The sequence below is a fragment of the Bacteroidota bacterium genome (assembly GCA_016713765.1).
GTDB lineage: Bacteria > Bacteroidota > Bacteroidia > AKYH767-A > 2013-40CM-41-45 > Pollutiaquabacter > Pollutiaquabacter aromativorans.
The window spans coordinates 1903154-2018496 of record JADJON010000001.1 but is presented as its reverse complement, the minus strand read 5'-3'; the positions used below and the strand labels follow the sequence as shown (position 1 = coordinate 2018496).

Sequence of the window (115343 nt, the reverse complement as noted above, 5' to 3'; positions counted from 1 at the left end):
GGTGACCGGGGGCGCAGGATCGATCGGCAGCGAAGTCGTTCGACAATTGTTACCGTTCAATCCGAAAAAGGTAATCGTACTCGACCAGGCAGAGTCCGCCTTATACGATCTGGAACTGGAATTGCAGGAACGCTACAAGTTCCGGCAGTTTGAAACCGTGATCGCCGATGTCCGACAAATCGACCGGATGCGTCGCGTCTTCGAAGCCTTTCATCCGCAGGTGGTGTTCCATGCGGCAGCGTACAAGCACGTACCGGTCATGGAGCACAACCCTTCGGAAGCCATCCTGACCAACGTACACGGCACACGCGTCACGGCTGACCTTGCTCACGAGTTCGGTGTAGAAAAATTCGTCCTGATCTCAACCGATAAAGCGGTCAACCCGACGAACATCATGGGTGCGACCAAACGCATCGCGGAGATCTATTGTCAGTCGTTGGGTACGGTCTCTGCGACCCGATTCATCACGACCCGCTTCGGAAACGTACTCGATTCGAACGGCTCTGTAATTCCACGCTTCCGTAAACAGATCGAATCCGGCGGACCGGTAACGGTTACCCATCCGGACATCACGCGCTACTTCATGACGATTCCGGAAGCCTGCCAGCTGGTTCTGGAAGCGGCGTCCATGGGGAAAGGCGGAGAGATCTACCTGTTCGACATGGGAACGAGTGTCCGCATCTATGACCTTGCTAAAAAAATGATCCGACTGGCAGGATTGACGCTGGACAAGGACATCCGGATCGAGATCACGGGACTTCGTCCGGGAGAAAAATTGCAGGAAGAACTACTCGCCGACAAAGAAACTTCGCTTCCGACTCACCACGAGAAGATCCTGGTTGCAAAAGTGAGACCTTACGATTTCAAGGTCATTCAATCCGATATTGAAGAACTCGTATCGCTCTTCTCCACCCAACGCAACGATGCCATTGTCCGAAAGATGAAACAAATGGTGCCGGAATATGTCTCCGCCAATTCGGAGTTTGAAAAACTGGATGTGGTTACGGGAAAGTTTGATGGGTAGGGAGATTGGAGATTCGTGATTGGTGATTGGTGATTGGTGATTGGTGATTGGTGATTGGTGATTTACAACGATTAACCGGAAACTCGAAACTCGAAACCTGGCCACCTGCCCGCAGGAGCTTAATCGAAGGAAGTAAACCCGTCCCCCTATGTCAATTTTCAAACACAAAACCCCCATCGAGATCCGGTTCGCGGATGTGGATGCTTTCGGACATGTGAACAATGCTCGATTCCTGACCTATATTGAGATGGCTCGTGTCAAGTACTTCGACGAGGTGGTAGAATGGGGTTACGACTGGTCCAAGGAAGGCATCATCCTGGCGCGGGCTGAAGTGGATTACATCCAGCCGATCCTGTTCAAGGAAGAGCTCTTCGTGTACACACGCTGTTCAAGGCTGGGCAAGAAAAGTTTCGATCTCGAGTATCAATTAGTCGTATTCAAAGACGGGAAAGAAATCCTGAAAGCGGATGCCTGTACGGTCATGGTAGCGTTCGACTACCGGGCACATCGATCCATTGAAGTATCGGCTTCGTGGCGGGAGGCCATTATCAAGTACGAAGGAGCGAACGTACTGCAGCAGTGATTCGACACGCTGATCAGCCGTGCATGGTTTCCTTCTTCCCGTATTTGGCGATCAATTGCGCTTCGTAGTCCAGAAAATCCTGCCAGCGCTTATCCACATCTTCCCCTTGCCCATACTGCCGGGCGAATCCGATGAACAAGGTATAGTGGTTGGCTTCGGAGATCATGAGATCCCGATAAAACGCTCGCAGATCCGGGTCAGAAATATGCTCCGACAGGATCCGGAATCGCTCACAGCTTCTGGCTTCGACCATTGCGGCGAAGAGTAGACGGTCGACCAAAACGATGTGACGCTCCCGTCCTTTCCGTATAAACTGGTTGAGCTCCCACACATAATCGTCTTTCCGCTCCCGCCCAAGCGAAAAACCACGCGCCTGGATCCTGTCGTGGACCTGCCGGAAATGCTGCAGCTCTTCTTGGGCAAGCGCCAGCATGGCATCCACCAGGTCGGGATATTCCGGAAACTGGATGACCATATTGATGGCATTGGTAGCCGCTTTCTGCTCACAATACGCGTGGTCAGTAAGAATTTCACTGATATTGGTTTCCACGATATTGACCCAGCGCGGATCCGTCGGAAGTTTCAGTCCAAGCATGCGAATTCGGGTGAAAAATCAGGGGGTAAAAGTAAGCAACTGCTGTAAGAAAATACTCGCAGAAGGAGGTCTTCCGAAAAGGATGATAGTAACCAATTGTGCCGTATTTTTGTAATAAGAGCATCATGCAACCCTTCGTCCTGTACGGCAACCGTTTGAATATTCCCGTAACCCGGGAATTCAAGCAGCTCGTGAACATCACGATCGCCGCAGGCAAGTTCATTCTCCTGCATCCGAATTACGACCTCATCCGCGAAGCGATGCGACTGGAGATGTTCGAGGATACACGGCTGGAGGACTTCGAGGTACATACCTGGCAATATGAGATCGGCGAAGTCATCTCGTATGACTTGGAAGAAGTGCTTTTCTTTTACACCCTGCTGGACCTGAGTTGCCGGATCTTCCTGTGCGAGATCGGTGATGACTTGCGACAGATGGCCATCGACAGCGGAGAAACCAATACTGACGAGTTCAACCGTGTCCGTAGTTTTTTCCTGAAACAGGCACAGGAATACCTCATTCAACTGCGCAATTGCTATTCGGACAACGAGACGTTCCGGGTACTGCAAGGAAAGATCGAGCAGTTGAACTCCCTAGCCTAAGCATACCGGCTGATTGCTTAACTTCGTTTCCGGGCCCGGTTGCCTGAGCACGAACTATTCCTATGGCCGAATCTTCCATTCAGACCGAGATCGATGCCGCGTTCCTGTACGGACGTCTGGCTGATCACGAGAAAGACCCCGTCATTTCACGCATCTTCCGCCAGATGAGTGAGATCGAACAGGGACACGCCGCCGCTTTCGCGCAGAAAGCGGGTATGCCCGCGACCGCACTGCCCCGCCCTTCGTGGCGAGCCAAAGTACTGGACCGCATCGGTCGGATCTTCGGTTACGACACGGTACTGGGCGCCTTGATGGACACGGAAAAAAGCATCTCGAACGCGATCGTTCGTACCAAGCAACAATTGAATGAACCGGTCACCGGCAACGAAGCCAATCACGTACGCATCCTGCGCTCCATCCTTGAAAAAGAGGAACGGGTCAGCGGCACGCAACTTACACGGTTTGAGAAGCGTCACCGGACGGTCGGAGGAAACGCGATACGGGCAGCCGTACTCGGTGGCAACGATGGTCTTGTTTCCAACTTCAGCCTGGTCATGGGCATAGCCGGTGCCAGCGCGAACGAGCATACAGTCCTGGTTACCGGACTTGCCGGACTATTGGCAGGCGCGTTGTCGATGTCATTGGGCGAATGGATCTCCGTGAAGAGCTCGCAGGAACTCTACGAACAACAGATGGCGTTGGAAATGGAAGAGATCCAGGCTAACCCGGAAGGCGAAAAGAAAGAACTGGCATTGATCTACATGGCCAAAGGAATCCCGGACGAACAGGCCCGCGCCATGGCGGAAAAAACGATGCAGGATACGGCGCACGCGCACGAGGTGCTGGTCAAGGAAGAATTGGGGATCAACGCGGAGGAACTGAAAGGTTCGGCGATGGAAGCTGCTCTCAGTTCCTTCCTGCTCTTTGCCATCGGCGCCATCATTCCGGTGTTACCCTTTTTCTTTTTCACCGGTACGCGTTCGGTCCTGCTGAGCGTCGCCTTCAGTGCGGCCGGACTTTTCCTCATCGGTGCAGCCATCACACTTTTCACCGGCCGTTCCGTATGGTTTTCCGGAATGCGGCAGGTGATCTTCGGACTGGCTGCAGCCGCAGTGACCTACGGCATCGGACATCTGATCGGTGTTTCCGTCAATTGAATTTTCAGGAACCGCTATTGATTCGAAATCGTTCGCTCCCAACTGCAGATCCGTTAACCGAACACAGAATAGTTCAGTCATCGAGATAAACACTGCGGCCGAGCGGTCGGGAATCCTGATCTTTTGGATACATTGAGCCCAAGTACTGGACGTATGAGCGAAAAAAAATTCTGGGATAAGATCGGCGGCAGTTACGCCGATGAGATATTCAGTGTCTTTGCAAGCGACAAATTTGGCCGGTTGAAAAAACTGGTCGAAAAGCATGCCGGCAAAAGAAAGGACGCCATCGACTTCGGCTGCGGCATTGGCAGGGCGCTTCCCTTGCTGGCTCCTAACTTCCGCCACGTACTGGCAGTGGATATTTCCACCGAGTTGCTGGCCATCGCTTGTCTTTACCCGGCTTTGAATGTCACGTATCAACAAGCCGACCTTGCCGTAAAAAACACCGGCCTCCCTCCTGCTGATTTCGCGTTCTGTGCCAACGTCGCCATCGGTGATCAACCCGAACGCAACTACCGGATTCTCGAAAACGTAACGAAAGGCCTCAAGAAAAACGGAACCGCGGTGATCGTGGTACCATCGGTCGAGTCCGCAGGGCTATCCAAATGGACCCTGATGAAGTTGTACGAGGCGGAAGGTAAACCTGCATACCGGATCCCGAAGGAAGACCGGAAGCTCCTGAACGGACTCGATCTGAAAGCCGTTCAACACGGCATTATTTCCATTGATGGTAACCCGACCAAACACTATCAACTCACCGAGCTTTTCGCGCTCTTCGACCGGGGCGCTACCCGCATTGAATCCCTCGACAAGTTGGAATACCCCTGGTCAACGGAATTCGCGGAACCTCCCGCTTCCCTGCGCGCCCCCTATCCGTGGGACTGGGTGGTGGAGGTGAAAAGGGTGAAGTGAGAAAGTTGAGACAGGTGACTGGTAATTAGTAATTAGTAACTAGTAACTAGTAATTAGTAATTAGTAATTAGTAATTGGTTAGTACTCGATCTCTGGTTTTTAATTTCCAGTTACCAGTTTCTAGTTTCTAGTTACTAGTTACTAGTTACTAGTTACTAGTTTCTAGTTACCAGTTTTCAGTTTCCGTTTCCCGTCTTCCATTATTCATTTCCGACTTCACCATTTTCAAACGGCAGCTCCTCTTGCTCTTCGATCTGGAGTGTGTCGATGGGGACGACCGCATCGCGGGCGGGTCCGGTGAGGATTACATTGGGGACGAGGGCATCGAATTCCTGTTGGGTGATCAGGTTTTTCCTGAGCATGTAATTCGAAACGATGCGGTAATAGCCTGCCAGGTAGGGTTTCAAAACCCCGGTGGAGTCAAAAGAATAACGGAAAGCCTTCGGGCGCGGCAGAAGTCCTGCGAGAAAGATGCTTTCATTAAGGGACAGGTCTGCTGGGCGTTTTGAAAAATAAAAAGGAGCCGCCTCCCCGATTCCATATACATTCGGACCAAGTTCAATGATATTGAGGTAGACCTCGAACATACGGTCTTTCGAAGTAATCCGATTTCGCTCGATCAGCCAGACGATGAGCGCTTCCTCCGCCTTACGCGCGACGGTCTTCTTACGTGTGAGGAAGACGTTCTTGATCAATTGCATGGAAATGGTGCTGCCGCCGCGGGCGAAACGACCTTGCTTCAGGTTCGTGGCTATCGATTTACGAAAAGCATCTTCGTTGAATCCAGAATGATAGAAGAAACTCCCGTCTTCCGAGGTCAGTACAGCGTTCCGGAAGTAGGGCGATATCTGATCCAGCGGAGTGAAGGCAGGATTGGACGGGCCAACCGGAAAGGAACGGACGAAGCGGTCGTATTCATATACCGCGTGTATGAATTCCCCATTCATACGACCCAAGCCACTGGAACCATAGGAGCGGATACGGAACCTGTCGCGGTCCAACCCGCAATCGAACCTGACCGAATCCGGAACGGCACGGTCCACGCCGATATCCAGATGAAACGAGAGTGTCCCGTCCGCCTTGATATCCCGCACGGTCTCGAAGATGCCTTCCGGAAGGGAACGGAAGAAGTCACTGCCTTCGAGCGGAAGCGTTTTCAAACGCAGGCTCGCTTTCCAGTTCTGCGATTTTTCAAAAGCGGCAGTTAGGCGAACGACGATCCGATTCAATTCAGCCGAGGAAGAAGAATCCAATTCGAATGTAGAGCCCTTCACCGATGCCAGTCCGTCGAAGCGGGCGTGTTCAACCCGGATCGTATCGTCAGAGATCCTGGCGTGATGGAGGAAAAAGCCTTCCGTCGAAACATGCCCCTTTAACTTCAGGGTCCGTTTACTGAAATCGGATTCATACAAGGCCAGGTGGAGCGTATCAAATCCTGCGGTCAGGTTCCAGCCGAGGATCGACAGAGGCAGCCGCTTTTGCTGCTGTGCCGGAGCGATCGTCAGGTCAAACACTTCTTTTCTCTGCGAGAAACTTCCCCGAAGAGTCCATCGGTCGTTGGTCCTGACATCCACGAGCATGCCCGCCAGGTTATCCCGGTCCGACCGGAACTCCGGCACCAGCAGGGATGCAAAAGCCGTGTCGCGTTTCCAAATGAAACGAATCGTGTCGAGCCGGGCTTGTTGCGGTGCTAAAGCAAAAGCCTGATCGATCAGGCGGTGCAACAAAGTGGCATAGTCGGATGTTCCTCGTGCTGAAGGTTGCGTGGTGACCGTACTGTCTTTCCCTGACTTCAAAAGAGCGGAATAGTTCGAACGCCCGTCTTGTTCCACCAACTGCAGGGTACATTTTAAGACGTGGATAGCGGAAATACCCGGTGTGCCGGTCAAGGCTCCCCAAATGGATGGCACGACCGACACCGAATCGATCGTCAATAAAGTATCTCCGGCCGGAGGCGCCAGGGACACACCCGTGATCCACACGGTTCTCCAGCCCGTAAAACCATCTGAACGCCAGTCGAGTTTCAGCCCGGTTCGTTCATCCAGTTTCCTTTGCACCTTTTGGAGGGCCTTCTCCAGCAACCAGGAGCGCGCGGAGAAGAAGACCAGGAGGCAGATGACTGGGATTGCCAGGGCAATCAGGAATAGTCGTCTGTACCGCTGTCGGGAAGGTCTTTTCATGGCATCTACCGGCAACAGGGGGAGGTTACCGGTAACGCTACGAAGATATTTGAACGAGACAAATTAGCTCTAGCCATACACACAAATACGTTAATAATTTTTCCAAACCTTTTCCAGAGACTTTTAGCAGCTCGGTAACTTGCTTCTCATACATGCCGGTTCATACTTCATTCAGATTTTTACTCCTGGCCAGTTGCTGGCTTTGGGCCTCCGCCATTCAGGCTGAAGGACCGGCCGCCGTGCTTCGTCCGGAGAATCGTTCTACCCTGGATGAGCTTCGTCAGCGTGCCGAAAAGCATGTGGCGTCGAATCTCAACCGCTTCGGCCTGGAATCGCTTCGGAAGTATGACACCTGGCTGGACACGCTGAGTGCGCAGGAACTCGGTGATTCCATCTCCATCCTGGAACGACAGTTTGAGCGCAACTCGACAAGCAGACACCAGGAACTTGGCAGCTTTCAACAGCAGGTCGATTCACTTCGGCTCGTCAAAGAGCAGGTAACCACCTCCTATCACGGCTTGCTGCGGAAATCAGGTATCGCCTTCGCGATCTGGTTGCTGGTCGTTGTGATCGCCATCCAGATTCGCCGTCGTTTAATGGGCAAGGCGAGTTTGCGGCTGGCTGCTTGCAAAGCCCAGGAAGAAGCTACCCGAAAAGCTGCTCAGGAAGGCGCCCTCCTCTTGCAGGATGTCAGTAGCAATGTCCGGCGATTTGAGCAATCCTCCCTGGCTTGCCGAACGCTTGTACAGGAAACTACCAAAGCCGATCAGGATCCCGCCAACCCCTGGAGCAAAGTGAGCAGCTTCCCCGACTTGCTTAAATCCTCAACCGGACTCGCCCAACTCATCCAACGTGATTACCAGGTGAAGGAAGCACTGAACCTGCTCGGACAGGCCGATGGTGATGAAAAGGAAAAGTGCGACATCAACCGTATTTGTGAAACGGCCCTGGATATCTGTACACTTGGCCATTCGACGGAGTTCGAAGCTCCCGGTCTGCAGGTCAGTCGCGACCTTGAAAAGAACCTGCCTCAGGTTTCCGTCAACCGGAGATTGGTTACCGGCTTGTTGATCGACATACTGGATAACGCGTTTCAGGCGGCACTGGACAAGCAGCGCCAGGCCATCAAGGGGTATCAACCGAAGGTCAGCATCAGCACCCGCGTGCTTCCTCGCTTCGTGCAGGTTCGGGTGAAAGATAACGGCATCGGGATCAGTGAGGAATTTCAGAAGACCCTTTTCGAGGAATTCAATACCACCCGTCCACTGGGTGAAGGTACCGGTTTAGGCCTCTCGGAGAGCAAACGGATCCTTACTGAACTCCACAAAGGCGAAATCAAGATCGAAAGTGATCCGGGCAATGGAACGGATGTTTACATCAAATTCTTCCACGCATGAGACGCCTGATCCTTCGGTTGTTTTTTTCGGTAAGTCTTCTCTCTGGAGCCCTCGCTGCATGGGGGCAGGGATCCACAAATCTGACCTCCATCTTACAGGCAGCGCGAAATCCTTACATCAAGCCGGAGGCCCTTGATCAACTCATGATCCGCCTGCGTTCACTTGAGCCGGGCAAGGATGGCGTGCAGCCCGATAGCCTATTCCTCGCTTATCGTCTCGTAGCCGACGGCTATGCCATCAACAATCACTTCCGCCAGGCATATGATTGCTACAATCGTTACCTCGGTATCAAAGAAACGATGCTGGGACAAGCCCGACGGGATTCGATCCGCGCAAGGCAGGAAGCAATTCGCGGGCGTGTTAAACAGGAAGAAGGACAGGTCATTGAAAGCAATAACCTGGTACAGAATCTCCAAATTGAAATCGATCAGCAAACCAGCCGGCACGCCTTCATGCGACAGTTCTTTTCGATCGCATTGGTGGCACTCACCGCTCTTATAGCACTCATGCTGGTCCGGTCTGGCATTCGGCTGAATGGCTACAAGCAGGACCTCAAAGCAAGTCAGCAGCATCTTCGCGAACTACACCGGAACGCCTTGCTTGGGAAGCTCTCGCGCGGGATTTTCAGTACCCGACTGGAGCGCCGCAGTGAGATCATGTCCAAAACGGATGAGTTGCTGAAACTACTGCAATCACTTCCTGCCGATCAGGCCACGGAAGCAGATCGCAAGCGTTGGCTGGAGCAAGCCCGACAGATCCGCGAGGCCTTTTCTAAGTAATTTGAAAATGGCAGGACAACCTGCCGTCAGAATTGCCGGAGGGTTTTCCGGATGATCTCCAGACACTCTTCCAACTGTGATTCGTTGATGATCAACGGCGGCGCGAACCGGATGATATCGCCGTGTGTCGGTTTCGCCAGCAAGCCATTCTCCTTCAATGCCAGGCAAACGTCCCAGGCATCCTTCCCTCCTGTCGGCTCGATCACCATGGCACAGAAGAGCCCTTTGCCTCGGACAAGGCGGATCATCGGATGATCGATCGCCTTCAATCCGCTCAGTAATAGGGCGCCGAGTCTTTCGGAATTCTCCGCAAGTCGTTCTTCTTTCAACACCGATAATGCTTCCATCGCCACACGCGCCGCGATGGGATTGCCTCCATACGTACTGCCATGCTGCCCCGGTTGGATACAGAGCATGATCGGATCGTCGGCCAGGACCGCGCTGACCGGATATACGCCTCCGGACAGTGCCTTTCCGAGAATTAAAATATCCGGACGAACATCTTCGTGATCACAGGCCAGCATCTTACCCGTACGGGCCAGGCCGGATTGAATTTCATCGGCGATAAACAAGACCTGCTTTTCCCGGCAGGCAGCGGAGCAGGCAGCGAGATAACCTTCATCGGGCACCACGACACCAGCTTCTCCCTGGATCGGCTCTACCAGGAAGGCTGCAACCAGCGGATCTTCCAGGGCTTTACGCAGGGCTGCCGCATCGTTGTAAGGGATCTTTACGAAGCCGGGCGTGAACGGCCCAAATCGTCCGTAAGAATCCGGATCCGTAGAAGCTGAAATGATCGAGATGGTGCGACCGTGGAAGTTACCTTCACAGACGATGATCTTGGCCTGGTTTTCCGGAATGCCTTTCTTCTCGTAAGCCCAACGTCTGGCCAGCTTCATGGCCGTTTCAACACCTTCTGCACCGGAATTCATCGGCAACACCTTATCGAAGCCGAAAAAACGGGTGATGAACTCCTCGTATTCTCCCAGCAGGTTGTTGTGAAATGCCCGGGAAGTCAGGGCAAGCTTCTGAGCCTGTTCGACCAGGGCTTTGACGATGCGTGGATGACCGTGTCCCTGGTTGAGGGCGGAATAAGCCGACAGAAAATCAAAGTATCGTTTCCCTTCGACGTCCCATACATAAACGCCTTCACCGCGTTCTAAAACCACCGGAAGCGGGTGATAATTGTGAGCGCCGTACCGGTCCTCTTTTTCAATCGCCAGTTCGGTACGGGTCTTATCCAGCACGGTGGTTTTCATGGAATTCGGCATAAAATACAAAGGTAATGAATCGGCTGCCGGGATGCCACCCAAGTTCCGCGAAGTCGCTCGCTTTTTGGGCGAGTGAACCGTTTTTCCGTGCTATTTTCGCAATCTATGACACTTCCGAAACCCGGCGATCTGCTGGAAAACCTCCCGCTGACTGATACCAGTTCCGATGGCAGAGCCCTGGCGCGACTGGAGAATTTCGTTGTCTTCGTGGAAGGCGGAGTACCCGGCGATCGGGCGGATGTACACATTTACCGAAAGAAGAAAAACTTCGCGGAAGGTCGTGTGGAAAGAATCGTGACCCCTTCACCCGACCGCATCGATCCTGTCTGTAGCCATTTCGGTTCATGTGGCGGCTGTAAATGGCAGCACTTTTCATATGCGAAGCAACTTGAATCGAAACAGGCGTACGTGCGCGACGCATTTGAACGCATCGGAAAATTGGATATTCCCGCTCAGGAGCCTATCCTGGGTTCCGCGGACATCTTCGCGTACCGGAATCGTCTCGACTTCAGTTGCGCGAACAAACGCTGGCTGACCCGGGAGGAGTTGAACAACGGAGCAAGCGCTGTCTGCAATGTCATCGGATTTCATGCACCGCAGCGCTTTGATAAGGTACTCGACATCGATCGTTGTCATCTGCAGGACGATCGTTCCAATGTCATCCGGAAATCCGTACTCCACTATGCGACCGTGAACGGATTCGAGTTTTTCGACCCGCTTTTGCAGACCGGTTTTCTCCGTAACCTGACCATTCGCAACACATCGACTGACGAGTGGATGGTGCTGGTGGTTTTCGCTTACGAAGACGAGTCGAAACGGATCGGGTTATTGCAGCATCTGTCGGACCAATTCCCATACATCACTTCGCTGCAATTCACAATCAACGGCAAACGCAACGACACCTTTACCGGACTCGATTTCGTCTGTTTCAAAGGAAAAGAATTCATTGAAGAAGAAATGGAAGGATTACGGTTCAGGATCTCCCCCAAATCCTTTTACCAAACGAATTCGCAACAAGCCTATCGGCTCTATCAGGTGGCACGCGACTATGCGGGATTGACCGGAAAAGAGAATGTCTACGATCTCTATACCGGCACCGGCACCATCGCCCTGTTTGTTGCACGGCAGGCTGCCCGGGTCGCAGGTATCGATTACGTCGAAGAAGCGATCGGAGACGCGCGCATCAACGCACGCAATAACGGTATCGACAATGTTTCCTTTGCGGCCGGAGACCTCAAAGCGACCCTGAACGAGGCGTTCATTGAACAGAACGGATGGCCGGATGTGGTGATCACGGACCCGCCGCGCTCGGGTATGCACGAAGACGTGGTGGCGACCCTGCTGCGCCTGAATCCCGAAAGGATCGTCTACGTAAGTTGCAACCCGTCCACCCAGGCACGCGACATCCAACTGATGGATGAAGCCTATTCTGTGGTGAAAATGCAAGCCGTCGACATGTTCCCCCATACCACCCATGTGGAAAATGTTGCCTTGTTGGTGCGCAGGGGCTAACTTAGCAGGCATGTACCGCGTACCCCTTTTCTGCGCTTTTCTGCTTTCCATGTCCTTATCGGCTGCAACGCCCCGGCTGTTGCCCGGACAGGATACCGATCCCGAACAGCAGCAACTGGAATGGTGTTTCATCTATTCCAACAGTCTGGGTTACAACATCGATTACATCAACAATCCCCGCTTGTATGAAAAAGTGAAGCAGTGGCTGGGAACGCCGTATCGTTATTCCGGGGAAACGATGAACGGCATCGACTGCTCCGGATTCGTTTGCCAGGTATATAAGGACGTTTACGATAAAATTCTCGCAGGCAGTTCCCGCGATATTCATAAAAACACGGTAAAGATCCGGGAAGATGAATTGCGGGAAGGCGACCTGGTCTTTTTCAAGATCCGGAAAAGCCGCGTTTCTCATGTCGGGATCTACCTCGGCCAAAACAAGTTCGCGCATGCCAGCGTGCAACGCGGCGTGATCATTTCCGATCTGTCGGAGGACTATTACCGAAAGTACTTCTATTCAGCCGGTCGGCTCAAAACCAACTGACCCCATGCAGGCCACGACCATCCTGAACGCAACCCAGTCGGAGCAACGCATTCAACGACTTGCCTGGCAGTTGTACGAAGACAATTACACGGAAAAAGAGATCCTGCTGATCGGCATCTTACAGAATGGATACCCGCTGGCAGAACGCATTGCAGCGGCCCTGCGGAAGATCGCCCCTTTCCAGGTGCACCTCTTCAGTCTGAAGATCGATAAACACAGCCAGGATGTAGGCGAACCGGTGATCGCCCCCTCCCTTCCCGCGCTGCAAGACAAAGTGGTTGTGCTGGTGGACGACGTACTGAACTCCGGGAAGACCCTGATCTACGCGCTCAAACCGTTTCTCCGTGCCGACATACGCAAACTACGAACGGTTGTGCTGATCGATCGTAATCATCGACGGTACCCGATCGCCGCGGACTTTGTGGGGCTTTCCCTTGCAACCACCTTGCAGGAACATGTCCAGGTGACGTTCCAGGGCGAGAGCGCTGTCGCCGAACTCTCTTAACCACCGTCAAGCCGGTGCATGATCATCGCCACTAATTCACCGGCGCTGACTTGCTCCGGGTCGATCACCAATCGGGCTTGTTGATAATACGGCGACCGCTCGATCAGGTGGCGGTGAATGGTTTCCATTAGGTCGATCTCTCCAATGCCGGCCAGGAGTGGTCGATGCTCCCGTTCGCGCACGAGTCGATGAAACAAGGTTCCGGGCGAAAGCTGCAGGTAAACGGTCATGCCGTTATTGTTCATCCATGCCAGGTTATCGGCGAAAGTCGGCAATCCGCCACCGGTGGCTACCACCAGGTCGGGTTGTTGCCCGGTAGCATGCAATGCTTTCTGCTCCGCGATACGAAAGGCGCCCTCCCCATGCTCTTCGAATAGCTGCCGAATTGATTTTCCTGTTGTCGCTTCAACCATGGCGTCCGTGTCAACAAAGGAATAACCCAAGCGCTCCGCGAGTATCTTTCCTAAATGGCTCTTACCGGCTCCCATATAGCCGAGGAGGTAGATTCTCATGTCAATTCTTTCCGGATAAGGTTGCTTTGATCAGCGGTCCGCTACTCAAACTGGTAAGCAAGGCCATAACGACCAGGGCGACGAAAATTTCGGGCGTTATCAAGCCGGCCTGAAACGCAAGCGTACCCAGGATGATCTCCATAGCGCCCCGGGCGTTCATGCCAAAGCCTACAGCCAGTGCACTCCGGAAATCCATTCCGCCCAGCCAGGCACCGCCTGTGGATCCGACCAACTTCCCCGCCGTAGCGAGTACCAGCACCAGTAGTACCGTTACCGGTTCAAAGTGCGCGAGAAAATTCACTTTCAATCCGATGCTGACAAAAAACAAGGGTGCAAAGACGTTCGTAATAAACTGATGAATGATTTCCCGGGCCCGTTCGTGTAAGTGCACGCAATCACCCAGCGCGATACCGAAGATGAAGGCCCCAAGGATCGCATGCACGCCGACACTGGCTGTAAACGCGGCGCAAATCAGACAAAACCCCATGGCAAAAGCCAGAATCCCGCCGGGCCAGGAAAGTTTGTGCTGCGCAAACGGTACGAAGCGGTTGAGCAGTTTACGTCCGACCGTCAGCATGAGTATGCCGAACAGGAAGATGTATAAGATCGTTAAACCCAAATCGGTCCCGACTCCACGGTTCTCCAGCAGGGCCAGTACCACGGAAAAGATGAGCCAGCCAGCCAGGTCACTGAACATGGCAGCCGCCATGATCAGCATACCGATCCGCGTCTTGTAAAGGTTCAGATCCATCAGGATCCTGGCAATGACCGGGAGAGCTGAAATGGCCAAAGCGGTACCCATGAACAAGGCGTAGACGAGTCGTGACGGTCCCGCGTGATAGCCCATCCATTCGGGGAAATGCCAGGTGATCCAAAATCCGAGCGCGAAGGGTATCACCAGGGAAAAAAAGCTGGTGAATAATGCCAGCCGGCCTTGTCGCAGTACGATCGGCAGTTGAACCTCGAGTCCTGCCACAAAGAGCAGAAAGACCACCGACAATTGTACGATCCCGTCAAGCGCGACGGCACCGCTTCCACTGGTCGGGAAAAGTTGTTGTTGCAGGTCAGGAGCCAGCGATCCGAATACCGTTGGCCCCAACAGTATACCGACGATCAACTCACCCATCACCACCGGCAATCCGAAACGGCGACCGGTCTCGGCCAGTATCCGAGAGATCAGCAGGATGATTCCAATGGAAAGAAACAACACGACGATGTCGTGATGAGTCAGGTTCATAGGGGCTGTTCCGGCATTCGGGAATGAACGATCAGCAGACTGCAAGGCATGTCGGAAAGCAGGTATTCAAGATCGTGCGTGAAGATCCGGTCGAAGATGCTTAGATGATGGTCCGGGCTGTTCACAATCAACAGATCGGCTTTCCTGGCCAGTGCGAACGAACGAATGGTATGCCCACTCTTACCAGGTATGGCCTGAAACCGGAGTTGAACGGCGCCCGGATCCAATTGATCTTTCATTCGATCCCAGCGGAGTTCTTCTTCCCGGATGACATTGTGATGGACTTGCTCCAACTCCTCTTCGGTCGAACCGTTGGCAAGGCTCATGCTAAGGGCCGGAATGTCGACCTCGGTAGCGACCATCAACTCCGCTGCACCTTCCTTCTTGACGAAGTACAAAGCAGTTTCGAGGGTCGAAAGCGTCTTGGCGTGTTCATGACCGTTGACGATGACATGTTGAAACGAAACCGGATGCAGTCGGGGTTCGGTGATCATGAGGACGGAGCACTTCGCTTTCCGGCTGACTTCCCTGGAAACCGAGCCCATGTAGTACTGCAACATGTTTTCCTTCTGCAGGGCACCGATGATGAGCAAGTCAACGACGTTTTCCCTGCAAACCTTGATGATCGCATCCACCGGCTGTCCCTGTTCCCAGATCACAGCGGAGTTCGAATCATTGAAACCATAGTGATTCAGGAAACCAGCCAATTGCCGTTGCTTTTCGGGAGTTTTCTTCCCGACGTGGATGAATAGCGCCTTCGCCTGATGCAACTGGGCCAATCGGGCAGTTTCAGCGATCAGGGCTTCCAAGCGCGGAGAAAAGGCCAATGCAAGGGCAATGGTCTCGAAGGGAAACGGGGCGCGTCCTTTGATCATGGTCGTCGGATTGACGGGTTCAGACAAATCTAACAGAAATTACCTGAAAATGAAGCACATTAACGCACTTCACACGACCAAATTGTCATTAAAAAGGAATGAAAAGCCTGAAATCTCCCGTTTACGGAAAAATCAAGGCTCAATGAGAAGATCCACGATGTAACTGCCGCAGGCGAATGTTGAGCATCTCCACAATGAGCGAGAATCCCATGGCCACATACACATAGCTCTTCTCGATATGGAGATGAAACGCCTCAACGATCAAGAGTCCACCGATACAAACCAGGAACGCGAGGGCCAGCATCTTGATCGTAGGATACTTGTTGATGAAGTTGCTTACATAGGGCGCGAACAACAACATCACGATCATCGAAATCACTACCGCGGTAATCATGACCTGCAAGTCACTGCTCAGTCCAACGGCTGTGAGGATAGAATCAAAAGAGAAAACGATATCGATCAACGCGATCTGCAGAATGGCTTGCGTGACCGTCAGCTTCTTTTCCTTGATCACCTTTCCATTTTCATCCAACTCCGGTGCGGAAAGTTTATGAATGATCTCTTTAAGTGTCTTGAACACCAGAAATACACCGCCTGCAAACAAGATCAGATCTCGTCCGCTCGGCGAAAGCGGTCCTACCTGGAATAAAGGTTCCGTCAGGTGCACCAGCCAGGAGATCCCCAACAACAAGACGATTCGAAATACCATGGCCATGGTAAGACCAAGGGCGCGGGCACGCTGCTGGTCCTTCTTCGGCAGGTAGCCGGTGAGGATGGCGATGAAAATGATGTTATCGATACCCAGCACGATCTCCAACAGGACCAGGGTAACCAGTCCGATCATGCCTTCGGCAGTGAAGAGGGATAGCAGCATCAGCAGTAAACAAATGGAATAGGCCAGAACAAACTGGCCTATTCCTGAATCTGGTCGGGGTGGCGGGATTCGAACCCACGGCCTCCAGCACCCCATGCTGGCGCGCTACCAGGCTACGCTACACCCCGAAAAACCGGCCGAAAACCAGGGTTCCCGGACCTTTTGAACGTCGAGCATCTGACGTTCTATTCACTGCATTTTCCTGCCTGCAATGGGGTTGCGGCTGAAAAATCAGGTCGCAAATGTATCAAAAAGTTTGACCCCTTAGGACCGGGACTGGTTTCGCAAAAGAATAAATGCGGAAAACAGGCCCGTATTCGGAGGTTTCAGGCATTAACGAACGATTTCTTGCAACCACTCTTCCTTCAGCCAATCAACCGATTCCAGTTTTCAATTCAAAATGACACCATTCAGTCTGGTTAAACATACGTTTCCGGTAAAACCTTACAACTGACTAGTATTCAACTCATTCAAAATACTTAGGGAAAGCGCCGCAATAGTTTTAAGGTGTGAAAGCAGGAAGCACCGTGACAGGCTTCCTAAACTGAAAAACAGGCGGCATGAGCAAAGGATTACTCCGCTGGATGCAAACCACGATACTGCTTACGATCCTCGCCTTCCCGGTGCAGGAAGCGTACGCCAGTCATTCCATGGGTGCAGACCTGACGTATCAATGCCTTGGTGGAAACACCTATCGGGTTACGGTTTCCTTTTATCGGGATTGTATCGGAATCAACGCTCCTTCGGCTCCGTTGGTCACCATCAATTCTCCATCCTGTGGACAAAGCCTGAGCGTGACCTGCTATCCTCGTCCTGGCACCGGACAGGAAGTGACACCAGCCTGTTCCTCTTCTGTTACCACCTGTCAGGGCGGTACGTTTACCGGAATCCAGGAATGGGTGTACGACGGTATCGTGACCCTTCCGATGCAATGCTCGGACTGGGTCTTCGGCTATTCGCTTTGCTGCCGGAACGCGGCCATCACCAACATCACCACACCGGGGTCCAGCACCTTCTACATATACGCGACGCTCAACAACCTGGTCACGCCGTGTAACAACTCCCCTACCTTCTCCAACAAACCGGTACCATTCGTGTGTCTGGGTCAGCAATTCTGCTTTAACCACGGCGCTTACGATTCGGACGGAGATTCGCTGGTTTACTCGCTGATCACGCCCAAGCAAACCGTCTCTACGAATGTCAACTACATCGCTCCGTACAATGCCTACCAGCCATTGAACTCGGTCCCGACCACTTCCTTCGACGCGCAAACGGGCGATATCTGTATGACGCCACAAGCGCTGGAAGTTACGGTGATGGCCGTGCTCGTGCAGGAATACCGTAACGGTCAACTGATCGGCTCCGTGGAACGTGACATTCAGATCACGGTCATGAACTGCGCGAACAACCTGCCTTCATTATCCGGCATCAACGGGACGAATAATTTCGATATCACCGTTTGTGCCAATGCACAGACCTGCTTCGACATCTTCTCGTCTGATCCCGACGCCGGTCAGAATCTGACTGTCACCTGGGACGATGCCATTCCCGGTGCGACTTTTACCACCTCCTCCGGCCCAAGGCCTACCGCCACTTTCTGCTGGACACCTACCAGTGCAGAAATCGGCAACAGCTATACGTTCACTGCTACCGTACGCGATGACGCTTGTCCGTACTACGGTTCACAGACCTATGCCTATACCATCCATGTGATCGGTATCTCCGTGAATGCCGGTCCGGACCAGTCGATCGCCTGTTCCGACCTCGCCACGCTGACCGCCAATGCAAGCGGCGGCGGTCCTTACACCTACTTGTGGAACAACGGTTCGACGATGCAGTCCATTACCGTGGGTGCCGGAACCTGGTGGGTAACCGCATCGAATGGTACCTGTACCGCAACCGACACCGTGGTGGTTACCATGCCCTTCATCCCGGTAGCCGACTTTACACATTCCGCCACGAGCTGTCTGAATACCCCCATTCAATTTACCGATCAATCCACCACTCCCGGTGGCATTATCTTCAGTTGGATCTGGGATTTCGGTGACGGCAGCGGAAGTACGCAGCAAAATCCAACCCACCAATATTCAACTCCGGGTACCTATGATGTCTCCCTGGTCATTGAAAACTCGTTGGGATGCACCGACACGGTGACGCAAACGATCGTCATAGCCCCGCCGCCGGTAGCTGCCTTTACCGCGACCAGCGCCTGCGTCAACAGCAACGTAAGCTTCACGGACCAGACGAGTCCTGCCGGCACTTCCTGGAACTGGACATTCGGTGATGGCGGAAGTTCCACCCTTCAAAACCCCACCCATACCTACGCTTCTCCCGGCACGTACAATGTTACGCTGGTATCCACCAGCGCCGGCGGCTGTATCGACACGGTCGTTAACCCGGTAACGGTGTTCCCGCTTCCGGCAATCAATGCCGGTGCCGACCAGACCATTTGTGCCGGCGCAAGTACGACACTGAGCGCCTCCGGTGGCACGACCTATACCTGGAATCCGGGAGGAAACACGGGTGGCACCATTACGGTGAGCCCGACGACCGGAACAACCTACGTGGTCATCGGCACGGATGTCAATGGCTGCTCGATCAGTGACACGATCCGTGTTTCGGTAACGGCGCTACCCCGCATCGCCGCCGGCGCCGACGTGGTAATCTGCGCAGGTAACGCCGCCACGCTGAACGCCAGCGGCGGTAATAGTTATGTATGGTATCCGGGCGGATTCACCGGTCCGACCATTTCTGTTGACCCATCGGTCAGCACCAGCTATACCGTTGTGGGAACCGATGCATTCGGTTGTACCAACAGCGATACGGTGGATGTAGCGGTAAACAGCCTGCCGGTAGCGACGATCAGCCCGGATGTAGATATCTGCCAGGGCGGATCTGCTACGCTGACCGCGGGTGGCGGCTCTACTTACACTTGGACACCGACCGGTTCAACGACCGGCACCATAACCGTTAACCCGGGTAGTTCGACCACATATAATGTTCAAGTCTCCGACGGCAATGGCTGTTCGACGACAGCCAGCGTAAATGTGAATGTTCATTCACTCCCGCCGGTAAACCTGCAATCCTCCTTCCTTTGCGCAGGCTCGGTCACCACGCTGGATGCGGGTCCGGGTAGCGTATCCTATTACTGGACACCTACCGGAGATACGACACGCACGCTATCGGTCAGTACAGGTGGCACCTACGCCGTCACGTTGACCGATGCCTGGGGCTGCACGACTACCGCCTCAGCGACGATCAACGTTGGCAGCTCCATCACGATCAACCTGGGTAATGTGAGTTTCTGTCAGGGCGACAGCGCGACACTGGACGCAGGCTATTCTGGTATGAACTACCAATGGTCCACAGGCGCTACGACACAGGCCATCTCGGTCAATACTCCGGGTAGCTATAGTGTAATTGTAACGGACAATTCCGGTTGTTCCGGATCGATCGCCGTCACCGCGAACGTAAACCCACTTCCGGTAGTATCCTTCTCCGCAACGTCCGCCTGTCTTGGCAGTGCAACCATTTTTACCAATACCTCCAGCATCGGATCAGGATCGATCTCGAGCTACAGTTGGAATTTCGGTAACGGTGACACCACGCTTGCCAGCAATCCCAGCGAAACGTATGCAGCGGCCGGCACCTATTCGGTAAGCCTTACCGCAACCAGTGTCAATGGATGTATCAGCAGCATCACGCAGCCCGTTCAGGTGAATCCGCTACCGGTCGCCGCTTTCACGGCGCCCGGCGCCTGTGCCGGTTCCCCGACTACGTTTACCGACAATTCCAGTGTCAGCAGCGGCAACATCGTCACCTATGCCTGGAATTTCGGCGATGGAAACAATTCCAACGCGCACAATCCGGTTCACAGCTATTCCAGCCCTGGAAACTATACGGTAGATCTCACCGTGACGACAGCAGGCGGCTGTACCAGCAGCAGCACGCAGACCGTCGCGATTCACGAGATACCGGTCGCAGGCTTCGTAGCGAATCCCGTCTGTATCGGAAGTCCGATGACCTTTGCCAACTCCTCCACCATCGGAGCCGGTTCAATCACTTCCTGGTCCTGGGATTTCAACGACGCTTCCACATCTACCCAGTCTACTCCTTCCCACACATACGGCACACCGGGTACCTATCAGGTTTCCCTGATCGCGGTTTCGAACCAGGGCTGTGCTGATACCATCTCCCAGGCGGTAACCGTAAATGCACTACCGGTCGTATCCGCCGGCGCTGACCGTCAGCTCTGTCCGGGCGGTTCCGTGAACCTCAGCGCCAGCGGTGGTACCAGCTACCTCTGGGCCCCGGGTGCACAAACAACCGCTTCCATAACCGTTACGCCTTCTGCGAATACCACCTACACCGTTCAGGTGACCGATGCAAATGGTTGCAGCGCTTCGGATCAGGTGAATGTCTCCATCTATCCGCAACCGATTGCCAATGCGGGTGTAGACCCTTCGATTTGCATTGGCGCCACCACGATGCTGACTGCGAGTGGCGGCACAACCTATCAATGGTCACCCGGCGGTCAGACGAGCGCGTCGATCACGGTGCAACCGAACACTACGACACAATATATCCTGACGGCAACGGACGGAAACGGTTGTCAGGCAACCGATACGGTACGGGTCACCGTAAACAATCTACCTGCTGTCAATGCGGGTCCGGATTATTCGATCTGTAACGGGTCTTCGATCGCGCTGACTGCCAGTGGTGCCCAAAATTATCAGTGGCAACCGACAGGCACCAGTGGATCGACACTTATCGTCACCCCGGGCACGAACTCCACCTATGTCGTGACGGGTACTGACAACAACGGTTGTCAGGCACGTGACACCGTACGGGTTACGGTAAATCCGATTCCTACGGTTGTCCTCTACCCGACCTTTGTCTGCGCCGGATTCAGCACGGACCTTGATGCGGGTAATCCGGGAGCTACCTACATGTGGTCGACCGGTGAGACCACGCAAACCATTTCGGTTTCCGACAGCGGATCCTTCTCGGTGGTAGTAACCAGTCCGTTCGGTTGCTCCGCACTTGCCGCAACACAGGTGACCGTTGGCGGTTCGATCTCCGGAACGCCGACCAACACCGCGATCTGTTCCGGTCAGAATACCATCCTCAATGCCGGTAATCCCGGCGCTACCTATCTCTGGTCGACGGGATCTACGGCTCAATCGATCAGTACGGGTACCGCAGGGCTCTACTATGTAACCATCACGGATCCGAACGGTTGTTCTGCGACCATCGTACACAACGTGGCTGTCAACCCGCTTCCGGTTGCTCAGTTCGCGGCTCCGGCGGTTTGTGCGGGCGCCAGCCTTAATTTCACCAACCAGTCGACCATCAGCTCAGGCAGCATTGCCAGCTACGCCTGGACGTTTGGAAACGGTACCGGATCAACCCAGCAGCAGCCGACCAATACGTACATGAACCCCGGTAGTTATACGGTATCCCTGACGGTTACCAGTGCAACCGGTTGCAGTGCATCTGTATCAGGTCCCGTTACCATTCATCCGAATCCGCAAGCTGCCTTCAGCACGACGCCGGTATGCCGTGGCAACCAGACTCAATTCGCCGATCAATCGACCGTGAGCAGTGGAACGATCACCGGTTGGACCTGGTCGTTCGGCGACAACCAGACTTCGACGGTTGCTGCCCCCGGCCACAGTTACAGCAATGCCGGAACCTACGTCGCTACGCTCGTGGTTACCTCGAATTTCGGTTGCCGCGATACGGTAACCTCCACGGCACTGGTACACGAACTCCCACAGGCCGCCTTCTCGACGCAAAACGCCTGCGCACAATCGACCGTTCCCTTCGTCAACAATTCGACCAGCAGCGACGGTTCGATCACGGGCTATGCCTGGAACCTCGGCGACGGCAACACAAGCACGCTTGCATCTCCGATCCACGCCTATGCCGGCGACGGCAACTTCACTGCGCAGTTGGTCGTCACAACCCAATACGGATGTACGGACACCCTGAACCGCACGCTCACGATGTACCCGATACCGGAAGCACAATTCTCATTACCGCCAGCCTGTGCTCAATCGGGCACTCCGATCACGAACACAACGACCGTTAGCAGCGGCTCCATCGCGTCCTGGTACTGGATGTTTGGCGACAATGCCGTATCCAGCAGTCAGCAACCGAACCACGCTTATAATGCCGACGGCACTTATACCGTAACGCTGGTGGCTACTTCAGACCGCGGATGCCGCGACACCGCGCATCAGAGTGTAACCATCTTCCCGTTACCGATCGCGCAATTCTCAGCCGCCGACGTTTGTCAGGGCGCGGAGACCGACTTCCTTGACCAGTCCTCGGTCAGCAGCGGCAGCATCCTGAACTGGAACTGGACCTTTGGCGACAACTCCTCTTCCACCCTCGGAACACCGGTCCACATCTACGGTGGCGCCGGTACGTATCCGGTACAGTTGACGGTCACCACCAACAACGGTTGCACGGATGTTTTCGCGTCGAACGTAAACATCTTCCCGAACCCTGTCGCGGCCTTCACATCCACGAATGTCTGCTTCGGCGGTGCTAACCAATTGACCAATCTTTCCTATCTCCCGGGTGGTGGGTCCGTCAATTCGAGCTGGACGTTCAGCGATGGCACCACGAGCAACCTGGCGAATCCTTCCCATACCTTCCCGGCTCCGGGTGGTTACCAGGTAGCACTCACCGTCACATCGCAGCATGGTTGCAGTTCGACCATTTCCGACCTGATGGCGGTTTATGTAGGTCCGGAAGCACGTTTCTCCACGCAGGATAATTGCTTCGGAGTAACAACCCAATTCACGGATCAGACGACTGCGCAAGACGGCACCATAGCTTCCTGGAACTGGAACTTCGGCGACGGCACCACCTCCAGTCAGCGCAATCCGAGCCACACCTATACCAACCCCGGGCAGTATACCGTAACGCTGACCACCGTATCGACATTCGGTTGCGACGGCGACTACCTCGATAGCCTGGAGATTTACCGCAAACCGCAGCCCGACATCATGGCCTCCAACGTCTGTGTAGGCAACCCGATCCAATTCGCGGATGCAGGTAACAGTCAGACCGGTGGCAATGTCAGCTACAGTTGGAACCTCGGCAATGGCGTTATCCTGAACGCGGATAGCGTAAACTTCACCTACCTGACTCCGGGTAACTATGACGTCACACTCACCGTCACTTCCGATCACGGATGTGTCGGAACCGACCTCCTGCGAGTGAACGTATATCCGAATCCGAGTGTATCGTTCACGGGCAATGATGTCTGTGAATCATCCACCACGCTCTTTGCCAATACGACGACCATAACGGCCGGATCGGTCAGCCAGTACGTTTGGAGTTTCGGTGACGGACAAACTGCCGTTACCCCTCAGGCCAGTCATACGTATCAGGCGGCAGGTACTTATCCGGTGGTATTGACTGCGGTTTCCAACAACGGCTGTATGGCAAGTTCGACCGGTACGGTGCGGGTTCACCCGAATCCGACCGTTCAACTCAACTCCGGCTACCAGGGTTGTGCGCCGCTCAACGCTATGTTGTTCGATCAGTCTGCCATCACTACCGGTTCCATCACCGGCTGGCTCTGGAATTTCGGCGATGGCGCAGTCTCTACCGACCGGAATCCGACCCACTTGTATACGGGAAGCGGTTCGTATGACATCACTTTGACCGTTGTCACCGACCATGGCTGTCAGGCCAGCCGTATGGTCCCGGGACTTATCCGCGTGTATCCGCAACCGCTGGCAGATTTCAGTATGAATGCTTCAGTACTGGAAGATATCGCTCCGACGGTTCAGTTCGTGAACCAATCGCAGGGATACTCCGCCTTCCAATGGCAGTTTGGGGACGGCACGGTGAACACCACCGACATCAACCCGGTGCATACTTACCGGGATACGGGTAGCTATACCGCCTTGTTGATCACCGTGAACACCTACGGTTGCCGGGATACGATCCTGAAATCAATTGAAGTACGTCCGGTATCCACCTTGTTTGCTCCGAATTGCTTTACACCGAACGGTGACGGCATCAACGAAGTATTCAAGCCGGTCTTCACCAACATGGAAAACATCCAGGTCTGGGTATTCGACCGCTGGGGCAAATTGCTGACCAGTTGGGACGGTATCGACGGCTTCTGGGACGGCTACTACGAAGGACGTAAATGCCAGACCGATACATATGTATATAAAATCAAAGGCTGGGGCATTGACGGAAAATACTCTGAATGGGTTGGACACGTCAGTATCATCTACTAATCTGCTGCCGGTATAGGACTTCCAAGTGCGTTTTTTTCATGGTGTGTTTGGGAAGACCCCTGGTTCCTTCGGGAATTGGGGGTTCTTCCTTTTTTCCCGGGCAACGTTGTCTGATTCAGGGCTTCCAGCCCGGAGGATAGACCGTTCGCACATGCTTACGCGTCCGAGCCAGCGAGCGGAGATAGGCGAACCGGTGAGGAGTTCCAAACAACATGCGCAGGCGCTTGAAGTCCTCGAAGAGCGACAACTGCTGTTCGGTCTTTGGAACGAAGTTGTTCGAATAGAAGTCGTGTGATCCCATCAGTTGATTGTCCTTACTGATGGCAAAATATACCTGGTTGGAAGCTGATTCAATTTTAGTTGGCATGGGGCGAATGATTCCGGGTGAACGGCGCATCATTACGGGTGAAACGGCGAAAAGATGCGATTTGCAGCCGGAATGACGGGTAACCGTGCGGCAACCGGCGCTATTCTTCTTCACAATCAGCCGGATCGTCCATTTCCGTTAAAGAGTGTTAGGGTTTCCCGAGCGGCGGAAAGAACCGTAAATTCGCAAGACCTAAACCACCTATGAAGCATCCCGTTATCCGCATTGCGGCCGTCTACTTCTTGTTGACCATTCTCCCGCAAACCCTGAACGCCCAGCCCTTTCACTACCCTGCGGCCAGGAAAGTCGACCAAAAAGACACCTACTTCGGAACCACCATCGATGATCCGTATCGCTGGCTGGAAGATGACCGTTCGGAAGAAACTGCAGCCTGGGTAACGGAAGAAAACAAGGTGACGGAAGCCTATCTGTCGTCCATTCCGTTTCGCGAAGAAGTCCGAAAACGAATGACCAGCCTGTGGAATTTCGCGAAGTCGTCCGTTCCTTTCAAGGGTGGCAAACAGTACTTCGTTTATACCAATGACGGATTGCAGAATCAGTTTGTCCTCAAACGTCTGCCGGCATTCGACAAACCGGGTATCCCGTTCCTGGATCCGAACACCATGTCTTCAGATGGCACGATCAATGTCAATGCCGCCGTGCCATCCAAAGATGGCAGTCTCCTGGCCTATTCCATTGCCCGTGCAGGAAGCGACTGGAACGAAATCTACGTCAAGAGCGTCTTCACCGGAACACAAATGAAGGATACCATCCGCTGGGTCAAATTCTCCTCCATCTCCTGGCGCGACAAAGGGTTTTATTATTCCCGTTATCCCGAACCCTCCGAAAGTGACAAACTGAAAGGTAAAAATGCAGGACATCAGATCTATTATCACTTCGTGGGAACGCCCCAGTCGAAGGACAAACTCATTTACCAGGATACACAGCACCCGATGCGTAACTTCAGTGCTTCCATTACTGATGACAGCCGCTTTTTACTAGTCTTTGGTTCAGAAGGCACCAGCGGGAACAATTTGTTGGCCCGTGACCTGAGGTTTCCAAAAACAGGATTCAAGACGCTGGTCCGTGACTTCGATCACGATGTCGAAGTCATTGATAATGATAGTATCTGGCTCTTGGCACGAACAAACAAAGACGCTGCACGATACAAATTAGTTTGGATCAATGCAGTGGATCCCACCGTCCCCTGGAAGGATGCCATTTCTGAACAGGAAGACGTATTGCAGGAAGCCACGGTCGGCAACAACCAGATCATCGTTCGTTATATGCACGATGCTTACAGCGTCCTGAAGGTATATTCCAAAGCTGGTAAATTCCTCTACGACATTCCGCTGCCTACCATTGGAACGGTGGATCAGCTTTCCGCCAGCAGGAAAGACGCCAATTTATTTTACTCCCTCTCCTCCTTCACCATGCCTTCCACGATCTATCGTTATGATCTGAAGGAGCGGAAACAATCGGTCTTCTTTCAACCTCAACTCGCCTTTAACGCCGGCGATTACGAAACCAAACAGGTATTTTATACCAGTAAGGACGGCACAAAAATCCCGATGTTCATCGTCCACAAGAAAGGCCTCGTACTCGATGGAAACAACCCTGTCCTGCTCTTCGGCTACGGCGGTTTCAATGTTTCGAAGTCCCCGGAGTTCAAGATCGAGCGACTGGTTTTCCTGGAAAAAGGCGGCATCTTCGCTCAACCCTGCATTCGCGGTGGTGGCGAGTACGGAGAAGCCTGGCATGAAGCCGGCACCAAATTGAAGAAGCAAAACGTCTTCGATGACTTCATCGCGGCCGGCGAATACCTGGTGAAGGAAAAATACACGGCCCCCAGGAAGATCGGCATTGGCGGGCGATCCAATGGAGGACTGCTGGTCGGTGCCTGCATGCTGCAACGCCCCGATCTATTTGGCGTCGCTTTGCCGACGGTCGGTGTGCTCGACATGTTGCGCTATCACAAGTTTACGATCGGCTGGGCCTGGAAAGGCGACTATGGTTCCAGCGAAGACTCCACGCAGTTCCATTACCTGTTGAATTATTCCCCCCTGCATAACATCCGGGAAGGCGTCGATTACCCGGCCACCCTGGTCACCACCGGTGACCATGATGACCGTGTGGTGCCGGCTCACTCCTTCAAGTTCACTGCCACATTGCAGGAAAAATACAAGGGAGACCAGCCCGTGATGATCCGCGTCGACGTCAACTCCGGACATGCCTCCACCACAGCCCTGGGGTCATCCAAACCCGTTGCCAAGCAAATCGAAGAACAGAGCGATATCTTCACCTTCCTGATGAAGAATCTCGGCATGAGCTGGTGACACTTTTGAACAAAAACAAGGGGAAAACGCCTCCCGGGAGCAATCCGACGGGGGGCGTTTTCGTTAACTTTGCAAATGGACGATTCCCTGCCGGAACGTCATTCCAACCATGAAGATCCGCATCGGTATATTTTTCGGTGGCAACAGCCGCGAACGCGAAGTATCGTTCGCCGGCGGGAGAACCGTATACGACAATCTGAACAAATCACTATTCGAAGCAGTTCCCATTTTTGTCGACAGCTTCAACAATTTCGTGCTGCTCGATTGGCACTTCATCTACAAAGGAAGCATTCGGGATTTTTATCCGCCGGTCGATCAATTACCCGATAGCCCGAACGAATTCCAGGTCTATGCCGAAAGCCTGGGCAAACCGGACCGGGAACTACAGGACCGCCTTATCAGGGAAATCGGCAAGAAAGTCCTTCCCGACCAACTGAATGAGCTGATTGATTTCGCCTTCCTCTGCCTGCACGGTCCGTTCGGAGAAGACGGTCGGATCCAGGGTCTCCTGGAATTCTACGGCATTCCTTATTCAGGCTCGGGCATCCTCTCTTCCGCCATCGGCATCAACAAGGCGATCCAGAAAAGCCTGATGCACGAAGCCGGCTTCCCCGGACCCGCCAATTTTTCCATTCGTCGTTCGGAGTGGGCGGACCCCATGACCGCCGGTGGTATTATCACGAAGATCCGCGACGAGATCGGATATCCCTGCGTCGTAAAGCCGGCTAATCAGGGTTCATCCATCGGTGTCACGATCCTTTCCGCCGAAGATCCGGCCCGACTCGCGGAAGCGATCGAACTCGCTTTCTTCCGACAACGGATCAGTCAGGAAGAATGGAAAGGGCTGGACCACGACCACAAGCTTGCTGAACTCCGTTCACTCTGTGACATCCGCGAAGGGATCGGTATGCCCGTCCGTTGTACCGCGGGTACTGAATGCACCATACTCTATCACCCGGAAGATCTACTGCGATTCCTGGATAACCGCTTCGCGAGTGGAACCGAGTCGGTACTCCTCGAAGGCCTGGATGCCGACACCGAAGTGCTGGTAGAGCAATTCATCGATGGAAAGGAGTTCTCCTGCATCGTCATCCGGAATGCAAACGGTACACCGGTAGCCTTGCCACCCACCGAAATTCGCAAAGGCCGCGAGTTATTCGACTATCGCTCCAAGTACCTGCCGGGTTTATCGAGAAAGATCACACCCATCGAACTTCCCGATGATCAGATACGCCAGATTCGGAAAGAATGTGAACGCCTCTTTCTCCAACTGCATTTCGGCGTCTACGCCCGCATCGACGGGTTCATGACGCAGGACGGCCGCGTCTTCCTGAACGACCCGAATACCACCTCGGGTATGATGCCCTCATCATTCTTCTTTCACCAAGCAGCCGAGATCGGACTAAACCCCTCACAGTTCCTGACATACATCATCCGTACTTCCCTCTGGGAACGCAATCATGACCTGAAGGAAATCGTCCGGACACCGGCCCTGTTAAAACGCATGGACGCCGGACTGGCGGGTTTACGCCAATTGGAGAATGCTAAAACCCGGGTAGCCGTGATCATGGGCGGCTATTCTTCTGAACGACATATCTCCGTTGAAAGTGGCAGGAACGTGTACGAGAAACTGTCCAGTTCTGACCATTACGAACCCTTCCCGGTTTTCCTCACCGGCGACGAACAGGAACATGAACTTTGGCAGATTCCGGTGAACTTGATGCTCAAGGATAACGCCGACGATATCCGGCACCTCGTCCAGCACCACAAAGTACACCCGGTCATCCATGAGATCATGGAGGAATGCGAAGGCATTACCAGCGAGTATACCGACCAACGGAACGTCCTTCATCCGAGAAAAATCTCCTACCACGACCTGGCCGAGATCGCCGATGTAGTCTTCATCGCGCTCCACGGCCGCCCGGGCGAAGACGGCGAGATCCAGAAACGGCTGGAAGCGGTTGGCTTGCCCTACAATGGATCGGGGACCGATTCTTCGCGCATCACCATCAATAAATACGAAACGAACGAACTGCTGATGCGCAATGGATTTTCGGTTGCACGTCACGCGCTGGCCGACCGGGAGGAATGGAAACGTGATCCGGAAGGGTTTTATCGCTCCATCATCCAACGCTTCCCCTTTCCGTTTATCGCAAAACCCGTTGATGACGGTTGCAGCAGCGCGGTGAAGAAGATCCGGAACGAAGATGATTTGCGTGCATTCTCGGAAATGATCTTCCGGGTCGAAGAAGACCTGCTGGCCGGGCCGGCATCGGTCTTGCAGTTGAAAGCAAAGGAGGAGTTTCCAAGAAAGCGACAATTCCTGCTCGAAGAGTTGGTAACCAGGAAAGACGCCGCGCATTTTCTGGAAATCACCGGTGGCCTCATGACCAGCCTCGATGATCGCGGGAAAAGGGTGTACGAAGTCTTCGAAGCATCCGAAGCCTTGTCGGAAGGCGACGTGCTTTCCCTGGAAGAGAAGTTCCTGGCAGGTGAAGGTCAGAATATCACCCCGGCGCGCTATGCAAGGGATCCGAAGGAACGGAACAGGATTTCAGAGATCGTGAAGCGGGAATTGCAAAAAGCCGCGGAACTCCTCAATGTGGAAGGATATGCGCGGATCGATGCGTTCGTTCGCGTTTTCCCGAATGGGAAAGTAGAGGTGATTTTCATCGAGGTCAACAGCCTGCCGGGCATGACGCCGGCAACCTGCATCTTCCACCAAACCGCTTTAGCCGGATACAAACCGTATGAATTCATTGACCGGATCCTTACGTACGGCATCCGGAGGAAACACGCATCGGTCGGAATCTGACAACTCATTCGCTGTGGCAAAAAAATCTACCGGCAAACTTCTGCTTTACAACCTGATCGCCGCTGTACTTGTTTCCGCGCTGGTCCTTGGCGGCACGTACAGTTGGCTCAGCTCCTATACGCATCACGGAGAGAGTATTTCGGTTCCGGATGTGAAAGGAATGTCGATCAAAAAAACAGAAAAGTTCCTCAACGAGAAGAACCTCGAATATAAAGTCGTCGATTCCATGTTCGTCCTGGGGAAGAAACCGGGAGAAGTATTGGAACAGGATCCTGCGGCAGATTCGAAGGTCAAGGAAGGTCGCACGATCTACCTGACCGTCAATGCCAGTCGCCCCCCCAAAGTGAAAATGCCCAACCTGGTCGACGTTTCATTCCGTCAGGCGGAAGCGATCCTCCAGTCGTTTGGGCTGAAGGTCGGCAAGACTTCCTATCAACCCGATCTCGCAAAAAACGCCGTCCTCGAACAGCATTACAAAGGTCGCACGATCAAACCCGGCACCGAGATCGACAAAGGATCGGTCATTGACCTCGTACTGGGCGATGGCGTCGGAAATGCCGAAGTGCTGGTACCCGACCTGGTTGGACTGACACGCGGCGAAGCCTTGTTTGCGCTCAAAGGTTCTTCCCTGAATGTCGGGACACTGCACATCGACCCGGGTACCCGCGACACCAATAACGCGAAAGTCTATCGCCAGATCCCGGAAGCCGACGGCAGCACGACCTTGCGATTGGGTGAAGCAGTAGACTTATACTTGCGCTAAACCCGTCATTCAGCCATAAATCCTACCTTTATCCCATGATGCACCGGCGACTGCGGTTACCTCTGGCCCTGCTTTGTTTGTTTCTGACATTTTCCAGTTCCTTCGCTCAGGAAGTCGTGTTTCCACTTTTCGGGAATTCTGAATTGCAGCAGGCCGCTTCCTCAAAACGTGTAAATCAATCGGAACGACGGAGCGCCAGTTCCCTGGTTCAACTTCCGTTTTCTGATGATTTTTCCCGTCAGGGCTATTACCCGTATGAAGGCCTTTGGCAGGATAGTAACGTATATGTGAATCCTTACTATGGCGAGAACCCGCCTACGATCGGGGTCGCTACCTTCGACGGCCTGAACCGCTGGGGCAACCCTTACAACATCAATGCAGCTGCGAGTCAGAAATCCGATTACCTCACCTCCCAACCTGTCGAACTTGGAACACTTGGTCCCGACACATCGGCGGTCTGGCTGAGTTTCTATTATCAGCCGCAGGGATTGGGCGACCGTCCCGAATCCGGAGATTCACTCGTGTTGCAGTTTCTCAACAATGCCGGCGCCTGGAACAACCAATGGGCCGTGGCCGGCAGAAGCGATACCGTATTTCAACGTGTCAGTGTACAGGTACGCGGTGCACAATACCTGTATTCCGGATTCCAGTTTCGCTTTTTCAATTATGCAACCGTCAACGGAAACCGGGACCACTGGCACCTGGATTATGTGATCCTGAACAAGAATACACAACCGAACGATTCCATCCGGGACAATGCCTTCATTCGTCCGCAGACTTCTCTGCTCTCCGAATTCAGCGCGTTGCCCTACTCACATTACAAGGAAATTTCTCCTGGCACCGCAGCCATGCGCGCCTCCATCAGCGATACCGTTCACAACCTGAACTACGGCCCCGTCTCCTTCACCTACCAAAGCAGCATCAGCGACGCGCTCGGTAACACGCTTTTTCTCTCCCCGCAAAGTTCACTCAGCTCCACGTCGAATACCTACACGGACTTCACCACTTCCCTGAACGGTTTCAGTTTCCCGGCTCAACCGGGCGATTCCGCCGACTTCCTGCTCAAAACCTGGTTCGGTCAGCCTCAATTGTCGAATCCGTATAACGACACCAACTATTACCAGCAACGCTTTCGCAACTACTATGCATACGACGATGGCTCCGCCGAATTGGGATACGGGGTCACCGGAAACGCGGATGTGTGGTTGGCCTATCAGTTCGATTTAAAGAAAGCGGACACCCTTCGCGGCATCCAGATCCACTTCAATCCTACCGGGGTGAACATCGCTACGCAATTGATCCAGATCGCGTATTGGGACCAGCTCAGTGTGGCGGGCAATACCCATCGCCTTGTTTACAAGATGATCAATCAACGGCCCGACACCAACGACTATACCAACGGATTTGTGACCTACCTCTTCGACACCCTGTTGGTGGTACAACCCGGACCGGCATGGATCGGGTTTATCCAGAATAATCCGCAAACACTCTTCGGCATCGGCCTTGACCGAAACACCGATCCCGGTGACAAAAAATTCTATCATGCCGACGGCGCCTGGTTTCAATCCGCCATCGAAGGCGCCTGGTTGATGCGACCGTTATTCGGCGACACCATCACACGCGGGCAAGTGATCGGTATTGAGGAGCTCGATCGCGGACCGATCCTACGTGTTTTTCCGAATCCGTCCACTGGCTCCGTGCGTATGGAGCGACCAGCCGCCGCCATCGGCAATTGGCGCTACGAACTCATGGAGAGTACTGGACGAGTACTTCGCACCGAGCAATCCGCACAGACGGGACTTTTCTGGCAAGATCTTCCGGCCGGCTATTTTCTTTTGCGGGTAACGGACGATAAAGGCGTGTCAAGCTGTTTCAAAATCGTCGTTAGCCAGTAAGTCCCCTTGGGGCATCATATGGAACCGATCGACCTCGAAGCCGCCGATCACGACGAACTCTACGAGCACCATCGATTCGTCGTCGATAAAGGTCAGGCGCCCTTGCGTGTTGACAAATACCTGATGAACCGGCTTACCGGTGCATCGCGGAATAAGATCCAGCAAGCCTGCGATGCCGGGTGCATCCTGGTTAATGGAAAGGAAACCAAGCCGAGTTATAAGGTAAAACCGCTGGACCAGGTCCAGGTAGTCTTACCGGAGCCGGTCAGGGAATTTGAACTGGTTCCCGAAAATATTCCGCTCAACATCGTGTTCGAAGACGAAGACGTGATCATCCTCGATAAGGCAGCGGGTATGGTGGTCCATCCGGGAGTCGGCAACTGGACCGGAACGTTGATGAACGCGCTGGTCTATCATTTCGAGCATCTCCCCCATTTCCCCGATCAATTGCATCGGCCCGGACTGGTACATCGCATCGACAAGAATACATCGGGTCTGATGGTCATCGCACGTTCCGAACGGGCGCTCGTCACCCTGGCGAAAGAATTCTTTGAACGAACGATCGATCGTAAATACCTGGCATTGGTCTGGGGTGAACCCAAGGAACCCACCGGTACCATCACCGGCAACATCGGACGAAGCCTCAAAGACCGAAAGGTCATGGATGTTTTCCCCGATGGCAGCCATGGCAAGCATGCCGTCACACACTATTCCGTGGTGGAACGATTCGGATACGTCACGCTGGTCGAATGCAAGCTGGAAACCGGGCGCACGCATCAAATCCGGGCGCACATGAAGTACATCGGACATCCGCTTTTCAATGACGAGAGTTACGGGGGCGATAAAATTCTGAAAGGCACCAGCTTTTCCAAGTACAAGCAATTCGTCATGAACTGCTTCGACCTGCTGCCGCGACACGCCTTGCACGCGGCTACGCTGGGCTTTCTTCACCCGAGAACAGGTCAACGGGTATTTTTCGAAAGTCCCCTTCCTGAAGACTTTGTTCGATTGCTGGACAAGTGGAGAAAGTACTCCGCTGAAAAAGAATCGTAAGCGCCCCGGGCACCGAACCTTAGACGATAACGGGCGCTTCTCCGAACGACTTCACCACCTTATAGAGCGTGTCACGCTCTACCGGTGTTCTTCCACTCTGTCGGATCAATTGGACCAGTTGTTCGGTTGTCAACGCGGGCGATTGTTCTTCCGCGCCGGCCATGGAATAGATCTTCGTGGTATCGTCGATCGTTCCGTCCAGATCATCTACGCCGAAGGATTGCGACAACTGCGCCGTCTGGCGACCGATCATCGGCCAGTAAGCCTTCACATGATTGAAATTATCCAGGAAGATGCGGGCGATGGCATAGTTGCGGAGATCTTCCGTTACGTTCACCTCAGGGACATGCGCCATGTCGTTGTCCTTGTTCCGGAACTTCAGCGGAATGAAGGTGTTGAACCCGCCGGTTTCATCCTGCAGGCGGCGCAACCGGTCCATGTGGTCGATCCGGTTGGCAAACGATTCGATATGGCCGTATAACATGGTCGCATTGCTATGCATACCCAGCCGATGAGCGGTACGATGGATCAGTAACCATTCGTCGGAGGAACATTTGTCGCCACAAATCTCTGCCCGTACGGATTCATCGAAGATCTCGGCGCCGCCTCCCGGGAGTGACTGCAAACCGGCTGCCTGCATTTTCCTCAATCCCTCCTCCACACTAATCTTTGCCTTTCGGAACATATAGTCCAGTTCAACGGCTGTAAATCCTTTGATGTGAAGGTCGGGACGATGTGCGCGTATGCGGGAGAGCAACTCACAAAAGAAATCGAGATCCATGCGCGGATGAACCCCGCCGACGATGTGCACCTCCGTTACCGGTTGTCCGTCGTATCCCCGCACGATATCCATCATCTGTTCGATGCTGAGCTCCCAACCTTCTTCCTTGTGCTTGAGCAGGCGTGAATAAGAACAAAAGTTACAGGAGAATACGCAGATATTGGTCGGCTCGATGTGAAAGTTGCGGTTGAAAAAAGTGGTGTTACCATTCTTTTGCTCCCGAACATGATTGGCCAGGGCGCCGAGAAAACCCAGCTCCCCGGAATCGTACAGGCACAACCCTTCTTCGTTGGAAATCCTTTCGCCACGCAATACTTTTTCCGCGATTGATTTCAGCGGGCTGGCTACGGGGTGTTGTTCGAGGTAAGCGGCAATGGAACTTTACATAGTGGTGCAAAGGTAAGCTTCCGGCTCCGCATCACCGACTGACCGCCGTCAGTCAGGATGCGGGAAAATGAATCTTCCCTGACACTAACCACGGTAAAAGCCTTTAGTTTCGGATATGTTAAACGCCCAACCCCTCAGCACCCATTCACGGTCGTTTTCTACCTTTACACGACCCATGCAACCGATCCGAATCCTGCTAGTCGAAGACGAGGAGCACCTCCTGGAGGCCATTAAACTCAACCTGGAGTTGGAGGGCTATAAGGTCGTTGCGGCCACGAATGGTACGGAAGCCGTAAGGGTCTTCCGGCAAGAACGATTCAACCTGGTCGTTCTCGACGTCATGCTCCCGGAACTCGACGGATTTGCCGTTTGTGAATCGATTCGGCTCACGAATTCGACCGTTCCCATACTCTTTCTCTCAGCGAAAAACGCTGCGGAAGATAAAATCACCGGGTTGAAACGGGGAGCAGACGACTACATGACCAAGCCCTTCAACCTCGAAGAATTCCTGCTGCGGGTACAGGTATTGGTCAAACGGAGCCTGACGCAGGAAGAGAAAAAGGAAATGACCGAGGTCTTCCGTTTTGGTGGGAACGAGGTGAACTTCAAAACCTACGATATCATTACCAAAGACGGCACGAAAACCAGGCTGACAAAAAAGGAGATCGCTCTCCTGAAACTGCTCATCGAACGCAGAAACGAAGTCGTTTCCCGTGAACAGATTCTGGAGACGGTCTGGGGTTATGATATCTACCCGTCTACCCGTACGGTAGACAATTTCATCCTGGCATTCCGGAAATACTTCGAAAAGGACCCCAAAGACCCGAAATTCTTCTTCTCTGTACGCGGGGTCGGATATAAGTTCGCCAGTGAATAATCACCGCCCTTTTCGGGTAAATCACCGAAAATCCCCGCATTTGTGATAAACAGGCGGGGATTTTCATTTTTCCCACCCTTTTATTCGTTAAAATTGACCTGCTTAACAACCAAATCAGCTTAAAGAGCATGAAGAAAACACTACTCGCCCTGTTCATGGGTGCATGGATGTCTTTTGGCGCGTTTGCCCAAAACACACCCCATCGTATCTGCGGCACGATAGATCTCCTGAATCAGCAACTGGCGTCTGACCCCGGGATGGCCGCGCGAATGCAGGCGGTCGAGAATCAGACTGCCGAATACGTGCGCACCCACGCTCACAACAACCAAGCGGAATCGGTCATCACGATCCCGGTTGTATTCCACATTGTGTACAATACCACCGCGCAAAATATTACGGACGCGAAGTGCATCGCCCAGCTCAACCAGCTTAACCTGGACTATGCCCGCCTGAATGCGGACGCATCCAGCACGCCGGCGGCTTTTCAGGGTGTTGCAGCCAATACGGGCATTCAGTTCTGCCTGGCACAGCGCGACCCGAACGGCAATGCTACCACCGGTATTGAGCGCCGCCAGACAACGGTGACCTCCTTCTCGACCAACGACAACGTGAAGCGGTACGCAAATGGTGGTTTGGATGCATGGAGTTCCTCCAGCTACCTGAACATCTGGGTGTGTAACCTGAGCGGCGGAGTTCTTGGCTATGCTCAATTCCCGGGAAGTGCCGCAGCAACCGACGGTGTGGTGCTCCTCTACTCATCCGTAGGTAGCGTAGCCAGCCCTGGCACTGCTTCGCCTTACAACCTGGGTCGTACAGCTACCCATGAAGTTGGTCACTGGCTCAACCTGCGCCACATCTGGGGTGATGACGGTTCTGGCTGTTCAGGTTCTGATCAGGTCAGCGATACGCCAAACCAGGCCAGCGAGAAATACGGCTGTCCCTCCTATCCTTCTACCGATGCTTGCACCAGTACCTCTCCCGGTATCATGTTCATGAATTACATGGACTACACGGACGACGCCTGTATGAACATGTTCACCGCCGGCCAATCGTCCCGCATGAATGCCTTGTTTGCTACCGGCGGAGCTCGTGTGAGCCTGCTTACCTCACTCGGTTGTACCCCTCCTTCGGGTGGCGGTAGCTGCGGCACGCCTTCCGGACTTGCTTCCTCTTCCATTACGACTACCAGTGCAACGGTAAGTTGGGCAGCGGTAAGCGGCGCTTCGAGCTATAACGTTCAATACCGTGTAAACGGTACCACCACCTGGACCACCGTAACCAGCACGACCAACTCGCGCTCACTCACCGGCCTTTCCGCTAATACCACTTATCAGTACCAGATTCAAGCGGTTTGCTCCGGTACATCGGGCACCTATTCGAGCATCAGCACCTTCACAACGGCAACGGCTACCACCTGCGGCACGCCAGCCAGCCTGACTTCTTCGTCGGTCACCACCACTTCAGCTACCGTTAGCTGGGGTGCCGTAAGCGGAGCTTCCAGCTACAATGTCCAATACCGTGTGAACGGTACCACCACCTGGACTACCGTGACGAGCACCACGAACTCGCGATCACTCACCGGACTCACCGCCAATACGACCTACCAGTATCAGGTTCAAGCGGTCTGCAGTGGCGTAAGTGGTTCTTATTCTTCGATCGCTACGTTCACCACGCAGGCAACCAGCGGCTGCACCGACATCTGGGAATCCAACAATACCATCAGCACGGCTAAAACGATCTCGACCAATACCGATATCACCGGACAGATCAGCTCGACAACGGACAAAGATTATTTCAAGTTCACCACGACGAGCCCGAACACTTACATCCGCATTAATCTTACCAACCTGCCGGCCGATTTCGATATCCGTCTTTACAACAGTTCGGGTACGCAATTGGCGATCTCGCAGAACGGCAGCACCACCAGCGAACAGATCATTCGCAACACGACCACTGCCGCTACTTATTACATCCAGGTTTACGGATACAATGGCGCTAATAGCACCACCGTTTGCTATAACCTGCGTGTGAATGTCGGCAGTACGGCCTTCCGTCTGGGCGACAGCGCCGAGGACCAGTTGGAGCCTGTGGCCAATTTCAATGATTTCGTACTCTTCCCGAACCCGGCAAAAGACCAGGTCAACCTGACCTTCAATTCCGGTGTCAACGAAGTGGTGAGCGTACGCGTCATGGATATGGTCGGCAAAGTAGCCCGTCAGCTCAACCTCGCTGTCGAACAGGGCGACAACAAATTCTCGATCGATGTTGCCGACTTCTCGAAAGGAATTTATTTCGTAGAACTCACCAACGGCAACGAGCGTATCGTGAAAAAAATGATCATCGAACGATAAGCCGCTAACGTTAGCAGTAATAAAAAAGGTCTCGTTTGCCTGGGCAAACGAGACCTTTTTTATTGGAACAAATTTCAGTCCTTGCTTTCAGGCTTTGGGATAATGAAATCGATGGGAAGAATGTACTGCACATCGGTCGGCTTACCGGCCACGGTACCGGGCTTCCAGTCCGGCATACTGCGCACGACACGCAAGGCTTCTTCATCAAGCAGTGGATGAACCCCGCTCAACAGGCGGACGTTCTGCAGTTTCCCATTTCGATCGATTAGGAACGCGATGTAAACTCTGCCCTGGATCCGCTCCGTCTTCGCCTGGGCCGGGTACGCGAGGTTATTGGTCAGAAAGGATGTGAGGCTATCCGGACCGCCGGGGTATTCCGGTTTCACCTGGGTAACTTTAGTACCGAAGCCCGCCTTTACGCGCTGGGATGGCTCCTGGGCAAAAACGGCCGAAATCAGCAGCAGGCTGCTGCACAAGAGTATCACTTTCTTCATGCAGAGAGAGTAATCTTTGAGGTTTGAATCGGAAAGTTAATGAATACCTGCAAGTTACCCAACCCTGGTTTTTATCTTTGAATTGCAGAAACCCTTACCGATGCGTATCCCACTCTACCGAATCGCTTCCCTTGGCTTGCTTGCCCTCGCGACCTGGCTGTTTTTGAGTCCGTCCGATCGATTGCATACAAGACAAGAAGACGAAAAGGAATCGTTCAGCATGGCCTGGCATGCGCTCCAATTTCTGGGAAACAGCGCCGCCTATCCTAACGCTGATATCCCACCGGACGCCTTTGCCAAGGCTTATCAATTCTACCGCGAAAACTATTCCGGGAGAAATTTTCGCATCACTCAGGTGGCGGATTGGGTTTCCGAAGGACCAACCAACATCGGTGGCAGGACCAGCGGCTTTGCCATCGACCCGGTCGATACAAGCGTGATCTGGTTGGGTGCCGCCTCGGGTGGACTTTGGAAATCGACAAGCGGTGGGCGGGGTCAGAATGCCTGGACCTACATCCCAACCGGCTTTCCGGTCCGCGGCGTATCAACGATCGCCATCAATCCACAGAACCGGTTGGAGATGTACATCGGCACCGGAGAGACCTATTCCTACGGCTCGACCACCCACGGCTTCGTTTATCGCCCGGCGCGCGGTAGCAACGGCATCGGTATCCTGAAAAGCGTTGACGGCGGATCAACCTGGACGCATTCCCTCAACTGGCTTTACCAACAAACACGCGGTGTTTGGGAAATTCGAATAAATCCGTTGCAACCCGCAACGGTATATGCTGCCACGACCGAAGGAGTTTTCCGATCCAGAGATGCCGGTGCATCCTGGCAACCAGTCCTGAACGAATTGATGGTGATGGACCTCGCGTTGGACCCGGTCGATACCAACACCGTCTACGCAGCGGTCGGTAACGCCGGCAGTCCGTCACACGGCATCTATCGCAGCACCGACGGTGGAGATACCTGGCTTCGGCTGAGCAACGGACTACCGCCCGATACCACTTCGGGCAGGATCCAGCTTCGGATCAACCCGCTGAATCATCGCTCCCTCATCGCGGTGGTGGGAAGCTTGTATGAAACTGTCGGAATTTTCCGTTCCTATGATAAAGGCAATACGTGGAACAGCATTGCCGGCTTGACAGAGATCCTTTCTTACCAGGGTTGGTATTCGACCGGCTTGTGTTTTAACGCAGCCGATACGAACGCGATCCTCTTCGGCGGCGTCTGGCTGTATCGTTCCGACCTCGCCGGCGACTTCCCGCAGTTAGTCAACAATACATATGACATCCACCCGGACCTTCATGGCATCCATTCCAATCCGCTTGAGCCGCAGAAAGTCTATATCCTGACCGACGGCGGCTTGTACCGCAGCGGCGACTTCGGCGAAACCTTCGAGGATTGTAACAGTGGTTATGTGACCACACAAGCCTACATCGGATCAGTATCCCTGCAAGACCCTACCGCGGTGCAATGCGGCTTGCAGGACAACAATACGATCCGGTCGCTTGGCGGTGGATATTGGCAACCGGTGGTGGGTGGTGACGGCAGTTTCAACGCGGTCGATCCCGATAACGACTTCATCCAATATGCTTCGCTTCAGTTCCTGAATGTATTCAAATCATACGACCAGGGCTTTTCGTATAACGAGCAGATCATATCCAAACCTGCAAGCGCCTACGGTGGTAACACGGCTGCCTTCGTCGCTCCATTTGTCATCGCCCCTTCGAATACAAATGTCCTGTATGCCGGGGCTGATACGCTTTTCCGGTCCGACGATGCCGGTTTCTCATTCTATGCTCCGGGTAACCGGCCGATCAACGCCGATGCCGTTTCACTCGCGATCGCTGTTTCATCCACCGACCCGGATGTGGTGTACGTCACCACCGCCCCCACGGATGTACTGCCGAGTGGCGTTTGGCGAAGCGATGATGGAGGGGTGAATATGCTGAATGTTTCAGCCGGGCTCCCTAATCGATATCCCCGCGATATCGATGTGGACCCCCGCGACAGCCGCATCGTCTATGTTGCTTTCTCCGGATTCGGTTCGGGCCACCTCTTCCGCTCTTCGGATGGAGGAGCGAACTGGACCGACATCAGTACGACCTTACCCGATGTGCCCTTCCATTGCATACAGCCCGACATCGACCATCCGGATACGCTCTATGCGGGCTCGGACCTCGGAGTTTTCGTATCAACTGACGCGGGAAGCACTTGGGATGCGTTCAATCAGGGATTACCCGACGGTGCCATGGTATTCGACCTGAAAAAATCAACGGCCGACAACAGCCTGCTCGCCTTCACGCACGGGAACGGTGTTTACCGGGTCAGTCTTGGAGCCTTACCTGTTGGCATTGATCCAACTTTGCAGCAACCGGGCTTCCAGCTTGCACTGATGGGCAACCCGGTACGCGATGAACTTTTACTCCGACTCGGCCTGGGTACCACAGGAACAGTTCAATTCAGGATATTCGATCTGCAAGGTCGCCTGATCGATCAGTCTTCCATGCAGGGACTTCCCCGGGGAATGCAACTGGTCAGGCTGCCAGCCCCGAAAACCAGCGGCGCCTACCTGTTGGAAGTGTCCCAACATGGCAAGCGCCGCGTCGTGAAATTCGTATCGGGTTGGTGATCAGTAAGGATAACCGACCGGCACCGCTTGCTTTACTTTAACGTCGGCAGCGGAGAGATTCTTCTTTCCCTGCTCGATGATGAGCTGATGCATTCGCTCTACCACATGTAGTGTTGCCGGACAGTATTCGATATTCTGAATGTGCGTGGAGGCGATATAGGCCTTGAATTCCCGGTTCTGGGTATGCGGAAATTCACTGCAATCTTTCGGACGCACCGGATAGATGGCACACTTGTTATCCTTGCGAAGATGTTGGCAAGGGGTTTTGGTGTTCATCCAGTCGCCGGTTTCATCCTTGTAGAGATACTTGCCCTGGTACTCCTGGTAGGTCATACCCAGGTGCTTGGAGATGCGCTTGATGTCGGCAGGTTTGAAGGTCGGCGTCATGACCTTGCAGCAATGCGCGCAATCCAGGCAGTCGATCTTCTTGAAAGCCTCCTTATGCAGGGCCATGGCCAGACCATCAAGCCCGCGCAGCTTTCTTCGTGATAAACCGCGTAGAAAGGTTGCGAGTGTTTTTACACGCTTCTTGTTCTTATTGCTCTTACGTAGATACCGGATGGGTTTTGACATATACAAGCTATTGCGGCGCAAAGAAAAGGAATTTCACGGGACGACCAAGTTACCGGATGGGCTTTCGGATGCCGACCACGACACCAAAATTTCCCCGCTTCCCTTCCGCGATGGACGTATAAACCTGGAAGCGGAACAGGTTGAGCTTTTCCACGCCCAGCCCCAGTTCTACATATTGATCAACAAGGTCGTTGTGCAGGTAATGGAAACTGGCAACTTCGTTGAGCTTCAGCTTTCGGATCAAGGGGATCTTATTCAGCAGAAAGCCTCCGAAATGGTGCTCGGCATGGCCTTCCACGTAAAATCCGGTGGTACTGAACGCATAGTACTCCAGGTTCATGAAATCGCTGATCCGGAATGGAGAAAACCAGGTTTTGTTTCCATTGAAATGCCGGGCGTCCATCAGATAGAGGCGCTTGCTGTTTAAAAAGTCTCCGACCGCCACGAGGTATTCAAATCGACCCAACAGGCCGAATCGCATATCGTCTTCCAGGCTGGCACGCCATTCGTCGAAGTCGGGACTCAAGTCATCCAGCGGTATCGCCTTCCGATACTGGAGGCGAAGGATTGGCAAGTCGGAACCGATGATGTACTTACCCTCCGGTCGCGTAATGAATTGTTGGCCGAAAATGAACCGGGTCCGGAGCGTCACTTCCAGCAGATCGTTAGCAGGAAAAGCGTTTTCGTCCGTAACGGGGTTCAGCGGATCATTGGAAGTATACTTCCGTTCCTTTCCCGCAACCTTAAAGGCGTAATCAGTGGTATTCCGGAGGGGTTCCCGATGCGCGTACTCCAGGAATACCCCGGCCGCAAAGCCATTGGTGAGTTCGGAACGGTGCTCCAACCGCAGGTATTGCTGCTGGAAGATCTTCATGTAATTCTTCCGGGCATAGAGCGAATACAGGGCGTTGGTGAGCGGCGTGATCGGATTGTTCCGATTGAACTGCAACACTTCACTTCCTCCATAAACATGGATACTGGATTGTGATTTGGTATTATAGAGATTGTAGAAATGAATTGACGGGTTCCAATGCGTATTGGAAAGTCCGTAGCGGAGATTTCCTTCCAACTTCCACTCCCGGGCATCGTCTCTACTTTTCTCCTTACTGATCGTCGCGCGCAGTGTTCCATTCCATCCTTCCACGGTATTGAATGAGATCGACTCGACTGGTGAATGAATGGACCAGGAACGGTGCTTCCAGGAATTGCTATGCGTGTAGGAAGTCAGAATCGAATTGAACTTGAATTTGTTGTTCTTCCGGTCAATGGAATCGAGATAGGGTTTTGATTCCACCACCTGCCGGACACTGTCGCGCCGTACATAATCGTGCCGCTCGTCATCCGTCAGCGGAACCGGGCGCGTACCGGCCCAATAAACCGAATCCTTCTTGTTCGCATCGGCATTGACTTTCAGGACTTCGTTGTTGAACTCCTTCTCCGCAAACTCCGGTTGGAGCTGGTAATTGGAAAAGATACCGAGGATCTGTCCGCGCCCCACAAAGCCCAGAAAGGAAAAGGAGAAATTGATGGTATTGTTAAACGGCATCCACAGGTCTTGTCCAATGGGTAAATAGTTCTGCCTGACCCGGAATGTATCCACGAACTCCATCTGCTGCGCCCTGGTGATGTACAGGTCGGCAGAATGAATACGCCAACTGTTCTCCACAATGAAAATGTCTCCGGTAAATACAGGATCGTTCGGCCTGCGCGGGATGACACTGATCTTGTTGATCAGTTGCCCGTTCTCCACGAATGTGCCTTCCAGTTTGAAGCGATAGAAGAGCATCGCCGAAGGGGCGATCGGCGACACGATTCCGCGCGGGACCAGGCCCCCGAAATCCAGCAAGGCCGAGTAAAAATTGATCCGCTGTAAATCCGCGCCCCGGTTGAAACTGTACGCGCGCGGGTCACCACTCACGATACTCGACAACATCTCCTCCTTGACTCCGCCGGGCTGCCGATAGGCGATCTTCGATACCGACTCGCTGAGGTACATGATCCCGCTGGCGGAATCCACCAGTGGACCGATATCCACCGGCTGTCCAAAGAATCTTTTCGGATAAGATGTCAGCCGCTGTGTCGATTTCACATAACTCTCACAACGAAATGCCTTGACTTCATCCTGATAGTACGACCGCTTCGCCTGCGCTTGCCGGATGATGGCATACGCGGGGTCTTCCGCAGCGGCATTGATCGTGACCTCCTTGAGCTTATAGGATTCCGGCAAGAGCCGGATATCCCTGCGCACGGTCTCCTGTCCCAAACGGATCTCCTCTACCTGTTGCCGGTAACCGATCATGCGGTAAACCAGACGATATGTACCGGGGGCAAGTTCGAGTTTATAGTCCCCTTCGATGTTGGAGGTGGTCCCTTGGGTTGTTCCTTCCAGGTAAACACTGACGAACGGCAACGGCTGCGCGTGCTCATCGGTGATCTTACCGGTGATCATTCCACCCTTCGCGATTGCAGGCAAACAAAGTAACCAGCCAATGACTAACCAATAAATGCTAACGGATCTTTTCATACAATTTCATCAATCCCATAACAAACGTGTTCCAGTCAAACCGACTTCGTCCGGCAACGACGGCCTCCGACATGCTTGATTCACGTGCATGCGAATAAAAATCACGAATGGCGGCAGCAATGGACGAAGCATCGGGAGCCGTAACATAACCTGTTTTTCCGTCTTCAACGATTTCAGCCAAACCACCCACCCGGGTAACCAGCATGGGACGGCCGAAATGATAAGCAATTTGTGTAATACCGCTTTGGGTTGCATGGCGATAGGGTTGAACAACCAAATCGGCCGCACAGAAATACTCCCGTACCCGCTCCTTGGGGATGAACTCCTTGTCGAACCGGCATCGGTTGAGCGCGCCATTATTCCTTACGATGTCGAGATAGGGAGCTTCCGGCTCATAAAACTCCCCGGCAACCAACAGATGAACCTGCAGCCTGGCGAGTTCAGCTTCCCCCATGGCCTCCAGCAGGTAGTCAAGGCCTTTGTATTTTCGGATGAAGCCGAAGAACAACACCAGGCGTTGGTCTTCCGGTAAGCCCAACCGCTGACGGGCTTCGGATTTCGAAAGCGTCTTGCCGAAGATGTCGTAGACCGGATGCGGAAGAAAGGCCCGGTAGGGATTGTCCGTGAACCGGCTGAGGTCGTCCAATACCGACTGTGACATGGCAACGAAAGCGTCGCAGGAACGGACGAAATATTTTGTCAAGGCTGCGTCTCCAGGGCGCTGTTCGTGCGGCAGTACATTATCGGTAATGGCGATCACACGGATGCCGCATTTGCGCAACCTGCGGGCGATGGTTCCCAGGGCGGGCCCCATGAACGGTAGCCAGTAACGAACGATGACCAGATCGGGCTTGAATTCCATCACTTGCCGAGCAGTCTTGAACCAACTCCAGGGATGAACCGATCCGATAGTGGGGCGAATATCAAGTGCGGGGCCAGTGGTTCCGGCAGTCGCGTACTGCGACTTTCCTGGAAACAACAGCCTGGGATATTGCAAATAGAACGAATGGATCCTCACTGTATGACCCGCTGCGATCAAGGCATTCGCCAGGGCTTCGTTAAAATCGGCGATACCACCTCGAAGGGGAAATGCGGGACCGATCAGTACGATGTTCATGGCGAGTCTGGCTTCGTCGGAACAAGGGATCGGTCAGGGTTGAATGCGCTGGTCGACGAGGTAGCGATTGCGATCCGGTGAATTGCGGGAAATGAGCTCGCCCAGAAAACCCGCCATGAACAGGAAGGTTCCCATGATCATCGCCGTGAGCGCGATATAGAACGATGGACGATCAGTGATCAGTCGGGCCGGGACATTGTGATAGACCGCCAGCAATTTGCTGATACCCAGATAAGCCGCAGAGAAAAAGCCGATCAGGAACATGATCGTACCCAGGAACCCGAACAGGTGCATGGGTCGCTTTCCGAATTTGCTGACGAAGGTGATCGACAGCAGGTCAAGGAACCCGTTGATGAAACGCTCCCAACCGAATTTGGTCACGCCGTACTTGCGGGAACGGTGCTCGACCACCTTCTCCCCGATCTTGCGGAAGCCGGCCCATCGTGCGATGACGGGAATGTACCGGTGCATTTCGCCATACACTTCAATACTCTTGACCACCTCTTTCCGGTAGGACTTCAATCCACAGTTGAAATCGTGCAGGTTGTCGATACCCGACATTTTCCGGGTCGTCCAGTTGAAGAACTTGCTCGGAATCGTCTTGGAGATCGGGTCATACCGCTTCTTCTTCCAGCCCGAAACCAAATCGAATCCCTCTTCGCGGATCATGCGATACAGATCCGGTATTTCGTCGGGACTGTCTTGCAGGTCCGCGTCCATGGTGATGATGACATCACCGCGGGTGGCGGCGAAGCCTTCACTGAGGGCTGCGGACTTGCCATAATTCCTGCGGAAACGAATCCCCCGCACATGGGCGTTTCGATTCGAAAGGCCGGTGATCACTTCCCAGGAGCGATCCTTGCTACCGTCGTCGATGAACAGGATCTCATAGCTGTACTTGTTCGCGTCCATGACCCGTACGATCCAATCGTGCAACTCGGGGAGCGACTCTTCTTCGTTGAAGAGCGGAATGACTACACTGATGTCCACGGATCAGGCGTTGGATTGAAAGGGATTGTTCTGCTCGCGGCGTAGGAAGATCGAGATGAACAGTCCGAACAGCAGCCCCATGAAAGCGCCACCAACGACGGAGAAAACGAACAACCACATGGGGGTCATGAATTTCCGTGCCCACTCGATGGACATGTTGATCTGTTCTTCGCTCATCCCCTGCTCGGTGAGATTCTGTTGTGTCATCTCCAGGATCCGCTGGGTCATGTCCGGAGCTATGAAGGTGAAGAGTACCACCGTGAATGCACCGGTGATGATGGATCCGAAAATCGAGATCAGGATACCCGTACCCAGCGAGCGGCCGAAGGAGATGAATCCTCCGCCTTCCTCATCCCGAAAACTCTTGATGCCCAAAACCATGAACGTGATCAGCAAGAGATAGCCGATCCATTGCGGCCACTTCGATTGCATATTTGAACCGGCGAAATAAAAAACGAGCATGACAATGATGGTCGACAAGCCATAAAAGGCTCCGTAATTCATTGCCAGCTTGGTCTGTGAACGGGGAGTTTCCATTGATTTTAAGGAAAATAGGCCTACAAACCTACTCTAATTCCGCCAATCGGCCAAAGCGCCCGAGCGCCTGTTTTCGACTACCGATGTTGAATTCACGAACGATTTTGTACCTTTGCGGCACGGGTAAGTCCTATACGACCAGCTCCTGCCAACCTCCCCAGGCCGGGAACGGAGCAAGGATACGCGGTTGAGCGGTGCGATATAGAAAGCTTACCCGTATTTTTATTTCAACACCCCTCCGCCGAGCCGGAGCAGCGGGTATCTTCGGGCGATCGTTCGTCCGACTGTTTTTCCGGTTCGGGCGAAAACCCAACGCCTAACGTTCCCTCCTTCCATCATCCATCCGCTTATGAAATTCTTCATCGACACAGCCAATCTCGATCAGATCCGTGAAGCACAGGACCTCGGCGTCCTCGACGGCGTAACAACCAACCCTTCCCTCATGGCCAAGGAAGGGATCACCGGCGAAGCGAACATCCTGAAACACTATGTCGATATCTGCAACATCGTAACCGGTGACGTAAGCGCCGAAGTGATCGCCACCGATTATGCGGGCATCGTTTCCGAGGGCGAGCGCCTGGCCAAACTGCATCCACAGATCGTTGTCAAGGTCCCGATGATCAAGGACGGCATCAAGGCCATCCGCTACTTTTCCAACAAAGGCATCAAGACGAATTGCACCCTGGTCTTTTCCGCAGGGCAGGCATTACTCGCCGCCAAAGCAGGCGCTACCTACGTATCACCGTTCCTCGGTCGGTTAGACGACATCAACTACGACGGCGTCGAACTGATAAGCCAGATCGTGCACATCTATCGCATGTACGACTATCCGACACAGGTACTCGCGGCCAGTATCCGTAATCCGCTCCACATCGTCCGCTGTGCCGAAGCCGGTGCCGACGTCGCGACTTGTCCGCTCAACGCGATCCTCGACCTGCTCAAGCATCCGCTGACGGATATCGGTCTTGCGAAATTCCTCGCCGACGCGAAGAAATTCCAGACGGAAAGTGTGAAGTGATCGCTGTACGATTTCCTGCATGCCGCTGACGATCTACCCCGGAAACATCAACGACCGCCATCTTGCCCAGGCGGTGGAGATCGTTCGGAAAGGTGGCGTGATCGTGATCCCCACAGACACTGTATACGCCCTGGCTTGTGACATCCATGCCACACCGGCGATCGAACGGATCGCCCGGATGAAACAGGTTAAACCCGGCAAGGCGAACTTCTCCTTCATTTGCCAGGATCTCAGTAACATTTCAGAATTCACGCGTCCGTTCAACACGGAAATATTCAGGCTGATGAAAAGCGTATTGCCAGGTCCGTTCACGTTTATCCTGAACGCCAACAGCAACGTCCCCGCTATTTTCAAATCCAACAAGAAGACCATCGGTATCCGGGTACCGGACGATACGATTGCACGCGCATTGGTCCGCGAACTGGGCCAGCCGGTACTGGTGACTTCCGTCCACGACGATGACGAATTGGTGGAATACACCACCGATCCGCACGCGATTGAAGAACGCCTTGGAGATCAGGTTGACCTGGTCATCGACGGGGGAAATTCCGAACTGACACCTTCGACTGTGATCGATTGTACCGGCAACGAGCCGGTCGTGATCCGGGAAGGAAAAGGAACGCTTCCTACTTTCTAACCGGCTATACGCCGCTTTCGAGGGTACGTAGAACCACGGGAAGCGCTTTGATGAGGTCCGAGGGCAACAAGCCCCGTTCCCCATATTTCTCAGCCGCGAGATCACCTGCGGCGGCATGCAGGAACACACCAGCGCTGGCCGCGATTTCGGGCTGCATGCCGTTGCATAGCAAGGCCAGCAATACGCCGGTTAAAGCATCGCCACTTCCGCCTTTTGCCATGCCGGGATTTCCGTTCGCGTTGTAGCGAACTTCGCCCGAAGGAAGAACCACTGCCGTACAACCGCCTTTCAGAATCAGGATACATCCGCTTGTGGCGGTGAACGCTTTTGCACGCTCAATGCGTTGCGGGGTATCCGGGCAACTGCCGAAGAGCCGATCGAATTCTCCGGGATGCGGAGTCAGGATAGCGCCGGCAGGTACATGATCCAGCAGGCTCTGGTTCTTTGTCAGCATATTCAATCCGTCCGCATCCAGGACCAGGGGAACCTTACAGGACCGGAGCAATCCGTCGAACGCGGTCACACTCTCCGCTTCCGTACCAAGTCCCGGACCGACCGCGATCGCGTCAAAGCGGCTCAAGTCCGCCGGGATGCGCTCCAGGAAGCCGGCTGATCCTCCCCGACTCACCATCGCTTCGGGCACCGCGGTTTGCAGGGGCAGGATGCCGACCTCAGGCACATGCGTTGTCAGTAATCCCAGGCCTGTCCGCAAGGCTGCGCGCGATGCGAGTATCGCGGCGCCAATCTTTCCGTCGGAACCGGCGACGAGCAAGCCGTGTCCGAAATCACCTTTGTGCGCAAAACGCCTTCGCCGGCCAATCTGCGTCACCAGATCGTTCCTGGTAAACAGGTATTCCCGTATACTGCCGGGCGGAAAGTGATCCGTCCGCACACCGATATCCAACAGGATCCAGCGTCCGGCATACTCGCCGGTCTCCGGAAAAAAGAAGGTCCGCTTGGGTGTCTGAAAGCACAAAGTTGAATCCGCATGAACCGCCACAAGATCACTCATGAGTCCATCTGCCGGCAGACCGGAAGGAAGGTCGATCGATATGATCTCCGCGGAGGATGCGTTGATGCGTTCCACAACGGTCCGGAACAATCCGTTTAAGGGCCGTTCTAATCCGCTTCCGAATAACGCATCGATCAGCACGACTTCCGGATCGATGCCACTGAAGTCCGCTTCGGCTCTGATCTCCCGCAGGTCCGCGCCGAGCAAGGGCTGCAGCCGATGGAAATTCGCGAGGTGATCCGTGCTATAACGATCCTGCTCTGAGACCCGGTCCACAGTCACATCGTAACCGGACTGATAGAGTTGCCGCGCAATGGCGAGTCCGTCACCACCGTTATTCCCGGGGCCGCAGAGGATCCTGAATCTGGTGGAGCGTCCATAATGCGCGCTGATCCATCCGGTGCAGGCCGCGGCGGCCCGCTCCATGAGATCGAGCGAGGCAATGGGTTCGTGCTCGATCGTCCAGTTGTCGGCGATCCGCGTTTGTTCAGCGCTTAAGACCGGTATCATGTTTCAGGGGGCGGGTTGTGCGTGGTGTTCCGCGATGAGTACGGTCTTACCGCTGCCTTCCAGGTAGCGTTGCAGCGTGATACCGTCGCCGTGCAGGGTGTGAATCGTATGCGCGCCACAGGTGTTGATCAACCGCAGCAGATCGTTCCAGTCAGCGTGATCACTGACCGGTAGCACGCCGTCGCACCGCATATAGGCGCGTTTCCAGCCGGTTGCAAATAACCGACGGACGCCCGGCATGCGATCGAAGCGTCCAAAGATCGACGGTGGAAGGATCAATACCGCTCCGGCTTCACGCCTGAACTCTGTCCGCTGATACGGCAGCCACTCCCCTAAGGCAATTCCATGCGACTCATACACCTTGTGGAACCGAACGATCTCGGGGTGGACGAACACTTTCCGCTCGGGGAAATAATCGTGTATCAGGCGGGTGACGCGTTGAGCCTTGCCGAGACTGTAGGCGCCCACTACGGCGGTATCCGTCAGTGGCGGCAACTGCGCCAGGGCCTCTTCCGGATGCGGATGATCATACTCCGGCTGGGCGAAGGTCGTCTCGGTGATGAGGTGATCGCAGGGAACCAGCGTGAAAGGCTCACAGGTCGGGTCGGGTTGCAATTTGAAATCGCCGGTATACAAATAGCGTTCGCCCTCCCATTCCATCAGTACCTGCGCGCTTCCCAGCATATGACCAGCCGGGAAAAAGGTCACACTGACAGGTCCAAAACTGCGTGTTTCGCCATAAGCCGTAATGTGGAACTCGCTTCGGTTGGTCGGCAATCGTTGCAGCAGCAGATCCCGCGTTGGTGCGGTGCAATAGACTTCGCGGCTGTGCGGAGCCGCATGGTCGCTGTGGGCATGCGACACAACGGCCCGGTGAACAGCCCGGGTAGCGTCAAGGAAGAAATCGCCGGGTAAACAATACCAACCTTCCTTTCTTTTTTCCAGCAATGCTCCGATCCTGTTCATCGTCGACTTTATTGTGCGGACAAGTTGGGCTGAGCCAGTTGCAGGAACTCCTGATGCAGGGCGACGATGCGGGGCACCAGCAGATCGCGCTCATCGTTCACCAGCACCGCGTCGGAACGACGTATCTTCTCTTCGTCACTCCATTGCCGTTCCATCATGCGCCGGATCTCCTCCTCCGATCGTTGGTCACGCTGTCTTACACGTTGCATCCGTAGCTCGACAGGAGCTGTCACCGTGATCACCTTATCGCAGTCCTTATGGGTACCGCTTTCGAACAGGATAGCCGCTTCCCGGATGACATAGGGCGCATGAGTCTGAAGTTTGACCCATTTTCGAAAATCCGCCCGTACACGGGGATGTACCAGCGAGTTGAGTACTTGTAATTTCTCCGGATCCGCGAATACCAGTTCAGCCAGCTTCTTCCGGTCGAGTTTCCCTTCCGGATCGAGGATGGTATCTCCAAACGCGTCGCGGACGGAGCGCATCAGCTCCGGGTCACGGTCGTAGAGTTCCTTCGCCGCCTGGTCGGCGTCATAGACGGGTATGCCCAGTGCGCGAAACACTTTGCAAACAGTCGTCTTACCGCTGCCGATTCCACCGGTGACACCAACGATCATCATTCCTTTCGCAGTATATAGTCTACCTGGCCGGGCTCCGGCAGGATCGATCGTGCCCAGGATGGCGCGGAGATCACCTTGACGGATAAGCGCTGGGGCTTATCCGTCAGTAATCGGGCTCCGTCGACCACCACATCGAAATCGGCTGCCTGCACTTCTCGGTAATGACTGAGCGGAACCTGAAGCCGGAGGTTGATCTTGTCCGGAAAGGTCTTGAGGATATAGGTAGCGGGCGTATTGATCGTGCGCACCGGAACCTCCAGCTTCGCTTCGGTCAATTCTTCCACCGGAAGTCGGACATGAACGACTGAATCGCTGAACGTCAACAATCGATTCTCCTGTAACCGAAGTTTGGTATTGACCGGACTCCTGAGATCGCGCAGGTCAAGCGGAAGGGTGCTGATACCCTTCAGGTGACGGATCAGACTGGGTGGACCCGTCACGGTGACAGAATCGGGGCGGATCGATAGCGATCCTGTGGTGTCGAACTGCCTGGCCAGCTTGATGGTCAAGGGTACCTGTACCGGCAATCGCACGGTTTGCTGGTCGCTGAAATAGAACACGATCGAATCCGGTTCATAGGCCTGCAAGCTGACCTGCGTCCCGAGTTGCCGGGTGAAATCGGGTTGAAACATACGCGTTGCCAGCGCCAGGGCATCCGTTCTTCCTCCCTTGCCTCCGAGTTTGGAAGCCACATCGATTTCAATGGGTGAACGTTTACTGCTGAATTCGTACGAAAGAATCCGAAAGCCACTGGTTCGAAGCGTGATCGATACCTTCTCCGGTAATTCGTTCATGACGACCTTTCGATCGGGTAGATTGATATAACGAACAGGAAAGGTAATGGTGGCTGCATAATCGTGTGACAAGGCGATCAGCAACCAAAACAAAGTAGCGATACCGAAACATGCCAGTATGATCGATATCCGCTTGTTCGCGCCAGGTCGAACAGAAGTTCCGGGTTGTGGGTCTTTCACGAATGGAAATTACTCCCGTAAAATAACAAAAAAACCGCCTTTCGGCGGTCTTGAAATCACTTGGCAGGAGCCGGTTGATCGAGTGCCTTCGTTGCTTCGGCTGAAATGGCTGATCGCTCTACCCGTACGCGGACATTGTTGTCAATCTCTACCATAAAGGTGCGGTCAGCTACTTCCACGATACGACCATGAATGCCCCCGATGGTGACGACTTTGGCGCCTTTCTGCAAAGAGTTCCGGAATTCCTGCTCCGTCTTCTGCTTACGCATCTGCGGACGGATCATGAAGAAATAGAAAACGACAATGATACCAACCAGGAACAGCATCTGCATCAGCGCGCCGTTCTGTTGGGATTGGAGGAGTACGAGGTTCATGAGTGAAGTTTCTTTTAAGGAATTTGTTTCGGTCAGAATGTTTCTTTGATCACTTGGGCAGGACTTCCCCGGTTACGTTAATCACTTTGGTATTGGGAATTGTATTGGAAATCAGGGTAACGGTCTTATGCTGCATGCCGGTTTTTCCGTTACTGTCAAAGGTCACATTGATGATCCCTTTACCGCCGGCCGGGATCGGATCCTTCGGGAATTCGGGTACCGTACAACCACAACTGCCATTCGCCGCCCGGATGACCAATTCGGCATTTCCGACATTGGTAAACTGATAGGCAAACGAGATCTTCTCCCCTTCGGTGATCTGACCGAAGTCCCAGGTTTCCTGCTCGAACTTGAACTCCGGAACACCTTTCTTGGAATTCGTCCCGGATGCCGAAGCGGGATTCGTAACGACTTCGGTGGAAATCGCATCCGGTGGCTTTACCGGATTGTTGTCGGCCTGTTTGCAGGACGAGGCGATCAGCAGCAGGATGGCGAAGGTGCAGGTGAACTTTCTCATGGTAGCAGTGATTGACACAACAAAAATAGCGGCTGTTCCTGTTACTCCAGCAACCCGCGTCCGGTCTTCACGATTTTTCCATCCGCTTTGTAATCGGCAGCGAGTTTATCAATGATCCCGTTGATGAATTGCTTGCTTTTCGGCGTACTGAAATCCTTCGAGATCTCAATGTATTCGTTGATCGACACTTTCACCGGAATTCCGGGAAAATGCACCAACTCTGCCAGAGCCATTTTCAACAAGAGGATATCCATCATGGCGATCCGCTCCACGTCCCAGTTTTGGGTGCGCTTACTGACCGCGGCCTCATACTCGCGATTGTTGAGGATGGTTTGTTCGAACAACTGACGGACGAAGTCCTTGTCGTCCGCTTCGTCTTTGTATACGGGCATCAACTCCAGGCGCCCTGCATCATAGAAGGTGCGGATCGTCCGGTTAATGATATGGCAAACGAAACTGAAGTCCTCCTGCCAGAAGATATTCTCCTCCTCCACATGATGCTCCAGGGTCTCGTTCGGTTCGAGAAAGCGGGTCATGATCAGCAGAAGGAAATCCCGCTCGTTGGCCTGATCGTCGAGCAGAAAGTTCCGGTACTCCTCCGACTTTTTGATCTCCAGGAAAAGCTTGCGGACAAGGTCCAGGTCTTTCTGCCAGGAAGTATGATAGCGACGGGTAAACAGCTCAAAATCCCTGGAAGCGACCATGGCCTGGATGAACCGGATGTTGAACAAGCGGTGCTTGGCATTCACTTCCTCCGCCTTCGGGAAAAACTTCAGGTGGAGGTCGTCGGCATCGGCCTGATCGGAATCCGCCAATTCACGCAACAGGGAGAGCAGGTAGATATACAACTCGTGCACCTTCTCGATCGAACGGAACAACTCACGGCCTGCAACTGCCAGGTCACTCTTATCGGCCTGGAAGTAGGCATACAAGGCTTGTAATACTTTGACTCGGAGTTGGCGTCGGCTGAGCATGGATCGATAAAGAACGTTCTGGCGGACCTGCATCCGCAAAGGCACTCGGTAACTACTGGGATCAGGCTTTAACCTGGCGGGCGGAAGCCAGGCGCTCCTCGACAATCGCCTTCGCGGCCTGGATGGTGGTGAGGCTTTCCGCCTCCGCCTTGGCAAAGATCTCCAACGTGGTATCGTAGATCTTACGGGTATGCTCCATGGCTTGTTCACGGTTGTAACCCTTCAATTCCGAATAGACGTTGATCAGTCCCCCGGCATTGATGAGGAAGTCGGGGGCATACAGGATACCCTTCTCCAACAGCATCCGGCCATGTTCGTTCTCGTCGGCCAACTGGTTATTGGCCGCACCGGCTACTACGGCACACTTCAATCGTCCGATGTTTTCGGTATTCAGGGTGGCGCCGAGCGCGCAGGGAGCATAGATATCGACAGCCTGCTCGTACACCTTATCCGGCGCGACGATCGAAGCGCCATATTGCTTGGCTACGGCGTTGAGGTTCTCCTGGTTGATATCGCTCACGGTAACGATGGCGCCCTCTTCGGTCAGCAGTCGCACGAGGTTCTGTCCCACGTGTCCGACACCCTGTACCATTACGCGCTTACCGTTCAGTTGCTCGGATCCGAACTGCTGCTTGGCGGAAGCTTTCATGCCCATGTAAACGCCAAATGCGGTTACGGGCGAAGGGTCACCGCCACCACCAAGATTCTCCGGAAGTCCGGTCACGTGCTTGGTACGCTCGTGGATGAACACCATATCCGAGGTGCTGGTGCCGACGTCTTCCGCGGTGATGTATTTACCGGAAAGGGTCTCAATGAACTCCCCGTATCTGCGGAACAGTTCCGGCGTTTTCTGGGTCTTGCTGTCACCAAAGATCACAGCCTTTCCGCCACCGAGACCTAAACCACTGATTGCAGCCTTGTAGGTCATGCCGCGCGACAGGCGCAGCACATCGTTAAGCGCTTCTGCCTCCGACTGATAGTTCCACATCCGGGTTCCGCCAAGGGCAGGTCCGAGGGTCGTATCGTGGATGGCGATGATCGCCTTGAGTCCGGTGTTTTTGTCGTAGCAAAAAACGACTTGTTCGTGGTCGGCAAAGGATGGATGACCGAAAATCAAACCAGAACCCGTTTGGGTGCCTTTTACCTCTTTCACATCAAGCATCGGGAAACGTTCTTAATTAACTTTGTCCAGCCGTACGAGAAAAACGGCGCCGCAAAGTTAGGGTTATTTTTTTAGGCCGCCAAGACACACCTTTCTGCCTGATAATGTTGTCATTAAGCTATCTGAACAAGTACTTCTGGAAGTACCGGAAGTTCCTCCTGGCAGGAATCGTATTCGTTATTCTGCAAAATTTCGGGGCAATCTACCCTGCCCAGGTGGTGCGAAAGACCCTGGATGAGGTGACGGGAGCGCTTCATCAGGTGGAATCCCTGGATGCCAGCGGAAGAAGCGAGGTATTGGATACGGTTACCGGTCAGGTCTTCCGGTTCTTTCTGTTGATTCTGGGCGTGGCGCTGCTCCGGGGCGCCCTCATGTTCCTGATGCGCCAGACCATCATTGTCATGTCCAGGCACATTGAGTACGACCTGAAGAACGAAGTGTTCGACCACTATCAACGGCTCTCGCTCTCCTTCTATCGCCGCAACAATACCGGTGACCTGATGAACCGGATCAGCGAAGATGTCAGCCGGGTGCGTATGTATGTCGGACCTGCGGTCATGTACGCGATCAACCTCATTGTCATGTTCGTGCTCGTGATCATCAGTATGTGGCACGTGAATCATACGCTGACCCTCTATGTCGTGGCTCCCCTCCCGCTGCTTTCGCTGAGCATCTACTTCGTCAGCGACATCATGAACCGCCGCAGCGAAGAGGTACAGACACAACAAAGCAGGCTGAGTACGTTCGTGCAGGAAGCGTTCAGTGGAATTCGGGTACTCAAATCATTCGTACGGGAAAAATCATCCGTCGAGACCTTTCGTAACGAAAGTGACGCATACCTGCGGCACAACATGCACCTCGTGCGGGTGAATGCGATGTTTTTTCCACTCATGCTCTTGCTGGTGGGCTTGAGCACGCTATTGGTCATTTACGTCGGTGGTCGCGAGGTAATCGCCGGAAGGGCGACAACCGGAAACATTGCCGAATTCATCATCTACGTCAACATGCTGACCTGGCCGGTGGCTTCACTGGGATGGGTGACCTCGCTGGTGCAACGCGCTGCGGCTTCACAGACCCGACTCAACGAATTCATGTTGCAAAAACCGGAGATCGTGAGTACGGTTACGGAACCACGCGAAATGAAAGGCGCGATCACGTTCAGAAACGTTTCGTTCGTCTATCCGGATTCCGGCGTCCAGGCTTTGCAAGACGTGAGTTTCACCGTAGCGCCCGGTCGATCGCTGGCTATTCTCGGCAAGACCGGTAGCGGTAAGTCCACCATTGCCAACCTGCTTGCTCGACTCTACGATCCTTCGAAGGGGAGCATCCTGATCGACGATACCGACCTGCGCGCATGGCCGTTGGACGCACTACGCCGGCAGATCGGCTACGTGCCGCAAGACGTGTTTCTTTTCAGCGACACGATTGCCAACAACATCTCGTTCGGATTGGAAGGAAACGAAGATCCGGTCGAAACACGTCGTCGTGTGGAAACCGCCGCACGCAACGCTGCCGTGGAAGAAAACATCCTGGAGTTTCCCGACCGGTTCGAAACCATGCTCGGCGAACGCGGCCTCACCTTGTCAGGCGGTCAAAAGCAACGGGTCTCCATCGCCCGTGCGATCATTCGTGAACCCAAGATCCTCGTATTCGACGATTGCCTCAGCGCGGTCGATACCCAAACGGAAGAAAGGATCCTCCGTAACCTGCGCGATGTGATGAAAGACCGGACCACCCTGTTCATCTCCCATCGCGTAAGCACGGTAAGGAATGCCGATCACATCCTGGTCCTGGACAACGGTAAGATCCTGGAAGAAGGGACGCACGAAAGCCTGCTGAAAAAACGCGGAGCCTATTACGACCTCTACGAAAGTCAGTTGCTGGAAGAGCACCTGAATTGAATTATCCTCACGCCAAAAGAGGCGTTCGGGTGACGTCCGGTAAACAATCAGAATTTATCAGAAGGGCGGCTCTTCCGGCATATCGTTCATCCGTGACCCCACGATGATCCGGTTGCTCTGGTAATCCACCACGCTTCCACTCGGCGCGGGACTGCTGTCGCCGAAATCGCGTTGATCGAGATCGGTGAACTTGGCCAACCGGTCCACAAAGCGCAGCTTCACGGTATCGGTCGCGCCGTTTCGGTGCTTGGCGACGATGATCTCCGCCACCCCCGTCGTCGGGTTGTTGTCTTCGTCGTGCGTCAAGCCGTAGTACTCCGGACGATAGATGAACATGACCATATCGGCGTCCTGTTCGATAGCGCCCGATTCGCGCAGGTCGCTGAGCTGCGGGCGCTTCGACCCTCCGCGGGTCTCCACCGCACGACTCAACTGCGAGAGCGCGATGATCGGTACGTTGAGTTCTTTTGCGATCGCCTTGAGTGAACGCGAAATGGTGCTGATCTCCTGTTCCCGGTTGCCGCCTTTGTTCTCCACATCGGCACGCATCAACTGCAGGTAATCGATGATGATCATCTGCACATCGTGCATCGCTTTGAGACGACGACATTTCGAACGAAGATCGAAGACCGAAAGCGCGGGCGTATCGTCAATGAAGATCGGTGATTCGGACAGCCGGCCGGTCATCGATACGAGCTTTTGCCACTCCGTTTCGTCCAGGGTACCCTTTCGGAGTTTATCCGACGGAATACCGGTCTCGGAAGAGATCATCCGCTGGACCAACTGGATGGACGACATTTCCAGCGAGAAGACGGCGATCGGTTTGTTGAACTGGATGGCCGCGTTGCGTGCAAGAGACAAGACGAAAGCCGTCTTACCCATGGCCGGGCGGGCCGCCAGGATGATCAGATCGGATTTCTGCCAGCCGGATGTCAGTCGGTCCAGATCGGTAAAGCCGCTCTCGACGCCGGTGATACCCGTACCGTGCTTTTTAGCAGCTTCGATCAGACGAGTTGCCTCACTGACCATGGCGCTCATTTCCTGGAAATTCCGGCGGATGTTGCCCTGGGCGATGTCGAACAGGTTCTTTTCCGCACGATCCAGCAAGTGGAATACGTCCGTGGTATCCTCGTAGGCATCCCGGATGGTCTCGGAAGAAATGCGGATCAGTTCACGCTGAATGTGCTTCTGCAGGATGATCCGCGCATGGTATTCGATGTTGGCTGCGGAAGCGACACGGTTGGTCAGTTGTGTGATGACGTACGGGCCGCCAACCAGGTCCAGTTCGCCGCTTCGCTTCAATTCGTTGCTGACCGTCAGGATATCGATCGGCTCCGAACGTTCAAACAAACGTCGGATCGCCTGGAAGATCAGTTTGTGGCTGTCCTTGTAGAAGGAATCCGGATGAAGAATGTCGATGACCGAGGTCAACGCGTCCTTCTCCAACATGAGCGCTCCCAGCACCGCTTCCTCCAACTCAACCGCCTGCGGCGGGAGTTTTCCGAATTGCTGTGCCTGCAAAGCCGTAACCGCGGAAGTCTTGCTTCCGGTACGCCGACGAATCGTCGTATCGCCGCTTTGGGTGGGTTCTCCCGGCTCGATCATGGTCCTATCAAAGATAAGCTTTCGGATTCCGCTTCCGTTATCGGTAGCGCTTTTTCAAAAGGGGGACGAAGCTAATGAATCAGCATCGGGAGGGCAAGTCTGTTTATAACTTTCCTACCTTTGACCACACACAGTTTACAGACAATCAATTCAATGAGTAGAGTCAGGATAATCGGTGCTTTAATTCTTGGATTTCTTTCGTTCAGCCTTGGCTGTAAGAAAGACGATGATGACGAAGCGCCGATACCCGTCAATATACTAAGTCCGTCCGCCGGCACTTCCTTTCGCGTATTGGAAGACACGATCCGCATCATCGTCACCGCAAAAGTGCCGGATGACGGGCCAGCCTCGGTCTACTTGTTTCTCAAAGACGAATCCTCCGGCGCCCTGGTTGTTCCGCCGAATTACAATTATGTCATCAATACCCGGAACGCCCTCGAATTCAATTACCGGATAACCGATACGTTGCTGAGCAGCGGGACGTACAGGTTGGAAGTCAAGGTGAGCACTTCCGACAATTCGGGGAGTTCCAGTGTGCCCATCAACCTGGTTGCGGTCCCCAAACGGAAACTCGGCACGCTATTGCTGACCCGCCCCGACAGCAGCCGGACCCGGCTTTGGATGGCTGACGCGTCGCTCAATCTTTCGCATTTCCGGGAAATGTCGGGCGACTACGTTGGCAGCACCTTACAAAATGCAACCGGCACGTTTCTCATCGCCCGTCGTACCGTTTCCTCGACTTTTTTTAAAATCTCCGACGGCACTGTACTCCGCACGATCAACGGCGAACAGGCAGCTCCGGTCCCCTCCTTCTCCTTTGCGGACTTTCAGGACGGTACGCACTTCCTATCCTTCTATCAATCCACCTTGCGGGGATACGACAGCAACGGGAACGAGACATTCCGCTCCGCTTCCCAACCGTTGGACTATGATTATAGGAACATGCTGCGCGCGGGGAATTACATCTACGCCTATGCGCACCTGGACTTACCCGCCACGGAAAAACTGTTTGTGATCAATTACCCGTCCGGTGCATCCCGATCCGAATGCACACTGGATATGCGGGTCACCGGCATGTTGCCGGGTGTAAACAACGATATCTATCTCTTTGGAACACGCACCGATGGCGCCCTTAGCGTCGCGCGCTATTACTTTACGACGAATGTCGCGAATGAACTGATCGCCAACCCCGGTTTACAATTACTGGAAGTGGTGCCGGGCCCGCTCGGTGCCAACGCCCGATTGCTCACCAACCAGGGCATCTATCGCTTCGATCCTACTGCGCTTACCCTTCAACAGGAATCCTCCCTTTCCGGTGATCGCATGGTCCGGGATAGTGATAGCCAGTTGATCTACCTGATCGATTCGCTGGAGGTGAAACTTCTTTCCGACATCGACCTTTCCGTGACCGGAACGATCACCAGCACCGAGCCCGTGAAAAACGTGATCAACTGGTACAACCGCTGAAATCCGGCGCTTTGTATATTCGTAGTGCAATGACAAGCGAACTGAATTGCAAGTCGTTGATTAAAAGCTTATTATGAACTTCCTCGACTTTGAAAAACCGATCTCGGACCTCCTGGACCAGATCGACAAGCAGAAGCAGATCGGTGAAAAAAGCAAGGTGGATGTCAGCGTAGCCGTACGCCAGTTGGAACTGAAACTGGAGGAAACCCGCAAGGTCATCTATAGCAAGATCACACCCTGGCAACGTGTTCAGTTGTCCCGTCACCCCGACCGCCCCTACACCCTCGCCTACATCGAGTCGATTACCGAGAAGAATTTCATCGAACAATTCGGCGATCGAACCGTGCGGGACGATAAGGCCATCGTGGGCGGCTTCGGTTCTATTGACGGACAGACTGTCATGTTCATCGGACAACAGAAGGGTGCCACCACCAAGCAACGGCAATACCGAAACTTCGGTATGGCCAACCCGGAAGGATACCGGAAAGCGCTTCGACTCATGAAGCTGGCTGAAAAGTTCAACAAGCCGGTCGTTACTTTCATTGATACGCCGGGAGCATATCCCGGTCTGGAAGCCGAAGAACGGGGCCAGGGCGAAGCCATTGCCCGCAACCTGTTTGAGATGGCCAAACTCAAGGTACCGGTCATTTGCATCATCATCGGCGAGGGGGCTTCCGGTGGCGCGCTCGGCATCGGCATCGGCGACCGCGTCCTGATGCTGGAGAACACCTGGTACTCGGTCATCTCACCGGAATCCTGTTCCTCTATTCTCTGGAGAAGCTGGGACTACAAGGAAAAAGCCGCGGAGGTCCTGAAACTCACCGCGGAGGATATGCTGAAGAACAAACTGATCGACGGAATCATCCGGGAACCGATCGGTGCGGCGCATACCCAACCCGAACAGATGTTCCGGATTGTCAAAGCTGAAATCAAGAAGCACCTGGCCGACTTACTCGCCAAGGATCGCGCGACCCTGGTCCACGAACGGATTGAAAAATTCTGTTCGATGGGCGTGGTAGCAGAACAATAATGGCAGGATGGCGCAACCGGTACACCTTACCCGCTGCCCCTTTCCGGCGTTTCGCATCGCCCCGTGATCAGCTTTCCGAATTGCAAGATCAACCTGGGCTTGCACGTCCTTTCCCGACGTGAAGATGGTTTCCACGAACTGGATACGGTCTTTTATCCTGTTCCCTGGACGGATATCCTGGAGATCGTACGCGACGAAGGAAATGAATCCGACATCGATTTCCGCAACAGTGGCATTCGCATCTATGGACCGCGCGACAAGAATCTGTGCGTTCGCGCGTATCAATTGCTGGCCGCCGATTTCCCCCTGCCGCCGATTCGCATGCACCTCCACAAGAACCTGCCCATCGGCGCGGGACTCGGTGGCGGATCAGCCGACGCAGCCTTCGCCTTACGTTTGATCAACGACCTGTTCCGCCTGAAGATCCCGGTTGCCCGCCTCGAAAACTATGCGGCCCGGCTCGGAAGCGATTGTCCCTTCTTCATCCAGAACAAAGCGGTTCGTGCCACCGGTCGAGGCGATGTTTTTGAATCGGCGAAAGTGGACCTCAAAGGCTATCAACTGGTGATCGTAAAACCGCGCGCACATGTGAGCACAGCCGAGGCTTATAGCGGCATTACGCCCAAGGCGGACCGGGAATCACTTCGGGTACTGGTCAGGAAACCGGTGGCGCAGTGGCGGGAGGTACTCGTGAATGATTTCGAAGAAACGATCTTCATCAAACATCCTTCCATCCGCAAGATCAAGGAGCAACTCTACAAGCTCGGCGCTGTTTATGCCTCCATGAGTGGAAGTGGTTCCGCGGTCTTCGGAATTTTTGAACAGCCGACCGACGTACACATGCACTTCCGGAGCGCTACGGTCTGGCAAGGCCGACTCTGAGCTCAGCTTTGCTCATCACCGGCGCCGCTGTTCATGACCGAACTGAACAGGTCCTTGAACCGTGTCCCCGTCTGCAGATTACCACGACTTAGCAGCGAGAATTCCGCGAGGCCGTGCAACAGGAATTCCATGAGAAGAAGTTGCTCATCGCCTTTGGCCTGTGGGTGAAATTGCTGAACGATCTCCTTCAGTCCCGGCACACCGCTTAAGGTCTTTTGGTACTGCTTAGCCGGGATGTCGTGCAAGAGGTCCAATTCATGTCCGCTGCTGAACCAGTCCAACACGGGCTGATAGGGATTCGGCTCTTTCTTCTTCTTACTCTTTTCCGGACTCGGGAAATACCGGGTGAACAAGGTGCGAACCGCCTTTCCTACCAGGTTCTGTGCGACGATCTGCGTTCCCTCCTGCTCGCCTTCGTACACGAGTTCGATCTTTCCGGTGATGGAAGGAATGACACCCTGGAAATCCGCGATGCGCACGCAGCCGGTCGTTTCCTTATTCAGGATGATCCTGCGTTCCACCGTACTGTAAAGATTCTCCTTGGCCGAGATCGTCAGACGAGCCGACACCCCGCTCTTGGGATCAATGTACTCGCTGCTGCGGGCTTCGAAGGCGATCTGCTCCAACAGGTCTTCCGCGAGTGGCGGAATTCGGATGGCTTCCGCCTGCTCCCTGCTTGGGTGCGCCTCTTGCCGGGTGATCTCCCGCGCGCTCTCCAGGTCTTTCGGATAGTGCGTCAGGATCTGGCTTTCGATGCGGTCTTTCAGCGGGGTGACGATCGAACCACGGTTCGTATAGTCCTCGGGATTGGCCGTAAATACGAACTCGATATCGAGCGGCAGGCGCAACTTGAATCCACGGATCTGCATGTCGCCCTCCTGGAGGATGTTGAACAAGGCCACCTGGATGCGCGCTTGCAGATCGGGTAGTTCGTTGATGACGAAGATGCAACGATGTGACCGGGGAATAAGTCCGAAGTGTATCACCCGTTCGTCGGAATAAGGCAGCTTCAGGTTGGCGGCTTTGATCGGATCGACATCACCCACCAGATCAGCGACCGACACATCGGGCGTCGCCAGTTTTTCGGTGTAACGTTCATCGCGGTGCATCCACTCGATCACGGTATCGTCACCCTGACCGGCGATCAGGTCACGCGCGTAGCGGGAAATCGGATGAAACGGATCGTCGTTGATCTCCGACCCTTTGACCACGGGGATCCATTCATCCAGGAGCCGGGTCATCATGCGCGCCATCCGGGTCTTAGCCTGGCCGCGCAAGCCAAGTAACAGGATGTTGTGGCGCGAAAGGATCGCTCGCTCGATATCCGGTATGACGGTCGTATCGAATGCGCGAATGCCTTCGAACACTTTTTCACCTGACTGCAGTTTCTTCAACAAATTCGCCCTCAGCTCTTCCTTGATACTGCGGGATTGATATCCGGACGCTTTCAGGGCGCCAAGTGTGGTCAGTTTGGTCAGTGACATATCAGTCAATTTTTTTTACAACATGGATCAGCGCCTGCGTACCCGGTTGCGTTCAAAATCTTCCAGGACGAATTGTCCCAGCCCTTTCAACGATGTATAAAAGGCCTTGCCCCCATTCGCCTCCGAGAACTCGTGAATAAACGAACGCAGGTAGGGATCTTCCGCAACCATGAAGGTGGTGATCGGAATCCGTAACCGCTTGCAATTGGATGCCAACGTCAGGCACTTGTTGACGATCCTGCGGTCAAGGCCGAAACTGTTCTTGTACAACCGGTCACCGACCCGCATGCAACTGGGCTTGCCGTCGGTGATCATGAAGATCTGTTTGTTCGGATTCTTCCGCCGGCGCAGCAGGTCCATGGCCAGTTCCAGTCCGGCGGGCGTATTGGTATGATAGGGGCCAACCTGCAGGTAGGGCAAGTCCTTCACGGAGATCGGCCAGGCATCGTCACCGAAGACGATGACATCCAGCGTATCCTTCGGGAAGCGTATCCGGATCAGCTCCGCCAGTGCCATCGCGACTTTTTTTGCCGGCGTGATACGGTCTTCGCCATACAGGATCATCGAATGACTGATGTCGATCATCAGGACGGTTGAAGTCTGCGACTGATGCTCCCGCTCCGAAACCTCCAGGTCGTCTTCCATCAGGTGAAAGTCGAGCAGTCCGTGGTTGATCTGCGCGTTGCGGATCGATTCGGTCATGCTGATCTGATCGGCCGTATCGCCGAAGCGGTATTCCCGCAGATCACCCGTGGGTTCTTCGCCGATTCCGGTAAAACGCGTGGAATGTCGCCCGGGCGCGCTGCGCCTGAGCTTTCCGAACACTTCCTCCAAAGCGGATTTGCGGATCGACTGCTCCGCTTTGGGTGTCATCACGAGTCCACCGTTGGTATCGTCGCGCAGGTAGCCTTTCCGCTTTAGGTCTTCTACGAAATCCCCCATCGAATATTCGTTGTCGGTCAACCCGTGCTCCCGGTCGAGTTCATTCATCCATTGCAACGCCTCGTTGGCATCACCGGCCGTATAGGTGAGCAATTGCAAAAACAGGTTCAGGAGCCGATCGAAGGGCGACCTCTGCTCCGGACCGGGTTTAAATTTACTGAAGCGAAAACCGATCATGCTGTACTTCCAAAGTTAACCAAGAGCGGGGAGAAAACGCTGCACTGGAAACAAACTTTGTCGGAAAAAGTTCGCGAACGCCGCTACGGACAGCACAAGGCGGCTATCTTTGAAAGGTGAACGCGCTGAAGATCTACCGCTCATCCGCAGGCTCAGGCAAGACCTACACGCTGGTGCTGGAATACCTGCACCTCGTTCTGCGGCATCCGGAAGATTACCGGCACATTCTGGCCATCACCTTTACCAATAAAGCCGCGGATGAAATGAAATCCAGGGTCATCCGCGCGCTGACCGAACTGCAGCAGGAATCAAATCCCGGCCTCGCAGCAGCATTACAGCAACTACTGCCGGAAGTCATCCTTCGGGATCGAGCGGCGCTAACACTCAAGCTGATCCTGCACGATTACAGTTCGTTCTCGGTCAGCACCATTGACAGTTTTTTTCAACGGCTGCTGCGTTCCCTGGCACGCGAGATCCACCTGCCCCTTCGACTGGAGATCGACCTCGACGAAGAGGATGTCTGCAAGGAGGTCGTGGACCGCCTGCTGCGGGAAGCCGGCAAAGATGAAGAGCTGACGAGATGGCTCGAACAACTGATCCTGCACAAGATCGAAGCTGATCGTGGCTGGAACATCGAACAGGACCTCTTCGTGGTGGCCAAACAGCTCTTTCGTGACGACCAGGGGAACACCCGGGTACTGGACCGGAAGACTGTTCACGACTTTTACCACGACCTGACTACGCTTCGGAAATCCTTCGAAAAATCTCTGCAGGAGATCGGCCGCGAAGCGATCGACGTGATCCGTAATGCCGGACTGAAGGTGGATGATTTCAGCTTTGGCAAAAGCGGAGTCGCGGGCTACCTGGATCGTTTGCAAAACGCGCGAGATCCCGATGCCGTCACGGCAACCAAACGAGCCCTTGCTGCCGCGGAGAATCCGGAAGCCTGGGCCGCGAAAAAGTCGGAACACCGGCAGGAGATCGTGCACCTGGCTGAAAGTCGTTTGCTGCCACTCCTGCGCAAAGCGATCGAGATCCAGGACCGGGACCTGCGGCGCTATGCCACCGGTTTCCAACTGCTCAAGACCCTGTACCTCTTCGGGATCGTCAACGACCTTTCCCTGCACTACCGCGATTACCGGAACGAGAACAATAAGATCCTCATCTCCGATACCCCTCGCCTGTTGGGAGCCGTGATGCAGGAATCGGACGCCCCGTTCATCTATGAAAAGGTCGGCACCCGATACAAGTATCTGCTGATCGATGAATTCCAGGACACCTCCCTCATCCAATGGCAAAACATCCTGCCCTTGTTGGAACACACGCTGGGCAGCGGCTTCATGGCGCTCGTGGTGGGCGATGCCAAGCAATCCATCTACCGCTGGCGGGGCGGCGACATGTCATTGCTTTTACAGGGAATCCGGCGAGACTTGCGGGCGTTCGGCTCGCTCTTCATGGAAGATGTACTGGACACGAACTATCGCAGTAAACGCGAGATCGTCTTGTTCAACAACAGTTTCTTCGAAAAAGTACCACCGCTGCTCGAAGACGTGAAAGAAGCCGGAGCTTTGCCGCTGCTGCGGCAGGCCTATGGAGCCGGACTGGCACAGGCCGTTGCGAAGAAAAACGACATCGGCGGTTTTGTTCGGATTCGCCCGCTCACCGCCTCCACCGATCCGGCAACCGGTGAAGAACGGACCTGGAAAGCTGCCGCCATTGAAGCGACTGCCGATACCATCGGGCAATTATTGAAACGTGGCTATCAGTTGCGCGACATCACCCTCTTAGTGCGCAACAACCGCGACGGCAACCTGCTCGCCACCGAACTTTTTCAGCGGGGCATCCGCGACATCATTTCTCCGGATTCATTGCTCCTGGGAACGCACCCGTTGATTCAGTTTCTGCTGAACGTATTCCGCTACCTTGCCGATCCCGGCAACAGCATCGCCAAGAGTCAATTGTTGCATTACTATGTCACCCAGTTACGGGAACAAGACGGCGTCTCGCTCCATCGGCTTTTTGCCGACCATCAGCTGAAAAGCCGCAAACGACCGTCCGCAACGATTTCGCTCTTCGATTCGGAAGTCCATACCGACAATGCGTTTAACCAATTACTTCCCGAAACTTTCACCGCGCACCTGCCCTATCTCTCGAAGCTGCCCGTTTATGAGCTCAGCGAACAACTCGCCGCGATCTTCCTGCTCAACCGTGAACCCGATGCCTACCTCCAGCGCTTCCAGGACCTGGCACTTGAATTCACCCAGAATGATTCTGGCAATCTGACGGCCTTCATCAGCTGGTGGGATGAGAACGAGATCGGTCTTACCAAATCGGTGGTGGTCCCGGAGGATGTGAACGCCTTGCGCATCATGTCGATCCACAAGTCGAAAGGACTGCAGTTCCCGATCGTCATCATGCCCTTTACCGACTGGTCACTTTTCCCCAAGGCGAACGAATGGATTTGGGCTACGACCGACGAACCACCGTTCGATCAGATCGGGAAAGTAGCCCTCAATACCGGAAAGAAACTTCTTGGTACCGCGTATGAAGCCGCGTACCGGGAAGAGATCCAACAGCAACTCGTCGACAACGCCAACTTGCTTTATGTCGCCTTCACCCGAGCCGAACACGAATTGCACGTATTCCTTCCGGAAGATTCCGGCGGCGAACTGAGCAAAATATCGCAGTTGGTCAGCAGGACCTGCGACAGCATGGATAAACTGATCCGGTCCGGCGAGGAATGGGTAGCCGGCGAACCGATGCCATCGCCGGAAGCATCGCCTGCCGGAACGAAGACCGAGGTACTCCGCTCCTATCCCATCCACCGCTGGCAGGAACGGATCAGCATCGCTTCCAAGGCACGCGATCTCACCGGTATGTGGGAGGAAGAAAAATCCAGCGGAAAACGGTTCGGCATCATCGTCCACCGCTTGCTTTCCGAGATCACCGCATCGTCCGATATTGGACGGGCCGTACAAGCACAGGTGTTTGACGGACTCCTTCGGGAAGAGGAAGCGGAAGAGGTCGAACGTCAAGTCAGGGCCGGAATGGAACTGCCCGGCATGGAAGCCTACTACGAAGACGGCTGGACCGCGCGTGCAGAACAGGAGATTCTCTTGCCCGATGGTAGCAGTCAACGCCCGGATCGCGTGGTCTTCAATGCAAACCGCATCCGGATCGTCGATTTCAAGACCGGCGCGGAACGCCCTGCTCATCGTCAACAATTGTCCTCCTACTGCGACCTGTTGAAACAAATGGGCTATGCGATCGACAGGGCCAGCCTGGCTTACCTTCGGGAGAACAAGGTTGTTGACCTTTGATCACTGGATTTCGATGAATTTTTGATTAAGTATTTGGTGCTTTTATCCCGCATATCCTGTTTTTCGGCGGTTTTCTGCCCAGACATTTTGCATGCACGGCCTTTCAGACAGACCTGCTCCAACAGCCGGAAACCATTGGGTTTTCACGGATTTTTTGATTAAAATTGTCGGACTTCCCAGCCAGTCAGCCTGCAGCAATGCGCCATTACCTGATCGCCCTGTTTTGCCTCGGGGCATTCATTTTATTTGTCAGTTCCATTCCGGACGACGAGCCGCGTCCGCGTTTCCATTCACCGGCTGAACTCGAAGCCTTACAACAACGCGTTCACTCACCCTTGGTTCCGGGTGAATGGTACATGACGTCTGCAAGTTGCCGCGGTTGTCACGGACACGACACCCTTGGTCTGGCGAACATCAACGAGAACGGCGAAGACGTGAACCTCTTTTCGCATTGGGAAAGTTCCATGATGGCACTCAGCGCGAAGGATCCGCTCTGGCGGGCGAAGGTCAGCCAGGAAATTCTCGTCAACCCCGGACATGCCGCGGAGTTGCAGGACAAATGCACGTCCTGCCATGCACCCATGGGACGGTACAATTCACGTTTTCGTGGTAACGCGCACTACGGTCTGACCGATCTATATGCCGACAGTCTCGGACTCGATGGAGTCTCCTGTGCAGGATGTCATACCATCGATTCGACAGTCGGGCTAACCTTCTCCGGTGAAATTCCATACGACACCACCCGCACGATCTACGGCCCCTTCACTTTCCCGATGACCGGGCCAATGCAGTTGTACGAAGGCTACACGCCGACTTACAGTCCGCACATGGACCGATCGGCCGTTTGCTCCTCCTGCCATACACTCATCACCAACACCGCCGACCTCAATGGAAACGCTACCGGCGGTCAGTTTGTCGAGCAGGCTACTTATCACGAGTACCTGAACTCCAATTATCCGGCGAACAACATCAAGTGCCAGACCTGCCACATGCCGCAACTCCCGGATCCGGTGGTCATCGCCAACGGCTACATCGCCCTTACGCCGCGTTATCCGTTCAACCAGCACACTTTTGCCGGTGCCAATCACTTCATGTTGCAACTCATTCGCGACAACAAAGCGGCACTGGATGTCCAAGTCGAGGATGCGCGTTTCGACAGTACCCTGGCCGCCACCGCGCAACTCCTGCAGGAACGTTCCGTGGCGCTTTCCGTCAATTTCGACAGCACGGCCTCCGACACCAGCTACTATCAGGTTCGATTGGAAAACAAGACCGGCCACAAATTCCCTTCGGGCTATCCATCACGCCGGGCGGTGTTGCAGTTCATCGTCCTGGACAATGCCGGTGATACCGTTTTTGCCTCGGGTCGCTACGACAGCGATGCGCGCGTAACCGACGAGGATGCCGGCTTCGAAAGTCACCACAATGTGATTACACGGGAGGACCAGGCCCAGATCTACGAAATGGTGATGGGTGACGTGAACTACGATTTCACTTCCGTACTCGAGCGTGCCGCTCACCTGCTCAAGGACAACCGGATCCCGCCCGCCGGATTCACGACCAGCCACTATGCCTACGACACCGTTACCATTTCAGCGGATGCCTTGGCAGATCCCGACTTCAACAAGGACAACGCTACGGAAGGTACCGGTGTCGATATCGTTCACTTCCACGTTCCGTTGAACGGCGCCGTGGGCCCTTTCCGGGTCATCACTTCCCTCTATTACCAGAGTGTGCCGCCGAAGTGGCTCGACGAGATGTTTACGCTCAACAGTGCCGAGATCGACAGTTTCCGGCACATGTTCCAGAATGCCGACAAGACCCCGTTCCTCATGCTGCGCGACAGCCAGTGGGTGAACACTACATCGATACGCCCCCTGAACAAACCCCTGGTCGACCTGTACCCCACGGTCTCCTCCGGTATGCCGGTTACGATCAAAGCGATCAACGGAAACAAGATTCTGGCAGTCGACTGCTACTCGGCTTCCGGAACGCGCATCCAGTCGGTACGTCCTTCGTCCAAAACCACTGTACTGGAAATCCAATTGGACGGATCCAATGGCTATTACTTCCTAAGAATAAGGACCGAACAAGGCGACACCGTGCGCAAGGTCCTCCTGAACCGATAATCCAACCAACCAACCCTAACAACCTCATCACCTCAAACGCATGAGCATCTCTACCCGAATCCGGACGCTACTGGCCGCCTGTGCCATTCTGCTTGCTCCGGCCACGAAAGCTCAACTGAGCTTTACCAACGCGAACAACAAGATCGCCGGCCCGATGTACAGCGGCTGCGCGGTCACGGTGACCGACGTGAACTTCGACGGTCTCGACGACATCCTGCGCATGGACCAGGGACACAATGTGAGCCTGGAACTGCAGAACCGTGATGGCAGTTTCAGCAATCACTACCTCACCAGCATCGGCTCCGGCAGCGCCTGGGCCATGACCTGCGCCGACGTGGACCACAATGGCTGGAAGGACATGATCGCCGACGGAAACTCCGGAATCGAACTGGTCAAGATCTTCGAATCGGGCGGTAACATCACTTCCACCACCACCACGCTCCCGAATTCGGGATTCTTCCTCCAGAACGCCACGTTCTGTGATATGAACAACGACGGCTGGATCGACCTGTTCTGCTGTGATGACAATGCCGTCAGCAAACTCTATGTCAACGACGGGTCGGGCAACCTGTTCCCGAGCACGATCGTCAATTTCGCGGTCAACCCCGGCATTAACTACAACGGTGACCCGGCTGATTCGGGTAACTATGGCAGTTGCTGGATCGACTTCGACAACGACCACGACCTCGACTTGTACGTCGCGCATTGCCGTCAGAGCACGTCCAGCCCGACCGACCTCCGCCGCATCAACCGCCTCTTCGTGAACGATGGCAACAACAACTTCACCGAAGCGGCCGGCACCTACGGTATCGACATCGGCTGGCAGACCTGGACCGCGAGCTTCGGCGACATCGACAACGATGGCGACCTCGATCTCCTGCTGACCAACCACGATCACACCAGCCAGATCTTCGAAAACGACGGCACCGGTCATTATACCGAGCTCACCGGTACCGGCTTCAACACGAATACGATCACCCCGATCGAATCCGTATTCGAAGACTTCGATAACGACGGCTACATCGACATCCTCGTTACCGGCGATGAGTGGGTGTACTACAAGAACAACGGCGACAAGACCTTCTCCCAGGTCAGTGGTCTCATGGCCAACAACGGCATGCTGTCGTTCGCCATCGGCGACCTGAACCACGACGGTTTTGTGGATGTGTATGCCTCGTATGGCGACATCTACACCAACCCGACCAACATTCCGGATGTACTGTACCTGAACAACGGCAACAGCAACCGCTTCATCAACTTCCAGCTCGAAGGCGCTGCCTCGAACAAAGGTGCAATCGGCGGTCGTGCTACCATTTATGGCGACTTCGGTGTCCAGGTGCGCGAAGTGCGCGCCGGTGAAAGCTACGGCACCTGCAATTCTTCGCAACTCCACTTCGGTCTCGGCAACGTTACCCGCGTCGACTCCGCTGTCATCTGGTTCCCTTCCGGTTACAGCACCACGCTGTACAACCTCGAATCGAATCAGTTCGTCACCGTGAAAGAAAACTCCTGCGTGATCGCCGGCAACTTCGTAACGGGCTCTTCCGTCCTTTGCACCGGACAGACGACTACGCTGAATGCCATGAACGGATTCACTTCTTACGACTGGTCCACGGGCGACAACACCCAGAACATCCAGGTTTCCGCTGCTGGTACCTACAATGTCATGGTCACCGATAACACCGGATGCACCAACATCAGCCCGAATTTCACCGTACAACTGAACCCTGATGAAACACCTTCCGTCACCGCTTCCGGCGAACTGAACATCTGCCAGGGTAACGCGGTGACCCTGACCAGCTCGGTCGCGGTCGCTTACAACTGGAGCAACGGTAACTCGGGGCAATCCATCTCCGTCGATCAGACCGGCGATTACAGTGTGACGATCCAGGGCGTTTGCGGCAGCTTCACCAGCGATCCGGTACACGTCGAAGTACTCCCGGCTCCTGCTCCTGCCGCATCCGGTGCCGCTGCCAGCGGTCCCGCTTCGGTTACCTTGTATGCCGTAGGCTCCGATCTCTATTGGTACGACCAAGAGTCGGGCGGCAACCTGCTCGGCCAGGGTGCCTCCTACGTGACACCGGTGATCAATGCTCCTACGACCTATTGGGTGGAAGACCGCGTCCTGTATCCGGGCGCGTTGTCCTACACCGGCATGCCCTACCACCAGGGCACTGAGTACAGTGGTACCAACACCAACGGTACCGTCGATTTCAACGTACTCGACAACTGCACGGTCGTTTCCGTTAAAGTGTACACCGATACTCCGGGCCTCCGCGAATTCCAGCTCCTAGATGGCGGTGGTAACGTCGTCAACAGCATGCAAGTCAACCTGCCGGCCGACACCACCCGCGTGAACCTCAATTTCAGCATCACCCCCGGTACCGGCTATCGCCTGACCACGAACGCCTCCATCAACCAATCCACCCTGGGCACCACGACCCCGCGCCTCAAGCGCAGCTCGCTGGGTGTCGCTTATCCGTATACCATTAACAACGTGATCAGCATCACCGGTTCCAACCAGGGCCAGAATTACTACTACTACTTCTACGATTGGGAAGTTCAGGAACCCGGACTGGTTTGCGTTTCCGAGCGCACGCCGGTATTGGCCGACATCACCACCGCGGTCGGCGAACTCGCCGCTAACAGCGGACTGAGTGTGTTCCCGAACCCGGCTACGTCCTTCCTGAACATTCGTTCGGAAAAGGCCGGTGACGTGAACGTCCGCATCTACGACGCTGCCGCCCGACTGCTCCGTCAGGATTCCTTCCGCGGCATGAGCCACCAGGTCTCCATCGAAGACCTCGCCAGCGGCATCTACATCCTCCATCTCGAAAAAGAAGGAGCCGTCTATCAGTACCGCCTCACAGTGAATTGACAGTAATTCAAAGCATGAGAAAAGCGACTGGGGTTAGCTCAGTCGCTTTTTTTGTAACTCGTAGTTAGTAATTAGTAATTAGCAATTGGTAATTGGTGATTGGTGATTGGTGATTGGTGATTGGTGAAAAGACAAAAAAAATTCTAATTGAATCACTAATAACAAATAACAAATCACTAACAACCCGGAACCCGCCAACATGCCGTAGCTTTAGCGAAGGCATCAACTCGAAACTCGCCTGCCTGCCGTAGCTTTAGCGAAGGCAGGGAACCCGGAACAACAAACCCCCTTTCTACCCTGCAAGCCGCGCAAGAAACTCCTCCTTCTTCCGGCGGGAGACGTCGACCGAACTGCCGTCGGTCATGACCACATAACCGCCTTCGCCTTTGACGTAGCGCACCAGGTGGTTGAGGTTGACCATGTGCGAGTGGTGGACACGGAAAAAGCCGTACGGAGTGAGTTGCTCTTCATACTCCTTGAGGTTCCGCGTCACGACGATCTTGCGATTGCCCTCGAGATAAAAATCGGTGTAGTTCTTGTCGCTCTCCAGGCGGATGATCTCATTGACTTTGATGAAGAGCAGTCCATCCGCGGTTGGTACGGCGAGTTTGTTGAGCAGTACGGTAAACGAAGGCTGTCGGGCCGCTAATCTTTCTTTGCGCAGCCGATCCACTTTTTGCAAAGCCTGGGTCAGTTCCCCGGCGATGATGGGTTTGACCAGGTAATCGAGCGCGGAATGTTTGATCGCTTCCAAAGCGTGTTGATCATTTCCCGTCGTGACTACAACATCGAACCCGATCGGTCCCAGTTGCTTCAACACTTCGAATCCGGATCCGTCCTTCAATCCGATGTCGAGAAACACCAGGTCGGGCGCCTGCTCCCGGATCGTCTTCACCGCTTCGCGGATCGAAATCGCCGGACCGCTGACCGTCCAACCCGACAGTTGCTCCTGCAACTGATCCTTCAGCACTTCGAAACTGAGCGCATCATCCTCGACGATCAAAACGTTTGGCATGCCGCGAAATTAATAAGATTTTCGTTCTTTCCCGGACCCGATGGACGCCCTTCAGCCCCGACGACTCCACTACCTTGACGCTGCACGCGGTATAGCGGTCTGGCTCACCATTCTCCTTCACCTGCAGTATGCGGGCTGGTTCAGCTTCAACACCAGCGCATTGGCGAAATTTCCATTTCGCCTGCTGTGGGACGGTAACCTGGCCATCCTGTTTTTCTTCGTACACAGCGGCTTCATCTTAACCTACCGTTTACAACAGGAATACACCGAAGCCGGTTTTCGGAATGCAGCCGCCTACTACGTTCGCCGGATCCTGCGGCTCTACCCTGCTTATTGGTGCTGCCTGCTGCTGGTCTTCGCCTACCGGCATTTTGTCGCGGCTCCTGCGTTCACCCTGAGCGACAGCGACTGGCTTCGTCAGTATTGGCAAGACACACCCGACGTGTCAGAACTGGCCGGTCAGGCTGTGCTGGCTATCCGGATCCCGAACGATCCCGGTTTACGGCTCCTCCCGAACGACTGGACCCTCACCATCGAGTGCTTGGCTTCGGCCATCCTGCCCTTCATGGCCTGGGGCTTTAGCAGGTTTCCGATCCTGCTGCCACTCCTCACCTGGCTCCTCGTACAAGTGCAATGGCTCGATCCCTTCCTGCTCGACTTCTCCCTGGGCGTGACGCTCGCCTTGTACTACCCGCGCATGGGATCACCGGTTGAACGTGTTGGCTGGAAAGAAATCGGTTTGCTATTGCTGGCAGGCTTTTTCTGGTTAACGGTCGAACATTTCCCCGTCGCGGGAGAGAACTTCGCACGCGCATGGTTCATCCATCCCAAAGGCTGGAGTGCCGCGATCATCTTCCTGCTCTTGTTGCGGATCGGATTCCTGCAACGCTGGCTCGACCGTTCGCTCCTGATCACCAACGGGCGCGTTTCCTATAGTTTGTATCTCGTACACGTACCCTGGCTGTTCTTCCTCTGGAGTGACCGCTTCGCGGGTTGGAATTCAGGTGTTCGACTGTTGCTCTTCTTCACCGGCACCCTGGCTTTCGCCTGGCTGCTGCACCGATTCATAGAACGTCCTGCGCTCGAACTGGGTCGGAAATGGGCGAATCTGCTACAGAAACGAAATTAGTGAACGCTCGAAGCTGACGTCGGACATATCCTTAACGGGTCGAATTCCGTACCTTTGCACCGAAATTCAGACCCCATGTCGAACGCCATTTCCCTTGTACCGGTAGCCGTCAACGAGCCAGTCCTCAACTACGCTCCCGGAAGCCCCGAACGCGAATCCCTCAAAGCCGCCATCCGCAAGATGCGGAGCGAGGTGCGCGACATTCCGATGTACATCAACGGCAAGGAAGTGCGCACCGGCAAGACTTCCGCTGTTCGCCCGCCGCACGATCACCAGCATGTCGTCGGGAATTTTCACGTCGGTGGTAAAGAGCACGTCGAACAGGCGATCGAGGCAGCCCTCGCCGCCCGTCAGGCCTGGTCCGACCTTCCCTGGGAACAACGCGCCGCGATCTTTCTGAAAGCAGCCGACCTCCTCGCCGGCCCCTACCGCGCGATCATCAACGCCGCGACCATGATCGGTCAGAGCAAGAACGTGTACCAGGCCGAGATCGACGCCGCGTGTGAGATGATCGACTTCCTGCGCTTCAACGTGCAGTACATGCGCCAGATCTACACCGAACAGCCGATCTCTTCCAAAGGTATCTGGAACCGCCTCGAACACCGCGGCCTCGAAGGCTTCGTCTTCGCGCTCACCCCCTTCAACTTCACCGCCATCAGCGGCAACCTGCCGACCTCCCCGGCCATGATGGGTAACACCGTCGTGTGGAAACCGGCCAACACGCAGGTCTACGCCGCTTCGATCCTCATGCAGGTGTTCATGGAAGCCGGACTTCCTCCAGGCGTCATCAACCTGGTGTATGTCTCCGGCCCCGTGGCCGGTGATGTGATCTTCCAGCATCCCGATTTCGCCGGCATCCACTTCACCGGCTCTACCGGTGTCTTCCAGGATATCTGGAAAACGATCGGCACGAACATTCATCGTTACAAAGCTTATCCGCGCATCGTAGGCGAGACCGGTGGCAAGGATTTCATCATGGCCCACCCCTCAGCCGATGTTCCCGCGCTGGTAGCCGCCATCACCCGCGGCGCGTTCGAATACCAGGGACAAAAATGTTCCGCCGCTTCCCGTGTCTATATCCCGAAGAGCCTCTGGCCCGAAGTGAAGAAGGGGCTGGTCAACGATATCAATTCCTTCAAGATCGGACCGACCGAAGATTTTTCGAATTTCGTCAACGCGGTCATCGACGAAAAGTCGTTCGATAAACTTGCGAAGTACATCGACGATGCCAAAAAGAGCCCGGACGTTGAAGTGGTGGTCGGCGGCACCTACGACAAGAGCAAGGGCTGGTACATCCACCCGACCGTGCTGCTCGCGAAAGACCCGAAGTATGTGACCATGTGCGAAGAGCTGTTTGGTCCGGTCCTCACGGTCTATGTGTACGAAGACGCGCAGTACGAGCAGACACTTTCGCTTGTCGACCAGACCGGCACCTATGCCCTCACCGGTGCCATCTTCTCGCAGGATCGCTATGCCATCGACCTGGCCATGCGTAAACTGACGCACGCGGCCGGTAACTTCTACATCAACGACAAATGTACCGGCGCCGTGGTCGGCCAGCAGCCATTCGGCGGGGGCCGCGCTTCGGGTACGAACGACAAGGCGGGTTCCATCCTCAACCTGCTGCGCTGGGTTTCGCCCCGCGCCATCAAGGAAACCTTCGTTCCCCCGACGGATTATCGCTACCCCTTCCTCCAGGAAGAAAACGCCAACGGCAGTCCGGTCCGCCAACAGGCGGAAGCCGCGAAGTGATCAAACCTTTACAAAGGCCGGTGCTGAATGCACCGGCCTTCTTATTTTCACCGGGTGAGCGGCACGTCCTTTTCTCCTCAACAGCCTTTCCTGTTGCGAACCTTCAGCATCGCGTTGCTTGCCGCTGCGGGTCTGGCCGGCGTATTCGCCGGTCCGCAACTCATGAGCTGGATCGTGATCCGGCTACACGCCGCGCTCGACACTTCCTTCTGGTCGGAAGGCTTCATCGCTTCCAGCTGGTGGTTGCTGACGTTCGCTGCTTCACTCGTGCTGGTCCGTTCCTCGGTACACAGCCCCATCTACCGATGGGTTAACCCGCTCTTGTTGCTGCTGTGGTTCGGATACTTCCTGATCATCCAGTTCCGGCATCCGATCCTCCTGCCCTTCTTCGACGACTACACCGGCTTCCTCGACGATTACTCGTTGATCCTGTCCGGTAACTATCCGCTAACCCGGATCGAATGGTTGTGGCAGACGTACTGGGAATGCCGCGTGCCAATCCCGCGCCTGCTGTTCATCCTGCTGTCGGCCTGTTTCGGCAACCAGGTCTTCTTAGCCGCCAAACTGCTGACAACCCTGCTGCTGGCACTCGTCGGCTACCTGCTCCTGCTCCATACCGAAGCCCGGAAAAAACCGGTGACGAGCCTGCTGATTCTCGGTGGATTACTCCACTTCGGTTTCTTCTTCTCTTCGCTGAGCGGACTTTCCGGAACCTGCTACTACGGCAGTCTGCTGGGTTCGCTCTGGGCACTCCACCTCCAACACCGCAACCGATCGATCGGTCTGGTGTTACTGGCTGCTACACTTGGAGCGCTTTGCTTTGCCTCGGGCTTCGTCGTTTTTCCGGTGCTGTTGTATCGGGCCTGGAAGGCAGGCGCTAAACGGTCGCTGCGCTGGATCGCCGCCTGGACTGCGCTGTTCTGCGCACTCTATTTCTACGGATACCACCCGCAGCGGCTGAACGCGCTCGACGGCTTCTTCCCGATCGCCTTCCTGGCGTTCATCCCGATCTTCCTGGGCAACAGCCTGCAGTTCCTCTACCACTGGTCACTGCCGCTGCTGGGCGGATCGATCCTGACCTGGATCGGCGTTCAGCACCTGCGCGTTAAAAATGCCGGATACTATGCCGATGTCTTGCTGGTGCTCATCGGTATCGCGGCCATGACGGCTTTCTTCCGTCACCCCGCCGGAGTCGAATGGGCCCTGAACATCCGGTATGGGGTCTTTTCGTCGGTTGCCCTGCTGGCAGCCATACTGCTGGTCAGCAAGTCCGAAAGTGCTTTGCAAAAATGGTTGTTGCCCCTCCTCCTGGTGGGACTCCTGCGCACGTTCTTCTTCTATCCGGAAATGGCGCTCACGCAGGAAAAGAACCTCGACATGATCCGGGCCTGGCAAAACGGCCGAACCGACCGCCCCAGCCAGCCTTTTTTCCCCGACAACACCGAAACTGTGCTGACCCAAAGCCGGGACGCCAATCTCTGGCAACTGCCCCAAAACCCGCCGAAGGGGGATTGAACATTCCACTGTTCATACTCGAAAATCGGCCCGGCGCAGGGTCGCTTCCGGATGCTCATTTTTACATCCGCGAAAGCCGTACAAGGATGTCGAAGGGATTCAAGAAGTTCAAGAAGCACTACTGGCCGTGGATGAAAAATAAGTTCGTCCTCACGGGCTTTGGCTTTTTGGTGTGGATGAGCTTCTTCGACCGCAACGATTTCATCACAACCTGGTCGTACCGACGCAAGTTGAACGAGCTCGAAGCGCAACGCGATTACTACCGCGACGCGATCCGCAACAACAAGGCGAGTCTGCAACTGTTGGAAACCGATCCGGAAAACCTCGAACGCTACGCGCGCGAAGAACACCTCATGAAACGCGACAACGAAGACGTGTACGTGATCGTGGATGCCGCCAAACCGGCCGAAGAGTAAACGCGATCAGGCGTTGTATTCGCCAAAGACCCTTCGCATCGCGTCGGCGATCTCCCCCAAGGTACAGTAACACTCCACCGCTTCCAGGATGACCGGAAGCAGGTTACCTCCGTCACGGGCGGTCTGCTCGACCGCGGCAATGGCTTTTGTCACGGCAGCCTGATTACGCTCCGACTTCAACTGCTTCAGCTTTTCAATCTGCACCAGCCGGATGCTGTCGTCCACCGTGAAGATTTTGTCGAAGGGCGGTTCCTCGACGGTGAATTTGTTCACCCCGACGATGATGCGCCGCCCCTGCTCTACCGACTGCTGGTACTCGTACGATGCCCGCGCGATCTCGTCCTGGATGAAACCCGCTTCAATCGCGCTCACCGATCCGCCCATGGCGTCGATGCGGTGAATGTATTCCCAGGCCAGACGTTCCACTTCGTCGGTGAGGTTTTCGATGAAATAGGATCCCGCCAGCGGATCGACCGTATCCACGGCTCCGCTTTCGTGCGCGATCACTTGTTGCGTGCGCAGGGCGATGCGTGCGGCTTCTTCCGTCGGCAGGCTGAGAGCCTCGTCATAACCGTTGGTATGCAGCGACTGCGTTCCGCCCAGTACCGCCGACAGCGCCTGCAGCGTCACCCGCACGATGTTGTTCATCGGCTGCTGGGCCGTGAGCGTCGAGCCGCCGGTTTGCGTATGGAAACGCAGCATCATCGCGCGCGGATCGGTGGCGCCCAGTTCTTTCATGATCTTCGCCCACATGCGGCGTGCCGCCCGGAACTTGGCCACTTCCTGGAAAAGGTTGTTGTGCGCGTTGAAGAAGAATGACAAGCGTTTTCCGAACACGTTGATGTCCAATCCCTGCTCCAGGGCCGCTTTCACGTACGCCTTGCCGTTCGACAAGGTGAACGCGAGTTCCTGCACCGCCGTCGAGCCGGCTTCGCGGATGTGATAACCGGAAATGGAGATGGTGTTCCACTTCGGGACCTCCCGGCTGCAATAGGCGAAGATGTCGGTAATGATCCGCATCGACGCCTTGGGCGGATAGATGTACGTACCCCGGGCCGCGTACTCTTTCAACAGATCGTTCTGGATCGTGCCGGAGATCTGCTTCAGGTCGGCGCCCTGTTTCCTGGCCAGCGCGATGTACATCGACAACAGGATCGCCGCCGTCGAGTTGATGGTCATCGAGGTGGTGATGCCTTCCAGCTTGATCCCGTCGAACAGGATCTCCATGTCGCGCAGCGAATCGATCGCCACACCGGCCTTGCCGACCTCGCCGTCGGAAAGGTCGTGGTCGGAATCGTAGCCGATCTGCGTCGGCAGGTCGAAGGCCACCGACAAGCCCGTCGTGCCCTGCGACAACAGGTAATGGTACCGCTTGTTCGATTCCTCCGCCGTCGAGAAGCCGGCATACTGCCGCATCGTCCACAGCTTCGTCCGGTACATATCCGCCTGCACACCCCGCGTAAACGGAAACTCCCCCGGCTGTTCGCCAGGCCCCGAAGCGGGATGATACACCTGCCGGATCTCAATGCCGGAATCAGTGACGAAGGTTAGTGGGGACTGTTTCATAAGATGTACTAGTTAGTATTTAATCTGACAGATAAGGGTTATCTTTAGGATACGAAACATAACAATAACCCCTAAACTGTCAAACAATGAATACAGAAGCTAAGTTAATCAAAACCAAGTTAGGCTTGTTGAAGTTAGCCGAACAATTGGGTAATGTATCCCAGGCGTGCAAAGTGATGGGCTATTCACGGGATAGTTTCTATCGGATCAAAGAGTTGTACGATACCGGTGGGGAGACGGCTCTGCAAGAGATCAGTCGGAAGAAGCCGATACTGGCCAATCGGATGGATATAGCCTGGGAGAACGCCATCGTACAGATGGCCACAGACTATCCGGCCTACGGTCAGCTTCGTGCATCGAACGAGTTGCGTAAGAAGGGGATTTCTGTTTCACCGGCCGGGGTACGGTATATCTGGATGCGGCATGATCTGGAGACCTTTGCCAAGCGTCTGAGCGCTTTGGAGGCGAAAGTGGCTCAAGACGGACTGATTCTCACCGAAGCGCAACTGGTTGCCATGGAAAAGAAACGGGAACAGCAGGAAGCCATTGGCGAGATTGAAACCGAACACCCCGGTTACCTTGGAGCCCAGGACACGTATTATGTGGGCAATATCAAGGGTGTAGGCCGGATTTACCAGCAAACCTTCATCGACACCTACAGCAAAGTAGCCTTTGCCAAATTGTATGACCGTAAGAACGCCTTGACGGCAGCCGATATGCTCAACGACAAGGTGCTACCATTCTTTGAGGAGCATGGCTTGCCGCTGCTTCGGGTACTCACAGACCGGGGTACAGAGTACAACGGCAAGCGGGAGAGTCATGAGTACAGTCTTTATCTGACACTGGAGGATATCGATCATAGCCGTACCAAGGCCCGGCATCCTCAAACCAACGGCATCTGCGAACGCTTCCATCGGACAATCCAGAACGAGTTTTATGCGGTTGCCTTCCGAAAAAAGGTCTTTGGATCGCTGGAGGAATTACAGAAGGATCTGGATCAGTGGATAGAAGAGTACAACTGTGAAAGGACACACACCGGAAAATACTGCTTTGGTAAAACACCAATGGAGACATTCCTGGACAGCATACCCTTGGCGCAAAGTAAAATGCTCGATAAATTAGCAACCGGTTAAAAGTTATTCCGGGCGACGGATCCTTAAAAATCCGTCAGACCGGAAATAACTTTTAACCAACCCTGTCTGTCAGGTGAAGTTCTAACTATTACACATAAGACGAGGGAAAGAGGGTTCCGAGTTCCGGGTTTCGGGTTCCGAGTTGTTAATTGTAATATTGTTTGCCGTTAATTGCTTACTGCCTACTGCCTACTGCCTACCGCCAACAGCCTACCGCCTACTGCTTACTCCTGCTTTCGCTAAAGCTACGGCAGGCAGGCGGGTTTAGGTTTATTCTAATTGTTAGACTTAATTTCTTACTGCTTACTGCCAACAGCCTACCGCCAACTGCTTACTCCTGCTTTCGCTAAAGCTACGGCAGACAGGGTTCACTATTTACTATTCGCTATTGGCTATTCGCTATTCGCCACTCACTGTTCACTGTTCACTGTTCACTGTTCACTGTTCACTACTAACTAACTCAACAGCTTCTTCGCCTCCGACTTCAAAAAATCAATCGCCTTCTGCGTAGGCAGTGTTTCGAGTTTGAGGACCTGTTCGAAGATCGAAGAGCTCATCTGGATGCCGGAGGAATGGTTGCCGACGTTCGAGAAGGCGTTGTTGATGATGCGGATCATCTCTTCCTTCGAGCTCTTGACTTCGTCCCAGGCCTGCTCCGAGACGTAGATCTGCTGCGAGAGGTTGTGTTCGAACTCGGCGCGGATCGTGGCGACGAGGTCGGCTTGCAGTTGCTGCGCAGTCATCCCGCCCCGGTGCACGCGCACCAGGATGCTGTTGGGGTTGATGCGTTCGAGGAACAGCACCATCCGTTCATAGGCCTGCAGGCGCAGCGGCAGGGCGTCTTTCTGCTTGGCCATACGTTCGTCAACGGCTTTGGCTTGCATGTCTTTTTCCAAAAACCGCCGCAACACCTGTTGCTGCGTCTCGAGGAAGCGCTTCATCACCATGAACATCCCGGCCATCACGAGGAAGGCGGGTACAAAGTACAGGAGGACGTCGGTCCAGTCTTGTTGGTTCTGCATTGTCGTCTGTTATTTACCAGGCACGGTACTTCGTGCTCGAATCATACAGGTGTCGGAAGATGCGTTGTTCCGCATCGTTGAACGCCAGCTTACGTCGTTCGAAGACGCGGCTGGCCACCTCGATCGCTTCCTCAAGCCGGTAGGTCGAAAAACCTTCGGAGCCGCCCCAGGCGAAGGAAGGCACGAACTTGGGCGGGAAGCCGGTGCCGAAGATGTTCGCGCTCACGCCCACTACCGTACCGGTGTTGAACATGGTGTTGATGCTGCACTTGGAATGATCGCCCATGATGAGTCCGCAGAACTGCAGCCGGGTGTTCACATAAGTCTCTTCCTCGTAGCTCCACACTTTCACCACCGAGTAGTTGTTCTTCAGGTTGGAGTTGTTCGAGTCGGCGCCGAGGTTGCACCATTCGCCGAGCACCGAATTCCCCAGGAAGCCGTCGTGCGCCTTGTTCGAATAGCCGAAGATCACCGAATTGCTCACCTCGCCGCCGACCTTGCATTCCGGACCGAAGGTGGTGCCTTCGTAGATCTTGGCGCCCATCTTCACCGTCGAGTGTTCGCAGAGGGCGAACGGCCCGCGGATCATCGCGCCTTCCATCACTTCGGCGTCCTTGCCGAGGTAGATTGGTCCGGCGCTGGCATTCAGGATCGCGCACTCGGCTTTCGCGCCGGGCTCCAGGAAGACGCGCTCCGGCGCGATCACCCGGTTCGATGCCGACAGCGGCGCGGACGTCCTGCCCTTCGTGAGCAACGCGAAATCGGCTTCGATGCCTTTGCCGTTCTTCGAAAAGATATCCCAGGGATAGCGTACCTGTTCCAGGCTGCCGCCATACTCCACCGGCTTCATGGCGGAAAAATCAGGATCGCTACCGCCGTCTTTGGCGGCCGCTTGATCGGTACGCGCGGCGATCACCACTTCGCCGGCACACAGGCAACTGCCTTTTTCCAGTTGCTGCACGGCGCTCACCAGCGCATCATCGGCGATCACCGAGCCGTTGATCCAGAGGTTGTCATCGGTCGCGGCGAAGCCGTACTTCACGCGCAGGTAGTCGGCGGAACGGAACGAACTGCCGCTCGCGCCCAGGCGGCGTTCCCATTTTTCGCGCAGCGTCAGGATGCCCAGCCGGATCTCGGCCACCGGCCGTGTGAAGGTCAACGGCAGCAGGCGTTGCCGGTTGTCGTCGTCGAAGAAGATGAGGTGCATAGTGTTGTTGAACTGCCCGATGCTTGTAAGCACACTACTCAGGCAGAATACCAGTCAGGTTTACGGAAGTGAAGAATTGCCAGCGACAGGAACGGCAGGATCGAAAGGATCATCCAGACATTCCGGCTCAGGATGCCGACTAACAGGATCATCAGGGCCAGCAAACCCATCAGCACAAGGCCAAAGGTGCCGAGTCGCCGACGCGGTTTCGCCAGGATGAGGTTGACCAACAGCAACACCTGTCCGGCAAAGGGCAGCAGGATGAGCGGGTGGGTTATGGTATCCGAGCTCAGCGGCTTTTGAAAGAACAACTGGTACTCGGCTTGTGCCAGGGTGATTGATTGTCCCCCGCCCCATTCCATGTAACCACACAGAAAGGTCAGCACCAGGGCCAGGAGCAATACACGGACTTTAGTCATCGACGGCGATTCCGGTCAAATTTAGCCAAACACAAAAGAAAAAGTCCCTCTTGCGGAGGGACTTTTTCAACGAAAACCGAGTGGTTTTATTTCTTGTAGCGGTTGCGGAACTTGTCGATACGACCGGCGGTATCGACCAGCTTCATCTTACCGGTATAGAACGGATGCGACATGTGGCTGATCTCCAGCTTCACCAGCGGATACTCATTGCCATCGGTCCATTTGATGGTGTCTTTCGTCTCGACCGTCGAACGCGTCAAAAAAGCGTAGTCGCAGGAAATGTCCTTGAATACGACCATTCGATAGTTCTTGGGGTGAATCTCTTTCTGCATGGATATTCGAAATTGGACGGCAAAGATACGTCTTTTTCCCAAGAAACCAAATACTTTGCTTGACTTGTCGCCTTTTCAGGTGCTATCTTCCGTCCGAGGCGGGAAGTCCCGAAAATCAGCCACTTCCGGCGGATTGGACGCGAAAAACGCTAAATTTGATACTCCCCGGGATCGATCCCGCTAATTTACCCTATCCAATGAGTGTTACCAAGGACGAGCTGATGACCCAGCTCGAGGAGCTTGCCCGGCAGGAGATGACCGAAGAGGTCACCCAGAAAGCCGACGAGCTTAAGAACGAGTACTTACGGCTTGCCGAACACCGCAACCAGGAGTTGCTCGAGCAGTTCATCGCAGAAGGCGGCACAGCCGACAGCTTCGAACCGCGCAAGGATCCGGATGATGGCCGTTTCGCCGAACTCATGCACATCCTGCAGGACCGGCTCGAGAAAGCGAAGAAGCTGAAAGCCGACGAGGTGCAGACCCAGCTCAAAGCCAAGGAATCCATCGTGGCCGAACTGGAAAAGCTGGTGAGCGAAGAGACGAACATCGGCAAAGCCTTCAACACCTTCCGCGAGTTACAGAACCGCTGGAAGGAGATCGGTAACCTCTCCCACCGCGACTACCGAAACATCCAAAGCGCGTACCACCGCCACGTCCACAACTTCTATTACAACATGAAGTTGAGCAAGGACCTGCGCGACCTCGACTTCAAGCGCAACCACGAACACCGCACCCAACTGCTCACAAAGATCGAATCGCTCGGGCAGATGGAATCGGTCAAGGGCGTTGAGCGCCTGCTCAACCTTTACCGCATGGAATGGTCGGAGCTCGGTCCTACCGCGCCCGAGACCATCGAACCTCTGCGGACCCGCTACCGCGAACTCATCGGCGGGGTGCTGCAACGCATCCGCGATTTCTACCAGTCGCGGCAAAAAGAAGAACAGGTCCACCTCGAAACCAAGAAAGCCCTGCTGGAGCGCGCCAAAGGCATCGCGGCCGAAACCTTCGACAACCCCAAGGCCTGGCAGACGATGACTGAGACCCTCAACGGCATCTTTGAAGACTGGAAAAAAGCCGGCTTCGGCCCCAAGGCCGAGAACGAGAAGATCTGGAACGAGTTCCGCAAGGAGCTCAACACCTTCTATACTAAAAAGCGCGAGTTCTTCGGCGAACTGAAAAAGTCGCACAAGGCCGGTCGCGAGAAGAAGCAGGAACTCATCAAAAAGGCCGAAGCCATCGCCGCGGCCACACACGAGACCTGGGAAGAGCCCACCAAACAGGTGATCGCCCTGCAGCAGGAATGGAAAGCGGCCGGACCGGTCGAAGGCTGGGAAGAGAACAAGCTCTGGAAGAAATTCCGGGAAGCTTGTGACAAGTTCTTCGAAGCCAAGCGCGGTCATTTCGGGCAGCGCGACGCCGAGCAGTTGGCGAATTTGCAGAAGAAGAAAGACCTGATCGCGAAGATCGAGGCCTTCACGCCCACCGGCAATACGAACGAGGACCTCAAAGTCCTGCGCGACTTCAGCGCCGAGTGGAAGACCATCGAGCACGTGCCCTTCAAGGAGAAGGAAAAGATCTGGGACCGCTACAAGAAAGCCATCGACGCGAAGTACGCCTCCATGAAGCTCGAAGCCGGCGAAGCCCATCTCGCCCGCTTCCGCAGCAGCGTGGAGCTTCTCGCCCAGAGCGATGAAGCCGGCAACCTGCTGCGCCGGGAGAAGAACAACATCCGCGAAAAGATCGGCAAGCTGCAGGCCACCATCAACCAGTACGAGAACAACCTCGGCTTCTTCCGCAACTCCAAAAACATGGGCGGCCTCCTCGACGAAGTCGAAAACAACCTAAAACGCGCCCGCGAAGAGATGGAACTACTCCAAAAGAAGCTCAAAGCGTTTTCGGAAGTCCAGCCTCCGGCGGAGAATCAATAACCCGTTAATCGAAATTTTAGGCGGCCTCACGATCATTGGGGCCGCCTTTTGATTTCTCGAAATACCCGACCCCATGAATTCTCCCCCTATGAGGTAGGATTGGCGCATTGCGTGATATATTTTAACAGTTGATTCTAAGCGAAAATGGCTATTTTAGGGGGTGAAAGATGTGCGGGAGTTGCGCATTTTATAATGTTAGCTGCCATTATTTGGCGAGAGTACGAACTCCAAATTGACTGCAAGAAACAAACAATAAAAAACTAATATAAGAAAAGTGTGATATAAGGCTTGAATTAAACTAATTTTGATAGGAGTAATTTTTAAGTATAATGCGAAATTTTTTATTCATTTTAATTTTATTGTTGCAAAACATTTTTTTGTTTTCACAGCCATCAATTGAATGGCAAAAATGCTTGGGAGGAACTGGATATGATGAGCCATCATTCCTAAACCCTGCGAAGGATATGTTTCAACAAACAGCTGACCACGGATATATAATTGCGGGAACATCAAATTCTAATGATGGAGATGTAACGGGTTTTCATGGAGGAAGTGGTCCTGATTATTGGGTTATCAAAACAGATAGTTTGGGAAATATAGAATGGCAAAAATGTTTAGGTGGCACTTCCAGTGAATGGGCTACAGCAATTCAACAAACAAATGATGGAGGCTATATTGTGGCAGGTATTACAGGGTCTAATAATGGAGATGTTTCTGGCAATCATGGCTATTCAGATTATTGGTTGATAAAGTTAGATAGTGCGGGTAATATTCAATGGAAGAAATGTTATGGAGGAGGTTATGGTACTGTTTCAGGTTATGATAACCCCTATTCAATCAGGCAAACTTTGGAGGGTGGCTATATTATAGCAGGGAGAAGCAATTCTGGAAACGGAGATGTTACAGGACTTCATGTTGCAAGTTGGTATTATAGCGATTACTGGATTGTAAAATTGGACACATCAGGAAATATCCAATGGCAAAAATGTTTAGGTGGCTATCTTGATGAAGAAGCGCATTCAATTGCATTAAGTAATGATAGCGGTTTTGTAATTGCAGGAGAGGCTCGTTCCTACGATGGCGATGTTACAGGGAATCATGATACCACCGGAAATACATATGATTACTGGGTTGTGAAACTTAACTCATCAGGGAACATTTTATGGCAGAAATGTTATGGAGGTTCAGAGAATGATATACCATCTTCTATTAGTAACACATCCGATGGTGGTTTTATAATTGCAGGTCAAACATCCTCAAATGATGGTGATGTTATAGGCTACAATGCTCAATTTGAGGAAGGTTGGATTATTAAGATTGACAGCATCGGGAATCTACAATGGCAAAAGTGCCTGGGAGGACAAGCATCTACGGCTGTACAAACATCAGATGGAGGATTTCTAATTGCGGGAAATGTAGCCCCCAATGACAGTGACCAGACTTTGTATCCAAATATTGAATATTTCTGGTTGGTTAAACTTGATAGTGCCCACAATTTTCAGTGGCACTCATGTGATGGATATAAAAACGGAGGATATTGTAATACGGCTATTCAAACCTATGATGGCAAATATGCATTTCTCGGAAATGTTTACAATAATGGCGGAGACGTTACTGGTGCACATGGAGGGAAAGACATTTGGTTAGTCAAATTATCTGACCTAAACATTATAAAGAGCAAACAGCGAGAAATTTGTTCATTATGCAATGGTTTTATAACCATCAATGCGACCGGCGGTACTCCTCCTTATTCTTTTTTATGGAGCACCGGAGAAACAACAGACTCAATTTCAAATTTATGCCATGGAACTTATTCTGTCACTGTAACAGATGCTATGGGGCTGATTGGAGCATGCTCTGAAAACATTATGAATGACACAGTGAGGGTTTACGGCACTCAAACACCTGCATCGTGCTGGTCCTGTCCAGATGGCACAGCGACCTTACACCCTACCGGTGGCAGCGGTTTATACCATTATTCATGGCAAGGTTTTTCAGATACAACCGCAACACTTACCGGATTGCCGAATGGTTCTGTTTATGGTTGTGTGACGGACAGCTTTGGCTGCGCTGCATGTTATTCAATTGAAGTCATGAGTCCGGTTGGTCTAGATGAAATATCAGACAAAAGGAACTTTATCTATATCTCTCCTAATCCAACTTCAGATAAAATTTATATTGAATCCTCTGAAGAATTCGGCCAAATTAATTCAGTACAAGTCTACAATTCGATAGGAGAGCTAGTTATTTTCGTAGAGAACTCAATAACAATTGATTTTGCGTCAATGAAATCAGGAATATACTTCATCATTGCTACAAACATGAAAGGCCACAAATTGAAAGCAATCGCTATGAAAATGAAGTAGGTGAAATATCAAAATTGATACGGATTATGATCCTCAACAATTAGATGAGCAGTATTCAGCGTGACTGACATCGCTTTCGGCGGAAAGTTCAACCCGATGCACCGTCCCCGCTCGGCGAAAAGTTTAATCCCGCAGATGTTGGGTGGAATGTTCTCGGATCATCAGCTATGCTGATACTATTTTCCAGAAATTGCTGAAGTAAAATGAAACGACTGACTACCATTCTTGCATCCATCATCTCGCTCACTGCTATCGGGCAAGACACTTTGAAAACGAAGGGGGCAACGGAATTCAAGCGAATGATGTTCGGCGTAAATAGCTCACCTGACTATTGTTATCGAACATTGAAAAACAATGGTGGAAATGCTATGGCTTCAACAGTATTTGACATACGCAATAGCAGCGAAGAATACAAGATCGGTTACACAGCCGGCCTAAACGCTTGTTATAACTTTTCGGAGAGATTCGGAATTGAATTAGGAGTACAATATTCAAATAAAGGTTACACGTATAAAATGTCCGACTTGTCTTTTGGAGATCTGATAGGTTCGGGTAATGGCATTGTTTATTCCACTCCCACCGGGCAAGTGCCGGTCGAAGCAAAATACCGCTATAATTTCATCTATCTGGACGTGCCTGCTCGAGCCATTTTTTATTTGGGAACTAAGAAGGTTCGCTTTGTTGCAAGCGTTGGCGTGGCAACCAATATCCTGCTCAAAGCTACGCTGACAAGCGTTTCAGAATATGAGGATGGAAATACCAAACGCGAAACCTATGACCAGGAATACGATTTCAAATCCTTGAATGTATCACCTACAATAAGTGCCGGTTTGGATTACAGCATAAACAACAAACTCAACCTGAGAGCAGAACCTACGTTCCGCTATGGCTTAATCGAAATCATTGACGCACCGATTACAGCCTACCTGTGGAACGCAGGGATGAACATCACTTGCTATTACGCGCTAAAATAATTGAACGAGCCGGGTGGGAAGAGATGCGAGGGACGTAGAGCAAGGAACATAAGCGAGGGACGTGGGACGAGGGACGAGGGTTAAACTGACGTGGGACGTGGGACAAGCTCGGCTCTATTCGCTATTCGCTATTCGCAATTTACTGTTTACTGTTTACTGTTCACTGTTCACTCTTCACTAATCACTACCCGCCTTTTCACTACATTGTACTGACCCACCACCACCATGTCCCCTACCCGTTTCCTGCTTGCTGGCTTTGCGCTTCTTTGTCTTGTTTGCGCCCGACCGACGGATACCTCCGGCCAACCCGGTCTCTGGACCTGGGTGCACGGCGATTCGACTTATAACACGCCCGCCCGCTACGGTATCCGCGGTGTAGCCGACAGCAGCAACCTCCCCGCCGGGGTGTATGCTCCGGTCTTCTGGACCGGTAAGGACGGCACGTTTTGGATCTACGGCGGGAAGGACGTCACTTCGCATTACCTTTCCGAGCTGTGGCGGTTCGATCCCGATACGCGGATGTGGACCTGGATGAAAGGCGACAGCGGATTGGTGGACCAGCCGCCCACCTTTGGCAGCAAGGGCGTCTCCGCTCCCACTAACTCGCCCGGCGCGCGAGGACTCGGTTGTCCGGCCTGGACCGACACCAGCGGCAACCTCTGGATGTTCGGCGGGTCTGCCAAGCAACGGACCGGCTCCTTCCCATTCCGGTATATGTCGGATGTCTGGAAGTACGACATCCCAACCAACGAATGGACTTGGATGGCCGGCGACTCCATGCCCGGCGCGCGGGTACTGGGAACGCGTGGCGTGCCCTCGACCCTCAACCTGCCCGGTCAGATCGGCGAATGCTCCGACGCCTGGACCGATCCTGGATGAAATTTATCTTTACATTCGATTTCGAAACATGTAATCCACATTTCATTTTTAACCTACTATACACCATGGAATGGTATTTTAAAGTCCTCAACCAATTCGCTGACTTCAGCGGGAGAGCAAGAAGGAAAGAATACTGGATGTTTGCTTTGTTCAATGTGCTGTTTACGGTAGCAGCCTTGATCCTGGACAAGTTTATGGACATAGGCTTTAACGGCTCTTACATTGGCTGGATCTACATTTTGTATAGTCTTGCCATCTTCATTCCGTCATTGGCAGTTACGGTACGACGTTTACACGATGTCGGTAAGAGCGGATGGATGTATCTGATTATCCTGATTCCGATCATCGGCGCTATTTGGCTACTGGTACTAATGGCCACAGACGGACAACCCGGTACCAACTCATGGGGCCCCAACCCCAAAGAACAAAGCGAATAGAAATCAACAAGACTATTCATATGAACCTACGCTAAAGCAACAGCAGGAATTTGGAAACCAGTAATTAGTAATTCGTAACTGGATTCTCAAACTAAAATAACTGATCGCTCTACTTTCAACCTTCAACCCACTACCGGCAATCAACTTTCAACATCCCACAAACATGAAACTCCCTTCCTACCTCTTCGCCTTACTCCTGCTCTCGCTTACCTCCTTCGGCCAGGACATCAACCAACTCTACCTGCGCGGGAAGTATCGGGCGGAATGTCCGATGGAAGTCATGGACAAAGCGAGTTTTCGACATTGTGAGTTATGCCCTTTTGTGAGCGTTTCCAAAAGCGACAACACTTCGATGATCTCAGAAATACAACTCGACTTCGGAACCGACTCCTTGACCCTGAATCAACGCGGAAAGTTCACCACAGTGCCCTACACCCGCGACACCAACGACCTTTCCATCCGGTTTCGCTTTTCGGAAAAAGACTATTTCTTCCGCGTCTTTATCCACAACGACCAATACATCCTCGAGTCAGCCGACGGTTTGCTAATGGTACTCACCAAGGCGGCGGAGAAATAGTTGAAAGTTGAAGGTTGAAAGTTGAAAGTTGCCAATCACTAATTACTAATTACTAATTACTAATCTCCCCTTGCCCCTCCACTACCGCCTCCTCCTTGCACTCTCGTTTCTTTCCGCTGCCGCCCCTGCGCAAACCTCCACCTACTTTCCTTTTCCGAACGACAGCGCTTACTGGTGCTCGGAATATTGCGGGAATATGGGCAATGGCTTGATTGAAGCGACGGATGTTCTGAATGGGACTACCCAGATCAACGGTCAACAATACAGTCGGCTGCAACACTTCCAGCGGTCGTGCAACGGCGGGGGCTTTTGCGTTTGCGCCCAGATCGTTCAGGTCGATACGGCCACGTATTATCTCCGGCAGGATATTCCGAACAAGAAAATCTGGCTCTACGACTTCGCGACCAACCGGGACACCATCTTTCTCGACTTCGACTTACAAGTCGGTGACACGATCGATGCCCGGAACGCATACTGGGCAAGGGACCTTTTCCCGGTGGATCCCATCCAGGTCATCCGCATCGACTCCCTGCCGATCGCCGGCCAATACCGTAAGAGGATCAACTACCTCTATTTCGGCTACACCAACTACATGGTCGAAGGCATCGGTCCGGCACACGGCCTGTTTTTTCCGCCCAACTCCGGCATTGACTATGCATCAGCACTCGATCTGTTCGTCATACAGAATCAGCCCTACTTCCCGGTCTTCGCGACCGACACCACCGGTCTGGGACAATTTTGCGTCGACTTCACCACGGGCATTCCCACCACCGAACAGCTGGAGCTTTTTCTGGTGTACCCCAATCCCTCGGCAGGAGAAATCACCATCCGGCTCGACCAGCGCATCACCGATGCCTGCTTCGAACTATTCTCGGCCCAGGGATCCCTGGTCCATCGCGCAAGCATCTCCGGTCCAAACCCATCCCCGATCCGCCTCCAACACCTCAACGCCGGCATCTACCTCGCAAGACTCACCGAAGGCGACCGCAGTTTGGTGAGGAAGGTGGTGGTGAGGTAGGTTGTGAGGGACGAGGGACGAGACCGAGACCGAGGGAAAATGGGGCGAGGCCTGCCTGCCGAAGCTTTAGCGAAGGCAGGGACGAGGGACGAGACCGAGACCGAGGGAAATGAGACGAACTAGGCTCTATTCGCTATTCACTTTTCACTGTTTACTATTCACTGTTCACTGTTCACTGTTCACTATTCACTGTTCACTAAAAAAAACCCGCCCGGAGAAAACTCCCCCGGGCGGTGCATTGAAACAGGAACAAACACTAACTAATGGAGCATCATCGCTGGATCGCCACTTTGCGCGATACGGACTGACCGTCGGCGTCGAGGTGGAGAATGTAGAGACCCGGTGCGAGCGCGGCGGCGTCGAAGCGCAGGCGGTGCTCACCCGGCTGACGGGAACCGCTGTCGAGCAGTTCTACGCGACGACCGGTCAGGTCCATGACTTCCAGGGTCACATCGGCCTGGCGGTCGAGGGTGTACTGGATATCGGTGGCCTGTCCGAAGGGGTTCGGAGCATTCTGGAGCGAACCGTTGCGGACCGGACCTTCAGCGATGCCCGTACCAAGACGGAAGGCGTACACGCTGTCGCAATCACAGAACGTATCGGTACCGATCACCACGCAGGCGCAGACGTTGAACCAGCCCTGGGTTGCATAGGTATGCGTCGGGTTCAGGGTGCCGGAAGAATCCGTGGTGCCGTCGCCGAAGTCCCAGAAGATGGCCGAAGGCAATCCGCAGGGTGAGTAGATCTGGTACACCATGGTCGGCGTGCCCGGCATGGTCGAGTCCGGATAGGCGAAGAACTGCGGCATGCAACGGCTCTGCGCGTCGACGCTGCTACACCAGGTATCGGTGCAACCCGAAGCGGTGGTGATGGTCAGACAAACCGTGTAGGTGCCGGTGACCGCATAGGTATGAACCGGGTTCTGGCTGGTCGAAGCCGTACCGTCGCCGAACGACCACTGCCAGGACGTTGCGCCGCCGGAAGAGCCGTCGTAGAAGCTAACGGTGGTGCCGGCGCTATCCGGAATGTACTGGAAGTTCGCCGTGCAACCGAGCGCGCCGCCGACTACGATGCTGTCGCAGTACGTGTCGGTGCACATGGAGTCGGTGATGGTCAGACAAACCAGATACACACCGTTGGCGTTGTACTGCCAGGTAACAGGATTGCTGCCGTACGAAGTGGCGGTACCGCCGTTACCGAAATCCCAGGTGCAAAGCACGTTCAGCGGAGAAGAAGTGTTGGTGAACACCACAGCACCCGAAGGACTCACATTGGCCGTGAAGCTGGCTGTACAACCCGTACCACCGCCACCGACGGTAACACGGTCACAGAACGTGGAGGAACAACCGGAAGCTGTGGTGATGGTCAGGCAGATCTGGTAGTTGCCCGGCGTAGCATAGGCATGCGAAGGGTTGTTCTGGTTACTCGTAGCGCCGTCGCCGAAATCCCAGGCCCAGCTCACGATTGAATCGTTGGAGACGGAGTAGTCGGTGAAATTCACCAGCATCGTTCCTGCCACCCACGCGCCCTGGAAGGCCGCAGAACAGGTGATGGCGCCGCCGCCGTTCACGTAAAGGGAATCGCAATAGGTGTCGGTGCAGGCTTGCATGGAATCCGTCACCGTCATGCAGACCGTATAGGCGCCGTTGGCATTGTAGGTATGCGAGAGGCTCGCATTACCGATGGAGGTGCCAAAGGAACCATCACCAAAATCCCAGGTACAGATCGCGCCCGCCGGAGAAGGGTTGCCGGTGAAGGTCGCGGTGTTGCCGCTGGTCGAAGTGGTGAACGATGCCTGGCAGGAACCGGTGCCGTTGATGGTGATGGCTGTGCAGTAGGTATCGCTGCAACCCGCGCCATCGGCAATACTCAGGCAAACGGTATACGTACCCGGAGCCGGGAACGTATGCGACGGGTTGGCCACTGTCGAGGTGGTGCCATCCCCGAAGTCCCAGGAATACGTCAACCCGCCGGAGCCGATACTGGTGTTCTGGAAGTCGTACACACCCGCCGGGCTGACCGTGAAGGTGTACGAAGCGTTGCAGGCAAGCGTCTGTCCTACGTAAATGGAATCGCAGGTGGTCGTCCAGCAACCAGTAGCAAACGTGGCAGTCAGGCAGACCACATACGTGCCGTTGGAGTTGTAAAGGTGCGAAGGATTCTGCGCGGTAGAAGCAGTACCGTCGCCGAAGCTCCACTGCCAGGAGACCGGACGGTCACCGTTGGCGTCGTAGGAAGAATCGTAGAACGATAGCTGATAAGGAGAACCGGAGGTCGTATAAGCGAAACCGGTATAACACGGCACCTGTGCACGGGCAATACTGCCCATACCCAGGAAGAACATCAGCAACAAGCCGGTCAGCCAGGGACCGCTGCGTTGCAAGGAGTAATTGGTAAACTTCATGGTACTAGAATTTAGGGTTGGATGGATGCGTTTGATTCGATGATCCAAAAGTAGATGGGCAACAACGCAGGTACAAGGCGAAGTGTGGAAAATCTTACGCGTCCAAGACGAGGTATTAGGATTGGTGATTGGTGATTGGTGATTAGTAATTGGTAATTAGTAACTAGAAACTAGTTGGAGACTCCTAATTACTAGTTACTAATTACTAGTTACTAATTACCAGTTACCAGTTACCAGTCACAAATCACTCAAACGCCGCCACTCAACCTTCCAACCTTCAACCTTCAACCAACCCGAAACTCGGAACCCGGAACCCGGAACACTATACATTCTTACGCATCCAACCACCCATCCCCACCCCCACCTTTCCCGTATATTTGCCGCCTATGAGCCTTAAAAACGCCTTGTTACTGGCTTTTTTCGGATTGCTGATCGGATTTTCTTCCTGTAAAAAGGACGAATTCATCACCGACGGCGACGCGAAGCTGGAGTTTTCGACCGATACGGTCATCTTCGATACGGTCTTCACCACGGTCGGTAGTTCCACGGAGGTTTTCGTCGTTTACAACCGCAACGACCAGCCGGTGAAGGTCAGTTCCATCCGCCTGGCTACCGGCGACCAGTCGATGTTCCGCCTGAACGTCGATGGCCTGCCCGGACGATCGTTCAGCGATGTGGAGATCGGCGCCGACGACAGCATCTTCATCTTCGTAGAAGTAACGGTGGACCCGAACAACCAGAATACGCCTTTGGTTGTCACGGATTCCATTCTCTTTGAGACCAACGGCAACCTGCAGGACATCGACCTGGTGGCCTGGGGACAGGATGCTTATTTCCACAAGCCGCCGGCCGGCTCTCCCCCGCTCTTCTTTCTGGATTGTAACGACACCTGGAACAACGATAAGCCGCATGTCATCTATGGCTACGCCCTGGTCGATTCCGCCTGCACGCTGACGATCAACGCGGGAACGAATGTCCACTTACATCCCGGCTCGGGCATCATCGTCTTATCCTCCGGGACACTCAAGGTGGAAGGCACGACCGGCAGTCCGGTCACCATCCAGGGCGACCGGCTCGGCTTCGACTACCAGGAGATCGCCGGACAGTGGGACCGCATCTGGCTGAGCAACATCACACGCAGCAACCTGATCAACGGCACGAACGAGATCGGTCCGGGTTCTCGTAATTCGGTCATACGAAACTGCGTGATCAAGAACGGCAACATCGGCCTGCACGTCGACACGGTCTTCGGTGCGGGCGAAACGACGCTTCGCCTGGAAAACACCTTCGTGCGGAACATGAGCGGCAACGCGCTCCTGCTGCGCGGGGCGGTGATCGATGCGTACAACTGCGCCTTTGCCAACTGCGGACTGCAGGTGGCCAACATGCTCTACGGCGGCACCTATCGCTGGTACCACTGTACCTTTGCAAACTTCTGGTCGGAGGAATCCCGCCAGGACCCGGTCGTGTTGATGAACAACTACTTCGGCAACAACGTGCGACGGATCGACGCGAACTATTACAACTGCATCGTGTACGGCAACAACGACCAGGAACTGGGCATCGACTCCTTTCCCAATGCCGCCCCCGGCCTGTTCAACTATAAGTTCGACCACGCGCTGCTGAAGATCGAAGGCACCTTCCCCACTTCCAACCCGCTCTTCTACAACGCGATCATCCGCGCTACGGGCAGCAGCAACAGTCCGCGCTTCCAGGATGTAGACAACAATATCTACAAACTCGACAGTACCAGCATCGCCATCGATGCCGGTGACGCCGCTTTTCTTTCCATTGACCCGATCCTCAACACCGATCTCGAAGGCCTTGTCAGGCCGCAGGGTTTGGGACCGGATTTGGGGGCTTATGAACGCCGATGATTTCTTAATTGTAGATTGAAAATTGAAGGTAGAAGGTAGAAGGAATCACGCTGCTTATGTACATGGAGACTGTTGAAGTTGGCCTGTGTCAGTGATCCAACAATCATATGGTATAATTCGTCATCTATATCAAAATCTCAAGATTCTCTTACTCACTTCGCAATCATTCGCACTTTCAAACCCCCATTTCAATCAACTTTCAACTTTCAACCTTGAACCTTCAACTTTCAACTAAAAAGCAATGCTGCTCCCCACCGCTTACTTCCCTCCCATTTCCTGGCTGAAGAAAGGCTTGTCCGGAAACGCGATTCTGATCGAAGCGAAAGAGCATTATTCCAAACAGACCTGGCGCAACCGTTGCAGGGTCTATGGCGGCAACGGGCCGATCGAGTTGGTGATCCCGGTGGACCATACCAACCGCTGGAGGATCCCGATCGACGAACTGAAAACTTCCACCGCCACCGATTGGAAATGCTTGCACTGGAAGAGTATCCGTTCGGCTTACGGCAAGGCGCCTTACTTCGAGTATTATGCAGAGACGATCGAAGCCTGCTTTCGAAAAGACTCACCCGAACACCTGTTGGATTTCAATGAAGCCTGTCTGCGTAGCGTCCTGAAACTGTTGAAAGCGGATAACCCGATCGAACGCACGGAATCGTTCACGCCATACACGGACAACGACCCGCGATTAGTATGGTCGGAGATTGATGCGGAGACCGGATGGACGTTTCCTTCCTACTACCAGTCGTTCGCCGACCGTCACGGCTTTTTGCCTAACCTTAGTTCGCTGGACCTGCTTTTTCATCTCGGCCCGGATAGCCGGGAATACCTGGAGAAAATCACCCGCGCTTAACCTTTCTCCTCAGAGTGACAGGATCTCCGCGACCCGCATGAGGTCGTAGGGGAATTCTTTGCGGCGCGCAACGACCGTTTCAAAGGGAGTTTCCGCGATCTTATTGTCGATTACACCGACCATGATGTCGCGTCGGCCCTGCACCAGCGCGTCGACCGCGGCTACTCCCAACCGGCTGGCGAGCACCCGGTCGAAGCAGGTCGGACTTCCGCCCCGTTGCATATGTCCCAATACGCTGACGCGCGTATCGAAGGAATCGAAACGCTGTCGCACGGCGTCCGCGATCTTGTATGCTCCGCCGGCATCATCGCCTTCGGCAACGATCACGATCATGGATGTCTTCTTACGATGCCAGCCGCGTTGCAGGACCTGGACGATCTGTTCGATGCGTGTACGCGTTTCCGGAATGGCAATCGCTTCCGCCCCGGAGCCGATGCCGCTGAGCACGGCGATCATGCCGGCATCACGTCCCATCACTTCCACGAAGAAAATCCGGTCGTGCGAATCGGCCGTGTCGCGGATCTTGTCGATCGCCTGCACGACGGTGTTCAATGCCGTATCGTAACCGATCGCGTAATCGGTTCCGTAGATGTCGTTATCGATCGTCTTCGGTACGGCGACGACGGGAAGATCGTGTTCCTGCAAAAACTGTTGAATGCCGCGAATGGAGCCATCGCCACCGAGGAGGATCAATCCATCGACTCCGTTGGTCCGCAGGTTCTCATACGCCTTCGCCCGTCCTTCAACGGTCATGAATTGTTCGGAACGCGCCGTCTTCAGGATCGTACCGCCACGCTGGATGATGTTACTCACGGCATGCGACGGAAGCGGGATGAACTGGTTTTGGATCATCCCTTCGTACCCGCGCAGGATGCCGGTTACCTCCAGTCCGTGATGAATGGCTGAGCGGACGACGGCGCGGATTCCGGCATTGAGTCCGGGACAGTCGCCACCGGTGGTCATGACGGCGATCTTCTTCATTGCGGGTGCTGCGATCATTGGAATCAGAACAAAGCTACGGAAACAATGTTCCGCTATTCCCCACCCCGGCGACTGCCGCGGTAGAGTTCAAACTTCAGAAAGCGGCACTCGATCGGACCGTTGAAGACCTGGATGCGTTTGGACGGGCGCAAGCCGATCTGCTTTTCCGCCTCGCGATTGGCCGAGAGGATCCAGGCTTCGCTGCCGGCGTATTGCCGTTTCAGCGTATCGCCGATGCCTTTATATAAACGCTGGATATCCTCATGTGCTATGCGTTCTCCATAAGGTGGGTTCATCACCAGCAGGCAGCCGTCGGCCGGAGGCTCCAGTTGTTCGAACTCGCCCGTGCGCAAGATGATGTCGCGTTCCATGCCGGCCGTACGCAGATTGGACTTTGCCGAGGATAGCGCGACCGAGCTGCGGTCTGATCCGAATACCGGTACCGATGATGCCGGCAACTCCTGCGCTAGCGCGGCTTCGCGCACCGCGCTCCATAATCCTGCGTCGAAATTCATCCAGCGTTGAAAACCGAAGCCCTCCCGGAATCGTCCCGGAGCGATACGACGCGCCAACAAGACGGCTTCAGTCAACAAGGTGCCGCTGCCGCAGAACGGATCGTACAGCGGGCGATCACCCTTCCAGCCGGTCAGACCGATCAGGCCCGCCGCGAGTACTTCGCTCAGGGGTGCGCCCGCCGGTTCCTCGCGATACCCGCGCCGGTGCAGGGAATCCCCGGAACTGTCGAGCGAAACAGTGGCATTGTTCTCCACCAGGTGAACGTGGATCCGGACAGTCGGGCGTTGAATGTCGACGTTCGGCCGTTTTCCATACGCGTCGCGGAACTGGTCAACGATCGCGTCCTTGGTCTTCAGTGCGATGTATTGCGTATGGTCCATGTTGGATCGATACGCCACCGCGTCGACGGCCAGTGAGCCGTCCACCGGCAGGAACTGGTTCCATTCCACTTCCTGTACGCCCGCATACAAGGCCTTTTCATCCGGAGCGGAGAAGCGATGTACTTCCTGCAAGACCCGCAGCGCATAACGGCTGCAGAGGTTGATGCGGTACACGGTCTTCAGATCGCCGTTGGCATAGACCGCGCGTTTGCCGGCCTTCGCTCCGCTTGCCCCGAGGGCCGTTACTTCCTCCGCCAACAGGGACTCGAGTCCGGCGAAGGTTTTGATCACCAGGGGTGCTTCCATATCATTCTTTCGATAGCCATCCTTTGCGATAAAAGAAAATGAGTTGCAGGATCACGATCACGACCATGACCAGCAACACCGTAACGTAACCGTACGGCATGTACAATTCCGGCATGTTGAGCGGCATGACCTTGCCGGTAACCGGATGCACGTCCGTGAAGTTCATCCCGTAAAGGCCGACTATGAAGGTCAACGGGATGAAGATCGTGGAGATGATGGTCAGGACTTTCATCACCTGGTTCATGCGTTGGCTCACCGACGAATGATAAACATCCACCAGCGATGCCGTGACTTCCCGGTAACTCTCGACCAGATCGAGGATCTGGATACTGTGGTCGTAGGTGTCACGGAAAAAGATCTTCGTGGCTTCCTGCACTTGCGGGAAAGCCGACCGAAGGATGTCGTTCACCTTATCCCGCTCACTCCAGATGCTACGCCGGATCTCGATGAGCTCGCGCTTGATCTGGAGGATACGGTTCAGCGCCTCGCGCGTAGGCCGCAGCAGCAATTCATCCTGCAGCTCGTCGAGGCGGTCGCCTACGTGTTCCAGGATCGGATACAAGTTGTCCAGCGCGACATCCATGAGCGCATAGGCCAGGTAATCGGCACCATACTTGCGCACGAACCCTTTTCCATGCCGGATCCGGTCGCGCACCGGATCGAGCACATTGTCGTACCGGTCCTGGATCGACAACACCATGTTCTTGCCCAGGAAAATACTCAGTTGATCGTTGCACAAACCCGTCTCCATTTCGCGAAAGATGCGGGAGATCAGGAACAGGTGCTGATCATATTCGTCGGCCTTGGGCCGCTGGTACTGATTGACGACATCTTCTATCTGCAGGCGGTGGATACCGAATGCGGTGGCGAGCTCTTCCATGAAGGCACGGCTGCCAAAACCCTGCACATCGATCCAGGCGACCCGGTCCGGATAGGACTGGATCGCGGCGGTAGCTTCGGACAAACTGTTGAAGGGTCGTTCGTCGAAAAAGTCGGGGGTATAGAAAAAGCCCGTGATCCGGGGCTTGAGCGCGCCTTCCTCTACCAGGATGTTGCCGGGCGGGGTACCGGGCGGTGCGTGTCGCGCGCGACGGGCGCGGTGACGCTTCTTACTGCTGGGGCGCTTCATGACGGGAGGTTAAAGATTTACAAATATTCGTTTCTCGAACCCAGTCACATGCTCAAATAATCCATGCACGTTTGTTGAAAGCCCTCCATTCCCGCCCATTTGGCAAGGCCGAAAAAACCGAACTTCGTGATGCATGAAACCCTGGTACGAAACCTGGTTCGATTCACCCTACTATCACATCCTGTATCATCACCGTGATGGTACGGAAGCGGCCGCGTTCCTGGACCGCTTGATCGGACAACTGCCGATGCGATCAGGGGCCCGGGTGCTCGACGTAGCCTGTGGAAAAGGCCGGCATTCCATCCACCTGAACAAACGAGGATTTGATGTATGCGGCTTCGACCTTTCCAAAGCCAGCATCGCGCACAATCGCCAATTCGAAAACGATCGTTTGCACTTCTTCGTGCACGACATGCGCGAAGTCTTTCGGGTGAACTATTTCGATTACGTGTTGAACCTGTTCAGCAGTTTCGGATACTTCGAAAGCGAACGGGAGAACTACAACGCCTTCCGGGCGAACGCGGTCGCCTGTAAACCCGGCGGCAGCATTATCGTGGATTTCTTCAATGCCAAAAAAGTCTGCGCCGCCGGTGGGAACACCGTTGAGCAGGAAATCGACGGCATCACCTTCACCAGCAGGAAGTACTTTACGGAGCACCATGTGCGGAAGGAAGTGCGTTTCTTCGCAGGCGGAGATGAACGGACGTTTACCGAGCAGGTGCGGCTTTTCAATCGGGACGACTTTCACCGCTTCGCGCAAAAGGCCGGCTTGCTGGTCCTGCAGGAATACGGAGATTATCAGTTGAATCCCTTCGACGAAGCGAGGTCCGACCGTTACATCCTGGTGGCCGGCAAGCCTGCCTGACGGCTTTTTCAAGAAGCGGCGGAATCGTAACTTCGTCGGCCCGGCATGTCATCCTTCGAATTCCTACTGCTCTTTGCCTCCATCCTGGCCAGTGGAAGCCTGATCTTCCTGATCAAGAGGATTCCTCCGAACGCACTCAAACTACTGCTGTCGTTCAGTGGCGCCTACCTGTTCGCCCTCAGCCTGCTCCACCTCCTGCCGGAGGTTTACAGTAACGGCGGCGCCGGCATCGGCATCTTCATCCTTGGCGGTTTCTTTCTCCAACTCTTACTGGAGATCTTCTCGGAAGGGATCGAGCACGGTCACATCCACGTCCACAAACACGATCACAAGCACGCGTTCCCGTTAGGCGTCATCCTCGGATTGTGCATTCACTCGTTCTTGGAAGGCATGCCCCTGATCCAGCATTTCACCGATGCCAACACCCAGCGCTCCCTGCTGGCCGGTATCATCCTGCATCATATCCCGGTAGCCCTGGCACTGACCAGCATGCTGCTCGCATCCCACATCAGCAAGCCGGCCACGTTCTTCTACCTGTTGCTGTTCGCTTCCATGGCGCCGCTGGGCGCGGGTGCCAGTTTGTTACTGAGCGAATACACCACTGGGGATCTTTCGCTGTTCTTCGACCGGGCGATGGCGGTGGTGATCGGTATCTTTTTGCATATCTCTACGACGATCCTTTTCGAGTCCTACGAGGAACATCGGTTTAACCTCTACAAGCTGGGCATCATGCTCCTGGGCGCCGCGATTGCCCTGATGAGCTGAAACAAAAAAGCCGCCCTTGTCGGAGCGGCTTCCTGCTTTGATCAGTTGGATCAGCCCAGTTGCTGAACGGCTTGTTTGATGGCATCCATGTTCGGCATTTCGCCGGGATTGGGCAGTACTTCAATGTAGCGAACAATTCCTTCCTTATCGATAACGACGGTGGCACGCTTGGCTACGTTCTTATAGCCGAACGCGAAGTCCGGAAGAATCATATCATAGTCGCGGATCATAATTTTATTGAAATCCGAAAGCAACGGGAAAGTGATCTTGTTGTCCTCACCAAACCGCTTGAGTGCGAAGAAACTATCGACCGAAACGCCGATCGTTTCCGCATTCATGCCGGAATAGGCATTGTAATCTTCCTGGATGCTGCACATTTCCTTGGTGCACACGCCGGTCCAGGCCATGGGGAAGAAGAAAACAACCAGGTTCTTTCCTTTGAAATTGGCCAGGGTGACCTCTTCTTTATTCGTATTGATAAGTTTGAAATCCGGGGCTTTTTGTCCGATTTGAAGCATAAGGTTTGTTTTTAGCAGCTGCGAATTTAGCTATAATGGACGAAACAAGCTCAACTGCAAAATGTTCATTCACTCCCGACTCTGGATCAAGCTTTCATGATCCCAATAACCATACTGCGACATCACTTCCGTCGCAGCAAGATCACCCCATCCTGATCGAATACGAGCGAATAGGCATCGGAATGGCGCAGGCTGTCCAGTTGAAGACGATAATCTTCCTGTGTGAACGGAAACGGATTGCCTTGCTCCAGCAGGAGCACATACCGACATCCCTCCGTCTTCGGGAATATCAACGCGCTGTCGCGCCAGGCCACCCGTGGATGCAGGTTGGTGTGGGCGGAAACGGATACGTCGGCAGGTATCCGTCCGAGGGCTTCGCTCAAGGCCTTCTTATCAACTATCGACTTCCAATGCGGCGCCTGATACACCCGCAAATTCTCCCTGCGAACGAACGCCTGCACCCGGTCCATGGTTCGTATCGTAGCAGCGATATCCAGCACCAGCAACCCGACGAGTAAAACGGTACGGAGTCGCACTTGTTGAACGGTCCCGGCCGCGATCGCTCCGCCGATTGCCAGGAGTGGCGCGAACTCCGCATTGTAATGATCGTTCACCCCCCAGACCTGTACCTGGTCGTTCAGTAACTTCTGTAATAAGATCGGCACAGCCATCCAGATAAAACCGGGAACACGCAGCAGGATCCAGGCTCCCGACAAGAGGAATATGAACCAGAACTCCTGTTTGATCCCGGGTTTGAATCCCGGAACAGGAAGATGGTCGGTGAAGAGGGTCCGGATCACCAGGGCCGGATCCGTTACGATCGTCGTGAGTGCGCTTGCTATATCCTTTCCCAAGACCGAGTAGCGAAACTGCGACAAGACACCACCTTCGTGCAGCTGCGGCATCCACCAGGCGCTTACGAGCATAAACCAGCCGCCGGCGATCAGGGACTTCAGCAACAGCGCTTTTCGTGTAGCGGGGTCACGATAATACCAGCAGGCACCGGTTGCAACGAAGACCATCCACAACGACATGTTCTCCCGCGCGAATAGAATCAGCGTAAACGTGAGCCACTGCAGCAGCGGACGACGTTCCTGCAGTCCGACGAAAAACCAGGGCAAGAGCGCGGCTGCCACCACGTTGCTGTGATAATCGAAACTCAGAGCGCCCGATATGCCGAAGTGAAGTCCAAAAACCAACATGAGCAGGGTGGCATCCAGTATTCTCCCGGTCCGCAAGATGGAAAACCGGTAGATCCCGCAGGCACCGAAAAGCAGCACGGCCCATTGTATCAGGAGCAAAGTCCAGGAACCGAAGATCCAGGAGAACGGTGAGAACAACGGCAACAGCAAATCGAAATGATCGCCAAGCAGGTTCTCCGGAACGGAACGGAAACTGGAACTGTCGTTGAATTGGAAGTGCGCGTAATCGTACAGCGCATTGGTGTACAATCCAAGGTCGAGTCCGAAGGTTCGGAAGCAACTATGGTTAACGAAGCTGATGGAAGCGTAAAAGAAGGCAAGGAACGCCAACGCCCACAGCGGATACCGGCTGTCTCCGTTCCAGGGCAGGGTGTTCCGCTTCGCCATGATCCGATCAGCGAGGGCTATCCGGTAATTGCTTGGCTTCGTTCCAGTACACGTCCATCTCGGCCAGTGTCATGTCGCTGAGATTCCGTCCGGCAGTGCGGGCGGCTTCTTCGATATACTGGAAACGGCGGATGAACTTTCGGTTGGTCCGCTCCAGGGCCTCTTCCGGGTTGATATTCCGGAATCGCGCGTAGTTGACCAGGGCGAAAAGGATATCGCCGAATTCCTCCTCTGCCTTTGCCGTGTTACCGGCATCCGCTTCGGTTCTGAACTCCCCGAGTTCCTCTTCGACCTTTTCCCACACTTGTTCAGGCTTCTCCCAATCGAACCCAACACCTCTTGCCTTTTCCTGGATACGCATGGATTTGATCAGCGCTGGAAGGCTGGTCGGCACGCCGTCCAGTACAGAGGTATTTCCCTCTTTCAGTTTCAGCTTTTCCCAGTTGCGTTTCACTTCCTCTTCGTCCTGAACCTTGACATCACCGTAGATATGCGGATGGCGGTGGATCAGTTTCTCACATTGCCCGTGAATGACCGAGGTAATATCGAAGGCGCCCAACTCCTCCCCGATCTTGGCATAGAAAACGATGTGCAGGAGGATATCGCCCAGCTCCTTCTTGATCTCCGGAAGGTCCCGGTCGATGATCGCGTCCGCCAGTTCATAGGTCTCTTCAATGGTCAGGTGGCGCAGCGATTCCAGCGTCTGTTTCTTGTCCCAGGGACATTGAGCGCGAAGCTCGTCCATGATGGTGGCCAGTCGTTCGAAGGCCTCGGCGCGTGCGGTCATAGCGGATTTCAATCGGCTTTGGTAACAGGGACAAGATACTGCATCCCAGGAACCTTTTTAGGCGCCGCTTGTTAGGGTTTCCGACATGAGTGTACACCGATTCAGCACCACCCAAGTGCTACCGCTTTCGCTGGAAGCGGCCTGGGAATTTTTCTCGACTCCGCGCAACCTGGCCCGGATCACACCGCCGGAAATGAACTTCCGCATCGTCACGCCCGACCTGCCGGACAAAACGTACGCCGGACAGATCATCGCCTATACCCTGACGCCGGTCGCGGGTATCCGCGCCGGTTGGATCACGGAGATCACGCATGTCAAGGCGCCGCACTTCTTCGTGGATGAACAACGAAAGGGCCCCTACCGGATGTGGCACCACCAGCATCATTTTCGTGCGCATAAAAGCGGCACCGAAATGACCGATATCGTGCACTACGAGATTCCGCTTGGAAAGCTGGGTGATGCGCTCAACGCACTCTACATCCGGAACAGGATACACGGCATTTTCGAGCACCGTAGAAAGGTGCTGGAGCAGCTCTTCCCGCAAAAATGATCAGGGCACAATGACCATGTTCGCCACCTGGGCGATGGGGCCATTCTGCAAACAGGCGTAGTAAACACCCGGAGCGAAATGCTCGTTCTCGAACCACACCTTGTAGGTGCCGGCGGATTGCTCCGCATCCACCAGGTTCTTGATCAGCTTACCTTCCGGCGAAAACACCTGCACGCGGGTATGACCGCCTTGCGTGGTGTAGGTGATGTAGGTACTGGACGAGAAGGGATTCGGTGAATTGGATATCAGTTGCAACCCTGCCGCCTGATTCAACTCGTGTATGCCGATGCCCAGGCAGGCCGACGACTTGATGATCGGTAACGTCTGGTAATTGTTGAACAGGATCGTCTGCAGATCAGTTGGAGGCACGCAGAACCAATCCTGGAGAATGGACGCGTACACGGACCGGAAGTCGTATTGCATCGGCAGGTTGTTGTTCGATCCTGCCTGGTAAGGGATGACCGGACTCGCTCCCACGATGCCGCTTTGCACCTGCTTGCCGAATACCAGCACCGGTGCGGCCGCGCCGTGGTCGGTTCCGAAGCTGGCGTTCGACTTGACGCGACGTCCGAATTCGGAATAGGTCATTCCGACCACACGATCTTCGATGTTGAGGAACGCGCAATCGATCTGGAATGCCAGGATCGCTTCCGATAGCTGACGCAGGAGGTCCGCATGGGTTCCGATGGAAGTGTCTCCGTCTTCCGTCTGACTTGAATGGGTATCAAACCCGCCGATGCTGACCATGTACAACTTGGTCTTCAGACCGCCGGCGACCAGCCGCGCAACGATCTTCAATTGATCGGCCAGGTAGTTGGTACCCGGAGCCGGATAGGCGGTCGCCTGGGTCGGAACGCGCGCTGCCGCCGCTTCGATCACGGACTGATAGGCACGGGTCTGACGCGCGATACCCCGAACATAGGTCAATTCATCGCCTGCCGGCGTATTAGGTGCCGGATCCTGAACACCGTTGATGATGTGGTAGAAATCATCCGGGTCGGTGACCGACATGCCCATGTAGGCGGCAGGTCCCATGAGCCCAAGCGATACGCTGGAACCGATCTGGATGGCCAGTGGATCCGGCATTACGGCGTTGGGGTATCCGGTCGGGAAGTTGGGATACTCGTAGTTGAGGTAACGGCCCATCACACCCGAGGTCAGCACCTGGTCGGAATCGGATCCGGTAAGCCAGATGTCGGTCGCGCGGAAGTGCGAAAAATCCGGGTTCGGGTAACCGACACTCTGGATGATGTTCAGCTTTCCGTCGTTGTACAACTGCTGCAAACCGACCATGGACGGATGCATGCCGGTAAGGGTGGTACCGTTCAACAGAAGGATGCGGTTCGCGAGGGGCAGGATGTTCTGCCGGGCCCGCGTGAGGTTCGCATACTGATCGAGCGGTATGATGGTATTCAAGCCGTCGTTGCCACCATTGAGCTGGATCATCACCAGCACATGGTCGTTGTCGGTGGCGCTGATCGCCTCTGCCAGTGGAGAACTGGCGAATGCCTTCAACGGCAAACCGTTGAGTACGGCGGGCACAACGGCCGCGGGGATGGCGGTACGAAGAAAATCTCTACGCTTCATGCTGTCAGGAAAGCTGGTATTCGGAAAGGTCCATGATATAACGGTAGAACGTCTGCAGACGCGACTTGACAGTCCCGTAGTACGTGGGGTTCGTCGGGTCGTTCATGTAGTTGTCCCAGGCATCGGACCAATAGTACGTCTGGGTTTGTCCGCTCAGCAGAATATTCAGGAGGTAATTGATGACCGAAGGTGATGCGTCGAAGAAGTAGTGCAGGCGCAACACTTCATCGATGAGCGCTACCGGATCGGAAGGGTTATTCATCGTGGCGGTGTAACCGACCACATCGATGTTGACGCCCAAGCCTCCGGTGGTCTGTGCATTCCCGGCCATCTCATCGCTGACTTTGTTCCGCCGCGGCAAGGTGTCCGTGTTGATCCACATCTCGTGGAACATCGGTGCCTGGTAGTACATAGGCCAGCCGGCCACCGAGGGCGGATCACCGATGTCCTGCTGCATGCGCCCGGCCTGGTCGACGATGCTGCTCCAGAAGGCGTACTTCGAAGGAACCGTCGCCGTCGCCGGTAGATCGGCATTGAAATCCCGGCAAAGTCCTACCACGAAATCGATCGGCGGCTTGATTACACAGCCCTGGCTGAGCATATCGAAAAAGTGTTCGCTCTTGAACAGGGTCGACAAAGCGGCGCTGATATCGTAATTGTTTTGGCGCAGAATGGCGGCCAGTGGCTGGATCACATTCGTTTCGGTCGTAGCGTCGATCTTATAATACACGAAGAAGCGATACAGCTTCCGACAGATGAACAAGGCGACATCGTTGCGCGCGAAGATCATGTCGAGCAGGTCGTCGACTTCCTGTGCGCCGGAAGCGCCGGCACGTCCGGTGATGACGCGGTTGCTGTAGAATGAGCTGAAGGTCTTGCTGCCGGTATCGTGCCGGGCGGGATCAAATACTGACAGGTATCCATTCGCTGAGACACCATTCACCAGGTCATTCGTCCAGCCGGTCAGTACACGCGCCGCTGCGACCACATCGTCTTCGGTGTAGAGTGATTGTCCATTGGCATCTTTTCCGATGGTGAACAATTCCTGCAGTTCGCGCGCATAGTTCTCGTTCGGAGCCGATGCCGTGCTGCTGTCGCCGTTGAGGTAGTTCAGCATAGCGGCGCTGATGGTGACTTCCCGCGTCAGCGTCTTGAAGTTGCCCAGCGCGTTGGCGCGCAGCATCTGCAGGTAGTTGTAACAGAAGGTGGACTGGCTAACTACCCGCATCTCAATGACGAAGTGGTTGTACCAGAACAAGGTCATCTTCTCCCGTAAACTGCGCGGCTGATTGATCATCAGTCCGACCCACCAGGCTTTCAAGCCCTCGCGTCTGCGGATGCTGATGTTGCCGGGGCCTTCCGTATCCGCGGTACCGGGCCAGGGTTGCTCCGGTCCGACCAGCGGATCCTGTGCATCGTTGTAGTAATGGTTGACAGGAGGCGCAGGAGGCGTATAGGCAGGATGATTGATCCGCTCCAGTAAGGTGTCGACCGAAGCGGAACAACCCAGTGAACGGAAGTAGACGATCTCCGCTTTCGGAGCGCCGAATTGTGTCCGCCGCAGCAGGTGCTTGACCTCCTTGTCGGTCCATTGACCGCTGTACGGAGTCAAGCTACTTGCGGACAGCGACGCGCCCTCGCCGTAGCCCGGCTCGGTCAGCACGTCCTGAAATGAAAGGGAGAGGAATGAACGACGATCCATCTTCACGATTTCCTGAACAACTTTTACTGTAGTGTCCAGATAACGATACAATGAACGGGGCCGAATTTGGGAGCGGAATGAATAAAGCCGGTTAGCTGAAACCCGCTATTGACAGGTTTTTCAACAGGTCGAAGGCTGAAAAGCCGCATTGGGGGCGGATTTCAACGAACACCTGTTTAACATTTCCAAAACGCCCCCCGATGGCGGCTGTAAGAAGTTGCCGAAGATCATCCGGACATGACGAAAAAAGGCCGCCCTTTCGGAGCAGCCCATGGCGTGTTGTTGATCAGGAATTTCAGTTGAGCTTGTACGGTACGATCATCTGGAATTCGGGGATGCGGACATAGAATTGCTTCTTGTCGATCAACCGTTCCATCAGATACGTACCGTACATCTTGCCGAGTTCCGAGTCGAGGTTGCAACCCGACACGTACTGATAGGATTCACCCGTCCCGAGGATCGGCAGTTCGCCGACCACGCCCTCGCCTTCCACTTCGCGGTTGGTGGCGCTGGAGTCGATGATGAACCAATGGCGGCGCCGGAGCTGCACCGAAAAATCACTGTTGTTGGTGATCGTAATCCGGTAAGCGAAAACGTACTGGTTGAGCAAGGGATTGCTCTGATCCGGCCGGTAGAAGGTCTCCACACTGACTTTGATTCCGGAGGTTACTTGTGTGATCATAATGGTTCGCCTTGGCAAGCAAACCAAATGTAAAAATCAGCATGTAAATCCGGAAATGTATTTGACCAACGTCGCCGGAGAACGGGTGAATGACGGGACGCAATGGACTAGCGTCATCCGATAAAAAAAGGGCTGAATGGCCTCAGAATGACCCGAACTGGCAGAGCAGGAAAAACAGGATACACAGAAACAGGAAAGCCTCCAGGAAGGCCGAAAGCCGCGTAAAACGCAGGATTCGGCTTCGTTGAGGATCCCTGCCGGAGTCGGCAGTTCGGGATCGATGTTGGAAAACCATGCGCAGGTTCACGCAAGTTAGGATTTATTCCATCCCGGACAACTGCTCGAAGAGTTCCTCCCACTCCCGCGTCTTTGCCTGAAAATCGGCGTCGATACGGTTAAAACGGTCGAGGTGATCCTGGAACTTGCCGGGATCGCTGTATACTTCCGGGCGGGCCAAAAGGTTCTCCAGTTCATGACGCGACTGCCGGAGTTGTTCGAGCTCCTCTTCCAGTTTGTCGAATTTCTTCTGTGTTCGCTGACGCTGCTTCTTTTCCTCGTCACTCCGCTCCAGCTTCGGTTTTTCGACCTTTTGCTGAACCGGCTGCTTTTTTGCCGCAACCGCTTCGGCCTTCAACTGCCGCGTCTTCCACTCTTCGTACTCCTCGTAGGACCCCTCGTAGGTACGCAAATGCTGGTCCTCGATCCACCAGATCCTGTTGGCTACGCAACTGAGGAAATGGCGATCGTGGGAAACGACGAGGAACGACCCTTCGTAATCGTTCAAGACATCCACCAGCATGGAAACCGTCGCCATGTCGAGGTGGTTGGTCGGTTCGTCGAGCAGGAGAAAGTTCGCCTTTGACAACAACACCTTGGCTAACGCGATCCTCGCCTTCTCTCCACCCGACAATACGCTGATCTTTTTGAACACATCGTCACCCGAAAAGAGGAACGAGCCAAGGATGCCCCGCAATTCGGATTCCTTCTTCTCCGGAGCGAACGACTGCAGCTCGGTCAACAGGTCGTTTTGCAGGTGCAAAGACTCCAACTGATGCTGCGCATAAAAGGCGGCATCTACATTATAGACCGTCTCGGCTTTCCCGTCGTAAGGTTCACTGCCATTGATCATCCGCAGGAGCGTGGACTTCCCTTTCCCGTTCGCACCGATCAGCGCGATCTTATCGCCCCGGCGGATCATGGCCTCGGTATCGTGCAGGAGGACATTATCGCCGAAGCGCTTGTCCTGGATGATCAAATGCGAAATGATCTTACCCGGCTGTCGGGCGGCATCGAAACGGATCCGGATGGTGGGAGCTTCGGAATCCACCGCCTCCACCTTCTCCATCCGTTCGAGCATCTTGATACGCGATTGCGCCATGCTGGCTTTGGAAGCCTTCGCGCGAAATCGGTCGATCAACTTGTTCTGCTCTTCGAGGAACTTCTGCTGATTGCGGTAGGCTGCTTCCTGCAAAGCGAGGCGTTGCGATTTCTGGTCGATGTACTCGGAAAAATTACCCGAATAGAGCGAGATCTTTCGCTGGTCGATTTCGGCGATCTTATTGACAATGCGATCCAGGAACCAGCGGTCGTGGGAAACCACGATCACCGTTCCCTGGTAACTCTTCAGGTAGTTCTCCAGCCATTCGATGGATGGAAGATCCAGGTGGTTGGTCGGCTCATCGAGCAGCAACATGTCCGGATCGCGCAGCATCATTCTCGCCAGCAGGGCGCGCATCCGCCAGCCGCCGCTGAACTCCCGAAAGGGTCGTTCCAGATCGCGGGTGGTGAAACCCAAGCCCTCCAATACCGTCGCCGCGTTTTGCCTGAACTGGTAACCGTCGATCATCGCGAAGCGCTCCTGTGCATCGTGCAATTCATGCAGCAGGGCTTCGTTGTCATGTTCGGTTTCCAGGCGATGGACAATCCGATGGATCCGCTCGTCGAGTTCGAGTTGCTCGGGAAACGCTTCCAGCGCGACTGATAACACCGAGTTCTCCGTGTCGTAGCTGAGCAGATCCTGGTTGAAAAAAGCGATGCGGAGTCCCCGCATTTTCTGGAGCGTCCCGGATTCAATGCTGTACTCTTCGTTGATGATCCGTAACAAGGTCGATTTACCGGTCCCGTTTCGTCCAATGAGTCCGATCTTTTCACCGGGATTGATCTGCCAGGAAGCGCCATCGAGCAAATAACGTCCACCGAAAGCGAAGCGGACTTGGTGCAGGGTAATCACGCCGCGAATTTCCGAATATTTAGGCGTTATGCATAACGATACTTCAAGCCGCTGATTTGACTCGCATAAAAAGACTTCTTACTTTCAACCTGACCAAAACACCACAACCATGGGACTCATTTCAGAATTCAAGGATTTCATCAACAAAGGAAACGTGATCGACCTGGCCGTCGGTGTCGTGATCGGCGGAGCCTTTGGGAAGATCGTCAACTCGTTGGTGTCGGATATCATCATGCCGCCCATCGGGCTGCTGATCGGTGGAGTTAATTTTTCGGAGATCAAGCTGACGATCAAGGAAGCCGCGGTGGACGCCGCCGGTAAAGCCATCCCGGCTGTCAGCATCAACATCGGAAACTTTATCCAGGTATTGTTCGAATTCACCATCATCGCCTTTGCGATCTTCATGGTCGTCAAGGCTGTCAACCGGATGCGCAAGGCCGATGAACCAGCTCCCGCTCCACCTCCCGGACCAACTAAAGAGGAAGTACTCCTGACCGAGATCCGGGACCTGCTTAAAAAGTGATCAACATCAGTAGAAAAGGAGGCGTTGGGAATGTCCACCGCCTCCTTTTTGCTTTTCTTTGCACCCGCTAAAACCAACGAAAGAATGAAACTGCGAAACATCTATTTTACGCTGATATTCAGCACATTAACCATCATCACCTTCGGTCAGGCTACCGACGTTAACAAGATCTCGGCCATCACCGGCGACACCTTAAAAGGAGCTGCTGCCTCCGACACATCCTGGAAGACCGGCGGATTCATTGGCATCAACTTCTCTCAGATCAGCCTTTCCCACTGGGCACCGGGTGGCGATAATTCCATCTCCATCGCCGCCAATGCCAACGTTTTCGCAAACTACGCGAAGAACCGTACCCAATGGGACAATAACCTGCTCCTTGCCTATGCTTTGTTGAAGAACGGCACCGATCCTTTGCGAAAGAACGACGACCGCATTGACTTTACCTCCAAATTCGGTTATCGCGTCAAGCCGGAGAGCAAATGGTTCTACAGTGCCATCCTCAACTTCAAGAGCCAGGTAGCGAACGGTTATAACTACCCGAACGACTCGGTGGTCATCTCCCGATTTCTCGCGCCAGCCTACCTGACGCTTGCGCTCGGTATGAACTACAAGCCGGTCGACTATTTTGAGGTATTCTTCTCCCCGGTTTCCTCCCGATTCGTCATCGTGAACGACCAGGACCTGGCCGATCTCGGCGCCTATGGCGTAAAGGCCGCGACTACCGACGCCAACGGCAACCTCAACAAAGGCACCGGCGAAAAAGTACGATCCGAGTTCGGCGCCTACCTCAACATGAACTTCAAGAAAGAGATCTTCGAGAATGTGACCCTTGCCTCCCGTCTCGAACTCTTCAACAACTACACCGATGAGGACGAGAATAACCGGAAGAACATCGACGTCAACTGGGAAACCGGCTTATTGATGAAAGTGAACAAATTCCTCACGACCTCCTTCATCGCAACCGTCGTGTACGACCACAACGTCATCCAACGGACCCAATACCGTCAGATCCTGGGCGTAGGCTTCGGTTACAAATTCTAATCAGTACCCTGATCTTTTTAAAACCCCGGCAACTCACCGGGGTTTTGCATTTTATAACCTCATGTGGGCACTGGTAAACATCGTTCGTCAAACTATTACCTTGGCCTTGCCATCTTGCCCGATTATCGCATGAACAATGTCCTGCTGTTAGCCCTAGGAGGTGCCATGGGCACTATCGCCCGCTATGGTACCGGTTTGTGGATCAACCGGACGCTTGAGCAACCACTCTTCCCCTGGGGAACCTTTGCCATCAACCTCACCGGCTGCCTGGTCATTGGCTTGTTGGCCGGCATGAACGAACGCAATCCTTTTGAGGTATCGGCGCGATTGTTCCTCTTCACCGGCTTACTGGGAGGATTCACTACGTTCTCCGCATTCGGGTTGGAATCCGTTCAACTGATCCGGAACGGTCACTGGCAACTGGCCGGGCTTTATGCCGGCTCCTCTACCTTAGTAGGGATCTTGTTCGC

General features: G+C 54.3%; 91 protein-coding genes, 1 tRNA gene and 1 other RNA gene (2 of these 93 running past the window's edge). 49 read left to right on the top strand and 44 right to left on the bottom strand.

Annotated features, from left to right (window positions below):
- Both IPJ96_07705 and IPJ96_07700 read left to right on the top strand, forming a co-directional pair.
- Positions 1-1024, top strand: the 3' portion of a protein-coding gene (locus tag IPJ96_07705; protein ID MBK7910234.1) for a polysaccharide biosynthesis protein. 872 nt of this gene lie to the left of the window's left edge; 1024 of the gene's 1896 nt are visible here — the last part of the coding sequence; its start codon lies beyond the left edge, outside the window; the stop codon is at positions 1022-1024.
- 148 nt (positions 1025-1172) lie between these two features.
- A complete protein-coding gene (locus tag IPJ96_07700; protein ID MBK7910233.1) occupies positions 1173-1607 on the top strand; it encodes an acyl-CoA thioesterase in 435 nt (144 codons plus the stop codon).
- Between the two features lie 13 nt (positions 1608-1620).
- Here IPJ96_07700 and IPJ96_07695 read toward each other — a convergent pair whose 3' ends face one another.
- Positions 1621-2202, bottom strand: coding sequence for a tRNA-(ms[2]io[6]A)-hydroxylase (locus tag IPJ96_07695; protein ID MBK7910232.1), 582 nt, complete (start codon positions 2200-2202; stop codon positions 1621-1623).
- A gap of 125 nt (positions 2203-2327) precedes the next feature.
- On the opposite strand from IPJ96_07695, the gene IPJ96_07690 reads away from it, so the two are divergent.
- From IPJ96_07690 to IPJ96_07680, 3 genes are all read left to right on the top strand, one after another.
- Positions 2328-2804 (top strand): hypothetical protein, encoded by a 477-nt coding sequence (locus tag IPJ96_07690; GenBank protein MBK7910231.1) that lies wholly within the window; start codon positions 2328-2330, stop codon positions 2802-2804.
- 62 nt (positions 2805-2866) lie between these two features.
- On the top strand, positions 2867-3961 hold the full coding sequence (locus IPJ96_07685) for a VIT1/CCC1 transporter family protein (GenBank protein ID MBK7910230.1): 1095 nt from the start codon (positions 2867-2869) through the stop codon (positions 3959-3961).
- Between the two features lie 153 nt (positions 3962-4114).
- Positions 4115-4873, top strand: a complete 759-nt coding sequence (locus IPJ96_07680; protein MBK7910229.1) for a class I SAM-dependent methyltransferase — start codon at positions 4115-4117, stop codon at positions 4871-4873.
- 200 nt (positions 4874-5073) lie between these two features.
- Here IPJ96_07680 and IPJ96_07675 read toward each other — a convergent pair whose 3' ends face one another.
- Complete coding sequence (locus tag IPJ96_07675; protein ID MBK7910228.1) at positions 5074-7053, bottom strand: transglycosylase domain-containing protein; 1980 nt, start codon at positions 7051-7053, stop codon at positions 5074-5076.
- Between the two features lie 152 nt (positions 7054-7205).
- Here IPJ96_07675 and IPJ96_07670 point away from each other — a divergent pair, with 152 nt between their 5' ends.
- Both IPJ96_07670 and IPJ96_07665 read left to right on the top strand, forming a co-directional pair.
- The gene (locus tag IPJ96_07670; protein MBK7910227.1) at positions 7206-8450 is read left to right on the top strand and encodes an ATP-binding protein; all 1245 of its coding nucleotides are present in this window, start codon (positions 7206-7208) and stop codon (positions 8448-8450) included.
- Complete coding sequence (locus tag IPJ96_07665) at positions 8447-9229, top strand: hypothetical protein (protein ID MBK7910226.1); 783 nt, start codon at positions 8447-8449, stop codon at positions 9227-9229. Before IPJ96_07670 ends, IPJ96_07665 begins: the two co-directional genes overlap by 4 nt.
- Positions 9230-9255: 26 nt before the next feature.
- On the opposite strand, the gene rocD is transcribed toward IPJ96_07665, so the two are convergent.
- A complete protein-coding gene (gene rocD, locus IPJ96_07660) occupies positions 9256-10488 on the bottom strand; it encodes an ornithine--oxo-acid transaminase (GenBank protein ID MBK7910225.1) in 1233 nt (410 codons plus the stop codon).
- A 117-nt stretch (positions 10489-10605) separates the two neighbouring features.
- Here rocD and rlmD point away from each other — a divergent pair, with 117 nt between their 5' ends.
- Genes rlmD through IPJ96_07645 form a run of 3 tightly spaced genes read left to right on the top strand, consistent with a single transcriptional unit; the run spans position 10606 to position 13058 of the window.
- Complete coding sequence (gene rlmD, locus IPJ96_07655; protein MBK7910224.1) at positions 10606-12012, top strand: 23S rRNA (uracil(1939)-C(5))-methyltransferase RlmD; 1407 nt, start codon at positions 10606-10608, stop codon at positions 12010-12012.
- Positions 12013-12022: 10 nt separating this feature from the next.
- Positions 12023-12553 carry a C40 family peptidase gene (locus IPJ96_07650; protein MBK7910223.1) on the top strand — a complete coding sequence of 177 codons (531 nt, stop codon included), beginning with the start codon at positions 12023-12025 and terminating at the stop codon, positions 12551-12553.
- Positions 12554-12557: 4 nt separating this feature from the next.
- On the top strand, positions 12558-13058 hold the full coding sequence (locus tag IPJ96_07645; protein MBK7910222.1) for a phosphoribosyltransferase: 501 nt from the start codon (positions 12558-12560) through the stop codon (positions 13056-13058).
- Here the strand turns inward: IPJ96_07645 and IPJ96_07640 are convergent.
- The 5 genes from IPJ96_07640 to IPJ96_07620 all read right to left on the bottom strand — a co-directional run bounded on the left by IPJ96_07640 (position 13055) and on the right by IPJ96_07620 (position 16684).
- The gene (locus tag IPJ96_07640; GenBank protein MBK7910221.1) at positions 13055-13570 is read right to left on the bottom strand and encodes a shikimate kinase; all 516 of its coding nucleotides are present in this window, start codon (positions 13568-13570) and stop codon (positions 13055-13057) included. The two genes, IPJ96_07645 and IPJ96_07640, sit on opposite strands and share 4 nt — an antisense overlap.
- A gap of 1 nt (position 13571) precedes the next feature.
- Positions 13572-14807 carry a cation:proton antiporter gene (locus IPJ96_07635; protein ID MBK7910220.1) on the bottom strand — a complete coding sequence of 412 codons (1236 nt, stop codon included), beginning with the start codon at positions 14805-14807 and terminating at the stop codon, positions 13572-13574.
- Positions 14804-15709 carry a universal stress protein gene (locus IPJ96_07630; GenBank protein MBK7910219.1) on the bottom strand — a complete coding sequence of 302 codons (906 nt, stop codon included), beginning with the start codon at positions 15707-15709 and terminating at the stop codon, positions 14804-14806. The genes IPJ96_07635 and IPJ96_07630 overlap by 4 nt, the downstream gene beginning before the upstream one ends.
- Before the next feature lie 112 nt (positions 15710-15821).
- Entirely contained in the window at positions 15822-16556 is a 735-nt protein-coding gene (locus tag IPJ96_07625) for a TerC family protein (GenBank protein MBK7910218.1), read from the bottom strand.
- Positions 16557-16607: 51 nt separating this feature from the next.
- Positions 16608-16684 (bottom strand) — tRNA-Pro (locus IPJ96_07620).
- Between the two features lie 432 nt (positions 16685-17116).
- On the opposite strand from IPJ96_07620, the gene IPJ96_07615 reads away from it, so the two are divergent.
- Positions 17117-24826 (top strand): PKD domain-containing protein, encoded by a 7710-nt coding sequence (locus tag IPJ96_07615; GenBank protein ID MBK7910217.1) that lies wholly within the window; start codon positions 17117-17119, stop codon positions 24824-24826.
- 115 nt (positions 24827-24941) lie between these two features.
- Here the strand turns inward: IPJ96_07615 and IPJ96_07610 are convergent, their stop codons facing one another.
- Entirely contained in the window at positions 24942-25193 is a 252-nt protein-coding gene (locus tag IPJ96_07610; GenBank protein ID MBK7910216.1) for a hypothetical protein, read from the bottom strand.
- A gap of 203 nt (positions 25194-25396) precedes the next feature.
- On the opposite strand from IPJ96_07610, the gene IPJ96_07605 reads away from it, so the two are divergent.
- The 5 genes from IPJ96_07605 to IPJ96_07585 all read left to right on the top strand — a co-directional run bounded on the left by IPJ96_07605 (position 25397) and on the right by IPJ96_07585 (position 34055).
- The gene (locus tag IPJ96_07605; protein ID MBK7910215.1) at positions 25397-27529 is read left to right on the top strand and encodes a S9 family peptidase; all 2133 of its coding nucleotides are present in this window, start codon (positions 25397-25399) and stop codon (positions 27527-27529) included.
- A 115-nt stretch (positions 27530-27644) separates the two neighbouring features.
- Complete coding sequence (locus tag IPJ96_07600) at positions 27645-30344, top strand: D-alanine--D-alanine ligase (GenBank protein ID MBK7910214.1); 2700 nt, start codon at positions 27645-27647, stop codon at positions 30342-30344.
- Between the two features lie 13 nt (positions 30345-30357).
- Positions 30358-31107, top strand: coding sequence for a PASTA domain-containing protein (locus tag IPJ96_07595; protein MBK7910213.1), 750 nt, complete (start codon positions 30358-30360; stop codon positions 31105-31107).
- Positions 31108-31142: 35 nt separating this feature from the next.
- A complete protein-coding gene (locus IPJ96_07590) occupies positions 31143-33002 on the top strand; it encodes a T9SS type A sorting domain-containing protein (protein MBK7910212.1) in 1860 nt (619 codons plus the stop codon).
- A gap of 18 nt (positions 33003-33020) precedes the next feature.
- Entirely contained in the window at positions 33021-34055 is a 1035-nt protein-coding gene (locus IPJ96_07585; protein ID MBK7910211.1) for an RluA family pseudouridine synthase, read from the top strand.
- Between the two features lie 19 nt (positions 34056-34074).
- Here the strand turns inward: IPJ96_07585 and mqnE are convergent, their stop codons facing one another.
- Entirely contained in the window at positions 34075-35211 is a 1137-nt protein-coding gene (gene mqnE / locus IPJ96_07580) for an aminofutalosine synthase MqnE (GenBank protein ID MBK7910210.1), read from the bottom strand.
- 187 nt (positions 35212-35398) lie between these two features.
- Between mqnE and IPJ96_07575 the strand changes: the two genes are divergently transcribed.
- The gene (locus IPJ96_07575) at positions 35399-36100 is read left to right on the top strand and encodes a response regulator transcription factor (GenBank protein MBK7910209.1); all 702 of its coding nucleotides are present in this window, start codon (positions 35399-35401) and stop codon (positions 36098-36100) included.
- Between the two features lie 128 nt (positions 36101-36228).
- Complete coding sequence (locus tag IPJ96_07570; protein ID MBK7910208.1) at positions 36229-38451, top strand: fibronectin type III domain-containing protein; 2223 nt, start codon at positions 36229-36231, stop codon at positions 38449-38451.
- A gap of 74 nt (positions 38452-38525) precedes the next feature.
- On the opposite strand, the gene IPJ96_07565 is transcribed toward IPJ96_07570, so the two are convergent.
- Positions 38526-38945, bottom strand: a complete 420-nt coding sequence (locus IPJ96_07565) for an energy transducer TonB (protein MBK7910207.1) — start codon at positions 38943-38945, stop codon at positions 38526-38528.
- A 100-nt stretch (positions 38946-39045) separates the two neighbouring features.
- Between IPJ96_07565 and IPJ96_07560 the strand changes: the two genes are divergently transcribed.
- The gene (locus tag IPJ96_07560; GenBank protein MBK7910206.1) at positions 39046-41583 is read left to right on the top strand and encodes a T9SS type A sorting domain-containing protein; all 2538 of its coding nucleotides are present in this window, start codon (positions 39046-39048) and stop codon (positions 41581-41583) included.
- Here IPJ96_07560 and IPJ96_07555 read toward each other — a convergent pair whose 3' ends face one another.
- Genes IPJ96_07555 through IPJ96_07535 form a run of 5 tightly spaced genes read right to left on the bottom strand, consistent with a single transcriptional unit; the run spans position 41584 to position 47324 of the window.
- Complete coding sequence (locus tag IPJ96_07555) at positions 41584-42156, bottom strand: YkgJ family cysteine cluster protein (protein ID MBK7910205.1); 573 nt, start codon at positions 42154-42156, stop codon at positions 41584-41586.
- A gap of 49 nt (positions 42157-42205) precedes the next feature.
- Complete coding sequence (locus IPJ96_07550) at positions 42206-44680, bottom strand: carboxypeptidase-like regulatory domain-containing protein (GenBank protein MBK7910204.1); 2475 nt, start codon at positions 44678-44680, stop codon at positions 42206-42208.
- Entirely contained in the window at positions 44664-45797 is a 1134-nt protein-coding gene (locus tag IPJ96_07545) for a glycosyltransferase (GenBank protein MBK7910203.1), read from the bottom strand. Before IPJ96_07545 ends, IPJ96_07550 begins: the two co-directional genes overlap by 17 nt.
- Before the next feature lie 33 nt (positions 45798-45830).
- Complete coding sequence (locus tag IPJ96_07540) at positions 45831-46787, bottom strand: glycosyltransferase family 2 protein (protein ID MBK7910202.1); 957 nt, start codon at positions 46785-46787, stop codon at positions 45831-45833.
- A gap of 3 nt (positions 46788-46790) precedes the next feature.
- Positions 46791-47324, bottom strand: a complete 534-nt coding sequence (locus IPJ96_07535) for a DUF4199 domain-containing protein (protein MBK7910201.1) — start codon at positions 47322-47324, stop codon at positions 46791-46793.
- A 121-nt stretch (positions 47325-47445) separates the two neighbouring features.
- On the opposite strand from IPJ96_07535, the gene ffs reads away from it, so the two are divergent.
- From ffs to IPJ96_07520, 3 genes are all read left to right on the top strand, one after another.
- Positions 47446-47543, top strand: an RNA gene (gene ffs / locus IPJ96_07530) — signal recognition particle sRNA small type.
- 130 nt (positions 47544-47673) lie between these two features.
- A complete protein-coding gene (gene fsa / locus IPJ96_07525) occupies positions 47674-48342 on the top strand; it encodes a fructose-6-phosphate aldolase (GenBank protein ID MBK7910200.1) in 669 nt (222 codons plus the stop codon).
- Between the two features lie 19 nt (positions 48343-48361).
- Positions 48362-48979, top strand: coding sequence for a threonylcarbamoyl-AMP synthase (locus IPJ96_07520; GenBank protein MBK7910199.1), 618 nt, complete (start codon positions 48362-48364; stop codon positions 48977-48979).
- A gap of 4 nt (positions 48980-48983) precedes the next feature.
- On the opposite strand, the gene IPJ96_07515 is transcribed toward IPJ96_07520, so the two are convergent.
- From IPJ96_07515 to IPJ96_07480, 8 genes are all read right to left on the bottom strand, one after another.
- Positions 48984-50501, bottom strand: coding sequence for an NAD(P)H-hydrate dehydratase (locus tag IPJ96_07515; protein MBK7910198.1), 1518 nt, complete (start codon positions 50499-50501; stop codon positions 48984-48986).
- Between the two features lie 3 nt (positions 50502-50504).
- Positions 50505-51467, bottom strand: a complete 963-nt coding sequence (locus IPJ96_07510) for an exonuclease (protein ID MBK7910197.1) — start codon at positions 51465-51467, stop codon at positions 50505-50507.
- Between the two features lie 8 nt (positions 51468-51475).
- Entirely contained in the window at positions 51476-52087 is a 612-nt protein-coding gene (locus IPJ96_07505) for a dephospho-CoA kinase (protein MBK7910196.1), read from the bottom strand.
- Positions 52084-53061, bottom strand: coding sequence for a YbbR-like domain-containing protein (locus IPJ96_07500; protein ID MBK7910195.1), 978 nt, complete (start codon positions 53059-53061; stop codon positions 52084-52086). The genes IPJ96_07505 and IPJ96_07500 overlap by 4 nt, the downstream gene beginning before the upstream one ends.
- Positions 53062-53117: 56 nt before the next feature.
- A complete protein-coding gene (yajC, locus tag IPJ96_07495) occupies positions 53118-53435 on the bottom strand; it encodes a preprotein translocase subunit YajC (protein MBK7910194.1) in 318 nt (105 codons plus the stop codon).
- Between the two features lie 49 nt (positions 53436-53484).
- The gene (locus IPJ96_07490) at positions 53485-53952 is read right to left on the bottom strand and encodes a DUF1573 domain-containing protein (protein ID MBK7910193.1); all 468 of its coding nucleotides are present in this window, start codon (positions 53950-53952) and stop codon (positions 53485-53487) included.
- A gap of 41 nt (positions 53953-53993) precedes the next feature.
- Positions 53994-54926: a transcription antitermination protein NusB gene (locus IPJ96_07485; protein ID MBK7910192.1), complete on the bottom strand. Its 933-nt coding sequence runs from the start codon at positions 54924-54926 to the stop codon at positions 53994-53996.
- A gap of 61 nt (positions 54927-54987) precedes the next feature.
- The gene (locus IPJ96_07480) at positions 54988-56088 is read right to left on the bottom strand and encodes a Glu/Leu/Phe/Val dehydrogenase (protein MBK7910191.1); all 1101 of its coding nucleotides are present in this window, start codon (positions 56086-56088) and stop codon (positions 54988-54990) included.
- Between the two features lie 104 nt (positions 56089-56192).
- Between IPJ96_07480 and IPJ96_07475 the strand changes: the two genes are divergently transcribed.
- Entirely contained in the window at positions 56193-57989 is a 1797-nt protein-coding gene (locus tag IPJ96_07475; GenBank protein ID MBK7910190.1) for an ABC transporter ATP-binding protein, read from the top strand.
- 57 nt (positions 57990-58046) lie between these two features.
- Here IPJ96_07475 and dnaB read toward each other — a convergent pair whose 3' ends face one another.
- Positions 58047-59594: a replicative DNA helicase gene (gene dnaB, locus IPJ96_07470; GenBank protein MBK7910189.1), complete on the bottom strand. Its 1548-nt coding sequence runs from the start codon at positions 59592-59594 to the stop codon at positions 58047-58049.
- A 153-nt stretch (positions 59595-59747) separates the two neighbouring features.
- Between dnaB and IPJ96_07465 the strand changes: the two genes are divergently transcribed.
- The 3 genes from IPJ96_07465 to IPJ96_07455 all read left to right on the top strand — a co-directional run bounded on the left by IPJ96_07465 (position 59748) and on the right by IPJ96_07455 (position 62973).
- Positions 59748-61061 carry a hypothetical protein gene (locus IPJ96_07465; GenBank protein ID MBK7910188.1) on the top strand — a complete coding sequence of 438 codons (1314 nt, stop codon included), beginning with the start codon at positions 59748-59750 and terminating at the stop codon, positions 61059-61061.
- 73 nt (positions 61062-61134) lie between these two features.
- Positions 61135-62091: an acetyl-CoA carboxylase carboxyltransferase subunit alpha gene (locus tag IPJ96_07460; GenBank protein ID MBK7910187.1), complete on the top strand. Its 957-nt coding sequence runs from the start codon at positions 61135-61137 to the stop codon at positions 62089-62091.
- A 63-nt stretch (positions 62092-62154) separates the two neighbouring features.
- Positions 62155-62973, top strand: a complete 819-nt coding sequence (locus IPJ96_07455) for a 4-(cytidine 5'-diphospho)-2-C-methyl-D-erythritol kinase (protein ID MBK7910186.1) — start codon at positions 62155-62157, stop codon at positions 62971-62973.
- A 2-nt stretch (positions 62974-62975) separates the two neighbouring features.
- On the opposite strand, the gene IPJ96_07450 is transcribed toward IPJ96_07455, so the two are convergent.
- Together IPJ96_07450 and IPJ96_07445 are read right to left on the bottom strand one after the other, a co-directional pair.
- A complete protein-coding gene (locus tag IPJ96_07450; GenBank protein ID MBK7910185.1) occupies positions 62976-64457 on the bottom strand; it encodes a magnesium chelatase in 1482 nt (493 codons plus the stop codon).
- Positions 64458-64484: 27 nt separating this feature from the next.
- Positions 64485-65576: a hypothetical protein gene (locus tag IPJ96_07445; protein ID MBK7910184.1), complete on the bottom strand. Its 1092-nt coding sequence runs from the start codon at positions 65574-65576 to the stop codon at positions 64485-64487.
- Positions 65577-65692: 116 nt separating this feature from the next.
- On the opposite strand from IPJ96_07445, the gene IPJ96_07440 reads away from it, so the two are divergent.
- From IPJ96_07440 to IPJ96_07430, 3 genes are all read left to right on the top strand, one after another.
- Positions 65693-68896 carry a UvrD-helicase domain-containing protein gene (locus IPJ96_07440; protein ID MBK7910183.1) on the top strand — a complete coding sequence of 1068 codons (3204 nt, stop codon included), beginning with the start codon at positions 65693-65695 and terminating at the stop codon, positions 68894-68896.
- Between the two features lie 197 nt (positions 68897-69093).
- The gene (locus IPJ96_07435; protein ID MBK7910182.1) at positions 69094-71025 is read left to right on the top strand and encodes a T9SS type A sorting domain-containing protein; all 1932 of its coding nucleotides are present in this window, start codon (positions 69094-69096) and stop codon (positions 71023-71025) included.
- Positions 71026-71065: 40 nt separating this feature from the next.
- The gene (locus tag IPJ96_07430; protein MBK7910181.1) at positions 71066-73903 is read left to right on the top strand and encodes a VCBS repeat-containing protein; all 2838 of its coding nucleotides are present in this window, start codon (positions 71066-71068) and stop codon (positions 73901-73903) included.
- A gap of 292 nt (positions 73904-74195) precedes the next feature.
- Here IPJ96_07430 and IPJ96_07425 read toward each other — a convergent pair whose 3' ends face one another.
- Entirely contained in the window at positions 74196-74918 is a 723-nt protein-coding gene (locus IPJ96_07425) for a response regulator transcription factor (protein ID MBK7910180.1), read from the bottom strand.
- A 40-nt stretch (positions 74919-74958) separates the two neighbouring features.
- On the opposite strand from IPJ96_07425, the gene IPJ96_07420 reads away from it, so the two are divergent.
- From IPJ96_07420 to IPJ96_07405, 4 genes are all read left to right on the top strand, one after another.
- Positions 74959-76047, top strand: coding sequence for an acyltransferase (locus IPJ96_07420; GenBank protein MBK7910179.1), 1089 nt, complete (start codon positions 74959-74961; stop codon positions 76045-76047).
- 75 nt (positions 76048-76122) lie between these two features.
- Positions 76123-77799 (top strand): L-glutamate gamma-semialdehyde dehydrogenase, encoded by a 1677-nt coding sequence (gene pruA, locus IPJ96_07415; protein ID MBK7910178.1) that lies wholly within the window; start codon positions 76123-76125, stop codon positions 77797-77799.
- A gap of 27 nt (positions 77800-77826) precedes the next feature.
- A complete protein-coding gene (locus tag IPJ96_07410; protein ID MBK7910177.1) occupies positions 77827-79314 on the top strand; it encodes a hypothetical protein in 1488 nt (495 codons plus the stop codon).
- Positions 79315-79400: 86 nt separating this feature from the next.
- On the top strand, positions 79401-79730 hold the full coding sequence (locus IPJ96_07405) for a septum formation initiator family protein (protein ID MBK7910176.1): 330 nt from the start codon (positions 79401-79403) through the stop codon (positions 79728-79730).
- A gap of 6 nt (positions 79731-79736) precedes the next feature.
- On the opposite strand, the gene IPJ96_07400 is transcribed toward IPJ96_07405, so the two are convergent.
- Positions 79737-81296, bottom strand: a complete 1560-nt coding sequence (locus IPJ96_07400; GenBank protein MBK7910175.1) for a methylmalonyl-CoA mutase — start codon at positions 81294-81296, stop codon at positions 79737-79739.
- A gap of 86 nt (positions 81297-81382) precedes the next feature.
- Between IPJ96_07400 and IPJ96_07395 the strand changes: the two genes are divergently transcribed.
- Positions 81383-82429: an IS481 family transposase gene (locus tag IPJ96_07395; protein ID MBK7910174.1), complete on the top strand. Its 1047-nt coding sequence runs from the start codon at positions 81383-81385 to the stop codon at positions 82427-82429.
- Between the two features lie 455 nt (positions 82430-82884).
- On the opposite strand, the gene IPJ96_07390 is transcribed toward IPJ96_07395, so the two are convergent.
- The 4 genes from IPJ96_07390 to IPJ96_07375 form a co-directional block, all read right to left on the bottom strand.
- Positions 82885-83451: a hypothetical protein gene (locus IPJ96_07390; protein MBK7910173.1), complete on the bottom strand. Its 567-nt coding sequence runs from the start codon at positions 83449-83451 to the stop codon at positions 82885-82887.
- A gap of 13 nt (positions 83452-83464) precedes the next feature.
- Positions 83465-84658: a GlmU family protein gene (locus IPJ96_07385; GenBank protein MBK7910172.1), complete on the bottom strand. Its 1194-nt coding sequence runs from the start codon at positions 84656-84658 to the stop codon at positions 83465-83467.
- 38 nt (positions 84659-84696) lie between these two features.
- The gene (locus IPJ96_07380) at positions 84697-85077 is read right to left on the bottom strand and encodes a hypothetical protein (GenBank protein MBK7910171.1); all 381 of its coding nucleotides are present in this window, start codon (positions 85075-85077) and stop codon (positions 84697-84699) included.
- Between the two features lie 86 nt (positions 85078-85163).
- Positions 85164-85409 (bottom strand): type B 50S ribosomal protein L31, encoded by a 246-nt coding sequence (locus IPJ96_07375; protein MBK7910170.1) that lies wholly within the window; start codon positions 85407-85409, stop codon positions 85164-85166.
- A 197-nt stretch (positions 85410-85606) separates the two neighbouring features.
- On the opposite strand from IPJ96_07375, the gene IPJ96_07370 reads away from it, so the two are divergent.
- From IPJ96_07370 to IPJ96_07340, 7 genes are all read left to right on the top strand, one after another.
- Positions 85607-87337 carry a DUF349 domain-containing protein gene (locus tag IPJ96_07370; protein ID MBK7910169.1) on the top strand — a complete coding sequence of 577 codons (1731 nt, stop codon included), beginning with the start codon at positions 85607-85609 and terminating at the stop codon, positions 87335-87337.
- A 329-nt stretch (positions 87338-87666) separates the two neighbouring features.
- Entirely contained in the window at positions 87667-89703 is a 2037-nt protein-coding gene (locus IPJ96_07365) for a T9SS type A sorting domain-containing protein (GenBank protein MBK7910168.1), read from the top strand.
- 203 nt (positions 89704-89906) lie between these two features.
- Complete coding sequence (locus IPJ96_07360) at positions 89907-90677, top strand: PorT family protein (GenBank protein ID MBK7910167.1); 771 nt, start codon at positions 89907-89909, stop codon at positions 90675-90677.
- 225 nt (positions 90678-90902) lie between these two features.
- The gene (locus IPJ96_07355) at positions 90903-91556 is read left to right on the top strand and encodes a hypothetical protein (protein MBK7910166.1); all 654 of its coding nucleotides are present in this window, start codon (positions 90903-90905) and stop codon (positions 91554-91556) included.
- Between the two features lie 65 nt (positions 91557-91621).
- Positions 91622-91993, top strand: coding sequence for a DUF805 domain-containing protein (locus tag IPJ96_07350; protein MBK7910165.1), 372 nt, complete (start codon positions 91622-91624; stop codon positions 91991-91993).
- 163 nt (positions 91994-92156) lie between these two features.
- A complete protein-coding gene (locus IPJ96_07345; GenBank protein ID MBK7910164.1) occupies positions 92157-92570 on the top strand; it encodes a hypothetical protein in 414 nt (137 codons plus the stop codon).
- A gap of 70 nt (positions 92571-92640) precedes the next feature.
- Positions 92641-93588: a T9SS type A sorting domain-containing protein gene (locus IPJ96_07340; protein ID MBK7910163.1), complete on the top strand. Its 948-nt coding sequence runs from the start codon at positions 92641-92643 to the stop codon at positions 93586-93588.
- A 271-nt stretch (positions 93589-93859) separates the two neighbouring features.
- Here the strand turns inward: IPJ96_07340 and IPJ96_07335 are convergent, their stop codons facing one another.
- Positions 93860-95992 carry a PKD domain-containing protein gene (locus IPJ96_07335; protein MBK7910162.1) on the bottom strand — a complete coding sequence of 711 codons (2133 nt, stop codon included), beginning with the start codon at positions 95990-95992 and terminating at the stop codon, positions 93860-93862.
- Between the two features lie 386 nt (positions 95993-96378).
- Here IPJ96_07335 and IPJ96_07330 point away from each other — a divergent pair, with 386 nt between their 5' ends.
- Positions 96379-97869, top strand: a complete 1491-nt coding sequence (locus IPJ96_07330; protein ID MBK7910161.1) for a hypothetical protein — start codon at positions 96379-96381, stop codon at positions 97867-97869.
- Positions 97870-98110: 241 nt separating this feature from the next.
- Positions 98111-98722: a WbqC family protein gene (locus tag IPJ96_07325; protein ID MBK7910160.1), complete on the top strand. Its 612-nt coding sequence runs from the start codon at positions 98111-98113 to the stop codon at positions 98720-98722.
- Positions 98723-98731: 9 nt separating this feature from the next.
- Here IPJ96_07325 and pfkA read toward each other — a convergent pair whose 3' ends face one another.
- From pfkA to corA, 3 genes are read right to left on the bottom strand one after another with little or no spacing between them, the layout of a single operon-like run.
- A complete protein-coding gene (pfkA, locus tag IPJ96_07320) occupies positions 98732-99703 on the bottom strand; it encodes a 6-phosphofructokinase (GenBank protein MBK7910159.1) in 972 nt (323 codons plus the stop codon).
- A gap of 53 nt (positions 99704-99756) precedes the next feature.
- Positions 99757-100905 (bottom strand): hypothetical protein, encoded by a 1149-nt coding sequence (locus IPJ96_07315; protein MBK7910158.1) that lies wholly within the window; start codon positions 100903-100905, stop codon positions 99757-99759.
- Position 100906: 1 nt separating this feature from the next.
- Positions 100907-102034 carry a magnesium/cobalt transporter CorA gene (gene corA / locus IPJ96_07310; protein MBK7910157.1) on the bottom strand — a complete coding sequence of 376 codons (1128 nt, stop codon included), beginning with the start codon at positions 102032-102034 and terminating at the stop codon, positions 100907-100909.
- Positions 102035-102167: 133 nt separating this feature from the next.
- Here corA and IPJ96_07305 point away from each other — a divergent pair, with 133 nt between their 5' ends.
- Together IPJ96_07305 and IPJ96_07300 are read left to right on the top strand one after the other, a co-directional pair.
- Positions 102168-102899 carry a class I SAM-dependent methyltransferase gene (locus IPJ96_07305; GenBank protein ID MBK7910156.1) on the top strand — a complete coding sequence of 244 codons (732 nt, stop codon included), beginning with the start codon at positions 102168-102170 and terminating at the stop codon, positions 102897-102899.
- 45 nt (positions 102900-102944) lie between these two features.
- Complete coding sequence (locus tag IPJ96_07300) at positions 102945-103664, top strand: ZIP family metal transporter (protein ID MBK7910155.1); 720 nt, start codon at positions 102945-102947, stop codon at positions 103662-103664.
- Positions 103665-103714: 50 nt separating this feature from the next.
- Here IPJ96_07300 and IPJ96_07295 read toward each other — a convergent pair whose 3' ends face one another.
- From IPJ96_07295 to mazG, 3 genes are all read right to left on the bottom strand, one after another.
- Positions 103715-104182 (bottom strand): peroxiredoxin, encoded by a 468-nt coding sequence (locus IPJ96_07295; GenBank protein ID MBK7910154.1) that lies wholly within the window; start codon positions 104180-104182, stop codon positions 103715-103717.
- 122 nt (positions 104183-104304) lie between these two features.
- Positions 104305-105771 carry a DUF2079 domain-containing protein gene (locus tag IPJ96_07290; protein MBK7910153.1) on the bottom strand — a complete coding sequence of 489 codons (1467 nt, stop codon included), beginning with the start codon at positions 105769-105771 and terminating at the stop codon, positions 104305-104307.
- A 7-nt stretch (positions 105772-105778) separates the two neighbouring features.
- Complete coding sequence (mazG, locus tag IPJ96_07285; protein MBK7910152.1) at positions 105779-106558, bottom strand: nucleoside triphosphate pyrophosphohydrolase; 780 nt, start codon at positions 106556-106558, stop codon at positions 105779-105781.
- A gap of 85 nt (positions 106559-106643) precedes the next feature.
- On the opposite strand from mazG, the gene IPJ96_07280 reads away from it, so the two are divergent.
- Positions 106644-107108: an SRPBCC family protein gene (locus IPJ96_07280; protein MBK7910151.1), complete on the top strand. Its 465-nt coding sequence runs from the start codon at positions 106644-106646 to the stop codon at positions 107106-107108.
- Here the strand turns inward: IPJ96_07280 and IPJ96_07275 are convergent, their stop codons facing one another.
- From IPJ96_07275 to IPJ96_07260, 4 genes are all read right to left on the bottom strand, one after another.
- Entirely contained in the window at positions 107109-108695 is a 1587-nt protein-coding gene (locus tag IPJ96_07275) for a DUF1501 domain-containing protein (protein ID MBK7910150.1), read from the bottom strand.
- Positions 108696-108699: 4 nt separating this feature from the next.
- Positions 108700-110397 (bottom strand): DUF1800 domain-containing protein, encoded by a 1698-nt coding sequence (locus IPJ96_07270; protein MBK7910149.1) that lies wholly within the window; start codon positions 110395-110397, stop codon positions 108700-108702.
- A 295-nt stretch (positions 110398-110692) separates the two neighbouring features.
- The gene (apaG, locus tag IPJ96_07265) at positions 110693-111079 is read right to left on the bottom strand and encodes a Co2+/Mg2+ efflux protein ApaG (protein MBK7910148.1); all 387 of its coding nucleotides are present in this window, start codon (positions 111077-111079) and stop codon (positions 110693-110695) included.
- Positions 111080-111398: 319 nt separating this feature from the next.
- Positions 111399-113309: an ATP-binding cassette domain-containing protein gene (locus tag IPJ96_07260; protein MBK7910147.1), complete on the bottom strand. Its 1911-nt coding sequence runs from the start codon at positions 113307-113309 to the stop codon at positions 111399-111401.
- 109 nt (positions 113310-113418) lie between these two features.
- Between IPJ96_07260 and mscL the strand changes: the two genes are divergently transcribed.
- From mscL to crcB, 3 genes are all read left to right on the top strand, one after another.
- Positions 113419-113832 carry a large-conductance mechanosensitive channel protein MscL gene (gene mscL, locus IPJ96_07255; protein ID MBK7910146.1) on the top strand — a complete coding sequence of 138 codons (414 nt, stop codon included), beginning with the start codon at positions 113419-113421 and terminating at the stop codon, positions 113830-113832.
- 84 nt (positions 113833-113916) lie between these two features.
- Positions 113917-114873: a DUF3078 domain-containing protein gene (locus tag IPJ96_07250; GenBank protein ID MBK7910145.1), complete on the top strand. Its 957-nt coding sequence runs from the start codon at positions 113917-113919 to the stop codon at positions 114871-114873.
- Positions 114874-115002: 129 nt separating this feature from the next.
- Positions 115003-115343: the 5' portion of a fluoride efflux transporter CrcB gene (gene crcB, locus IPJ96_07245; protein MBK7910144.1), read on the top strand. It continues 37 nt past the right edge of the window; 341 of the gene's 378 nt are visible here — the first part of the coding sequence; its start codon is at positions 115003-115005; the stop codon falls past the right edge of the window.

Excerpts from the sequence above, each read along its gene's own strand:
- IPJ96_07700 (MBK7910233.1), top strand. The coding sequence starts at position 1,173 with ATGTCAATTTTCAAACACAAAACCCCCATCGAGATCCGGTTCGCGGAT.
- IPJ96_07695 (MBK7910232.1), bottom strand. The coding sequence starts at position 2,202 with ATGCTTGGACTGAAACTTCCGACGGATCCGCGCTGGGTCAATATCGTG.
- IPJ96_07690 (MBK7910231.1), top strand. The coding sequence starts at position 2,328 with ATGCAACCCTTCGTCCTGTACGGCAACCGTTTGAATATTCCCGTAACC.
- IPJ96_07685 (MBK7910230.1), top strand. The coding sequence starts at position 2,867 with ATGGCCGAATCTTCCATTCAGACCGAGATCGATGCCGCGTTCCTGTAC.
- IPJ96_07680 (MBK7910229.1), top strand. The coding sequence starts at position 4,115 with ATGAGCGAAAAAAAATTCTGGGATAAGATCGGCGGCAGTTACGCCGAT.
- IPJ96_07675 (MBK7910228.1), bottom strand. The coding sequence starts at position 7,053 with ATGAAAAGACCTTCCCGACAGCGGTACAGACGACTATTCCTGATTGCC.
- IPJ96_07670 (MBK7910227.1), top strand. The coding sequence starts at position 7,206 with ATGCCGGTTCATACTTCATTCAGATTTTTACTCCTGGCCAGTTGCTGG.
- IPJ96_07665 (MBK7910226.1), top strand. The coding sequence starts at position 8,447 with ATGAGACGCCTGATCCTTCGGTTGTTTTTTTCGGTAAGTCTTCTCTCT.
- rocD (MBK7910225.1), bottom strand. The coding sequence starts at position 10,488 with ATGAAAACCACCGTGCTGGATAAGACCCGTACCGAACTGGCGATTGAA.
- rlmD (MBK7910224.1), top strand. The coding sequence starts at position 10,606 with ATGACACTTCCGAAACCCGGCGATCTGCTGGAAAACCTCCCGCTGACT.
- IPJ96_07650 (MBK7910223.1), top strand. The coding sequence starts at position 12,023 with ATGTACCGCGTACCCCTTTTCTGCGCTTTTCTGCTTTCCATGTCCTTA.
- IPJ96_07645 (MBK7910222.1), top strand. The coding sequence starts at position 12,558 with ATGCAGGCCACGACCATCCTGAACGCAACCCAGTCGGAGCAACGCATT.
- IPJ96_07640 (MBK7910221.1), bottom strand. The coding sequence starts at position 13,570 with ATGAGAATCTACCTCCTCGGCTATATGGGAGCCGGTAAGAGCCATTTA.
- IPJ96_07635 (MBK7910220.1), bottom strand. The coding sequence starts at position 14,807 with ATGAACCTGACTCATCACGACATCGTCGTGTTGTTTCTTTCCATTGGA.
- IPJ96_07625 (MBK7910218.1), bottom strand. The coding sequence starts at position 16,556 with ATGCTGCTATCCCTCTTCACTGCCGAAGGCATGATCGGACTGGTTACC.
- IPJ96_07615 (MBK7910217.1), top strand. The coding sequence starts at position 17,117 with ATGAGCAAAGGATTACTCCGCTGGATGCAAACCACGATACTGCTTACG.
- IPJ96_07610 (MBK7910216.1), bottom strand. The coding sequence starts at position 25,193 with ATGCCAACTAAAATTGAATCAGCTTCCAACCAGGTATATTTTGCCATC.
- IPJ96_07605 (MBK7910215.1), top strand. The coding sequence starts at position 25,397 with ATGAAGCATCCCGTTATCCGCATTGCGGCCGTCTACTTCTTGTTGACC.
- IPJ96_07590 (MBK7910212.1), top strand. The coding sequence starts at position 31,143 with ATGATGCACCGGCGACTGCGGTTACCTCTGGCCCTGCTTTGTTTGTTT.
- IPJ96_07585 (MBK7910211.1), top strand. The coding sequence starts at position 33,021 with ATGGAACCGATCGACCTCGAAGCCGCCGATCACGACGAACTCTACGAG.
- IPJ96_07575 (MBK7910209.1), top strand. The coding sequence starts at position 35,399 with ATGCAACCGATCCGAATCCTGCTAGTCGAAGACGAGGAGCACCTCCTG.
- IPJ96_07570 (MBK7910208.1), top strand. The coding sequence starts at position 36,229 with ATGAAGAAAACACTACTCGCCCTGTTCATGGGTGCATGGATGTCTTTT.
- IPJ96_07565 (MBK7910207.1), bottom strand. The coding sequence starts at position 38,945 with ATGAAGAAAGTGATACTCTTGTGCAGCAGCCTGCTGCTGATTTCGGCC.
- IPJ96_07560 (MBK7910206.1), top strand. The coding sequence starts at position 39,046 with ATGCGTATCCCACTCTACCGAATCGCTTCCCTTGGCTTGCTTGCCCTC.
- IPJ96_07555 (MBK7910205.1), bottom strand. The coding sequence starts at position 42,156 with ATGTCAAAACCCATCCGGTATCTACGTAAGAGCAATAAGAACAAGAAG.
- IPJ96_07550 (MBK7910204.1), bottom strand. The coding sequence starts at position 44,680 with ATGAAAAGATCCGTTAGCATTTATTGGTTAGTCATTGGCTGGTTACTT.
- IPJ96_07545 (MBK7910203.1), bottom strand. The coding sequence starts at position 45,797 with ATGAACATCGTACTGATCGGTCCCGCATTTCCCCTTCGAGGTGGTATC.
- IPJ96_07535 (MBK7910201.1), bottom strand. The coding sequence starts at position 47,324 with ATGGAAACTCCCCGTTCACAGACCAAGCTGGCAATGAATTACGGAGCC.
- fsa (MBK7910200.1), top strand. The coding sequence starts at position 47,674 with ATGAAATTCTTCATCGACACAGCCAATCTCGATCAGATCCGTGAAGCA.
- IPJ96_07520 (MBK7910199.1), top strand. The coding sequence starts at position 48,362 with ATGCCGCTGACGATCTACCCCGGAAACATCAACGACCGCCATCTTGCC.
- IPJ96_07515 (MBK7910198.1), bottom strand. The coding sequence starts at position 50,501 with ATGATACCGGTCTTAAGCGCTGAACAAACGCGGATCGCCGACAACTGG.
- IPJ96_07510 (MBK7910197.1), bottom strand. The coding sequence starts at position 51,467 with ATGAACAGGATCGGAGCATTGCTGGAAAAAAGAAAGGAAGGTTGGTAT.
- IPJ96_07505 (MBK7910196.1), bottom strand. The coding sequence starts at position 52,087 with ATGATGATCGTTGGTGTCACCGGTGGAATCGGCAGCGGTAAGACGACT.
- yajC (MBK7910194.1), bottom strand. The coding sequence starts at position 53,435 with ATGAACCTCGTACTCCTCCAATCCCAACAGAACGGCGCGCTGATGCAG.
- IPJ96_07490 (MBK7910193.1), bottom strand. The coding sequence starts at position 53,952 with ATGAGAAAGTTCACCTGCACCTTCGCCATCCTGCTGCTGATCGCCTCG.
- IPJ96_07485 (MBK7910192.1), bottom strand. The coding sequence starts at position 54,926 with ATGCTCAGCCGACGCCAACTCCGAGTCAAAGTATTACAAGCCTTGTAT.
- IPJ96_07480 (MBK7910191.1), bottom strand. The coding sequence starts at position 56,088 with ATGCTTGATGTGAAAGAGGTAAAAGGCACCCAAACGGGTTCTGGTTTG.
- IPJ96_07475 (MBK7910190.1), top strand. The coding sequence starts at position 56,193 with ATGTTGTCATTAAGCTATCTGAACAAGTACTTCTGGAAGTACCGGAAG.
- dnaB (MBK7910189.1), bottom strand. The coding sequence starts at position 59,594 with ATGATCGAGCCGGGAGAACCCACCCAAAGCGGCGATACGACGATTCGT.
- IPJ96_07465 (MBK7910188.1), top strand. The coding sequence starts at position 59,748 with ATGAGTAGAGTCAGGATAATCGGTGCTTTAATTCTTGGATTTCTTTCG.
- IPJ96_07460 (MBK7910187.1), top strand. The coding sequence starts at position 61,135 with ATGAACTTCCTCGACTTTGAAAAACCGATCTCGGACCTCCTGGACCAG.
- IPJ96_07450 (MBK7910185.1), bottom strand. The coding sequence starts at position 64,457 with ATGTCACTGACCAAACTGACCACACTTGGCGCCCTGAAAGCGTCCGGA.
- IPJ96_07445 (MBK7910184.1), bottom strand. The coding sequence starts at position 65,576 with ATGATCGGTTTTCGCTTCAGTAAATTTAAACCCGGTCCGGAGCAGAGG.
- IPJ96_07435 (MBK7910182.1), top strand. The coding sequence starts at position 69,094 with ATGCGCCATTACCTGATCGCCCTGTTTTGCCTCGGGGCATTCATTTTA.
- IPJ96_07430 (MBK7910181.1), top strand. The coding sequence starts at position 71,066 with ATGAGCATCTCTACCCGAATCCGGACGCTACTGGCCGCCTGTGCCATT.
- IPJ96_07425 (MBK7910180.1), bottom strand. The coding sequence starts at position 74,918 with ATGCCAAACGTTTTGATCGTCGAGGATGATGCGCTCAGTTTCGAAGTG.
- IPJ96_07420 (MBK7910179.1), top strand. The coding sequence starts at position 74,959 with ATGGACGCCCTTCAGCCCCGACGACTCCACTACCTTGACGCTGCACGC.
- pruA (MBK7910178.1), top strand. The coding sequence starts at position 76,123 with ATGTCGAACGCCATTTCCCTTGTACCGGTAGCCGTCAACGAGCCAGTC.
- IPJ96_07410 (MBK7910177.1), top strand. The coding sequence starts at position 77,827 with ATGCACCGGCCTTCTTATTTTCACCGGGTGAGCGGCACGTCCTTTTCT.
- IPJ96_07405 (MBK7910176.1), top strand. The coding sequence starts at position 79,401 with ATGTCGAAGGGATTCAAGAAGTTCAAGAAGCACTACTGGCCGTGGATG.
- IPJ96_07400 (MBK7910175.1), bottom strand. The coding sequence starts at position 81,296 with ATGAAACAGTCCCCACTAACCTTCGTCACTGATTCCGGCATTGAGATC.
- IPJ96_07395 (MBK7910174.1), top strand. The coding sequence starts at position 81,383 with ATGAATACAGAAGCTAAGTTAATCAAAACCAAGTTAGGCTTGTTGAAG.
- IPJ96_07390 (MBK7910173.1), bottom strand. The coding sequence starts at position 83,451 with ATGCAGAACCAACAAGACTGGACCGACGTCCTCCTGTACTTTGTACCC.
- IPJ96_07385 (MBK7910172.1), bottom strand. The coding sequence starts at position 84,658 with ATGCACCTCATCTTCTTCGACGACGACAACCGGCAACGCCTGCTGCCG.
- IPJ96_07380 (MBK7910171.1), bottom strand. The coding sequence starts at position 85,077 with ATGACTAAAGTCCGTGTATTGCTCCTGGCCCTGGTGCTGACCTTTCTG.
- IPJ96_07375 (MBK7910170.1), bottom strand. The coding sequence starts at position 85,409 with ATGCAGAAAGAGATTCACCCCAAGAACTATCGAATGGTCGTATTCAAG.
- IPJ96_07370 (MBK7910169.1), top strand. The coding sequence starts at position 85,607 with ATGAGTGTTACCAAGGACGAGCTGATGACCCAGCTCGAGGAGCTTGCC.
- IPJ96_07365 (MBK7910168.1), top strand. The coding sequence starts at position 87,667 with ATGCGAAATTTTTTATTCATTTTAATTTTATTGTTGCAAAACATTTTT.
- IPJ96_07360 (MBK7910167.1), top strand. The coding sequence starts at position 89,907 with ATGAAACGACTGACTACCATTCTTGCATCCATCATCTCGCTCACTGCT.
- IPJ96_07355 (MBK7910166.1), top strand. The coding sequence starts at position 90,903 with ATGTCCCCTACCCGTTTCCTGCTTGCTGGCTTTGCGCTTCTTTGTCTT.
- IPJ96_07350 (MBK7910165.1), top strand. The coding sequence starts at position 91,622 with ATGGAATGGTATTTTAAAGTCCTCAACCAATTCGCTGACTTCAGCGGG.
- IPJ96_07345 (MBK7910164.1), top strand. The coding sequence starts at position 92,157 with ATGAAACTCCCTTCCTACCTCTTCGCCTTACTCCTGCTCTCGCTTACC.
- IPJ96_07335 (MBK7910162.1), bottom strand. The coding sequence starts at position 95,992 with ATGAAGTTTACCAATTACTCCTTGCAACGCAGCGGTCCCTGGCTGACC.
- IPJ96_07330 (MBK7910161.1), top strand. The coding sequence starts at position 96,379 with ATGAGCCTTAAAAACGCCTTGTTACTGGCTTTTTTCGGATTGCTGATC.
- IPJ96_07325 (MBK7910160.1), top strand. The coding sequence starts at position 98,111 with ATGCTGCTCCCCACCGCTTACTTCCCTCCCATTTCCTGGCTGAAGAAA.
- pfkA (MBK7910159.1), bottom strand. The coding sequence starts at position 99,703 with ATGAAGAAGATCGCCGTCATGACCACCGGTGGCGACTGTCCCGGACTC.
- IPJ96_07315 (MBK7910158.1), bottom strand. The coding sequence starts at position 100,905 with ATGGAAGCACCCCTGGTGATCAAAACCTTCGCCGGACTCGAGTCCCTG.
- corA (MBK7910157.1), bottom strand. The coding sequence starts at position 102,034 with ATGAAGCGCCCCAGCAGTAAGAAGCGTCACCGCGCCCGTCGCGCGCGA.
- IPJ96_07305 (MBK7910156.1), top strand. The coding sequence starts at position 102,168 with ATGAAACCCTGGTACGAAACCTGGTTCGATTCACCCTACTATCACATC.
- IPJ96_07300 (MBK7910155.1), top strand. The coding sequence starts at position 102,945 with ATGTCATCCTTCGAATTCCTACTGCTCTTTGCCTCCATCCTGGCCAGT.
- IPJ96_07295 (MBK7910154.1), bottom strand. The coding sequence starts at position 104,182 with ATGCTTCAAATCGGACAAAAAGCCCCGGATTTCAAACTTATCAATACG.
- IPJ96_07290 (MBK7910153.1), bottom strand. The coding sequence starts at position 105,771 with ATGGCGAAGCGGAACACCCTGCCCTGGAACGGAGACAGCCGGTATCCG.
- mazG (MBK7910152.1), bottom strand. The coding sequence starts at position 106,558 with ATGACCGCACGCGCCGAGGCCTTCGAACGACTGGCCACCATCATGGAC.
- IPJ96_07280 (MBK7910151.1), top strand. The coding sequence starts at position 106,644 with ATGAGTGTACACCGATTCAGCACCACCCAAGTGCTACCGCTTTCGCTG.
- IPJ96_07275 (MBK7910150.1), bottom strand. The coding sequence starts at position 108,695 with ATGAAGCGTAGAGATTTTCTTCGTACCGCCATCCCCGCGGCCGTTGTG.
- IPJ96_07270 (MBK7910149.1), bottom strand. The coding sequence starts at position 110,397 with ATGGATCGTCGTTCATTCCTCTCCCTTTCATTTCAGGACGTGCTGACC.
- apaG (MBK7910148.1), bottom strand. The coding sequence starts at position 111,079 with ATGATCACACAAGTAACCTCCGGAATCAAAGTCAGTGTGGAGACCTTC.
- mscL (MBK7910146.1), top strand. The coding sequence starts at position 113,419 with ATGGGACTCATTTCAGAATTCAAGGATTTCATCAACAAAGGAAACGTG.
- IPJ96_07250 (MBK7910145.1), top strand. The coding sequence starts at position 113,917 with ATGAAACTGCGAAACATCTATTTTACGCTGATATTCAGCACATTAACC.